The sequence below is a fragment of the Microcystis aeruginosa NIES-843 genome, from assembly GCF_000010625.1.
Lineage (GTDB): Bacteria > Cyanobacteriota > Cyanobacteriia > Cyanobacteriales > Microcystaceae > Microcystis > Microcystis aeruginosa.
Genome location: NC_010296.1, coordinates 1,493,704 through 1,609,046, shown reverse-complemented (window position 1 = coordinate 1,609,046; position 115,343 = coordinate 1,493,704). Strand labels below are relative to the sequence as shown.

Below are 115,343 nucleotides of genomic sequence, written 5' to 3'. Positions count from 1 at the left end.
TAGTGTCGGTAGTCAGACAAAGGGACTTTTGGTTAATGCCGATGGCTCTGTAGATATCTATTTCGGGCCGAAACCGCCTGCGGGTAAGGAGAATAACTGGGTGCAGACGATTCCTGAAACGGGTTGGAATACGATTCTTCGGCTTTATAGCCCGCTTGAGCCTTGGTTTGATAAGACTTGGCAACCAGGAGAGATCGAGTTATTATATTAAAATAGTCTTATCCAGAATATTTCTTGATAATATGACTATGGCATTAAGCAAAAATAAGTTTTACACCAAATCATATTTTTCTTACTGCCTAAAGAAACTAGAAAGAGCTTTATATGTAAATTCACTTTTAGGAGGACTATGCCAGAGAACTTGAAAATCGGAGCGTTCGTCTTTGGCGCAATTCTTTTGTTGATTGCCATTCTTGGAGGTAACTTCAGTGTTTTTGGGGCTGAGGTAGTGTCAACTGTTTACAATCCACTCTTACGCTTTATGGCGTTCGTACTAAGCGTAATTTTTTTGGTTGTAGCAATGCATCCATCAGTAAACTTACCTGATTCGACATCAGTGAATGCAGCATATAAGAACGGCTCGACTGGCTTGTGTCTGGATAGCAACACTGAGGGCAAGGTCTACACCCTGGGTTGCAACGGCGGCAACTTCCAAAACTGGAAGAGATCTGGTCAGAGCTTAGTTAATGTGTCCACTGGCTTGTGTCTGGATAGCAACACTGAGGGCAAGGTCTACACCCTGGGTTGCAACGGCGGCAACTTCCAAAACTGGAATTAGTGTGATCGCTAATCTTGTAGTGCGATCGCTTTTTGATGATGGGAAGTGCGATCGTTTTTTGGGAATGAGGGCGATCGCTTACAATAGGGGGCAAACTTTTAGAAAGCAACCTTTATTACGATTCTTACTCATGCCTAATCTATCAAGCTTCTATGGAATCAAAATCACAATGAACTATAATGATCACAATCCGCCTCATATCCATGCCGAGTATCAAGATTATGAAGCGATTATAATGATTCAAACAGGTGAAGTTTGTGGTCAAATGCCCAAAAGAGGATTAAATTTAATATGGGAGTGGCTTGATCTACAACAATCTGAACTATTGGAGAACTGGGAAAATGCGCGTCAAAGAAAACCTCTTAACAGAATCGATCCCCTTCCCTAAAAAGGAGCTATTTCTTCATGTTATCTGTGTGAAATATCTGGATAAGTATCAATTAAAGCTAACCTTTAATAATGGAATAGAAGGGATTGTAGATTTAGAACAAGAATTGTATGGAGAAATCTTTGAACCCTTAAAAGATAAAAGCTTATTTCAAAAAGTATATGTAAATAGTCGGACAATAGAATGGCCAAACGGAGCAGACTTTGCCCCTGAATTTTTATTTGAAATTGCCCTCGACAAGCAACCGGTTAGTATGGTCGGTGATCGTGTAGGGTACGCTAATGAAATGTAACGTACCAAATTGTTTTTTTAACAATAATTATCTGATTTGCGATTATTTTGGACTTTAGTGCGATCAGGTTTTCTTCTCATGGTGTGATCGCTTTTTGATGAGGTGAACGGCGATCGCTTTTGGAGGGATCAATTTTTGGGGAATGGCGATCACTTTTTTTTCATCAGTGCTAACTCATGCTGATTTTGATATAATAGCCATAATTGTTTGACATCTTAAGAGAAAAAATCATGATTAGAGCGATTAAACAGAAAGGAATTGTTGGCAGAGAAGGAAAAATAGAGCTTTATTCTGCGGAACTAGAAGAAGGAACAGATGTGGATATTATTATTTTAGTATCTGATTCTGAACCCGATACAACCGAATATCTTCTTTCAACAGAAGCCAATCAGCGTCAATTATCGGAAGCTATTGACAGAATAGAAAATAAAGAAAACTTAGTGACAATTACCACAAAAGAATGGAGTGAAAAATATAGTATTTGATCCGAAAGCTTTTAAAGAATTCAATGAATTGTCGATAGAAAACAAAAAACTCTATAAAAAAATCGGGCTCTTCGGGACTTGTTATGGTTCGATAGGGGGGCATAAATAGACTAAATCCTTATCTGGCAAGAGACTTAATTGATTAGTTCGCTCTAGATCAAAAATAATTGACAAAAATCGCTAAATGCCTTTCTCTATAAGGGTTCCATCTCTTATAACCTCCGTTTATTGCATAACACAAACCGAAGAGCCAAAAATCGTTGATTTAATTGATGATATATTGTGCCATCCTTTCTCTGGAATCGGTAAACCCGAACCGTTAAAATATCAACTCAAGGGTTATTGGTCAAGACGCATTAATGATGAACATCGCTTAGTATATAAAATTACAGAAACAGAAATTATTATTATCAGTTGTAAATTTCATTATGACTAGGCTCAATGTAATCGCCGTCATCTTCTTGATTAAACTTTAAAATTGCCATTGCTTGGGATAGGAGCGCAAAGAGCGATCGCTTTTTGGGCAGCAGCAGGAGCGAGTGCCGATTTTGTAGAGTTCGTCCCATGTACCTTTTACCCTTTTGAAAGTGTTTTAATCTCTGGGACTTAATCTAATTAAAAATCAGGCAATTTGTTCGGAAATACGGGGCTGAATTTGCTGAATAATCTCCTCACGGTTAGATAAAGTCTTCAGATCATAAATTACTTGAAGATTGAGCCAGGAAGCAGCATCCCCGCCAAAATAGCGGGCTAATCTTGCTGCCGTATCAGCCGAAACAGAACGACGTTCTTTAACAATTTCATGAATACGAGATGCAGGAACCTTCAAGGCTAAAGCTAAAGCATTCACGCTCATATTTAGAGGAATCAAAAAATCTTCCCGCAGAATTTCTCCCGGGTGAACGGGTCGCATTTGATTAATAGGACGGTTATTCATAATTAATTATTTATGAGTGATAATCAACAATTTCAACATCAGTAGGTCCATTATTTGTCCAGATAAAACATAATCGAAACTGAGAATTAATCCGAATACTATATTGTTCTTTTCTATCGCCTTTTAAAGCTCCAAGTTGATTGCCTGGTGGAGAGCGCAGAAACTCTAAGGTTTGAGCCGCATCTAATTGAGTCAACTTCCGAATAGCAGTATCTTTGAAACCGCGAAAACGAGGCGGATATCCTCCTTCAAAAAGTAATCGCGTATGCTTGCATCGGAAAGATTGAATCATATTCAAATGCTATTCCGTTTTGCGTAATATGTCAAGCAAGAACATCAACTGAGATCGCCATTTTCTTGTGGTTTCAAGGGCGATCGCCGATTTTATGGTTGGTTATACTAAATCCGTTGAGTATAGGCTACAGATCAGGACAGGCAAAAGGGGGAATAAATAATCAGTCTTTAATAAGTAGTCGTGCAAAATTAATTTCCTAGTGAAGATAGGCAAGAGGCAAGAGGCAAGAGGCAAGAGGTGGTTAGATATGTGTAATTAATTTTGCTTAGGTACTTAACCGGATTTATTGTCAGCATATCCCTAACACCCTTAAAACCCGACACCCCACACCCAGGAAAAGCTTTTTCAGCAAACCCTACTTAGGGCTGTGTATAGAGAAGTTGCGAATTGTTAACCTTAGCTTTGCTAGGAAAATAAAACATGGTATTGTGACCCCAAGGCCGTGAAAGACGGCCAAGTTTTCAGTTTTTTTAAACATCAGGTCGCTACATTCTACAGCTATTTTCGCTCAAAAAAACCGATTTTCTAGGCCTTTCTATGACTTATCTTGTTGAAAATCCTTCTACAACCTTTTATTCCTATACCGATACGGGGGTCGATCCCCTGAAAACCGCTCACGGAGTTTATATCACGGTTCACGGACATTTTTACCAACCACCGCGAGAAAATCCCTATCTAGACAGAATTGAACGGCAACCGAGCGCCCATCCCTTCCATAATTGGAATGAACGCATCCATCACGAGTGTTATCGTGCCAATGCTTTTGCGCGCATTTACAATGACCGGGGGGAAGTGATCAAAATAGTTAATAACTACGAATATCTCAGCTTTAACATCGGGGCCACCCTCATGTCATGGATGCAATCCCATGATCCCGAAGTTTACCAACGCATCCTGACAGCGGATCAAAAAAGTTGTCAACGCTTAAACGGTCATGGTAACGCCATCGCCCAGGTCTATAATCATATCATTCTGCCTCTAGCCAACAAACAGGACAAATACACCCAAATTCGCTGGGGAAAAGCCGATTTTCAGCACCGTTTCGGCCGGGATCCCGAAGGAATGTGGTTAGCGGAAACAGCCATTGATTTAGCCACAGTGACAGCTTTAATCGATGAGGGGATTAAATTCACCATTTTAGCCCCTTCCCAGGCCCTGCGCTGTCGTCCTTTCCCTAGCGACCAGGATCCTCATCCCCAATGGCACGCGGTGGCCGGAGGTCAAATCGATCCCACCCGTCCCTATCGCTGTTACATCCCCGATGGTCGCTATCTGGATATTTTCTTCTACGATGGTCCAATTTCTCGCGATATGGGCTTTAATGATGTCCTAGCCAGCAGTGATTTTCTCGTCGGTCGTCTGGGACAGGCAATTAAAGGGGATCATCGTCCCTCCCAGTTAATCAGCGTCGCTACCGATGGGGAAACCTTCGGCCACCACAAACAGGGGACAGAGAAGTGTCTTAGCTATGCTTTTACGGAATCTTTCCCTAAAAACGGCTGGACAGTCACCAATTTCGCCCATTATCTCAGTATTTGCCCCCCGACTTGGGAAGTGGAATTAAAACCCGTGACCGCTTGGAGTTGTGTCCATGGCGTAAATCGTTGGCAGGATGACTGTGGTTGCGGGGGAGGGGGAAATTACCAGCAAAAATGGCGTAAACCCCTGCGGGAGTCCCTAAATTGGCTCAGAGATGAGTTAATTAAGGTCTATGAGATTCAAGGACAGGAATTTTTCCGCGATCCTTGGCAGACAAGGGATGACTACATTGCAGTTATTTTAGATCGCTCCCCAGACGCGATCGAACATTTCCTCGCTTTGCATCAAAGTCGCCACCTGAGTAAAAGCGAGAAAATCGATGCTTTGCGTTTATTAGAAATGCAAAGACAGGCTTTATTGATGTTTACCAGTTGTGGCTGGTTTTTTGAGGAAATTTCTCGACCTGAAGGCACGCAAATTTTGAGATATGCTGGCCGGGCCCTGGAATTAGCTGGAGAAGTGGCTGGAATTCAATTAGAAATGAATTTCCTCAGTCGTCTAGCCTTCGCTCCCAGTAACGTTAAGTTATATCAAGATGGGGCTGATGTCTATCGACAATTGGTCACTTCTGCGCGGGTCGATTTGGAACGGGTGGCGGCCCATTACGCTATTAGTTCCCTATTTACCAATTATCCCAGTCATCATCGGATTTATTGTTACAATACCCGTCAATTAGATTATCAAAAACAAGCGATCGGGTCTTTAACTTTAGCAGTGGGACAGGTGGAATTAACCTCGGAAATTACCCAAGAAAGTGAACATTTTGTCTTTGCTGTTCTACATTTAGGAGGTTGGGATTTTTACTGCTGCATTCAACCTTTTAACGGTCGGTTAATCTATACCAATCTTAAGGATCATCTCTTTGAATCTTTACAACAGGCCAGTGTCTCGACCATGATCGTAGAAATGGGGCGCGGATTGGGAGAAAACTTTTTTGCTTTACCCCATCTTTTTGCCGATGAAAGACACCGGATAATGCAGAAAGTGACAGCAGAAACTAAAAAACGTCTCGATCAATTATACACCCAAGTTTATCGGGATAATTACGGCATTTTAGCGGCTTTCCAACGGGATGAGATTCCCGTACCTCAAGAGTTACAGGTGGCGGCCGATATTGCCATTTCTCACCGTTGTTTACAGGTGATTAATGCCCTAGAAAAAGATTTTGAGCAGCGGCAAGCGACGGAAAATAATCTCGATCAATTATTGGCTATTGCTAAGGAAGCCAATCATTTACACTGTCAATTAAACATCCCCGAAGCGCGTCAAACCTTAGAAAGTCTGCTCTGGCAATCTCTTGGGAAATTATTACACGATGGCGATCCTTTAACGGCGGAGGAGGATACTCGCCTAATCACCCGTTTAATTGAAGTTAGCCAACAATTAAAGCTAGGATTATCCCTCGATCGCTCTCAGGAATTATACTATTATTACTTCCATGATCGTTTAGTTCCTAATTCTTTGCAGTCCAATTCCATAGATGCTGCCTGTCCCTGGCCAATGACTCAATTAAAATGGTTATTACTATTAGGACAGGTGTTAAAAGTTGATGTGAGTATTTGGCTGTAAAATCAGTCAAAGGGTGGGCAATGCTCACCCTTTGATTATTAAGTAGGTTAGGTGATGATTGCCCTGAAACTCAGGTTAACCCAGAGACTAAACCCTTAGATTTATAATGGATCGTGGTCTCTCATCGAAGGTTTACATGACTATCACGCCGATTTATGCCGCCTCAGCCGGCACAGCAACCCAGTATCCCGATGCTTTTGGGCGTTTTGGACGCTACGGGGGCAAATACGTCCCGGAAACCCTGATGCCAGCCTTAAGTGAACTAGAAACGGCCTATAATCAGTATCAAGACGACCCCGATTTTCAAGAAGAATTAAATCAACTGCTCAAGGATTACGTCGGTAGACCCAGTCCCTTATATTTTGCCGAACGTCTCACCGCCCATTATGCCAAAGCTGACGGCACTGGGGCGCAAATTTACCTGAAACGGGAAGATTTAAACCATACCGGGGCCCACAAGATTAATAACGCCCTCGGTCAGGTTTTATTAGCCAAACGCATGGGTAAAAAGCGAATTATCGCCGAAACCGGGGCAGGACAGCACGGCGTGGCCACCGCTACGGTTTGCGCTCGTTTTGGTCTAGAATGCGTGATTTATATGGGAATTCACGACATGGAACGCCAGGAACTCAATGTTTTCCGCATGAGACTGCTTGGGGCGACGGTGCAACCCGTGGCCGCCGGGACAGGAACCCTGAAAGATGCCACCTCGGAAGCGATTCGCGACTGGGTAACGAATGTGGAAACCACTCACTACATCCTTGGTTCTGTGGCAGGTCCCCATCCCTATCCGATGATGGTGCGCGATTTTCACGCGGTTATCGGTCAAGAAACTCGTCAGCAAAGTCTGGAAAAATGGGGCGGTTTACCGGATATTCTCCTCGCTTGTGTGGGGGGTGGTTCTAATGCTATGGGTTTATTTCATGAGTTTGTTAAAGAAGCTTCCGTGCGTTTAATTGGTGTTGAGGCCGCCGGGGAAAGTATCGCTTCCGGAAAACACGCCGCCACCCTTACCCAAGGTCAACCGGGGGTTCTACATGGAGCAATGAGTTATTTATTACAAGATAGCGAAGGTCAAGTTATCGAGGCCCACTCCATTAGTGCCGGTTTAGATTATCCCGGAGTCGGGCCAGAACATAGCTTTTTAAAAGATAGTGGTCGCGCCGAATATTACAGTGTCACTGACCGGGAAGCATTAGAAGCTTTTCAAAGAGTTTCCCGTTTAGAAGGGATTATTCCGGCCCTAGAAACTGCCCACGCTTTAGCCTATTTAGAAACTCTTTGCCCGCAAGTAACTGGTAGTCCTCGCATTGTTATTAATTTCTCTGGACGGGGTGATAAAGATGTGCAATCGGTGGCTAAATATTTATCGATGAATGGTTAACCTTTAGCCTTTTCAGTGAGCAGTTATCAGTGAGCAGTTATCAGATTTGAGTATTAAGTGATCCCCCCCTGCCCCCCTTAATAAGGGGGGGGCTGACCTACTTATTAAATGGCGGTTTCTTGCTGTCTTTTTACCCTTGACCGATTATCATTTACTGAGCAGAAAATGCTACCCACTCCCCGTCTCATCACTGATAACTGCTTACTGTTTACTGATAACTGGTAAATCAGAGGGATAAGCTATTGTGCATCTAAATTTGATATTCGTTTTCAACCGTTCCCTGTTCCGAACTAGCTGAATTTGATATCCTCTTCGGGGTTCTTGAGCGGTTTCCCAGCTGCCTTAACAGATTTACTCTGTTCTGGTCTTAGAGTCGCTCTAAGTGGCACTTTCTAGCATATATCGTGCAAATGCGCTAGTATTTAACAGTAAAGCCAACCTAGAACGACGGGGTTTCTGACCCAATTTTTCGATGAAAATTCTTCAGATTGTTCCTTCGATTTCCCTTGTTTATGGTGGCCCCAGTCAAATGGTACTCGGTTTGTCAGCGGCCTTGGCCCAACTAGGCCAAGAGGTGACTATTATTACCACCGATTCCAATGGTGACACGGGACAAGCACCCCTAGATGTGCCTTTAGGGGTCCCTGTTAGTCAAAATGGCTATCAAATCTATTATTTTCGCTGTTCTCCCTTTCGCCGCTATAAATTTTCCCTTGATCTGTTTACTTGGTTGGCTAATAGGGCAAAAGATTACGATATCGCCCATATTCATGCCTTATTCTCCCCAGTGAGCAGTATATCGGCTTCGATCGCTCGTTACCGTCAACTGCCCTATATTCTCCGTCCCCTAGGCACCCTCGATCCGGCAGATTTGCAAAAAAAACGGCAACTTAAACAAATATATGCCAATTTTCTGGAAAAACCCAATTTAGCGGCGGCGGCGGCAGTTCATTTTACCAGTCAGCAGGAGTGTCAAATCGCCGAAAGATTTAATATAAAAACTAAGGATATTGTCATCCCCCTAGGGGTAGATTTTTTTGACCCACAAGCTCTACCGGTAAACGGTTTTGATCTTCCCCAAAATAAACCGATCATCCTCTATATGTCCCGTCTTGACCCGAAAAAAGGTCTAGATTTATTGCTGCCCAGTTTAGAAAGTCTGTTAGCAAAGGGCCTAGATTTTCATTTTGTCTTAGCAGGAGGCAATCCCCAGGATCGGGAGTACGAAAATCGCATTAAAAATCAGATCGAGCGGTCAATCTTGGGCAAAAATACAACAATTACCGGATTTGTGACCGGAGAAGTAAAAAATAACCTCCTCGCTAGGGCCGATTTATTTGTTTTACCTTCCTACTATGAAAATTTTGGCATCGCAGTGGCAGAAGCTATGGCTGCCGGAATTCCCGTGGTTATCTCCGACCGGGTGGATCTATATCCTGCGGTAGCAGCAGCGGCTGCGGGATGGGTGACAGCTTGTCAGCTTGAGGATTTAACTAATACTTTGGCAACGGCTATCACTAATCCTGAAATTCGCCAACAACGAGGGAAAAATGCCAGGGATTTAGTCTTAAATCAATACAGTTGGTCAGCGATCGCTGAAGAGATGCTAACCGTCTATGAAAATCTAGTCTGAGCTATCGATCGTCCCCTGCTCGATCGAAGTCACAGACGGATTAAAATTTAGGCCATCAGGATAACCAGCACTAAAAATGCCAGTAGGGTTAAACCTGATTGCAGAAAGACGGGAAGCGCAAAAGAATTCATAACAGTGGCTCACTTTTCTAGGGATGGCTCTATTTCCAATATACGCTTTCATCTCCGCTAACTCCTCATATTTCCGTCCGCAATGTCATCATCTCATCATTTATTCATCCCATAGGGAAAATTTGAGGCAAATTGTACTGTATTTAGGGTCTGCTGAATAAATCTAAAAACCTTGTTGGATAAGACTTTTGGACTTTTTTCCCCTCAAAAAGTGCCAGCCATTGCGGGGATCGGGGGGAAAATTCCTGGACTTTTTCCCTGAAAATTAGCTACTTGACCACCTGAAAATCGATAAAACCCCACACCCCACACCCCACACCCTGCCACCACCGAAAAGCTTTTTCAGCAAACCCTATTTAAACTGGGTAGGGAGCATTTTAATACAAATGTACGGAACTCGGTAACTCCCCACCCTGTTCACTTAAGTTTCAGCGTCGTGATTATAATTAGGGAATGATAGAAATTCTTAGGCAATAGGATCACATCAGTGTTGATAAATCATCTTTTCTTCGGCGCTTTCCTACCCCTTGATACTCTCCTGTCCACCCAGGGGATTATGGTTATGCTTCTGGCCGCTTATGCTTTAGCCATGTGGATGTTTCTAACCAGCGCCCCAAAAGTTCATACAATCATGGTGACAGATTTGGAGACAGCCCGACAATTTTATGAAGGACTTTTAAATTTACCCACGGCCGATGTTCCCCTCCATTACTATTACAATTATGAGCAGACGATGGGCAATAATATGATTGACCCATTTTATATGTCTAGTAATCCGGCTGTGACTACTGCTCATACTTCTTTGGGAGATCAACCCCAGGGTTTATGGTATCAGTTAAAGAAAAATACCCAACTGCACATCGTTGCTGGAGCAACCGCGGGTTATAAGGATCGTCATCGTCACGTTTGTTTTGATCACGATTGTTTAGAACAAATTCTGATGCGGGTGGAATCACGACGCTTAAAGTATAAAGTTCGTCGCAATAAACCTTTAAATTTTTTGGTCAAAGATAATGCTGATCGCGTGATTGAAATGGCCGAAGTCTCGAATTAGTTAACAGTAATTAGATTGGGGGCAACTATAACGGTAAATAACTAAACTATGAATGCTCAACTGCTCACAATCGTTTTAATTTCTTTAGGGGTAGGTATTGGTTTGGCCATTCTACTCCTAATTTTAGTTAAGTTAAGACGCTGCAACCAACAGGTAAATAGTATCGTCGATCATCACTCTCTCATCGGTTTAATCGGAGTTGTTCAAATCCCCTTCGATAAAAATAGCAAGGGGAAAGTGCGAGTTAATGTCGGGGATAGTCTGATCGATATAGTAGCGATAACGGAAGGGGAAGAACAATTTAATGTCGGGGATCAAGCATTTATCCTCAATTTCCAGGACAATAAAGTTTTAGTCATTGCGGAAAAGTATATCAGAGGAAATTTGTAATTTCTTCTAGACCAAAGGGTAACTAACTATGAATAGTCAAAATAATTCCTATCTCATCCAAATCAATTCCAATCAATACGACAACAATAATAACAACAGTGCTGGTAATTTATTATTGAATAGTGTTCCCATTGCTTTATTGATATTTCTGGGGATTGGTGCGATTTGGTTTATCAATGCTTTTTTGTGTATTTGTAAACCCAATGAAGTGGTAATTCTGAGTGGGATGAAACGCAAATCAAAAGATAGACAGGATGTGGGGTATCGAGTGATATCGGGGGGGCGGGCGATTCGTATTCCAGTTTTAGAAACCGTTAAACGCATGGATGTCACCACAACCCCGATCAGAATTGAGATTAAAAATGCCTATTCTAAGGGCAATATTCCCCTGAATATAGTGGCAATTGCTAACGTGAAAGTTAGTTCTAAACCTGAAATAGTCGGCAATGCGATCGAACGTTTTTTAGATCGAGATCGAGAAGAAATTATTCGCGTAGCTAAAGAAACTTTAGAAGGAAACTTGCGGGGTGTAGTCGCAACAATGACCCCCGAACAAGTGAACGAAGATCGTCTAAAATTTGCCGAAAGTATTACCAGTAACGTCAGTCAAGACCTGTTTAAACTCGGTTTAGAAATTGATACTCTCAAAATTCAAAATGTTGCCGATGACGTGGATTATCTTAACTCCCTCGGACGGGAAAGAATCGCTTTAGTCATGCGTGATGCTGAAATTGCTGAATCAAATGCACTCAATGAAGCTGAACAAATAGTTGCGGAATGTGAGGAACAGGCAACCGTAGCTAAAACCCGCGATCAAATTATCATTTTAGAGCAAGAAAACGAATTGAGAAAGTTAAAGGCAAAACTGGAACAACAGGCTAAATCCGAAGAAGAAATAACTATTGCTGCCGCTAAGGAAAAACGTGCTATAGTTGAGGAAAAATTGCAACAGGTTAGGGCAGAATTGGAAAGATTACGTCTCCAAGCAGATCAAGTTTTACCCGCAGAAGCGCAGCAGGAAGCCGAAACTTTCCGCGCTAGAGGAGAAGCGGCAATTTTTGAAGAAAATGCCAAAGCTGAAGCCTTGGTTAACGAATTATTCGCGGAAGTCTGGCAAAATACCGGCAGCGAAGCAGAGGCAATTTTCTTGATTCAACAGTTAGAAACTATCCTAGAAGAAGCGATCAAAATTCCTAAACGCTTACACCTCGAGCGAGTTAATATTGTTGATAATGGTGATGGGAAATCCCTCGCTACCCTGATTAAAGTCTATCCCGAAATCGTCAATCAATTCCTCGCCAGTGTCCATCAAACCCTCGGTATTGATGTGGTCGGAACTCTCACCAATAAAATTGAAAAATAGCAGTCAGAAAACATACTAGCCTGATTTTATTGAGTACGGAAGTTATCGATTTATTCCTGCCAATAAATTGTCTTATATTCTGCTTCCTTGCTCCAGTATTGCAGGAATAATAAATGGCGGATAACCTGTTCTAAAAGACTGGCTACAGCATTTTTCTTTTCTTTGCCCAAATCCTCTAATTCCTCGATTAAATGTTCTAAGTCTAGCTGTTGAAATTAATGATTTCTGAGTAGGCTAATGGTTTCTCCTAGCCATTGAGAGTCATCAATCTCATAGAGTTGTTTTAATGCGTGAACACCTAGCATAATTGATTGTCTCCATCTTAGAGCAGTGCCATGGTGAGTAAATTTGTAGATAATAATCTTCTCGATTAACTCGATAACATTTCTTTGATTGTTAGGGTCAACAACCTGTTGGTGGGTTTGCTCAATCAAGGATTGAACTTGTTTTGGTGCTTTTTTTGCGCCGATGAGGATAAACTGGAGGATACTGATCCCAAGAGATGATAGATGAGATAACTTTAGATTAGTGCTTATTATTCTCCCCAACATCTATTCTTCCCTTCTTTTAATTTTCCTTGGTGATCTTCCACATTTCTTAAATAATTTGAACAATCACATCTCTCGATGAATGCTCAAAAAATGCCTCGTCTCTGTGGGCTAAAAATTCAGGCAATTACTCCCTATTCTCTCGCTTGGTCGCACCAGCGATCGCTGGTGGAGGCGAGAATTGCTAATCCTGACTTACCCGATGTGCTGCTGCTGCTGGAACATCCCCCCGTTTACACCCTCGGTACTGGTTCAGATATTAAGTTTATTAAATTTAATCTTGACAAAACCGACAAAGAAGTGTACCGAATCGAGCGAGGAGGCGAAGTCACCTATCACTGTCCGGGGCAGTTAGTGGGCTATCCGATCCTCAATTTGCGCTATTATCGGCAGGATTTACACTGGTATTTGCGACAATTAGAAGAAGTCATCCTGCAAACTATCGCTATTTATGGATTGTCGGGGGAAAGAATCGCGGGCCTGACGGGGGTATGGGTAGAAGGGTATAAAATAGCGGCGATCGGTATTAAAGTTAGTCATTGGATTACCTATCATGGTTTTGCCATCAATGTTTGTCCAGATTTAAGCGGTTTTGCCGAGATTATTCCCTGTGGGATTGCTAATAAACCCGTGGGCAGTTTACGGCAGTTTCTGCCTAATATTAGTCTTATGCAAGTACAGCAAGATTTATCGAGAGTTTTCGCCTCAGTTTTCGGTGTGGAATTATTTTCTCTTGACAAGGATTAACTTGACATCCTCACCGCCGTAAACGGACGGTGATTCCCAAACCTCACGATTTAGGTTTCTGCTTCTGTCCCGAAGGATTTTTCGCACCTGCCTTAACAGATTTACTCTGTTCTGGTCTTATAGTCGCTCTACAGACTGACACCGCAAGCCCTGCGGCCAAAATATTTTTACTGGCGTTAATATCTCGGTCATGGTGTGTCCCACAGTCTGGACAGTCCCATTCTCGAACATTTAACGGCATTTTCTCAGCAATATACCCGCAATTACTACACCTTTTAGAGCTAGGAAACCATCTATCTATTTCGATGTAGTTTCTCCCATACCAACGGCATTTATAGGCTAATTGTCGGGTTATTTCTCCCCAGCTTACATCAGATATTGCCTGAGATAATTTCGGGTTTTTGACCATATTCTTAACGGCTAAATTCTCAACCACAATCGTTTTGTTTTCACGAACTAATTGAGTGGTTAGCTTATGTAAATGGTCTTTTCTGCTATCGGTGATTTGAGCGTGAATTTTGGCTACTTTGATTTTTGCCTTTTCTCGATTCTTTGAGTCTTTCTGTTTTCTAGAAAGATTTTTTTGGGCCTTTCGCAACCTCTGATAATGTTTCTTAAAATGCTTAGGATTAGATACTTTATCGCCGTCGCTGGTAATTACTAGGCTACTAATTCCTAAGTCAATTCCGATGGCTTTATCGGTTGGGGGTAATGGCTTAATTGTTGGGTCATCAAATCTAATTGAAATATGCCAACGTCCAGAAGGATGTAATCTGACTGTTACTGTGCTTGGTTCACAGCTTTCTGGAATTTGTCTTGACCATCGAATAGGTAAAGGTTCTGTGCATTTGGCTAAATAGATTTGTTTGTCTTTAAATTTAAAAGCAGACTTGGTAAATTCGGCACTTCCTCCCTGATGTTTTTTCTTAAAGTTAGGATACTTAGTACGACCAGCAAAGAAATTAGTGAAAGCTGTTTGTAAATGTCTTAACCCTTGTTGTAAAGGTACACAGCTTACCTCGTTGAGAAAGTCTAATTCTTCTTGTTTTTTCCACTCGGTTAGCATTGAAGAAGTTTCAGCATATCCTACTCTTTCTTGCTTTTCGTACCAAGCTTGTGTTCGTTCGTGGAGAGCTTTGTTGTAAACTAATCTTACACAGCCCAAAGTGCGCCGCAATAGCGACTCTTGTTCGGGTGTTGGGTAAAATCGAAACGAATAGGCTTTTTCCATACCTCACGTTTTAGCATATATTTCGTAAATGTGCTAATATTTAACAGTAAAGCCGTCGTAGAACGACGGGGTTTCAGACCCAAATTTTCGATGAGCGATCGCAAAGACCCAGAAAAACTCGCCGCGGAAAATAGGGACGATAACCCCGAAAATAACGGTAAAACCAGTTTATCGCCCCCCGATGCTTCTGAATACGTCTCCTCTTTATCTTCGCGTAATCCCGTGCGTCAGCGCATCCTACTATTAAAAGATCTTCGACCGGGTAACGCGGGGTTACTACTGGCCCCCCTGATGGTGATGACCATCGGCCTGGTCTTTAGCTGGGACTGGTTAGGCTTTTCTGGGGCGATAGTAGCGATATTAATATCTTTACAGGTGATTTTGCCCTCTATTCGCCAGTGGATCGCCCATTATCTCACCCCCTCTGAACGTCAGACGGTTTTTGCCTTTATAGTTTTTATAGCTGCTCTGGCAGCATTAGGGAAATATTTAGGAGTTTACGAGCGCATATTGCGATGGTTAGAGAGTTTTAAATACGATGAGTTTGGTTCCTGGGCCGAGTGGGTGGGGGCTTTGGGACAGATTATGATCGCCGTGTTAGCTGTCTATGTGGCCTGGGAACAGTACGTTATTTCTAAGGATTTAACCATACAACAAAATCGCATTACCCAACAACAGACGATCGATTCCTATTTTCAAGGGATTTCCGATCTAGCCTTGGATGAGGAGGGATTTTTAGAAGATTGGCCCCAGGAAAGAGCGATCGCAGAAGGTCGCACCGCTTCCATCCTCAGCAGTGTCGATGCCTCTGGAAAAGCGAAAATACTGCGTTTTTTGAGTCAATCGCGGCTATTATCACCGATTAAACGCGATCGTTATCTAGGCAGACCGATTCTAGACGGGGAAGGGGGTTATGCGGAGGATCGAGAGTTCGGTACAAGAGTAGTACAATTGGGGGTAATGTTAGCGGGGTCCGACATTTCTGGGCAGGATTTGCGCTGGACGGATTTAAGCGAAGCGAATATGGTGCGGGCCGATTTAAGTTATAGCGATTTGGTGAAAGCAAATGTATCGCGGACAATTCTCTACGAAGCTAATTTAAGAGGGGCAGATATGAAAGGGATGCGTTTATTTTATGGTTCCCTAGAAAATGCTACCCCCCGCAGTCGCAGCGTTCCCCCCAATTATGACACTGGAGAACACACGGGAGCAGTGGTAGAAAATGTCAATTTTACCGGGGTGAAAAATATGAGCGAGGAACAACGTCACTATTGTTGTCGTTGGTGTGGGGAAAAGTCCCGCGCAACCATTCCGGGGGGATGTGCTGATATTGCCAATCTTTTAGGTCGATAAGGGGACTCCGGTCAAAATCAAAAATTGTCGTGGTTGGTTAGGAGTCAGTAGTCAGCTTCTGAAGGCAAGGGGCAACAGTGAAAACTCACATCTGATCACTGATCACTGAATTGGAGTCTCGACTAGGAAATTAATTTTGCCAGACTACTTATCCGCTCCCCGATCTTTGGGAGGAATAATGGTTCTTTTGGGAATAATAGCCGAGACCTTATGGGCAAGGTCGGATTTAAACAGAAAACCACTGTAAGCTTGTAAACCGTGTTCGCTCAGATCCAGTCCTCTCAATTCTGCTTCCGTCGATACCCTTAAACCGACGAAAAAATCGATCGCCTTCCATGCTGACCAACTGACAATTACAGTATAAAGACTAACTGCCGCACAGCCCAAAAGTTGCACGAATACCTGTTTAATTGCCGGTAATCCTCCCCCCAACAGTAATCCCCTCACCGGTCCCTGGGTATAAAAATTAGCCTCGATACCGGCGGCAAATAAAGCTACCGCAAAAGTTCCCCACAAACCACAGACTAGATGTACCGATAGCGCCCCAACCGGATCGTCAATCTGGAGGCGATCGAAGAAATCGACGCTCAAAACCACTAAAATACCGCTGATCATGCCGATAATTGCCGCCCAACCGATCTGTACATAGGGACAGGCAGCGGTAATGGCCACCAAACCACCGAGAATGCCATTGATAATCACCGAGAGGTCTGGTTTACCGAAATAGCGCCAAGCGGTTAGGGTTGCGGCGATGCCGCCGGTGGCCGCCGACATATTAGTGTTGAGGAGGATGCGGGAAATAGCCTCGGGTTCCATCGCCAGGGTGGAACCGGGGTTAAAACCAAACCAACCTAACCAGAGGATAAAACAGCCGAGGGTAGAGAGGGTGAGATTGTGACCGGGTAGTGCCATGGAATTACTGCCTTGATATTTGCCCAGACGCGGCCCCAATAACACTGCCCCGACGAGAGAGGCCCAACCACCGACCGTGTGTACTACCGTAGAACCGGCAAAATCCCAAAAATTGAGCCGCGCTAACCAACCTCCTCCCCAAATCCAGTGACCGGTGATCGGGTAGATAAAAGCCACTAATAGCAGACTAAACAGGAAAAAAGCCAGAAATTTGATTCTTTCGGCCACTGCCCCCGAAACAATCGTGGCCGCAGTGCCGGCAAAGACTAATTGAAAGAAAAATTTAGCCTGTAGAGGTATGCCCGCCCAAGAAAGGGAGGGAAAGATGCCAAGATAGTTGAGACCAGTATTGGGGCTATTATCGGCTCCTAGCACAAAAAAACCGCTAAGACCGACAAAACCGTTACCTTGACTAAACATTAAGCCGAAACCAAAAGACCAAAAAGCGATCGTTGTCAAGGCAAAAACAATTAAGTTTTTGGTTAAGATATTAACGGTATTTTTCGAGCGGCAAAAACCAGACTCTAGCATGGCAAAGCCGGCATTCATAAAAAAGACAAGGCAAGCGGTGAAAATTACCCATAAAGTATCGATTTTCACCCTTAATTCTCGGTATAAAGCCTCGCTATTGTCGCTAGTTGCCGTCTGGGCCACGCTAATTTCTGCTATCACGAGAATTAACAGAATGGCTAAACAGGCGATCGTGGGTATAATTATGGGTGTATTAAGATGATAAGCTGTCTTTTTTGTCATTAAATTGGGAGGTGCTTGCCAAAAATTGATCGATTAGCTAATTAGATTACTCTATTACAGCCTTTCTCGTAAAGGTGAAGCACAGACCAATCGTCGATAATCAAGTATTTCAGATGCAAGAACCAACCTCATGTATCTGAGAAACGCTGTAATTTGCTCATGAAAATATTATCACCCACAACAACCCCCCCCTTTTAATTTACTCGGTATCGGTCAACGCGGCGTGGGTAAAACCGTTTTTTTAGCGGGTGGTTACGCCCAATTTCGTGCTGATTCACCGACAAAATCCGCTCCCGATATTCAGAAACTATCGGGATGAGTTAAGCAAAAATCCGCAAGATCTGGATTGTTTCTCCCCGCTTCCCGCTTCCCATTCTCCTAATAATACCTTTTAAACAGGATTTAGTATTACCCGCCCTTTTAGGGAAAGCGGAATTAAGGAAAGTGCCCTCAAGTTGTTACAAAAAGCCGGAGAAATTGCCGCCCAAGAACAAAAAGTAGAAATTCGCAATCTGGCTAATTTGACGGTTAGCCCTCTCTGACTCTTATGATTAGAATATCTCCTCATCGGCAAGGAGGGTGCTATAATCAGTGGTATTCATTGCTAATAATTCCCGCAAACTTATGAATCAAAAAGTCTTTATTCTTGCCACTGCTTCCGCTAGTTTATTAGCCCTATTAGTTACCACTAACTCCGTACAAGCTGCCCCAGAGTCCTTTCATCCTAGTTTCAACACCGAGAACTTAGGTGACATGATTATCGGCAAGACAACCGGCGAAGAAAATCCGATTTTACGTCATCTTAATTGTAGTTGTGCCACCTGCACGCAATCCTTTAACTCCTCACTCAATTGATAATTTTCCACCCCAACGATCCTGGGGTATAAAAGTCCGCTCTAGATTAATTTTTGCCACGGGTTCTGTGAGGGTAAATTCTCCCGATTCGATTAGTGCTTTTAATTCTAAAGCGGCTTCCCGAGCCAAGGAAATACTGGCCAAAGGAGCCACCCTAACACTTTTTCCCTCGATCATAATCCGACCGCTTTTTAGTTTAGCGTAGGTGATTAAACCAAAGGTAGGACGGACTCGCCGGGGAATAGAAAAATCCACCACTGGAGCGACAATTTCCTCATCTTTTACCGCACAATGTCGAACGATTTCCTCGCTTAAAATTGGAATCGGTACTGCTACCCCTAACATTAAAGAAGCCCCATAATTTTTGAAATAACAACCCCGCACCCAGCGAGCATTCATTTGTTTAGCATCACCAATTAAGGCTAAGGTGGAAGCCGGTCCAATAGGAGTTCGATTTTGTAGGCGTTTTTGCAGGGGAAAATGTTGGGTTCCTTCCCAGGCAATATAACCGATTCCTCCTCCCAAAAAAAGGCGCGTACCGATGCCTATAGCCTCTAAATCGGGGTCATTTAACAGGGGAGAAATTGCCCCTGGGTTAGAATAAACTGCATTACCTAATCGCGGCTGTAGTGGTCCCAAATAAGTATATAAAGTCCGCTCTCCCCCATTGACTCCGACGATAAAATTCTGGTAGAGATTGCGAGGATTAAAAAGATAAAATTGATTGATAGTCTCCTTAGAAATAATCGTTTCAAAAGAAGTGCGAGGATAACAATCGGTGGCCTGGCCGACAGCGCGCAATTGAATCGATTTTCCAGCGATTAAATCCTCAATAATATGTCCGCCGCCCCTTTCGGGATTTTCTCCCTCTAAATTCTCATTTTTGGCCGCTAGATCACTAATAGCACTGGCTCCTAAATATAAATCCACCGCCCCAAAACCAGCATAAGCAGGAATCCCATCTAACCAACATTGACGAATTTTTATCGGCGGATCCGTCTGACCTAAATTAATAATTGCCCCCGAAGATTCCATCGGTTCAAAGGTTCCCGTACAAACCACATCTACTTGGGAAAAAACCTCCTTAATTCCCATCTCGCTCACGCGGCTTTTTAATTCCTCTACTGTCCAGACTACAGCCGTTTTTTTAGCAATTTTGTCGTTGATTTCAGCGATTGTTCTCATAAGAAAAATTGACCAGATGGTGGTTAGGGAGCTTTTTGCTGTTGTCAGTAAACAGTAATCAGATGTGAGTTTTAAGTGAGTGGTATTAACTGAGCAGTATTAAATGGCCGTAACAGTGCTGTCTTTTCACTGATTACTGATTACTGATGACTGATCACTGTTATAAGATAAAAAAGGGAAAATTTACGATCGAAGCTTTTCTATGACAGTTACACCCGTTCCAGCCTCCTTTAATCCTGTTTCTGGTCTAGTTAACCGTATTCTCGGCATAAAACCGCTTTTTGACATCGCTCGCTATCAGGCGCGCAATATGATGATTAAAAGAGCCGAAAAACTAGGCGTACCTTGGCGGGAAACCGTCAAACAATGGCAACAACGGGATTGGAGTTGGGAACTGCAAGCGGTAGAAAATCCCGATCTCGTCTATCCCGAATACTACGTTTGTTCTTTCCACGCTTACGAAAAGGGCAATTTAGACTGGTTGCCAGCCTTTGAGGTAGAATCTGCCGCCTATGCTGTCCATTCTACCATCTGGCCCGGGGCGGGGATGGACGGCGATCCGCGATTGCGGCGGGAATATCACCGGATATTAAAAGAGCAAATCAAGGCAGAAATTAACGATATTGTCGATTTAGGCTGTAGTGTCGGCATGAGTAGCTTTGCGCTGCAAGATACTTATCCTCAAGCCAGGGTAACTGGGTTAGATCTCTCTCCCTACTATTTAGCCGTTGCCCAATACCAAGCTCAACAAAAACAAAAGACGATTCAATGGCAACACGCGGCTGCGGAAAAAACTCAATTACCCAGTCAGTCCTACGATCTGGTATCTTCGTTTTTAATGTTCCACGAACTACCCCAACAGGCTACTAGAGAAATTTTCGCCGAAGCGCGTCGTTTATTGCGATCGGGGGGTTATTTGACGCTGATGGATATGAATCCGCGCTCGGAAATTTATCGAAAAATGCCCCCTTATGTCCTCACCTTACTCAAGAGTACCGAACCCTATCTCGATCAATATTTTACTCTCGATATCGAACAGGCATTAGTTGAAGCGGGGTTTCAAGCACCGATCATTACCCCCACCAGTCCCCGACACCGGGCGATTGTTGCGCGGGTTTCCGAATCATAATTTTGAGGTAATCAATGAAGATAATTTTTCGTCAAAGCTGGACAAAGATATTAACTATTGTCCCTCTCTTCCTGTTAATTTTTGCCAGCAAAACCCTTGCCCATCATGCCATGGCAGGGCAAACTCCCGATAATTTTTGGAACGGATTTTTATCGGGTTTAGCTCACCCAGTTATCGGTTTAGATCATTTAGCTTTTGTGGTGGCTAGTGGTTTAATTGCTGTGGGGATGGAACAGGGTTTATTAATTCCGCTCGCTTTTGCGATTGCCACTTTAATCGGGACAGGTATTCATTTACAGGGAATAAATTTACTTTTTCCTGAAGGGATTGTTGCCCTTTCTGTGGTAATTTTTGGCGTGGTTTTAACCCTGAAAAAAGGGTTACAAACTCATTCTAATCTCTATACGATCGCTCTGGCAACTCTGGCAATGATTGCGGGAATTTTCCACGGTTATGCCTACGGAGAATCAATTATCGGGGCGCGAGTTGCCGCTTTAGTTGCCTATTTAATCGGTTTTACCGTCATCCAATTAGCGATCTCCTCTGGTGCTTTTTTCCTTGGCAGTGTCATTAAGGAAAAATTAGCCAAGCAAGCGACTCTAATTAGTAAGTTCATCGGATTGGCAATTATGGCGATCGGTACAACTTTTTTAGTGGGAATTAAGTAAATTAATCTCGATGGGGCTAATTATTAATGGCTCTCTTGAGGTTATGAGATCGAAGAAAGGGCGTACAATATACGCCCCTACCAAACAAGTACGGGAGAGCCGATGAATTGAAAGAGGAGTTAGGAATTTAGTCCTCAAAGAAAAAATAAGTCAGATAAATCTAACAATAATCCTAATTCCTACCCCTACTATTTTTTTAGGTTTCAGAGGGGAAGTAACCAAACAGTTTTTTATAATCAGAGGCCAGATATCCTCGGTGAAAAAAACCTAATTCTTCAGCAATTTCATAAACTAATTTTGTCTGATTATTTTGGTTAAGAGATTGATGTAAAGCATTAAGACGAAGCAATTTAAAATAATTGTAAGGAGACATTTGATAGAAGTCTTTAAATATATATTCTAAGGTGCGTTGACTTACTTTTAATTCTTGACAAATCGCTGGAATAGTCAGATCAGAACGCAGATTTTTTCTCATCATTTCTTCTGCTTTTTTGAGAATAGAGGTGCGTCTGATAGTGTTTTTAGGAGTTTTAATATCTTTGGTTACTGCTAAAGTCAAAAGAAAATCTTTGACAATTTCTTCTTTTAATTTTTGCTTGAAAAAATTTAATCTTAATGCTTTTCTTTGCCAAGATATTTGTTGACGATCTAAATTAAATAGCATTCGATAAAGTTGATGACAAGATTGTTGGAGATGACGAATTTTTTCCGATGGGCAAATCACAATAGAAGCAGCGGAAGAATTTAAAAACTTTTTCGCTTCTGGTAACTCTAAAGTTTGGCACAATTGTTGCAGATAATTATCATGAACGTAAAGCTGAAAACGATTGGAAAAGGGATGTTGAAAAATGGAAATTTCTGATTTAGGGGGGACAATCCCAAGATAGTTATTTTCTAATGAATACAAATTTTGGAAGAAGACAGAATTCACCTGAATAGGAATCGCAAAAACCCACATTTTAGAATGGACTACTCCCACAACATTTATTAAACAATTACGTTGCGATAATTCTAACATCACTTCATCGATGATGATCCTTGAAAGATACCCTTCAAAATGATCACCACTGAGTTGTAAAGCATCTCCGTTGACAAATTCTCGATTCTGAAAATAGCGAGAAAAGTCACAAAAATATTCACTTTTAAAGGTTAATTCCTGAGAATTAATTAAAATATCGGTTTTACTGTCAAAAATAAACATCTATATAATTACTTGGTTATTGAGTAAAATCAAAATTTTTTTTGCCCATCAATTTAAAAACTTGCGTTTTTTGGATCATCTTAGCATAGAGGACTGAGTAGTATGAGTTACAGCAGAGTTGATTTATTAATTTTGTCCATCAGTGTAATTCCAGCTAAATCTCTCAGTTTTTTCCGTTATCAATTACCAAGGAGATTTCGATGGCTAAACAATATATGCCCCTTGAAGATTGCTCTGGGGCTGCGGTAGTGGGTGGAGAAATTCCTCAATTACGTCCCCCGGCATTTTCTGATAACTCAAAATATACCACATTTACCTATACCTATTATCCAGAGGGATTGGAAATTTCCGATAGCTATATCTATTATCCAGGAGAATCAGAAATTTCCGAAGCCCTTGCCAGGGAAATCACTACGTTCGCCGTTCCCCCGACAAATTATCCAGAGGGATTGGAAATTTCCGATAGCTATATCTATTATCCAGGAGGATCGGAAATTTCCGAAGCTGTTGTTCCTAATATTAGCACTCGTCTCTTCTATGCGCTCAAAGCAATCATAGCATTTTTCATCAGAATGAGCCATGGGCAAGGGGCTTAAACCCTTTGTTGGCAAAACTTGTCGATACCTCAGTAACGTGAAAAGCGCTATAACTACACATCTAAGCCGCCGAGATCAACTTCATCATCAGGAATTGCTGGAACATTCAGCGTTAATCAAGGAGACCTCTTTATAAACTTACTAGGCGGCTCCGGTGGTAAAGAATTTTATGAGGGTGTAATATTGCCAAATGGAGATCTAAAAACTAACTGGCAACTGACTCCTTTTATGAACCTCGCCGTCGTTACCAATTATATTTTTGGTTTCGTCCTCATCGTTTTTGGCAGCGATAGTGCGATCGCAGATTGTGTAGAGAGTTTGTAGGGTGGGCAATGCCCACCTTACTTCAAGGTAAAATAGAGCTAAGGAAGTTAGTAGAGAGAGAATGCTATTTTGCCAGCTATGAGCCAAACTTTACCTAAAACTGTTAATTTCGAGGAATTCGTCCTTTGGCTGCCTGAAAATTCGGGAGTGCGTTATGAGCTACACAAGGGAAATATTATTGAAATGGCACAACCCGCAGGAGAACACGAGGAAATCAAAGGATTTTTAACTGTTAAACTCAGTGGAATAATTGATAGACTAGGGCTTCCTTATTTAATTCCTAACCAAGCGATTGTCAGACCTGCTGGTAAAAATTCTGGTTATTTTCCCGATGTATTAGTGCTAAATCGAACCAAGCTCGCTCAGGAAAAATTATGGAAAAAAGAATCAATCCTTAGGGATGGTGCATCTATCCCTCTGATCATTGAAGTGGTATCGACTAACTGGCGTGATGATTACTACTTAAAATTTGCTGATTATGAAGAAATGGGTATTCCCGAATATTGGATTGTCGATTATGCAGCCTTGGGTGGGCGTAATTTTCTTGGCACTCCTAAACAACCGACCATCTCTGTTTGTCGCTTAGTTGAGGAAGAATATCAAATTCGGCAATTTCGAGACAGAGATATCCTGATCTCCCAGACTTTCACGGAATTAAATCTCACTGTCAATCAGATTTTCTTAAGTCTGTAGGGTGTGCATCGTCCACCTTACTCTTTTCGCTTTTTTCTTCAGTTTGAGGGGTTGATTTTGCCGCTTAAAATCCGCAATTATTGCCTTTATTTGCTCCATCTGCTTGGGTTTTAAGCCATTAAGCTCAATTTCTTTTATCACTTTCGTGTTCATGTTCTCAAGGTCGTTACTAAGACAAGATCGTAAACTAAGACGCATTTTAAATGAGAGAAATTTGGGGATCCCTATTTATTTTTTTAGTCTGTCCTATAATCGGGGGACTGCCTCTGATCGATTGGATAAATTATCTCGTAACTGGACGTAAATTATCCCAATTAGGTACTGGTAATATCGGTGTAACTGCCGCTTTTTATCATGGGGGGAAATTAGTGGGAATTTTGGCGGTAATTTCGGAAGCAGCCAAGGGAATTATCGTTATTCTCCTAACCCGTTTATTTTTTCCCACCGGCTCTTCTTGGGAATTATTAGCTTTAATTGCCTTAGTCGTGGGGCGCTATTGGTTAGGAAAAGGTGCGGGAACTACTAATGTTTTCTGGGGATTAATCGTTCACGATTTTGTCGCTGTTTTTCTCACCTCAATCATTAGTGGAATTAGCTTTACTATTTTTCGAGAAAAATCTACGGGGAGATTGGTAGGATTATTTTTATTAGCTTTAATTCTCACCTTGCGCCGTCCCCACGATTCAGGTTATATTATAACTGCCATTGCTTTAGCCTGTTTATTAGGGGCAATTTTTCAAAAAATAGCCGACGATTTAGACTTACCTGAAGCAAGTGTTAACAATGAATCAAAAACTATGTTTCGTTTTTTTCGTGGAGATCGATCGATCCAAACTCTTGATGACAATCTGGTAGCTTCAAAAGTGGGACAAAAAGCCGCCACTTTAGCCGATCTTAAGCGTGCCGGTTATCCCATTCCTAGGGGTTGGATTTTACCACCGGGGGATGATCCACAACCGTTAATAGAATCTCTTAATCCTGATATTAATCATCCCTTAGTCGTGCGCTCTTCCGCTATTGGAGAAGATGGTGAAACCGCTTCATCTGCGGGACAATATACCACAATTCTTAACGTCATCGATCGAGAAAATTTAGCGGCGGCGATTTTAAGTTGTCAAACCTCCTATAATAGTCCTAATGCTGTTAATTATCGACTCGATCGAGGTCAAGAAAACACGGCCATGGCTGTGTTAATCCAAGAACAAATTCGAGGAGTTTTTTCGGGAGTTGCCTTCAGTCGTGATCCGATTAATCCTCTCAGTCTAGATGTAGTTATTGAAGCTTTACCCGGAGATGCCACCAGAGTTGTATCGGGAAGAATCACCCCCGAAAGTTATCGAGTTAATTTAGAAGAAAATATCATCATCGGAGCGGGAGATATTCCCCCGGCTATTATTCAACAGGTAGCTAATCTTTGTCGGCAATTAGAAAACCTTGATCATGGCATTCCCCAAGATATAGAATGGACTCATGACGGACGAAAATTATGGTTATTACAGTGCCGTCCTATCACTAATTTACAGCCAATTTGGACAAGAAAAATCGCGGCTGAAGTTATCCCCGGGGTGATTCGTCCTTTGCCTTGGTCAATTAATCGTCCTTTAACTTGTGGAGTTTGGGGAGATATTTTCTGGTTAGTTTTAGACAAAAAAGCCCTCGATTTGGATTTCAATAAAACAGCGACTTTACACTATCAAAGAGCCTATTTTAATGCTTCTTTGTTAGGAACAATTTTCCGTCGCATGGGATTACCTCCAGAAAGCTTAGAATTCCTGACCAAAGGGGCAAAGTTTACCAAACCACCTTTAACGGCAACTTTGGCTAATTCGCCTGGTTTATTAAAACTTTTAGGACGGGAATTACAGTTAGAAAAAGACTTTAGCCAAGATCAAAAAAACTATTTTATCCCGACGCTCAAAAAAATTAACGCTACTTCCCCAGAAGCTTTATCTTCAGGGGAGATTTTAGAGCAAATTGAGGAGATTTTAACCGTCTTAAAAAAAGCTACCTATTATAGTATTCTTGCCCCTCTTAGCTTCGCCTTGCGTCGCAGTATTTCGCAAGTACCTTTTGAGAGATTGGATAACTCCCAAGCGCCAGAAATAGCCTCAATGCGATCGCTATCTGAACTGAGAAAAAATACGATCGATCGAGATTTTGACTCAGCTTTTTCCCTCTGGTTAGAAACCTACGGTTATTTAAGCGAAGTGGGGACTGATATTTCCATACCGAGATGGCGAGAAAATCCCCAAGAGCTGCTACAACTCCCCTTAGATAGTCCGGGCAATAATAGCCATAAAAAAGTTAAATCTTCTCATACTGTCCAAAAAAGATTAAATATCAAAAACCAAGTGACTGAAATTTACTCCCGTCTTTTAGCTCACCTACGCTGGCATTTTCTCGCTTTAGAAACCCTCTGGTTACAGCAGCAAATATTATCGGAGACGGGAGATATATTTTATCTAAATTACTCAGAAGTTATCCAGTTAGGTCAGAATAATAAAATCGCCAATCTTAACCAGATTATCCGTCAGCGTCGCCAACAATTCCAAGAAAACTCTCAATTAACCGATATTCCCTACATCGTTTATGGACAACCACCGAAAAGAGAATTTTTAGTTTCAAATTTAACTGCCAAAAAACGCTTACAGGGAATTGCCGCTAGTGGGGGGACAGTGGAGGGACGAATCAAAATTATGCCAACCCTACAAAATCTAGAAATTGCCCCTAATACTATTCTCGTTATTCCCTATACTGACTCAGGATGGTCGCCTTTATTATCCCAGGCTGTGGGAATTATTGCCGAGGTGGGGGGACAATTATCCCATGGTGCTATTATTGCCAGAGAATACGGAATTCCCGCGGTTATGGATGTGCATAATGCCATGAAATTGTTAAAAGATGGTCAATTAATTCGTCTCGATGGCAGTCAAGGAATTATTGAAATTCTCTAGGCATTAGGGGACAGGGTGTGGGGTGTAGGGTGTGGGGTGTGGGGTGTGGGGTGTGGGGTGTGGGGTGTGGGGTGTGGGGTGTGGGGTGTGGGATGTAGGGTGTGGGGAGTTTTCTCAGTTAACTGATAACTGATAACTGATAACTGATAACTGATAACTGACTTCTAACCCAATGTTGGTCAAAGATAAGCAAAAATTATCTATGAACTCCAAAAACTTGAGAATATTTAAATTAACATTTCGCAATATTTACAAATTCTTAAGAATTAATTGAGAAAGATTTTTATTTAACAACGATGTTACAATGGTTACAGCGATTTTACTGAATTTCATAGTGGGGTACTCTATGCTTTTTTGGGCAGCAACGGTTGAAACCCTTGCCACACCTAGAAGGTAATCCTCATTAAGACAGGTAAATGAGTCAATTTCACCCACAACGATGATCTTTTTTTTGTGTAGTTTTATTGCAAAAAAAAAGTTTTTTTGACAAAAAGCACAAAGTATGAATTAGGAAGTGGGGTAGTGGGGTAGTGGGGAAGTGGGTTGATGGGGTAGTGGGGTAGTGAGGTAGTGGGGAAGTTATCTGCTATTTTCCAATAAAAATCTTCTTTCGGCGCGAACAATTGCCTCTCTAGTGGCTAAAACTGCTTCTGTATCCACCGAAAGAGAAGTCACACCCCAAGCAATCAAATCATCGATAATTTCAGGATACTGGACGATGGCCATGCCGCAAACGGAACAGGGAATCTGTAAAACTTTTGCTTGAGTGATAATTTGTTTTAAAGCTGCCCTGACTGCGGGATGACGGGCGTTAAAATATTCTGAGAAATGTTCTCGATCGCTACCTAAAAGTAATTGAGTTAAATCATTAGTACCAATAGCGATTAATTGTACCCCCGCTTGCACATAATCCCCCAATTGAAAGATTACTCCCGGTACTTCCACCATTATCCCCAATTGGAAAGAAGGGACTTGAGTGAGTAAAGCCGATTGTACCCGTTGCCGGCAGAAAATAAATTCCTCAACCCCGCGGACAAAGGGAAGCAGTAAATTAATATTGGTGGCGCTGGTGGTTTGTACCCGTCGTAAAGCTTGCAATTCCAGATCGAATAGAGTCGGATCTAATATATAACCATGGGTTCCCCGACTGTCTTTAGTCGAATGTTGAGCATCAAAAGAACGATAAAATAAAGGCTTAGGCTGGATACTAAGGGCAAATTGTGCGATTAAATCACTTAATCTCTCGATCAATGCTTCTTGATGCTCTGGTGTTAACCATTCTTCTAGATTACGCTGAGAAAGTAACTCTAAAATCATCCATTCTGAGCGCAATAAACCAATCCCATCAATAGGCAGCTCTTGGATTCCGGCAATACTTTCAGTTTGACTGAGATTAACCATCAAACGGGTAGCAATTGCCGTCCCGTCGGTTTCTCTGGGGGGTGCTGAGGGTAAGGAAATCTGTTCCTGAGATGCTAGAGAAATAATTCCCCTCGTACCATCTACTAAAATTATCTCCCCTGAGCGGATAATTTCCGTGGCATTTTTCACCCCGACAACGGCAGGAATGGCTAATTCCCGGGCTAAAATGGCTCCATGGCTAGTTAATCCCCCCTGTTCCGTGATCATTGCTCGAATTTGGCGTAAATGGGGCAGTTTTTTCGGAGGTAAATTAGTAGTAACCAGAATGCAATCCTGAAAATTTGCCTCTGGGGAGTCGAAATTGCTGATCACTTTTGCCACTCCCGATGCCAACCCCGGGGATGCCCCTAATCCTCTTAAGGGATAATGGCAGGTAGTAGCGGTGATTTCCTGACTGTGACAGTTAAGAATATAAATTTGACCATCCAGCATCATCAGCCATTCTATGCTGGTTAACGTCGGTTTTTCCGTCAGTAGAGATTGAACCAGTTGACAAAGGCGATCGAGGGCGAAATTATCTAAACAGTAGCTTTCCTGTAAACTGGGTGCTAATAATTGTGGCGCGAGCAGATTACTGTCACTATTGAGATAATAAGCGCGGGATTTATTGCCTAATTGCCGACTGCGTAATTGACCGGAGCGATCAATAATATAGGTATCCGGTGCCACTTCTCCATTAACTAAACTGTGTCCTAACCCCCAAACTGCCTGAATTTTCCAGTTATCGTCATTAATCAACACATTTCCCGCACAATTGGCCGGTAATAACGGTTGTACCAGTAAAGATAATTGAATTTTTTCTAAACCAATTCCCATTTTTCGCCAATAAAATAGACTTTTGGCGTTGAATAACTCCGCCCAAGCTTGTTTTAGGGCATTTTCTAGATTATCTGCTTTAATTCCACTGATTGGGGCGGAAAATAAACCGAGCGTTCGCCGAGCCAGATTAGCTGGTAGGGAAAAGCGCCATACTAGGGTATCCATGGATAATTGTGCCACGGCCGCCGCTAGTTCTTCTAACCAGAGAGGAGGAATTTGCGCTTGTAAAATGGCGCGCCGACTTTCTTTGGCGACTAATTGCAGAGCTTTTGCGTTATCTACGTCTAAATAGAGGGAAGATTGCGGAAAATCAGTCAAGAAAGAGTCAGCATTGTTGATAGTTTCCAAAAATTCCGCAAAAATGCGGTTAAAAATGGCAAATCCCCCGATAATTGGGTATCCTCCCTGGTGTAATTCACTGGCAATAAAAGCTTTTTCCCCCACCAGGGGGCGATCAGAAGCACTAATGCGATCGAGCCAGCAGAGAATGGTCACGGGATTTGTTAAGAATGGTGAAAGGATTCTAAAATAATCTAGGTGATTTTTGTAACTTTTTAGTTCTATCTGCTAGTTTAACTCACCGTCACTATCTTGAGGATGATCTGGGAAGTGGGGAAGTGGGGAAGTGGGGTGTAGGGTGTGGGGTGTGGTGCGATTCGTTGGCTAGAAACTAGACAGTAAGACGTTTAGAGGATTAGCCGCTTGGTAAATGTAGTACCTTGATAACTTTATAACCCTACAGGTGCGGGTTAGTAATAACCTTAGTCCTGTCCTCTAGATGCCTAGAGTGACGGCATTTCCTGCTGCTTTAGACTTGGTACATCTGAGGTAGTGAGCGAGGAAAAAAAAGCGGTATCTGATAGCCTAAATCAGAAACCCGTTGAGCCAGAACCTATGGATAGCCCTGGGGCGAAGATACGAATTAACCATCGTCAACACCCACGAGCCAAAAGGCTGACAGGCTCGAAACAAAAGTTAACAGAGTTGGGGCTGATAGCTCATACCACTATCAGTAAGGCATTCCCGTTACTCTGTTGTGGACAGTATCATCCTAAGGGTTCAACCAATGGTTATAGGGAACGAAGTAACCCTGATTGACTCTGCCCGTTCGGGGCAGTAGGAAACCATCCGCAAGTCAATAGAGGGAGAGGATGTCCTTAAAAGCCAAGGCTTTGAGTAATATCAAAGATATGCTGACAAAGGACGGGTAACTAGGAAGTCTAAGCAACAATCAACGGTCATATACGCCCTAAAACCAACAATCTTGTCTGGTGGGGATACAGCCAAGAGGGTTGAATAGACAAGGAAATAATAATTCCCATTATTATTCTACTAATGACAGTAGCCTAGTTACTCAGGAGCCGGATACGGCGAAAGTCGTAAGTCCGGTTTTGAAGCAGGGGGTGGGAAGGCGACTTCCTGCTCTACTGTAACGGGTGTAGGGAATGGGGAGATAGGGGAATTTCAACTAATACCCCAAAACCCTAAAACCCCAACTCCTGACTACTGACTCCTATCTCCTTAGCTGATAAGATAGGATTCGGACAATATTCGATCGCTGCGAGAAATTGATGGACACACCTGCGAAAGTTTTGTTAGTGGATGACGAACCGGGGGTTCGTGAATCTGTGCAAGCATATCTACAGTACGGGGATGACTTCGAGGTAAGAACTGCTAGTAATGCTAACGAAGCCTGGGATTTACTCAATCAAGAAATTCCGGAATTAGTCATCTCCGACATTATGATGCCGCAGGTGGATGGCTATCAGTTTCTGAAGAAATTGCGCGAAGATGCTCGTTTTCAGACAATTCCCGTGGTTTTTCTCACTGCTAGGGGGATGACGAGCGATCGCATTCAGGGTTATAATGCCGGTTGTGATGCTTATTTATCCAAGCCTTTCGATCCCGAAGAATTAGAAGCATTAATCAAGTCTTTAATCGAGCGCCGTCGTCAATCCCTGCAAGCCACCAGCGAAAACGCTAGATTAGAAGAAATTGCCCGAGATATCCGGGAATTAAAACAGCAGGTGGGACAACAGAACACTTTTACTACTACTCCCCCCCCGATTAAAATTGACCTTACCCCCCGGGAACAAAGTGTTTTAGATTTAGTAGCGGAGGGATTGATGAATAAAGAAATTGCCAGTCGTCTAGAAACCAGTGTCAGAAACGTAGAAAAATACGTCAGTCGCTTATTTAGCAAGACTGGTACTAATAGTCGCACGGAATTGGTACGTTTTGCCCTAAAACACGGTTTAACCAATTAATATAGCAGCTAAGGACAAACTAGCGGGCAACTTTCTTCTTAGAAATATCCCCTGGGGAAAAAGGCAGATGACAAGCAACTGAATTACCGATGGAAAAACAACTTTGGCAGCGAATCACCCTCGATTTAAATATCTGTCATGGCAAACCTTGCCTTCGAGGATTGCGTTATCCTGTTGAATTTATCCTAGAATTACTTAGTTCTGGCATGGGTATCGAAGATATTTTAGCCGACTACGATGATTTGGAACGGGAGGATATTCTAGCGGCGTTATTGTTTGCCACTCGGTTGACTCAGGTAAAAAGCATCTACCAAATTGCACCATGAAGTTTTTAGTCGATAAAATGCCACGACAGATGCAGAAATTAACGCTCTTTCAATTCAACAAAATCGTATTGTTATTACCAAAGACACAGATTTTCTCGATTCATTTTTAATTAGTCAAGAACCTTATAAGCTTCTGCTAGTTACTACGGGTAACATTACAAATGTCGAATTAGAAGCATTATTTCAGAATAATCTAACCCAAATAGAAGCACTTTTTACTCAACATTCGTTAATAGAAATGAGTCGCAACTCAATCATCGTTCATCATTAGTAGTAGGACAAGCTGAAATTAGCTTTAAGTGCTTCACGAAAGGAATAAAATCTTTATCTGAAAAAAGGAGCGGAAGATTATTTTCAATACAAAAGGAGGCAATAATAACATCAGCAGTTTTTCTAATAGTTATCCCCTTCTTGCGTAACTGGCGATAATTGTCCGCGCTTTTCAATGCCATTCTCAAACCTAGTAAATCATAAATAGTCAATGAAGTTAGTAAGCGATAGGCTATTTGATAATCCTTATCACTCCTAAAACCTTGGAGAACTTCGGTGAGAATAATATCACCAATAGCTATCGGCTCAACTCCCAGCAGTAAATCAATCCAAACACTAGAATCCACAAGAATCATTGATTGTGCCTCATTTCCTCAAGGTTTCCTTCCCATTTAAGCTTACCTTTAAAGGCTTTAATTTTCTCCTGTTGTTTGAGCCGAATCAAAGTCTTAAGACCCAATTCAACAACTTCTTGTTTAGTCTTTAAACCAGTAGCTTTAAGAGCATCAGCCATGAGTTGGTCATCAATGATAATGTTAGTCATCATCCTATCCCTAGTTGTGTGTAGTAGATTGTTAATATACACATTATATAGGGTTTGCTGAATAAATGTGAGATGTAAGCAAGGTAGAGATTTTGTGGCTTTTCTCGCAAAACAGGTGCAAGATTGTGAGAGAATCGTCGTTCAAAATCTTGCGTCTTTATCGGCCCGCGTCCTGTAGGGGCGAAGCATTCGGACAATAACCTATCGGTGAAACTGTAGATTTTCGGCGTTGTCAAATTGAAAGATGCTCCCAATCAGCACCGGAACGGAAATTACTTTGATAGGAAAGATTACCCTGCATCTTGACAATTAGTGTTTAATGAACGAATAGTGCCGATAGTTGGGCTTAAGTGGGGAACAAGAGTCGCTCGATTTAGCAGTGGAATTAGCCCTAAAATCGGCGTAGGGCTAATTCATGAATTAGCCCTACAATCGGCGTTGTCAAATTGAAAGATGCTCCGAATCAGCACCGGAGCATTGCATCTTTCCTATTCTGATATGACAACGCCAGATTTTCTATCCGAATGCTTCGCCCGTACTTTTTGCCGCATACCCTATTTAGGAGAAAACTGCTCGATTCAATAATTTGAGCCAAAACCCAACATTTTTAAAGACATCGGTGTAGTTGGGTTTCACGCAAGTGTCGCTCATTTTTGATAGACAAAAGTTATTGCTGTCACCCCAAACACAACTTTACTGTCCCACCCGCCAAATTTTTATATTTTTGTCACCACTCCCACTAGCTAAATAACGGCCATCGGGACTATATACTACTGACCAAACCGTGTCAGAATGACCAGTAAGGGTACGCAATTCTTTTCCCGTTGCTACCTCCCAAATTTTAATAGTCCCGTCACTACTCCCACTAGCTAAATAGCGGCCATCGGGACTATATGCTAATGGAATAACCGAACCAGAATGACCAGTAAGAGTATGCACTTTGTTTCCTGTTTTTACATCCCAAAGTTGGATAGTTCCATTAAGATATCCACTGGCTAAATATCGTCCATTAGGACTATAGGCTATTCTAATTAAATAGCCCACACCTGTTATTGTCTTTGAATAATTATAAATAAAGGTATTTAATTCTTTGTTATTTTTTACATCCCAAATTTTAATAGTCTCGTCACTACTCGCACTCGCTAAATACCTTCCATCTGGACTATAAGCTACTGAGTTAACCGCCTCAGAATGACCAGTGAGGGTACTCAATTCTGTTCCTGTTTTTGTATCCCAAATCTTGATAGTTTTGTCCGCACTTCCACTAGCTAAGTAGCGGCCATCGGGACTATAGGCTACTGAGTTAACTATATGCCGAGAATTAACAGTAATGGGAAACAATTCTTTTCTCCTTTCTATATCCCAAATTTTGATGATATCTACACTTTGTTCTTCCCCCTGTTCTTCCCCCTGAGTCAATAATGTCCCACCCCCACTGGCTAAATAGCGTCCATCTGGACTATAAGCTACTGACAAGACTTTATTAAGATTAAGCTCTACTTGTTGTTGAAGAGGAAGAGGAGAGACTATACCATCAAGGATTATTACTGCTAAAGGATTATAGGCTACTAAGTTAATCAAGCTAGAATTATTAGCAAGATTAAGCGGTTCTTTTCCATTTTCTATATCCCAAATTTTGATGCTATCGTAATTACTCACACTCGCCAAAAACCGTCCATCGGGACTATAAGCTACTGAGTTAACCGCCTCAGAATGACCAGTAAAGGTCTTATAAAGAAAGGGAGTATCAACTAAACCAGAGATTAAAAATTGAGGAGTAACCGGAAATCTTTTATATTTTAAATAACCATAACCTTGCGTTATTCCTATTCCTAATAACAAAACTCCACCAAGAGCTATTATTCTATTTCTCAGCTTATTATTTTTAACCGGTTGTGCTGGTGTTTTTTTGGGTACAGCCACAGGTGAAACCGGCGGAGAAGGATTAATATTAGGAATAACCTGTGGTTGTTTTTGATTTACAACAGGCTGCGGATTTGGTGGTGGTGGAGATGTTATAATAGGAGTTATAGGAGGTAACTTTAATTGCCGTTCAATCTCATCCAAACGCTGTAAAATAACCCTAGTATTAGCCGGTCTATTCTTGGGTAATCTTCCCATTAACTCGTCAATAAAATCCAACAATAACGGGTGAATATTTTCCGTTTCTTCTCGCCAAGCTAAAACATCATTATACGCATCATAATAAATTTCTAAGGGATGTTTTCCGGTTAATAAATGCATAAAAGTTCGTCCTAAAGCATGAAAATCTGATTGAATCACCGCCTGGCTATGTTGTTGTTCATTGGGTGTATATCCGACCGAGGTAATACCTGTCACCTGTTGACCTTTTCCCTTTTGATGATAGGTTTGGGTTTCTTCCCTTGCTGTCCCTGCTGTCCCAAAATCAATTAACACCAACTCGCCACTATTCCGCAACATAATATTAGGGGGTTTAATATCTTGATGCATCCAATTCTGTTGATGAATTTTATCGAGAATTAAAGTAATTTCTCTCAGCCATTTTAAGGCTCGTTTTTGACTTAATTTATCATACTGCTTTAGCCACTGTTCTAAATTAATACCCTCCACTTTTTCCATAACTAAACAGTGTAATATTTTCCCTTCTCTCGTGGAATATTGAAAATAGGCATCCGCTCGAGGAACACCGGTGACATTTTGACGACTTAACTCTAATAAAACGTCATATTCCCGTTTAAATAATTCCACTGCCTTCGGTTGATTATTCCATTTTTCTTGTAATACCTTGAGGATTTTGGCTGTAAAACCTTCAAAAGCCTCATAAACAATGCCAAAACCGGTCGTATCACTCAATAACCGACTCACCCTATATTTACCATTTAACAACAATTGAGAGCCGCAACTTTGACAGTAACGAGTATTCGAGTTATTATTACTCGGATGCCCTGGTTGAGAACAATCGGGATTAATGCAGTAACAGGGTTTCATCTCGGCTATTAGTTATTTTATTGGGTGAATAATTGAAAGTTTTCCCTTACCTGTCTTTGAAGGCATTTTATCATAAGTAAGTAGTAGTAGTAACGCACCAAATTAAATTAATGATAGGTGTGGTGCGTTACGACGGATTGTTAGATTCAAGTTTAAGCAGAGATTGTCGCCGTCTAACGCACCCTACATTTTACTAAACTGGGATGAGCCACTCTTGAAAAAGGGGACAATTATTAATTATTATTAAAAGTGTATTTACTAATTAACCAAAATACCAGTGAAACTAGCTCAAGCTCAGACGATATTAACAGACACTTTAACCGTATTTTGGGGAGAATGGCTAGATTTACGCGCGAGAGTCCTTCAGATCGCCGCCACAGGTTTAGTTTCTCCCCTAATCTATATTATCGGTTTCGGGTTGGGGTTGGGAAGCGCCCTCGATCGCTCGATGAAACCCTCGCTCGGCGATTCTTATCTAGAATTTATTTTACCCGGAATGGTGGCCCTGTCCTCAATGGCGATCAGTTTCGGGGGAACCACCTTTTCGATATGTGGCGATCGCTTATTTAGTAAAACCTTCGAGGAATTATTATTACTTCCCGTCCATCCCCTCTCATTATTTTTAGGCAAAGTTTTTGCGGGGATTTTGCGCGGTGTAATGACTTCTGCATCGGTGATTCTCGTTGCTATCTTATTTACAGGAAAATTTGTCAGTTTTCTCAATCCCCTCTTTTTATTAGTTTTAATCTTAAATTGTGCCGTCTTTGCCGGTTTAGGGGCAATTGTCGGATTGCGAGTTAAATCCCTCGAAAGTGTCAGTCTGTATAATAACTTTTTAATCGTGCCGATGTCTTTTTTAGGAGCAACTTTTTTCGACCCCCAAACTTTACCCTGGCCATTAAAAATTATTGTTTATTCCTTACCCCTCACCTATGCTAGTCTGGGATTAAGAGCCGCAGCCTACGATATAAATCAATTTCCTTGGTTCGCTATCCCTATTTTATTAATCGTCGCTCTTCTTCTCTCGATTGTCGGTGCTTATCAATTCTCCCATCAACGGGATTGAATCAGTGATCAGTAATCAGTAATCAGTAATCAGTAATCAGTAATCAGTTATCATATTTTAGTTTTCAGTGAATAGTATTAAGTGGCAAGTTCAGAGCTTTCTTTTCACGGATTACTGTTTGATTTTTACTGATAAAAGCAAAAAGCTCCTGACTCCTATCTCCTGACTCCTTTTTCCCTTGAATAAATATATCCTTTTTTATAAACCCTACGATGTATTATGTCAGTTTACTGATGAAAATGGTCGCTCGACTTTAAAAGATTATATTCCCATCCCGAATATCTATTCTGTCGGTCGTTTAGATAGGGACAGCGAGGGATTATTATTACTCACAGATAACGGTCAATTACAGCATCGTTTGGGTCATCGTCAATTTGCTCATCCGCGTACCTATTGGGTACAAGTCGAAAGAATTCCAGACCTAAACGCTTTAGAAAAATTGCGTCAAGGTCTTCCTATTCAGGATTATCGCACTCGACCAGCAATAGTTAATTTACTAGATTTTGAACCAGATTTACCACCCAGAGAGCCACCGATTCGTTATCGAAAATCTGTCCCCACCGCTTGGTTAGAAATTACCTTAACTGAGGGAAGAAATCGTCAGGTAAGAAGGATGACGGCTGCCGTTGGTTATCCCACTTTAAGATTAATTAGAACAGCCATTACTATTGACAAAAACAATAAATTATGCTTAACAGGATTACAACCCGGTCAATGGCGAGAAGTGACTGAAAAAGAGAGAAAAGCCTTAGAAAGGTTATAATTTCTGTAAGCAACCTTGATAACCAAAGTTGAATGTATAGTTTGGGACTTGATCAAATTACCCACAATTATCTATCATCGTGAATATTAAACCTAAAGACAAATATGAAAGTTAAAATTAAAAATCTTGGCATTTTAAAACAGGCAGAATTAAGTCTAGGCAACCTCACAATTATCTGTGGTGGTAATAACACAGGTAAAACTTATGCTACATATTCTTTATTTGGTTTTTTAGACACTTGGCGACAACTATTAAAGGGATCAACATTTAGCCTCAAAGAAAAAGTTGATCAACTACTTTCTGATGGTGTAATTAGTCTCGATCTACAGGAGTATGTTCAACAGTGTGAAAGTATTCTTACTACAGGTTGTCAAAGATATATTCGACAAATACCTGAAGTTTTTGCGGCCAACGAGGAGAGGTTTAAAAATGTTGATTTTCAGATAGAATTAAATTTTGACAATATTCAATTTCAAAATAAGTATGAAAAGAAAATTAGTACAGCAACATGGGAAATTATCTCGATTAGCAAACCTGAAAATGACCCTTATTTATCCATCACATTATTAACAGAAACAGAAAAAATAAATCTGCCAGTGCATTTTCTTGAGGATATCATTTACGACAGCATCCAAGATATAATTTTCTCTCAGTTTTTTCCCAGGCCATTTATTGCCAGTGCAGAAAGGACAGGAGCGGCAATTTTTCGCAAAGAGTTAAATTTTGCTCGTAATCGTTTACTGGAAGAAATTAGTAAAAATAGCAATTTTAATCCTAGGGAACTGTTATTTAATGTTTCTCAGGATTATGCGCTACCAGTCAAAAAAAATGTAGATTTTACTAGACAAATAGAAACAATTGTCAAAAAAAATAGCTTTATTGCCGAAAATCATCCCAGTATTTTAGAAGATTTTGCCGATATTATTGGTGGTCAATATATGATTACTAGCAATGATGAACTTTATTACATTCCTAAAGGAAAAAAACTTAGACTATCGATGGATGAAAGTTCTAGTGCTGTACGTTCTCTTTTAGACATTGGCTTTTATTTAAGACACGAAGCTCGCATCGGAGATTTGTTGATAGTAGATGAACCTGAATTAAATCTCCATCCAGAAAATCAACGCCGTATCGCTAAACTTTTCGCTCGACTGATCAACATTGGTATTAAAGTTTTTATCACTACTCACAGTGATTATATTATCAAAGAAATCAATACATTAATTATGCTTAACCATAATAAACCACACCTGAAACAAATTGCCGCAGAAGAAGGCTATAGACAAGAGGAATTATTATCGGCCGATCAAGTTAAAGTATATATTGCTGAAGAAGATTCAAAGATGTTAAAAGGACAGAAAAGAAAAACCAAATTTCACACTTTAAACCCCGCTAAAATTGATCCAGAAATGGGTATTGAAGCGCGTAGTTTTGATACTACTATCGAAAATATGAATCGTATTCAAACGGCTATTATTTGGGGTGAGGAGTAATGTCTGATATTGCTATCCTCAAAGAAATGATTAGCAAGTGTGCGATAGTAGAGTTAGAGTATAAAAAAGAATACAAACGAGATAGCTATTTACTGAAACTGATAGAAAATCAAGATAACTATTCATTTGTGATTAGTGGAATGCCTGAACCCGATCAAGTTATTGCGATCAAGCTAGATGAGTTTTTTGATGTCCGCACAATTTTTACTGGTAATAAAGGTGAGTGTAAGCGTGCAGATTTTATAATTATCGCTAATACCCCTACTGAAAAAGTTATCCTTTGTTTGGAAATGAAGAAAAGCAGAGATTCTAATTCATCGATAATTAAACAATTAAAAGGAGCCGAATGCTTTGTCTCCTATTGTCGTGAAATCGGACGCTTATTTTGGAATCAACCCGATTTTCTTCAGGACTATCAATATCGCTTTGTTAGTATTAAAAATATCAGTATTTCTAAAACAACCACCAGCAGCCGTAAATCCTCTCAAAAAAATGAGATTCATGATCAACCAGAAAAAATGTTAAAAATTTCCGCTCAAGCGAAGCACTTTCAAGAATTAATTTAGTCCTATAGCTTGACATTATGACCGATTTAATCTCGATCGAATAACGATCTTTTGCCGAGAGTGCCGAAAGAGCCTTATCGATGCTCATTTTTAAAAACTTCAAACACCTGACGGCTGAAATATTTTAACTTATCAGCCACCTTAGGAGAGGGTTGATAATTGCCGACTAATTGCCAATTTTCCACCGTAGATAGTCGCCAAGCGGTTCCTTGATGGTTAAAAGCCTGCATTTCTAAGCCAATCAAACGCTGATGCTGATCCTCGCTATCGAGATGAAAACGAATTTGTACCAGAATACTGCGCCCTTGAATTCTGGGACTCCAACCGGGAAAATGGAAAGCGATATCGATCGAGTCGGGATCCGTTAACTCCCTTGTGTGGGGATCATTGCGCCAGGGTTTCAGATCTGCCTTTGCATCGGGGAATTGTTGTTTAAACAGGTTGACGAGTGTGGCGATCTTCGCCGTTAATTCTAATCCTTTTGCCTGTTCCGACGCATTCATGCTCACCTCTGATAATTGCTTATAAAGTAACTATTTATACAGTTTAGCCCTGCTTTTTGCGACTATTGGAACAATTATAACGATATTTTCTCGATCGAGTCCAAAATGCCGCACCTGTCAATCAAGATAGCCGCTGCCAAAAAGACAAAATCAAAACTACACTAGAAAATAGGATAATCGACAGGAACAGTATTTTCTATGAATCCCCAAGAGTCTCTATTACAATCGATCGAAAAATTAGGCTATCGGGTTACGGTGGGTGATGTGGCGGCAAAATCGGGTTTAGAGATTAATGCTGCACAACAGGGATTATTAGCTTTAGCGGCGGAAGCGGGGGGACATTTACAGGTAGCAGATACGGGGGAGATTATCTATCTTTTCCCTGAAAATTTTCGCTCAATTCTTCTGAATAAATATTGGCAATTGCAGTTAAAAGCTTTCGGGAGTAAAATCTGGCAAGTAGTTTTTTATGTTATTCGCATTTCCTTTGGCATTGTTTTAATTATTTCGATTTTAATCCTGTTGCTCGCTATTCTGGCGATCCTGATCGGCTTAATGTTCAAAGATGGTGACTCGGATAACAATTCTGGAGATAGCAAAATTAATATTAACTTCTTTCCCACGGACTTTTTCTGGATTTTTTATCCCGATTTTAGTAATAACTACTACGAAAGAAGAGATCGGGAAGTTAAGGCAGAAAAACCCCCTAGTAAGATGAATTTTCTCGAGGCAGTTTTTTCTTTTATTTTTGGCGATGGCGATCCTAATTTTAATTTAGAGGAGAGACGCTGGCAAACTATCGGTAAAGTAATTCAAAATAATCGTGGCTCGATTATCGCTCCACAAATTGTCCCCTATCTCGATAGTATTACCCCCAGTCAGGAGGAAACAGAAGACTATATACTCCCAGTTTTAACTCGCTTTAATGGATTGCCGCAAGTGTCCGATCGAGGCGATATTATCTATTATTTTCCCGATCTACAGGTGACAACCAAAGAGAGAAAATTACAAACAGTTTCGCCCTATCTAAGGGAAAAAAGCTGGAAGTTTAGCGAAGCGGATAGCGGTCAAATTATCTTAGCTTTAGGTTTAGGGGTGGTTAACTTTATCCTCGCTTTAGTTTTAGGATTTTTGCTCAACAGTGATAGTGTTGATTTGAGCGGTTCTCTGGGGTCGATAGTCACAGGTATCTACGGTTTTCTCCTCAGTTATGCCGCTGCTTTTTTGGGGATTCCCCTCGGTCGTTATTTCTTTTTACAGTGGAGAAATAAGCGGGTTAATCAACGCAATCAACAGCGAGAAAAAAGAGCAGATTTATTAGCCCAAAATAATCCTGAATTAGAGCAAAAACTGGCCTACTCTCGTCAATTTGCCGACCAAAAAGTGATTAGGGATGCTGATATTAGTTATTCTACGGATCAAGACTATCTCGAACAAGAGAGCGAGCGCTCGGATAAAATCGATCGAGAATGGCAAAAACGCTTAGAATCCCCCGATTCCTGACTCCTGACTTGAAAGAGGGTGTAGGGTGTGGGGTGTAGGGTGTAGGGTGTGGGGTGTGGGGTGTAGGGAGATGGGGAAGTGGGGAAATGGGGAAGTGGGGAAATGGGGGAATTATGAATTGGGAAATGGGGAAGTGGAGTAGTGGGGTATTGGGGGAATTTCAACTAAAACCCCAACACCCTAAAACCCTAAAACCCTAAAACCCTATCTCCAGACTCCTGAATCCTGAATCCTGACGACCGACTCCTAACCCCAGCAACAAACTTTTTGCCGCAAACCCTAACTTAAACGATCGAGAGTGCGATACTGAATTGCTTCGGCAACGTGGGAACTTTTCAGCATTTCACTATCTCCTAAATCGGCAATGGTGCGGGCAACTTTGAGAATGCGATCCATTGCTCGGGCCGATAAACCCAATTTTCGGATTGCCCCTTCTAAAATATGGCGACTGCTATGATCAAGAGCGCAAAAACCCCGCAAATGCTCGGAATTCATCTCCGCATTAGAGCGAATCCCCGTATTCTGAAAGCGATCGCTGGCCTTTTGCCGGGCCCTTTCTACCCGTTGCCGCACTTGCTCAGAAGCTTCTCCCCGACTCTCTTGGGTCATTTCTTCTGGTTTTAGGCGATTTACCGTCACTTGTAGGTCAATACGGTCTAAAAGCGGCCCCGATAATTTCGCCCAATATTGTTCCCGTTGTCGCGGTGAACAGCTGCAGGGTTGCACCGAATCGCCGTAATAACCACAGGGACAGGGATTGGTACTGGCCACCAAGGTAAAACGCGCCGGAAAAGCGACGGAAAGACGAGTGCGAGAAATGCTCACATAACCATCCTCTAGGGGTTGCCGGAGATATTCCAAGACACTGCGCTTAAATTCCGTTAATTCGTCCAAAAATAAAATACCACGGTGGGAAAGGGAGATTTCTCCCGGTCGGGGATAAGTGCCACCTCCCACCAGTGCCGCTCCGGAAGCGGAGTGATGGGGACTGCGAAAAGGACGCTCGCGCACCAGGGAACCTCGATCTTTCAGTAATCCGGCGACGGAATGAATCTGGGAGACTTCTAGGGATTCGGCAAAGGTAAGCTGGGGCAGAATTCCGGGTAAACGTCGCGCTAACATGGTTTTACCGCTGCCCGGTGGCCCGACAAAAATTAGGTTATGACCTCCAGCCGCTGCAATTTCCAGGGCCCGACGGCCAATGGCTTGGCCTTTGACATCCTTGAGATCGGGGAGATTTACCTGCGATCGCCCGAACTCCTCGGCAGCGTTAAAAGTCATCGGTGAATGGCGATCGGGTTCATTTAAGAAATTTACCACTTCCGATAGATGACGAAACCCATACACTTGTACGCCTTTAACCACGGCCGCTTCTTTGGCATTATCGGCAGGAACCACTAAACCCTTAATCCCCATTTTTTCGGCAGCGGCAGCAATGGGTAAAACCCCCGCCACGGGACGCAAACTACCATCGAGGGATAATTCGCCTAAAAAGAGAAAATCCCCCAATAAATCGGCTTCTACCTGTTCGGAAGCCCCTAAAATGCCGATACTAATCGGTAAATCATAAATCGGCCCCTCTTTGCGGATATCGGCGGGACTTAAATTGATGACAATTTTGCGGATGGGAAAGGCAAATCCGGCATTTTTTAGGGAAGCTTTTACCCTTTCTTTCGACTCCTGCACGGCGGTATCGGGTAAACCCACCACGGCAATTCCGGGTAATCCCCCCGATACATCCACCTCTACCCCGATTTTAATGGCATCGATGCCGATAATTGCCGCACTCCAAACCCTTGCTAACATTTTGGCTCAACTAAAAATAAAGTGAGTTCTTAGGAAAATTAAACAGGATGTTCGGCTAGTTTTCCGCATAAAAATGATTTTATCTGGGAATTTACCCAGAAAATCAGCGTATTTCTAGGGATAACCTAGCCAGAAAAGCTGAGAGCTTAATGGTATAGTTAAAAAAAAAGCAATTTGTCTATGAGCGAGACTATTTTTAGCAAAATTATCCGTAAAGAAATTCCTGCCTCGATCGTTTATGAAGATGATCTGGTTCTCGCTTTTCGAGATGTTAATCCCCAAGCACCCACCCATATCCTCATTATCCCCAAAAAACCGATTCCGAAACTAGAGGAAGCCAGCGACAGCGATCGCGATTTATTGGGGCATTTGTTACTAACTGTTAAAAAGGTGGCCGCCGAAGCTAAATTAAGTCAAGGTTATCGCGTGGTGATCAATAATGGGGAACATGGGGGTCAAACCGTCGATCATCTTCATGTCCATCTCTTAGGCGATCGCCTAATGGCTTGGCCTCCGGGTTAAATACCCCTTATTTTCCCGCTTTTTTGGGGAATTATAGGGCTAGAAGCGTTCTTTTCCGAGTCAGTCTTCTCGATGTTAAACCCATGAATAAGTCTATTTCTGCGATCGCATTGGCCAGCACCCTGCTGTTATTTCCCTTCACCCCTACGACTCTCGCTCAATCGGAATGCTTTCTCCAAAGAGCAGATGGACAACACATAGATCTTAGCCGTCTCTGTGGCGGTTCATCCAGAAATAGGAAAAATTCCCCGCAAGTTTATCAGTTACCGATTCAACGCCGGGTTAACGGCATTCCCACGGTGATGGTGGTTTTTAATCACCGTCACTATTATGAAATGCTTTTTGATACGGGAGCTAGTGGTATCGTCCTCACCGATGCCATGGCGAAAGCGATGAAAGTCAAACGGGAAAAGGAAGTACTCGCTCATACCGCCGGCGGTGTCGTTACTGTGTATCTTGGTCGCATTAATTCTGTTAAAGTTGGCGAGGTGGCTTTATCTAATCAGATTGTTGGTATTTCTCCCCAAATGGAAGGGTTAGGACTCTTGGGACAAACTTTTTTTGGTTCCTATGATGTCACGATCAAAAAAGATGTGATCGAATTACGTTATCGTTCATAGTCTCATGGGAAAAATTATCGCTTTTCTGACTCTAATCCAAAGTTCCTCTCTGTATTTGTTCCCGTTCGATCGCTTCAAATAAGGCCCGGAAGTTGCCTTCTCCAAAACCTCTAGCGGCATGACGTCGCTCGATTAATTCAAAAAAGAAAGTCGGCTGGGAAAAAATTGGTTTAGTGAAAATTTGCAGTAAAGTCGGCTTTTCCGGGAGAGAATAACTATTTTGTTCAAAATCGATGAGAATCTCCTGCTTTTTAATTTCTGACCATTCCCAATCAGCAATATTAAAGGCTTTCTTTTGATAGTTAATTTGTCGATAATAACTGTCGGGAACTGATAAAAATTCTACATTTTTTTCTCTTAACTTTTGAGTTAAGTTTACAATATTTTCTGTTTTTAAAGCAATGTGTTGAATGCCAGATTTTTGATTAATATCTAAAAATTCTTGTATTTGAGAACTGTTACTATCTGGCTCATTAATCGGTAATTTTAATTCAGTTTTCGGGTAAACAAGTACCTGAGAATAAAGACCAGAACGCTCCGTTTTAATAGTAAAAGTTTGCCTTTTTTTAAAGCCTAAATTTTCCTCATACCAATTGGCTGTTAACTCTAAATTCCCTTGAAAAACATTTAAAACTAAGTGATCAATTGCCAGAATATCCTGATTATATTGTTGCTGACTATCGTATTGAATCAGATTAGGATCGGCTAAAATTGGCGTGATTCCCTGCCTTTCAATTAACGTATGTTTGAGATCAGCAATGCTAGAGATTTGACAGCTTTTTATCTTACCCCTAGCCAAAACAGTTTCCTCAATAAAAATGTCCTGTTTAATTCTCCTAGCTAAACTGTCTAAATCCTCTACTTGAAAAGCTACATCCGCCACCCCTTCAGGATATTTACTTAAAAATTCCGCCACGGGACTAAGGGAATTTAAGGGAGAAGATAAGATAAAAATAATCTGTTTAGTTTTATCTTTTTGGATGCCATTGCCAACTATTTCCGTGTGCGTGTGGAGATTAACTAAACTTGCGATCGCCTGAAAATCCATCACCCGCACAAACCAATCTCGCCATTTTTTGGCCGATTCTACATAAAAATGAATATGATCAACAAACATAGATAAAGTCAAAAAAGTGGTTGAGTGTTAGTAAGTGGGGAGTGGGGAAATGGGGAAATGGGGGAGTGAGGAGATAGGGTAATTTCAACTAATACCCCAAAACCCCAACTCCCTAAAACCCCAACTCTCAACTCCTGACTCCTGATGACTAAAAAAAGAGATGACTATCGGGTTGAATATTAATTTCCATGGGGACGGCTTGGGGTTCAGCATTCATGGCAAAATAGATAGCATCGGCGGCGGTTTGAGCGGTTAACATTTTATTGCGATCAACTTTTAAGCTCACCTGATCCCAAAAAGGAGTATCGACACCACCAAAATAGAATAAAGTCATTTTAATACCATAGCGTTTTAACTCATCGGCCAAACATTTACTAAAACCGACCACCCCGTATTTAGAAGCACAATAAGCGGCAGCCATAGCCATAGAATGCTTACCTAAAATTCCCACCACATTACAGATATGACCGGCTTTATTTTCCTTCATCACATTAGCGGCAGCCTGACAGGTATAAAAACTTCCCTTCAGATTGAGGTCGAGCATTTTATCTAAATCTTCCGGCGTGATTTTATTGTATTGTTTCATCACACCGGCTCCGGCCGCATTAACCAACACATCCAACCGGCCGTAATGGGAGACAATTTTTGCCATCAAAGTTTCTACCTGAGTCGGATTGGTGATATCCGTCGGCACAATTAAAGAGGGACAAGGCAACTCACTGGCTAAATTAGATAAATTATCGGCATTTCTGGCCACCAATACGAGTTTATGACCATTAACAGCTAGTTTACGGGCTAAAGTGGCACCGATACCCCCCGTAGCACCGACAATCAGGACAACTTTTTCGCTCATAATTATTTATAATTCTTTACAAATCTTATTGTAAACTGTTCCGACTGGAAAATCATCGCTAGTCCCAACCCCTTGATTAAGGGTTAGCCAACTTCTGATAGGATAAACCGTGACAATGTAAAGAAATTTTTATGACTGTACTGACCGAAGGAATCGCGCCCCACGGTGGGCAATTAATTAATCGTATTGCTACCGCTGCCGAAAAAGCCGAATTTCTGGCCCTAGCTGAAAAACTACCGCGAGTTTCCTTAGATGAACGAGCGCTCTCGGATTTAGTTATGATTGCTATTGGTGGTTTCAGTCCCCTCAAAGGCTTTATGGAACAGGACGACTACGAAAAAGTCGTCGATGATATGCGTCTAATCAATGGTTTACCCTGGGCAATTCCCGTGACTCTTTCCGTTAGGGAAGAAGTGGCGGATCCGCTCAAAGAAGGCAACTGGATTCGTTTAGATGACAGCGAAGGCAACTTTGTCGGAGTCCTAGAACTAACCCAAAAATACCGTTATAATAAAGCCCACGAAGCAGTTAACGTCTATCGTACCGACGACCAGAAACATCCCGGGGTAAAAGTCCTCTACGAACAGGGAGAAATTAACCTCGCAGGTCCAATATGGTTACTTCAGCGCGATCCTCATCCCCAGTTTCCCAAATATCAGATCGATCCTCTGCAATCGCGCAAAATGTTCCACGAAAAAGCTTGGAAAACGATTGTCGGTTTCCAAACCCGTAATCCCATCCACCGGGCCCACGAATACATTCAAAAATGCGCCCTAGAAGTGGTAGATGGTTTATTCTTGCATCCCCTTGTCGGCGCTACCAAAAGCGATGATGTACCGGCCGATGTGCGGATGCGTTGCTATGAGATCATGATGGATAAATACTTTCCCCAAGATCGCGTTATTCTGGCTATCAACCCCTCAGCTATGCGTTACGCCGGCCCCCGGGAAGCAATTTTCCACGCTATTATCCGTAAAAACTACGGTTGTACCCATTTTATCGTCGGTCGTGACCATGCCGGAGTCGGCGACTACTACGGAACCTACGATGCTCAGTATATCTTTGATGAGTTCGAGCCGGGGGAATTGGGAATCGTGCCGATGAAGTTTGAACACGCTTTCTACTGTACCCGCACTTCGGGAATGGCAACCACCAAAACTAGCCCCAGTTTACCGGAAGAAAGAATCCACCTTTCGGGAACGAAAGTCCGGGAACTGCTGCGCAAAGGAGAATTACCACCTCCGGAATTCTCCCGTCCAGAAGTGGCTGCCGAATTAATCCGCGCCATGCAAGGATCTTGACATCCTCGCCGCCCTAAAAGTGCGGCGATTCCTAAACCTCACGATTTAAGTTTCTGCTTCCACCACCGTCGCATACCACAGTTAAAAAACCATGTACTGTCTTACACAGAGTCCACAGACTTTCGCCCCATTTCAGAAGCCCGATTCCGTGTGTCCCACGGTACGTTGACCGCCTATAGCTTCTTGTACTTGTTGCGCGCGACTTTTTACCCGGCCAAGCTTTTCTGGTCGGAACCCCCTAAGCCGAGTTTTCAAGGTGCTGCGCCGTCCACTTGGTTTTCGAGACTGGCCTTTTAATTCTAACGTAAAGCCGCCGTAGAACGGCGGGGTTTCAGACCCAAAATTTCCGATGAACATAACTAGGCGAGAATTGATCCAGCAGACAGGTTGGGGGTTGCTGACTTTGGCGATTAGTCAAGGGACCCTTAACCGTCATTTGGCCGCTCTCGCCACCCCTAATCCCCGAAAATTGGCTCTTTTAGTCGGTATTGACCAGTATGGGGCGAATATTCCGCCGCTGCCCGGCTGTCTTACCGATGTGGAGTTACAAAAAGACCTTCTCCGTTATCGTTTTGGCTTTCAGGATGCTGATATAGTAACTTTAACGGGACAACAAGCCAGTCGAGAAGCGATCGAAGCGGCTTTTTTAGAACACCTGATCGCCCAAGCCAGGTTGGGGGATGTGGTAATTTTTCACTTTAGCGGTTATGGCAGTCTTGGGGCCGGAAAAGAGGTTTTTATTACTGCTGATGGGGCAGAAAATGCTTTAATCAAGGAAAATATCCTGCTGATGGCTCGCTGTCTAGCTACGGATAAGTTTAGCTTGATTTTTGATAGTAGTCATCTCCCCCAACCTCAGCCCTATCTCGGTAATCTCCGCATTCGTTCCTATTCTAGAACCATTACTGATCCTAACCCCGCCGAATTAACTTTCGCTGCCGATATTAAAACCCGTTTTAACCTCAAAAATAAGCCTAGTAACGGCGTTATTCTCGCTGCCGCTAAACCAGAGCAAATCGCCCTGGAATTGAGCGGTAATAGCCCCAATGCTGGCTTATTCACCTATGATCTCACTCAGTATCTCTGGCAAGTTTCCCCCAGTCCGACAATTGCGATCGCTTTTCCCCATCTCCGTAATCTCGTCGCTAGTCACAGCAGTCAACAACAGCAACCGGCAATCCTGACCAATAATCAAAATAATTCTGTGCCGCTATATCATACAACGTCAGAAAAGTCAAGGGTTGGGGCGGCAATTGTTACAAATCTTATTGATGAGCGCACCCTAGAAGTCAATCTGGTCGGCCTGCCCTTAGAAATCCTGGAAAATTACGGAATTAACTCCTGTTTGAGCTTTATTGAGGCGACCGGGGAGGAAATCAGCCTACAAATTCTCTCCCGTCAGGGTTTAAAAGCCAAAGCCCAGTTATTATCACCAACCGCCTCCCTAGAAATAGGACAGATTCTAGAGGAAAAATTGCGGGTTTTTCCGAGTAAAATCGGCTTAATCGTCGGTTTGGATCATAACTTAACCCGAATTGAACGGGTAGATGCCACCAGTACCTTTGCCAGTTTGCCCGATGTGGCCGCCGTGGTTAACATTGGCGAACAAACGGTAGATTGTCTCTTAAGTCGAGTTGGTGGCGAAGAAACTGGCAATTATCAGTTATTATCTCCCAATGGCTCCCTAATTATCGGTAGTTTAGGGGCAGCCAACGAAGCAATTAAATCGGGAATCAAACGACTGCAATCGCAACTAGAAACCCTGCTGGCCTGCAAATTGTGGCACTTGTTGATCAATCAAGAATCCTCCGGTTTAGCCGTCATCGTCACCCTGGAAAGCCTCGATCAAACCTATATCTCCACGGTGCCAACTCAAAAAATTGCGGGTAGCAGGGGGACTAATACCGCTAAAAACGACTTAATTCTGCCCGTCGGTACGGAAATTCGCTATCAAATCGAGAATCAAGAAGAACAACCCCTCTACGCACTGATCCTTGTCCTCAACAGCGATCGCCAACCGCTTTTATACTGTTCCCGTTCAGAAAACCCCGATAATTTCAGCAATTCCAGCCCATTAGCCCCCTTTGTCGTGGCGGCCAAAACCAAGGCCACCATCCCCAATGACCGCCAAGGGCATTGGAAAATTAGTCAACCCAAGGGCATCAGAGAGAATATACTGATCCTCAGTCGCCATCCTTTCCCGAAAACCTTGACCCTTCTCAATGCCACTCAAAGCCTCAAGGGAGAAGCCACCCCACTGCTCACCCTGACTAACCCCCTAGAAATAGCCAGAGCTTTCTGGAGCGATCTAAAATTAGATTTAGGTCTAAAAATGGATAGTTCTGGCAGTGTAATTGATGAATACGCCTTTGATCTGGGAACTTGGTCAGGTTTCCAGTTTATTTATCAAGTTATCGACTAAATCGATAGAATAATTCTATGGAATCCTTGAAAAGAAAAGGTTAAAATCCTAAAACAGCTACCCCTAAATTTCCCGATGAATCTTCTGCCCCGGACCACCCAAAGCCGCCTCAAAAAAATTCCACAAATTCCCAGTGTTTGGGAAGGAGATCGTCGTGCTTTATCCTTATCCGAGAGAATGCCCCGGGCCACCCTAGAACCAAATCAAGAAAGCGGTGGCGAGTGCGTGATCTGGGTGGATGGTAGCGAGGGCTGTGTACGCGCTATGGAAGTAGTTTCCCCTGAAACCGGGCCAGAGGCCATGGTGAGAACCTTAATCCGCGCCATCGAAACACCCCAAAATCCCGCCCGGCCAGCCAGACCGAAAAAAATTATCGTCCGCGATCGAGAAACACAGTTTTTTCTGCGCGGGGTACTGCAAGATCTCGATATCACCATCGATTATGTCCCCAGTTTGCCCCTGATCGATGATCTCTTTCGTGGATTCGACGAATTCCAAAATAACCGCCCCCCGGCAATTCCTCCCGCTTGGCAGTCCGCTTTAGTGAAAACCGCTCACGAAATTTGGAAAGCTGAACCCTGGTCCTGTTTAGCTGATTACGATATTTTGCAAATTAAGCTCGATCGCTCCGATTTCCCGAATCTTTACGCCTGTGTCATGGGAATGCTCGGTCGGGAATACGGAATCATTCTCTATCGTTCCCTAGAATCCCTCAAACAATTCCGGCAGTCCGCTTTAGAAGAAAAATCGATGGAAAGATTAGAAAAGGCCTTTCTTTCCCAAGATTGCTGGTTTTTAAGCTACGAATTGGCCGATGATGACGAGGAAGATGATGAGGATGACTACGATCTGGCCTCGGCTGCTCCCTCCCAAATCCATCCAGTTTTCGGCAGCGTGCATCCCTACGAAGGTATTCGCCCCTATTTGGATGAAGAAGAAGCAATCACGGTATATTTAGCTTTAATAGCTCTGTTGCGCTTTTTTAAAGGCAATCAATCCGCTTTATCCGAAGAACCGATCGGAGAATTACAGCGTCGTTTTCGCATTCCCATCGATCCCGAACAGGCAAAAGGGGAAACCGTGGCGGTGACGGTAGCCACGATGCCCGATCTATGTGCGGAATTTATGCAACTCTTGGAGGAGGAGGACGACGACGAGGATGAGGATGATGAGGAAGAATCCGTACTCAAGGAGGATTTAGTTCCTGATAATGCACATCTCAGTCTGGGAATGGTTCCCTGGCAATTATTAGATAAAATTCGCAGTCGTCCAAAAATCCATTATCAACCCCAGTCCGTACCGACAAAAGGAGAGGGTTTCCCCGTGGTGATGATCCAGACCTCCCGACCGAAAGCCAAGGAAATTATCGAAAAAATCGAACAAGCTGGCGGTTTGGCGGCCATTGGTTTTAACCCCGGCGAAGATCCCCTTGAAGATACCCGTTATGATCTCGGTATTCTGAAAATGGCTAACGGTGATCTCTATCTATTTGGGGAATTCGAGCAAGATGATCCCGACCACCGTAATGCGCGCCGCAATTGGCAAAAACGCATCAAAAATACCGAGGGTTATTGTGGTTTGATTATTGCCATGGGCGTAACCGGTTCCTCCTGCGGCAATCCCCAATTAAACGATATGTTAGCCCTCTACGAGGCAAAATCGATCGATAGTAAAGATTTAGACTTGGGAGTTTTGACTCTTATGCCTCACTTTGGTTAATTTTAACCAAGGCAGCGGCGGCTCTTTTTCAGTGATCAGTAATCAGTAATCAGTTTGCTTGGCAAATTCATTGACATACTCCCACCGTCAAGCTGCGCTATGAAGTGTAGAAATATGCCCATGACGAATCGATTTTTACCGCCGCGCATGGGCAGAAATTCCCTTAATGGGTAGGTCAACTTCGATCAGGCGTTTAGGGTAGGTCATCATGGTTAAAATTTTACAATTTGGTTAAAAAATCCCACTCATTAAACCAAGTCGAGCGATCAACAAGATTGAGTAATGAAATAAAATCTTGCTCAATATTGAACTCTATATTATAAGGTTTGGTCACTTGATTGATAATTGCTTGAACATCATTTTTATTAGCCATTTTATAAAATTCACGATTGTCATTGATAGTTTTTAAATACCTCCTAAATAGAGTATTTAGACTAATATCCTTTTCTCTAATAGGATTTTGGTTATTCAAAAAATCCCTTTTACTTAGTTGTTCCCTGACGTTGGCATACCGATGGCAAGTCTCATCAATATATTTATCATCAAGACTCTCTAGCTTTTCTTGCATAATTGTTAAATAATGATTCTCTAGGGATTGTACCAAAGCAGATCGATCAATATTAATATCATCTTTTTTGGCTTCTAGCCATTTTTTTAGTAGATGAGATAACTTGATCAAATCCATTAATAAAATTGACTCAAAAGTATAAGACGGAGTGATATAAGTTAGAATTTTAAAATGACTACCCAGTGCTTCAATAAGCTTATCACGGTGATCATCTTCAATAAAATCACGATCAAAGACGAGAAAAGCCTTACTCCAAAGCGTTTCTTGATTCTTAATTTGCTGAAAAACTGTCTTATAACTAGGTAAATCCTTAAAAATTTGAGAGACTCCACCTATCACCCAAAAGACATATTTTTTGGTATTTACCCCTAAAGTCATTTTTTGTAACAATGTATAAATTGCTTTTGCATCATCCTGACCTTCCACAAATAAAATATGATCTGCCTCAATAGCATTGATAACGTCCAAACCATTACTATTACCCAAAGAACTAATAATCGGATTTAGACTAGAGGGATAAATTCCTTTAAAACGATAGCCAACATCTAAACTCTGTTCATCTTTAACCACAGAAGTATAGTAATAGTTGGGTCTGTTTTCAATATGAAAAAGCTGATACAGAGGAACCTGACGAATTAGAGTCTCATTATGAGTTGTTAAAAAGATTTGAGTATTTGTCGAAAATCTAAGAACCGTATCAATTAAACGTTTTTGAATATCCCGATGAATATGACTATCAGGCTCATCAAATAAAATTAAGTTTAGGTCTCTAGTTTTTTCTGGCGCGTAAAGATTCAATAAAATAAGAATAATTTGTAACGTTCCACTTCCCAATAGAGAAATATCTTTCTCAATGTCTTGTGACTCAATTTTATAATCAATCACTGATTTTATATCTTTTTTGATATCACTTTTAGGGAAAAACTCAATTTTTTTATCGCCGTTAAAGAGAATATATGATAAATCTCGAATAAATTTATTGTAAAGATTTTCATTTCGAGTTGTATCATAATAAAGATTGTATAAACGATTACGAACAACTTCAACAGACTCTCTTTTTTGAATAGATTCAATAATTTGTGGACGAGTCACAAATCTCTCCTCAGTTCTGATGGTGGCTACAGGAGAAGCAAAAGATGCACTAATAGGGTTGGGAAAATTTTCAAAAAACTCATTGAATCCTCTAAAGTTATATTGGCTATAATTCAAAAGCTCGATAACATAATTTAAACCAGAGGTCTTGATAGAAAAACCAATTTCTAAATTTATATCTACTTTGTTTAATAAATTTCTATCTACTTTGTTTAAGGTAATAGATAATTCAATAGGAGCAGTTGTATCACGTTGATAAAAAATATCGTCAATATTTGAAGTTCTAACCGTTTTAATAGTTTCGTAAGGAAAATATTTTTCTGTTGTATGACCGAGAATATAATCACCTTTTTTGTATAACTCTTTATATCCTTTGCCCGCTTGCCGAATTAGCTTATTAAAACACTCATGCCAAAGGGCGATCGCCTCTAGCAAATTGGTTTTTCCTGAATTATTAACCCCAGTAAAGACATTAAAATCAGGCTCTAAATCTACGGTAACATCTTGAAAAGACTTAAAATTTTTAATCTGAATTTTGCTGATCTTCATTCCCGTTCATCCTGCTGGAGAATTGCCTCTAGTCCAAGCTGATAATGTTCAATGCTTGTAACAGGTTGCCGTCCTAGCGTAACCGCATCTCGAATGACATAAACTTCCGACATTGTCCCACAGTTAAACACCATATAGAGCCAATAGTCCCGCTTTAATCGTTCGGCTGTTTTATACTTATCTCTGATGCTAACACAATTGGGAAGTAGGTTAGCCCAATTACATCTATAGCAGTTTTCATCAGAATGAGGTATGGGCAAGGAGCTTAAACCCTTTGTTTGCAAAACTTGTCGACACCTCACTAACGTGAAAAGTGCTATAATTCGATTGAAAAAGCGAAACCCAACAACCCCAACGCTTACTGCTTAACTCTCAAAGTAATTGGCTGATAGCATTTTTCTTTATTCGTGGCAGGCATCCTACTCGCATCTCCCACCCCCCCTGCCCCCCCCGACATCGGGGGGGTCGGGGGGGCAAGGGGGGGGGGGAGAGTCCGGCCTCTGGGTTTTCAGTGGAGACATTGAGAATCTAAGCTGTCTCGTTGAACAAGGAATTTCCGATAGTGATAGGTCAAGAATTCCCCGTCACAGCGTAGCTTGACGGTGGGAGTATGTCAACCAAGCGCCTAAGAGAAGTTGTATCCCTAAGAATGGAACAATCAAACTAGGAGCCGTGTGAGGTGAAAGTCTCATGCACGGTTCTGAAGGGGGGGGATGGAGGCGACTCCATTCCCGACCCCTAACACGCCGGCTTGAGAATATTCTTGTCACCCCATCAGGAATCCACTAAACAAAGAAGTTGGAAACAGGGATATTGCCAGTGGGTAATGTGCCGGTAATGCCTGTAACGTTAACCAGTAAGTCATTGGCACTTTGGAAACCAGCAACATTATCATTGACAATAATATAGGTTCCGGCTATCCCAGCAGTGGTTACTTGGACCAGGGCTGCGCCATTAATACCAAGTGCTTGGTTTCCGGCTAAGGCACCATTGGCATCGGTAAAAACAGCATTCACGACATTGGTTAAAGTGGCAGCGGCAGAATTGGCAGCACGACTAAAGGCAGCGGGGGCAGGCAGCACACCTCCCGCGGCACTGAGCAAATCAATTTTGTCGGAGTTGATCGCAAAATCAGTGATCCGGTCAGGGTTAGCGACAGTAGATTGGGAAAATTGGAAGAGGAAGATATCGTTTCCTGTTCCCCCCGTCAAGGTATCAATACCAGCACCACCATTAAGGGTATCATTGCCCCCACCACCGTTGAGAAGGTTATTGGCCGTGTTGCCCGTGATCACGTTATTACCTGCGTTACCAGTACCGTTAATGGCGGCTGCTCCCGTCAGTGTCAGGTTTTCCACATTTGCCGCTAAAGTCGTGGTGACAGCGGCCGTGATAGTATCGGTTATAGTCGTGGTAGCTATCGTCACCGCACCAAGAACAGCATTAGTAGGAGAAGACAAAGCTAAAGTAAAGGTCTCATCTGCCTCATTAAGGGAATCATTGAGAATGGGAATGTTGATGACTTGAGTAGTAACACCAGGGGCAAAGGTTAGAGTTCCAGTGGTGGCGGTGTAATCCGCTCCCGCGGTTGCTGTACCGTTAGAAGTTGCATAGTTAACGCTGACGGTTTGGTTGCTTGCCTGGGAAAGAGTGACGGTGTAGGAGGCGTTTTGAGGAGTGGTTAAACCTTCAACAACAGTCTGATTGCTGGGACTAAGATTAATCGTGGGTAACTGAAAGTAGTTGCCAAAATTAATGCCAGTCAATTTTTCCCCTGCTTTCAAGTTTAGAGCATAGGGAGTGGTGGGGAAGGTTTGTATCCAACCTGTTTGATTCACTTCTCGGATGGCATATTCTCCTGGTCCTAAGTTGCTGAAGGTATATTGACCATCAGCGTTAGTGACTGTGGAGAGTTCCCAAGGATCTAATTTTCCATTGGCAACGCTATCAATGTAAATTGTCCAACCGGCTAGGGCTTTTTCACCTGTGTCCCAGATACCATTAGCATTAGCATCGTTCCATTTACTGCCTTGGATGCTTCCAAGTGGAATTTGAATGTCTCCATTTTTAAGCGCTAAGTTTGCCGCCAGCTTCGCTCCTTTAAGAAAACCTTCATCCCCCGTCACCACAAAATCGAAAACCCCACCATTTAAAAAAGCACCTTCAGCAATACCAAATTCCCGTCCCTTTGCGAAAGCGTTTGCTACTCCTTGGGGATTTTGTTGCGCTAAAGTTTCTAAGGAGACATAATTAGCGGGAAAACTTTTATTAGCAAATGTCGGTGTCCCGAAAAGGGATTCTTGCTGAGTAATCCGCCAACTATCTGCATAAGTTGTATGTATTGTTTGAACAGAGGGATTAGGTCCCAAGTCCGTGCCATCGCGTAGAGCAAAATCATTGGTACTAACCCCATCACCATTACCTAAAAGCCCTTGAAGTACCCCAAAACGATAGTCAGCGGGATCGACATAAACATCAATGTAGCTTCCATTGTCCGAGGCGATGATGACATCGTTATCATCGGCTGTGGATAAATCACCGTCTAGTCCAGCATAGGTGAAGGTGTACTGATTACCTGAACGCTGGATTTTGCTACTACTCAGAAATACACTTTGACCACTTGCTAAATTATAGGTCACTCCGTCAATTTTGAGTTCTTGACCAACTGCAAGCTCTGAGTCATAAACAACATTGTAACCATCTATCGTTGTGGCAAAAGCTGTGTTGACAGAAACAGTTGTACTTGCTCCCCAAGGTTTTTGACGGGTTTGCACTTGAAAATCATCTATCAGAGATTTGACAAGAATAAACTCCCCAACTGCTTGAAAATCATAGGGTTTTCCATCAAAATTTACGAGATGCACATCTCCCCAACCGTGACCTTGATTTACTGGATTATTAGCAGTGGCAAAGATTGAGAAATCTTGAATGAAGGGAGTAGTTACCGTACTATTTTTGGTAACATAAATATAGTAGTTACCCGCAGGGATCGTAGTTGAGAAAATCTGTTCGATGTTGTCATTAGTAACAGTTGTCTCAGTTCCTATAAATGACGGCGTATACGATGGAGAACCGCCCAGAGTGTTCGTCAAGTACACATCTAGATTATTGCTGGCAGGACCTGTCCAATCTAGGGTGACTTTGACCCCACCAACACCTGTATATCTCAATATACCTACATTAATTGGTGTACCAACTGTGCTATTGTAAGTATCTTCTGCAAAGATATGGCGGGTATTTCCCGTAGGCGATAACGCAATAGTTTGTATGAAGTTAGTTGCATTCGTGATGTTAGAAAAACCTGTAGTTGGAGACCATGGAGTCCATGGAGAAGAACTCCCAAATACATGATCAGTTCCAGCAGTATGGATAAGCAATCCCTTTTCTGTGGAGGGAAGTTCATTGATGGTAGTAGCCACTGTAGAAAGAGGAGGAATACCAGCAGGAATAGGGTTGGGAAATGGATTTAGAATAGGTCCAGGTAGGAATGTGTTCTTAAATCTTGCTCTGTATCCGCCACCTATTGTGCGTACATTTTCATACTGATAGCGATTTAAGTTATCAGCCCACGTTAATAGAGCCGGAGAACCAGCTGTCAAGTCAGGAAGTTGTATCACACCTTGTTCTATCTCAATACTCTGGCCATCTAATGTAATCGTCGCATGATCATTCTCACCTTTCAAAGCCTGTAATGTCCCAGCACTGAGACTATTACCACGCACTAAGTTAGAAAAAATGTCTCCCTCATCACCAGCGCTATCCGTCTGATTAATATGAGCATCAATAAAATGCCCGTATTCTTCTAACAAAACCGCAATAATGTCTGTCTCCGTAGCTGTATCAAGAAAATTAGCAGCGAGATAAATCTTATTCGTGCTAGTCCCATAAGCACCACTAGCATTACCAAGAATGCTACTATCAAGGATTTCAATTTGTGGAAATGAACTAAAATCACCTACAAGCCATTGAGAACGGAGATTTGTGGCTACTGTATGGTCATATTGTGTACCAAATGCTATTTCAAACAAATTCCAGAAGTCATTTAAACCAGCAAAGTTTTTCAGTTGGTTATAGGTCTTGTTGAGAGTGGTCTGAAGAAGATTAGTCATAACATCCTTTCCATCAACTATTTGTTTGCATTTACATTTAATTTAATTGCTCAAGACTTATGAGACTGGCACTAGCGATCGCCTAGATCCATAAAAGTCATCTCTAGGTAGTAGCATAGATGGTCTTTGCGGAAATAAATTTTTGAGGAAATAAATCTTAACATCGGATTTAAATATCGGACTATAGCGTTTCCTGTTCGCACGAGGTACATTATTAATGTTGAAAAGCTTAATTAGTAAAGGTTTAAGTGTGCCACACAGGTGTGAGAACCTCTATATACCCACTTTCCGCACTTCTTAACATTCAATTGATAATTTTTACTAATATATTGCTGACCACCCCTTACCAGTAAGGATTATAGCTACAATGATGGATTTTTATCAAGGTGAAGAATTGTAAATTTTTTTGTCAGAAAAAATCAATTATTGAAAATGTTCTCAATAGTAGTTTCTACAATGAAGGTTTTTTGTCAAAACATCTTGGGGAATGTATAGCACTTTTCACTTTACTGAGGTATCGACAAGTTTTGCCAACAAAGGGCTTAAGCCCCTTGCCCATACCTCATTCTGATGAAAACTGCTATAAAAATACATAAAAGTATATGAAGATGTGCGGAATGTCGGATTTAGGCGTTGCTGATTTGAGATATGAATCTTCTTTTCTGGTATTTTTAAAACCTAGAGCCAAACTAACTTTTGCATCTGATGCAAAGTTGGCATTCATACCTTGATTCAGCAACGCCTAAACTGGTACAAGTGTATGAACAGATGCCTGTAAGCATCCCACCGAAAAACTAATGCGCTCCGGGGTTTGGGGAGTAGAACCCCCTAAAGATTGGGATTGAGTGATAAAATCGGAAATAACGCCCAGTTTTAGCGGAGAGTTTCCCTTTCAAAATCCCAACTCAGTAGATTGACAAAAATTGAGCTGCAGCCTCGGTTCTGATCACCGATCACTGAAATCCCTAAAATTAAGCGACAATGTAAAGTAAGGTAAAACTTTCTGGACAAATTCTTATTATGGTGTTATTCGGATTCGGAAAAAAATTAACTTTGCCCACAGCAAGGGAAGCACTACCCGGGCGATCGGAAAAAATGCCCGTACCTAGCACCCACTACGTTAACGGTCATCCTTTGCAGCCCCCCTTTCCAGGCGGTATGGAAAGCGCAATGTTTGGTTTAGGCTGTTTTTGGGGAGCAGAGCGGAAATTTTGGCAATTAGAAGGAGTTTACACCACGGCCGTAGGTTATGCGGCTGGTATCACCCCCAATCCCACCTATCAGGAAGTCTGTACCGGCATGACTGGGCATAATGAAGTGGTCTTAGTGGTCTATGATCCCAGTGTGATTTCCTACGAACAACTGTTAAAGGTTTTCTGGGAAAGTCATAATCCCACCCAAGGAATGCGTCAGGGTAATGATACGGGGACTCAGTATCGATCGGGTATCTATACCTATAGTCCCCAGCAAAAGCAATTAGCGGAAAAATCCCGATCGATCTACCAAGAAGCTCTCAATAAAGCGAACTACGGTCAGATTACCACGGAAATTCTCGACGCACCTGAATTTTATTATGCTGAAGTTTATCATCAGCAGTATTTAGCGAAAAACCCCGGCGGTTACTGTGGTTTAGGGGGAACGAAAGTGGAATGTCCGCTCGCTCTTGATCTGAAGTTAAATTAAGTAGGGTTAGGAGTCAGTTATCAGTTATCAGTGATCAGTGATCAGTGATCAGTTATCAGTTATCAGTTTTCAGTTTTCAGTTTTCAGTTTTCAGGTTTCAGTTATAATTTAGATCATAAAATATCTTTTCTTTTTTGCAACCAATAGGTAAGGAGAAAATAAATAAGGGAATGAAGAATTAATACTCCCCAATTCAATAACAAATTATTGATAGATAATTGATAAACTTGATTGGTATCCTCAAAGGGTAAAGGGAGCTTAAAAGTATTTTGTTCTTTCGCTTCTGCAATCATAGCTTCCACCTCTACTAATACCCCATAGGCACCAATCGACCAGCGACTAATCATCAACCATGATAGATATTTTCCCAGACCTTCTAAGTTAAATAATACCCCAGCAAAGATAATCTGAGGGATTAAAATTAAAGGTAAGGCGCTATTTGCTTGGGTGATGTTATTAACCCCAGCAGAAATTAATAAACCGAGATTAATCGCCGCAAATATAGTTAAAAATGTGGTAATAAAAAAGCCAATTAACCAGGTCATTAATTCCGGTTGTTGGTCAGTAAATCGCCAAAATATCACGCAGATAATTACAATTGTTTGCAGAAAAGCTAAGGCTGCTAAAACCAGAATTTTTGAGAATAAATAGGGTAATAATCCCAGATTAACTAATCTTTCTCGCTGATAAATTGCTGATTCTTTGACAATTTCCTGTAGGGAACAGGCAAAACCTACCCACAGTTGCGCGCAGGTAAAAACAAAGAGAGTTTTTAAGGCTAAAGGTGCGGATTGGATAGCATCTTCAAACCTGGGATTATCCCCCAAAAATAAAGGATTTTTGTCCCCTGAAACCACGGCCATTAAGAAAATTCCAATCGGGGCGGTTAATAGGTATAAAATTAAACTAAATTGATCACGGATAATTAACTGGCTATAGCGTTGACATAAAACCTGTAGTTGCGACCAAAAAGATTGTTGAACCTGTTGCGGTTTACTATGATTTTGCTGAAATATTTTACCGATTCTTGCTTCAATATTATTTTTGTAGTAGTCGGATTGTTGGAAACGTTGACATTCTTGCTCAACTTTTTCGCTAGTTTCCAGATGAATATAAATATCGGCAAAATCCCCCTGAGGTAAAGAGAAAAAATTTAAGGCCTCCCCCGGAGAACCAAAATAACATAAATTGCCCCCTTGACCAAGAAAAACTAATCGATCGCAGAGATTGATATTATTAGTAGCATGGGTAACTAGGAGAATTGTTCTGCCTTCTTTGGCCAATTTTGCCAGCAATTCCATCATCTTTTTATCTAAACCGGGGTCTAATCCCGAGGTGGGTTCATCTAAAAAGAATAATTTGGGATTGGCTAATAATTCTACCGCAATACTCACCCTTTTTAACTGACCACCGCTTAAGTCTCTGACTAAAGTATTTCTTCTTTCTAATAATTCCACCTGCTGTAGGGTTTTCTCGATCACTTCTTGGCAATTAAGATCCGGAGGTAGCCTTAATTTAGAAGCATAATATAACACTTCTCCCACGGTTAAATCCCTGTGAACGATATCGTATTGGGGAACATAACCGATTTGGGTGCGATAGATATTAAAGTTCTGGCGCAGCTCTTCCCCATTCAGATAAACAGTTCCCGAGGTGGTGGGTTCAATTCCTAATAAAGTCTTTAAGAAAGTCGATTTTCCCGCACCACTTCCCCCGACAATCGCCACTAATTGACTCGGTTCGATCGGTAAGGAGATATGATTGAGAATTATCAACGGTCGTTTCTTTTTATCCCGCACCATCCTGACGATATCTTCGGCATCCAGACGGATATTATCCCCCGTATCTAATAAAACTAAGTCATCTCCCTGCAACCGAAAACTATAGGGTCCGATTCTCACCGTACAACCATTGGTTAAAATGGCACTACCCGATACTTTTTCTCCGTCGATAAAGACTCCATTGGTGCTTTTGTCGTAGAGAATATAACGATTCTGGTTATCGCTATCGATAATCGCGTGTTGTCGGGAAATTGTCGGCGCGTCTAAAACCACAGTAGCAGCATTATCTCGTCCTAAAACTACACTGCGATTGCCTAGGGAAACCGATTTAAAAGCTAAAGGTGGGCTTTTTACTGGTTGGTTAGGATGATAATAGGTGATCTTGACCGAATTTTTGACATCTTGACCGATATGAATCTCATCCCCATTTTGTAAAAGATAGCCATCTTTGGGAGTAATCACGCGATTATTGATAAAAAGTTGATTGGAACTAGGATTAGTCCCGTCTCCATCGTAGATATAGTAATCATCTCCCTGACGACGAAAACAAGCTTGTACTCGACTCACCACCGTCCAGTGTTGGGGAACAACTAAATCCACCTGTTGACCATCCCGCCCCAATTTATAATTAGGACGACTCAGATTAATAGAAGGGAGAAATTCTCCCTGATTGTTAAGAATAATGTAGGGTTCTTGACTAATAACCGTTTTAATGTTGGGAGAATTGGTCATAAAAAGTTGATCGGTAGATGGCGTTCGCGGGGGACAGTAAGAAGCTAAGATAGAATTGATGTCTCGATCGCTACTGTTAACCTCAGAGTCTGGAACGAACTCTAGAGATCATGTTAGTAAAACTTCTTAGGATCGATCGAGCTTGTCTAAATTCCTATTCCTAAGACCTATCCACAGGTTATCGTGCTGTTAGACGATGGTTACAACTCCTATTTCTCCTACCGCCAAGGTTTCTAAAGTCGAAGGTATCAAAGAACGCAGTAATTATCTACGAGAACCTTTGGCCAGTGAACTCCTCGAAGATACAACCCATTTTACCGATGCGGCGGTGCAGATCCTCAAGTTTCACGGTTCCTATCAACAGGATAATCGCGACAATAGAGCCAAAGGTCAAGAAAAAGACTATCAAATGATGTTGCGTACCCGCAGTCCGGGGGGTTTTATTCCCGCGCAACTATATCTTACCCTCGATAGTTTGTCCGATCGCTACGGTAACGGCACTTTACGGGTGACAACCCGCCAAGGCTTCCAATTGCACGGCATTTTAAAGAAAAATCTCAAAGCCACCCTCGGGGAAATTATCCGCAGTATGGGATCCACTTTAGCGGCCTGTGGTGATGTTAACCGCAATGTCACCGCACCGCCAGCCCCCTACAAAAATCGCCCCGAATACGGCTATGCTTGGGAATATGCCAATAATATCGCCGATTTGCTCACTCCCCAAACTGGAGCCTACTACGAAATTTGGCTCGATGGCGAAAAAGTTATCAGTGCAGAAGAAGCGCCAGAAGTCAAGGCTGCGAGACAAAAAGATACAAATGGGATTAACAAAAACGATCCCATCGAACCGATCTACGGTCAACATTATATGCCCCGTAAGTTCAAGATGGGTGTCACCGTGCCGGGAGACAACTCCATCGATATCTACACCAATGACATCGGTTTGGTGGTGATTACCGACGCAAACGGTCAATTACAGGGTTTTAACGTCCTTGCGGGGGGTGGACTGGGAAGAACCCACAATAAGGAGGAAACTTTCCCCAGAATGGCCGATCCGATCGGTTATGTGGACAAAGAAGAGGTGTACGATCTGGTAAAAGCGATCGTGGCAACCCAAAGGGATTACGGTGATCGCGGCGATCGTCGTCATGCGAGAATGAAATATATCCTCGAAGAATGGGGAGTAGAGAAATTCCGCAGCACTGTTGAGGGTTATTTCGGCCAAAAAATTGCCCCCTACCAACCCCTCCCCGATTGGGAATATCAAGACTTTTTGGGATGGAATGAACAGGGAGACGGAAAATTATTTTTTGGTCTTTCTGTGGAGAATGGCCGGGTCAAAAATGAAGGCAGTTTTCAGCTAAAAACCGCCTTAAAAGTGATTATCGAGCGTTTTCAGTTGCCCATGCGCTTGACGGCTAACCATAATATCATTCTCTACGAAATCGAACCCCAGGATCAACAAGCGATCGAGGCGATCCTGAAAGAACACGGAATTATCACCGATCCCGCCGAAATTGACCCTTTAACCCGTTATGCCATGGCCTGTCCCGCTTGGCCCACCTGTGGATTAGCGATTACTGAGTCGGAAAGAATTTTACCCCAGGTGATTGAACGCATTCGCGCCCTGCTTAATCGCTTAGGATTAAGCAAAGAGCAATTTGTCATCCGCATGACAGGATGTCCCAATGGCTGCGCGCGTCCCTATATGGCAGAATTAGGATTTGTGGGTAGCGCTCCCAATTCCTACCAACTCTGGTTGGGGGGAACAGCCGATCAAACTCGACTAGCGCGCCCCTATTTGGATAAAATGGCGATCGATGATCTAGAAAAGGTCTTAGAACCGATTTTCGTTTACTTCCAACAGGATCAACAAAATAACGAAACCTTCGGAGAATTCTGTCATCGAGTCAATTTCCCTGCTTTACAAGCATTTTCAGCCACCTACACACCTAAAATGACCGAAACTACTACCACTGAATCAAAACCCAAACGCGTGCGTAAAAATCAAAACCGTGTCAGCGTCCCCGATGATATGTTTGTCCGTCTCAAGGAAGCTTCGGAAACGGAAAAACGGCCGATGAATCAAATCATCAATGAGGCGCTAGAGGCCTATTTCAGCCAAAAATCCTAATCAGTTACCAGTTAACAGTTATCAGTGACCAGTTGCCAATTGAAGAGAATTAACTTTTGAGAGTTATCTGGGAAGATTACCAATAACTCTTAATTCTCGTATATATCCTCAGTCTATGCTTAAAAATGAATGAGGGAAGTCCGGTCATCTCAATTTGTACGCCTCTGGTGGGAAATTATGACAATCTCACAAACTAAAACAAATCCTTGGCAAAAACGTTCCCGAAAGGATGTTAAAAAATTATCAGATAATGAAATTAATGAAAAATATGAACAAGGTGAACGAAGAATATTATTAGAAATGAATCGAGAAAAGTTGCCTAGTTTTGCTGAGTCTTTAAATAAACCTAACTATGTGAAAAAGCGTCCTTTCTATCAGAGACGGGATCGCTGGGACGCACAAAAACAATCGAGACTAATTGAATCTTTTTTGATGAATATTCCCGTACCTCCTCTGATTCTCTATGAAACTTCCTATAACTCCTATGAAGTAATGGATGGTCAACAAAGAATCACAGCAATTGAGAATTTTTATAATAACAAATTAAAATTAACAGGGTTAGATATCTGGCCTGAATTAGAAGGAAGAACCTATGAAAGTCTTCCTGCAAAAATCAAAGATGGTATCAATCGACGCGCCATTTCAACTATAGTTGTTATTACCGAGTCTCTATCGAATACAGAGGAAGCTTTATCTTTAAAACAACTGGTTTTTGAACGCCTCAATACAGGAGGTGTATCTTTGAGTCGCCAAGAAATAAGAAACTGTATTTACTCTGGGAAATTCAATGAACTTTTATTAAAGCTTTCTGAGAATACTATTTTTGCTAAAGCTTGGGATATTCCTATTGATGATAAAGAAGAACTTAAAGAAAATGGATTTTATAAAAAGATGGAAGATGTAGAATTAATCCTCCGTTTTTTTGCCCTGAGGGATATTGATCAATATACTGGTAATTTATCTAAATATCTGGATAATTATATGATGAAAAAAAGTCTTAATTTTTCCGACGAGAATATCCAAGAGTTCGAGCAAGTATTTAACCAAACTATAGAGTTAGTATCTAACATTTATCAGGATCAGTTATTTAAGCCTTTCGATAGTAAAACCAAAACACATAAATCGAAAGCTTATAAAGTTTACTATGATGCGGTGATGATTAGTTTCAGTAACCATTTATCTGATTATCAAGAATTAATTACTAGAAAATCAGCGATAATTGATGAAACTATCAGCTTATTTACTCAAGATTCCCAGGGAATTACTCATCAAGATAAAAAATTAAAAAAAGGACTTTTCACCGGAGAAGGGGATACCAAAGATGATTTTAAAGCTCGTATTCAAATTTTTGATTCTCTGATTCAACGAGTTCTTAAGCAGAGTATTTGAGAATGTTTGAAGGACTTTTAAATAACCTAAAGGATGAGATAAAGACCATTCGATCAATAATTAATATCAGTGAAAAACTTAGAGAAATTATTGCGGATAATCCTTCACAACTCAACACAGAAGACTTAAAATATCTTCAAGCAAATGCTCCTTTAGGAGACAAGTGGCTAGTTAACGATCATTGTTCATCTATCACAAGGTTATATGCTCTTTACGAAAATTTTGTCGAAAATCTAGTGGGAGATTGGATTATTTTGCTGCCTCAATTATATAGTTGCTATCAAGATTTACCTGAATCTGTAAGAAATAAGCATCAGACTGGTTGTGCTACATTACTGGGCAATGAAAATAAAAGAAATCGCTTCGATTCTCTTTCAGAGAGGGACATTATCAAAAATTTATTTGATACTGAATACAAAAATACAACTAAATATAATCTCACATCAGCTGCTTTTTTGTTACATGAAGCTAATCTGAGAAAAGATCAATTAACCAGACTTTTAGTCGATGCTGGCATATCTGCAACTGATTCTTGGCAATGGATAGAAAATCATAAAAAAGTTAAGAATTTTATTGACAATAATAGTAGGGGTAGTGTGGAAAATGAATTAAAGAATTTTATAGAACTTCGTAATAATTCTGCTCATGGTAAAGAAATAGATACCGTTCTTAATGCCAATGAGTTACTACAATTATGTGATTTTGTCGAAGCTATATGTCAAGCTATGAGTGAATTAGTTCTTTATTGCTTTGTTGATAGGAAGAAAAAGATAGGAAAGCTTCAAAAGATCGGTAAAGTTGTCAATTGGTATCAACAGCAACAAGCTTGCGCTATCAAAATATCAGATGAGCCACAGGAACCCAATAAAAGACTAGAAGTTGGTAAAAAAGTTTTTTTAGTCAGTGAAAATAAAAAAATATGTCAAAATGCTATTATTGAAAGTATTCAAATTAATAAAAATGGCAAAAATACCCCTCGCCGAAGAATTCCAATAAGAGAGATAAAAGATTCTGAAATAGGCTTAAAATTTGACAAAGAAAGTCAAAAAGGATTAGAAGTTTATTTAGTTATTTCGGAATGATTGAAATGAATATAGCGTTTCTGGTAAATGTGAATTATAACCAGATTTGGCATCGTCTCCCCACCCCCCAACCCAAGGTGAGCGCATCTCAAACGCTATTAACAATTGAGATGGCAAATTCTCCTCAAATATGCCTGAATCGCTCTCTGGGTAAGCAACTCACATAAAGTTCATTTTGTCAAGGCTCCTTAAGATGTGCTACCCTGAAGTAGCTATGAGCTCACAGCCATTTTTTATTTAGGGTTGGCTGAATAAATGTGAAATATAGACGAGGTAAGGGGTTTGGGGGACTGTTTGGCCAAGCAGCTGCAAGATTTTCCAGCTAGTGGCTCAAAAACCTGGCATCTTGAGCGGCGATCGCGTCCTGTCGGGGCGAAGCATTTGGCATAACCTATCGCTGAAACCGGAGATTTTCTATCCGAATGCTTCGCCCCTACTTTTTCAGCAAACCCTATCTATCGGCCAACGGAATCAAGTGGCGAGCGATGGCCCATGACTTGCCAAGATGACAGAGCGTCTATAGCTATTTTTCGGGGTTGGAAAGGGGACGATACTGATAGCATTTTTCAAAAGTAATGGCAGATATGGTTAATTGCCCTCACCCCCAACCCCCCCTGCCACCCCGATGTGGGGGGTTGGAGGGGCGCGAGAGGGGTGTAGAATGCCTGCCATGAATAAAGAAAAATGGCATAACCTCATCCCTAAACCTTATTGCCGATTCCATCCAGAAATACTGTTAGGAAGTGAAAATTTATGTCACAATGACTCTATAAGGGCGATTTTTTAGTGATCGCCGAGGCCGTCTATTAATCGAATCGATGTCTTTGAAGAACGTAGCCCCAAACCGGAAACCTGACTTTCCTTTCCCATTCTTGCCACTGCTAGCGGAATTTTTCTCCCTTTTGTGTTATCCGCGGGAATTTTTGAGCTATTGCTGAGATTGGCATTTTGTCACTTCCCGTTAGTTGAATTCAACAAAAGAAGCTGTTTAGGAGCAATTTATGTTACACCGCAAGATTTATCAATTCTGTATGGATGGTCAGGAAGTCTGCATTTTCTTGCGCGATCAGCAAAGATGGATTGATAATGCTCGTATTGTCGATCTAGAAAGCGATCTCGTCACCATTCGCTACGAAACAGAAGAAGAAGACGAAATTAGTTCTTGGGAAGAAATGGTGCGTTTAGAAAGTATTGGTGCGGTGAGCAGAAAACTGGCCTCGGTGTCGCGGACGAATCCTGATATTAATGTCTCGGAAGATTGTCCGGAAGCAGAACAACTTTATCCCCATTCTCCCGATAGCTTAGATTAGTTTTGTCGATTTAACTGACAGTGGCTAGAAGTCCCGCGGTTTTAACCATGGCCAAGGGACTTTTAGGGAATGGAAGGGAAGAGAGCCGGTCAGAATCACCACTTGTTGTAAAATTATCCTAAGTAGTCGTGCAAAATTAATTTCTTGGTTAGGATAGGCAAAAGGCAAGAAGTAGTTAGATATGTGTAATTGATTGTGTCTAGCTACTTAAAAGCCGCCAGATTTTCTCTATTATAAGCTGGAGGAGCAAAATGAATTCTAATCCCTACTTCGCTGCCCAGGATATCTATCAAAAATTTGTGGCAGTAGTAATAGTTTTAATTAGTTGTTGGTTAGTGACTTTTCCGGCCTGCGCCGGAGCCGCCCCTCTAGAAGTTAAAATTAGTCTAGGCTCCAGCCAAGGAGAATTAAAATTCTTTCCTAGTCAATTAGACTTTATTGCCGGACAAAAATACAAATTAATTCTCGATAATCCCAGTCCCACTAAACATTATTTTACCGCTAAAGACTTCGCCGATGCTAGTTGGACGCAGAAAGTTGAAGCGGGAAAAGTGGAGATTAAAGGGGCGATTCACGAACTAGAATTAAAACCTAATGCACAGGCAGAATGGGTAATAGTTCCTCTCAAAACCGGTAAGTATAAATTAATCTGTACTATTCCGGGTCATGCGGAAGCGGGAATGGTGGGGGAAATCGCCATTAATAACCCATGAATTTAAGAAAAATTGTCTCCTTTGCTTTCCTATTATTTATTCCCCTATCGGTGGTCGCTAGTCGTCTTAATTGGGGAGATCAAGCTATTTTTATCACTGCCGCTTTATCGATCATTCCCCTGTCAATTTGGTTAAGTACGGCCGTGGAAAGAGTTGCCGTAGTCACCGGGCCAACTTTGGGAGGATTAGTTAATGCTATCTTCGGCAATACTACCACTTTAGTTATTGCCTTAATTGCCCTAAAAAAAGGCTTGGTGGACATCGTACAAGCCAGTATTACCGGTAGTATTCTCAGCGACTTATTATTATTTATGGGCATGGGAATGCTCACGGGAGGAATTCGCTACAAAGAGCAGGAATTTAAACCGATTTTAGCGCGGGTAAATGGTTCTTCCATGACTTTAGCAGTAATAGCGATCGCTTTACCAACTTTGGTAATATATACTTCTAACGTGGTGGAAGTTGCCGATATTCTCAGTCTTTCCCTAGTCACCGCCACGGTTTTATTAATAGTTTACGGGTTAACTTTATTATTTTCCCTCAAAACCCATAGCTATCTCTACGAAGTGGGATTAAGTAATGAAAATACCCCTGACAATCAGGTTAGTGAGGAAGAAAAAGCTCAAGTCTGGATTTGGTTACTTGTGCTGCTTACTTCCACCGTAGCTGTAGCTTATGAGTCGGATTTATTTGTTGATGTAGTGGAATCGGTGATGGAAGGATTTAATCTCACTCCTCTCTTTATCGGGGTGATTTTCATCCCTTTAATTAGCGATGTTTCTGGAATAGTTACCGTCACTCAATTAGCCCTAAAAAATCAGATGGATTTAACGGTTTCCGTGGCTATGGGTGATAGTTTATTGGTGGCTTTATTCGTGGCACCTTTATTAGTTTTTATCGGTCAATTTTGGCAGCAGCCGATGGATTTAAATTTTAATCCCTTTAACGTGGTGGCTTTGATTGTAGCGGTGATTGTTACTAATTTAATCAGCTTTACTGGTCGTTCCAATTGGTTAGATGGAACCCTATTACTAGCCACCTATTTAATCTTGGCAGTAGCTTTTTATTACCATCCCGCCTAGCCAAAAAAGAGATTTAGGTATTTTCTGATATTTCTGTCTTAGAATGGATCGGTATCACCTTACTGCCGCAGGATTGCTGATGATGAAAAGAGGGTTTTGGTTTGTCGTCGGGTTAGTAGTAACGATAATTCTGCTTCCTTCCCTAGTTCTTTCTAATTCCATCGGTGAACAGGGAATTTATGCCGATCGCCTGCGGGCGGAACCCTATAATTTATTAGGGCGAAAAATTGCCATCGGTCAAGTGGAAATCGGCCGACCGGCTCAGTTCGGTTATGATAAAGTGGCAGCTTGGCGACCTCCCTATAAATTAGCCGGTGTTTTTTTTCGCGATCAAATTGCCAAACCCAACACCTATCTAGATAATCACGCCGCTATGGTGGCAACGGTAATGGTCAGTGATGATAAAAAAATCCCCGGAGTGGCCCCAAAAGCGAGATTATATTCGGGGGCGGTGGGTTCTTTGCGACGGGGCGGACAACCGGAAGAATGTCTGGCTAGTCAAAATATTGCCCGACAAAATAGCGGTGATGTGCGCGCCATTAACTTTAGTTTTGGGGAATCTTTGCAAAGAGATCAACGACAGGAACCAAAATTAGATGGTCAGGCTTTATTAACTCAATGTGTTGATTGGTCATCGCGAGTTGATGATGTTCTTTATGTAATTGCTGGTAATCAAGGTAAGGGAGGAATTCCCATTCCCACCGATCATTTTAACGGCATTACTACCGCCTATACAGCGAAAAGAGAAGGAAAATTTACTAAAGTTGATTTTGCTAATATTAGTGCTTTGCCAGTGGGTATTGGTCGCAGTTTAATTAAACGGGAAATTAATGATGGTTCGCGACGGTCGATTAATTTAGTTGCTCCTGGCAATAAAATAGAGCTTTATGACCTCAAAGGTAAATTAAATACCGTTAGTGGCACCAGTTTCGCCGCTCCTCATATTACAGCATCCGTGGCACTTTTACAAGAATACGGCGATCAACAAATTAATCAAAAAAATCCCCATTGGAGCGTCGATTCTCGTCATCATCAAGTGATGAAGGCAGTAATGCTTAATGCTGCCGATAAAATTAAAGATACGGGCGATGGGTTACGGTTAGGTATGAGACGGACGGTCTTAACTAAAGACCAAAAAACTTGGTTAGAGTCCGATGCTTATAAAGATCCGAAAATTCCTTTAGATATGCAGATGGGGACGGGACATCTTAACACTTTTCGCGCCTACCAACAGTTTAGTAATGGTCAATGGTCGGCCGCAAAATCTATTCCTGCTATTGGTTGGGATTACGCTACAGTTACCGCTAATGGTTATCAAGATTATGCCCTAGAGAAGCCCTTAAAAGCTAATAGTTTTGTTTCGATAACTTTGGCTTGGGATCGTTTGGTTGAACTAATCGATACTAACCGCAATAATCTCTATGATCTCGATGAAAGTTTCCGGGATCGCGGACTGAATAATTTAGATGTTTATCTTTTACCTGCCCAGGAGGATAATAATGCTAAATACACCTGTGCTTCCCTGAGTGATAGTGATAGTTTAGAGCATATTTTTTGTCCTGTCCCCATCTCTGGAAACTATAAAATTCGGGTTCAATATCGTCAACAAGTTAACGAGAAAGAACAAGCTTTTGCTCTCGCTTGGTGGACGGTTCCCGAATAATAAAAATGATAGTAAATCCTGTTTAAAAAGTATAAGAGGCTGAGAAGATGGGAGCGAGTTTTTAAAGTTCGATTGGCAGCTAACGGACTTGGTATAATTTAAATACCGAACAGTCTCTAAGATACACCTCGTTTTCTTTTCGGGATAACATCGTCAGAGATTCCCCAATAATTTGATGCTTGAGACATATTATATAGCAATAATTCGGCTGGCATTTTTTCTAAAATAACTCGGTTGAGATTAGCGGTATTGATATTCATTGCTCCCATCACAGAAGAGCCAAGTTCTTTCGATAATAGCGGAATAACTGCATTACCAATCTCACGAAAACCATGCCATATTGTGCGGTGAAACTGAAACCAATCGGGGAATGTATGTAATCTGGCGGCTTCTCGTACAGTAAGACAACGAGGAATAGAATAGTGAATGGGTCTAGGAGCAGTATAGGCCCCTTTGTCACTATTAGTTCCGGCCCGGAGAGTATTACATAAACCAGTAGGAGAAAGCTTGAAAAAGCGACTTTTTGGTTCCACTGTACCCGGTTCGGTTATGATAAATCTATCAATTGATCTTTGGGTATGAACTGAGCCTATATGTCCATAGATTTTTGTATCTACTGTTCTTTGATGGCAAAGTTTAAAAATATCCCCTGGCTGCACTGAATATTTTTTCCTCTTACCACTATAATCTAATTTTGATGCAGGTATGCCTAAATCAGTATCGATAAAGGCAGGTATTAATTCTAAATCTGAAATCGCATCATAGACGCTGGTAAAAGCTGATTTTTTGGCTGAGTTCAAATCGACGGTCTTGGCTAAGGGATATTTAGCCATCGTCACGTCTTTTCGACTACCAATTAAGATTAATCTTCTGCGCTTTTGTGGTGCGCCATATTCACTGGCATCGAGGATTTTAATTGGCTGATTAATTGTATAGCCAATAGCTTCAAATTCAGAGATTAACTCCTCTAAAAATTGTTTATGTTTACCCGTAGCCATGCCGGGGACATTTTCAAAGATAAAATACTTGGGTTTAATTTCTGCTACAATCCGCAGATATTCAAATACAAGAGAATTTCTAGGATCATCTATTTGTCGTTTACCAATCAATGAAAAACCTTGGCAGGGGGGACCACCAGCAATTAAACTAACATCGGTGGCATAGCCTTTTAGTTTTAATAATTCCAATATTTCTCTACTTGTTACTTTGGCTATATCCCGGCAAATAGTTTGACAATAGGGAAAGTTAAAATGATGAACCAAGGAATGGACTGCATCAAACTCCACCGCTACAGCAATATCAAATCCCGCCGCTTCTAGACCAAGGGACATCCCACCGCAGCCGGCAAATAAATCGATCGCAATTGGTCTATGTTTCACTTTGATGATTAGCTCTCTATTGTCTGCCTTTTATTATACTGTATTTCTGATATAATTAACAATTTAAGTTTTATTAAGAGTGCAATTACTTGAGCAAGTTAGTAATCAATTGATCGACTTTCTCTAATTCTTGAATAATTTGTTTAACTCTTTCTAATTCGTCGGCAGGGTTAGGCGGTTGTTTCGTTTTTCTTGCCGAAGAATGAGCGATTTCACCGCGTTATTCTCCAAAAGTATCCATATTTAGTAACCAAACTTGATCTAATTCATCACTATCGATGCCGATTGGTAAGAGTAATTTTAATAGGTTAGTTTCTTTAATCCCATGATTTTGATCGATAACTGATTTAAAACATCTAATCGCTATGTCAATTTTTTTAGTTATTTTCAGTTTGTCTAGGGAGACATTTTTGTTACCTTTAAGAGGAGTAATGGTATCGGGAGGATTTTCCATTTCTTGACCAGAAAAAGCGATTACACATAACAAAACTCGACCAGCTTTACCTTGATTATCCCAGATATTTTTTGCTGTCTGTACGGTATCCCAAACTCGATCTTCAAGATAAGATTCAATCTCAGCATGAGCAAAAACTCGATAGGCAAAAGTTAAAGCTAATTGTCTTTCAGAATAGTCATTTATCTCGCTGAATTTACGAGGTAGGAATTGTTTTTTGAGTCGATTTAATTCTTTGGTTAGTTGTCTAAATCTTAGAGATTTCGGCATAGTAAAAAAACAACTATCTTAACCCCTTAAAAATAATACGATTGTCTTCCATCTGAGGAATATTGAAGTTAATATCTAATACTTCTGATAAAGCTTGACCCCATAAATGAAAACGATCATAGGTTGATTGTTTAGTATTTGTACTAATTAATACAGCATTTTTAAATCGATCAACGGCAGTAAGAAATAAACTTTTAAATGCTTCTTCTACCTGTTCTTTGTTTTTCTCGGCAGCTGCTCTAATTAGATCATCGCAAAAGTAAAAAACCATCACATCTAAAATTGCTCGATTGAACTGACTTCGATAAGTTGCCGATTCAGGCAGCCAGAGACGGGAAAAGTTTTTCTCTCCAAAAATATTAATCGTTGTCTGGACAGCTTTTTCAAATTGATCAACAACATTGATAATTTCATCTGAGCGTTTTTCCCATTCTTGATTGAAATTTTGACAGGTTTTATCTAGAAGCATCTGAACATCACCGCGATAATCAGATAAATAATAATGAAAAGCTACATAACGCAATAATATATCAGTGTCGCGCATCCGGAAATCGGGATAGGAAGATTTAAATATTTTCTTTAATGCTTGACTTTCGATCGCTCGATCATCTAAAAAATTAATAAAACCTCCTGGGTGTAATGCTTGTCTTAATTCTTGAGAAGACAAAGGGGTATTTTCCACATTGAGACGCAGAAAAATTTTATGGAGGAAACTCTCCGTTTTCCAATTACGGATAACAATCGTGCGGATAGTTTGATTATCCAGTTGGTCTAAGATATCATTCAAATTGAAGTCATTTTTTAGATCTTGATATTGGCAGCCATTGAGATTATCTAGAAATTCTAAATCTTTTAAAGTAAAACTATTATTAGGTGTGGCACTGTCACCATAAAACTGTAAAATTGTTAGTAGGCGTTGTTTGCCATCAAGAACGATAAATTTCCCTTTTTCCTTATTATTAGTAGCTAAGACAATCTGTGGGACTGGAAACCCTAGAATTAGGGATTCAATAAATCGACTTTTACGAGTAATATTCCAAGCATCTCGTCTTTGAAAGCGCGGATTGAGTTGAATATTTTCTCGAATTAATTGATCGCGGATCGTTGCGGTAGTCCAATCACTGCTGGCAACAACAGTCTCGGAGATTTCTTTGAGTTGTAGCTTTTTTTGGTTTGCTGATTCTCCTTCAATATCTTCTTCTTCTTCCGCAAAATCCACCGCTTCTATTTCTTCTAAAATCTCTAACTGTGTCATGGTAGTAATTAATCTCCTCAATTGTCTATTCTGCAAAAATCCCGCCCCAATATTTGGACGGGACTAACAATCAATCAATAATTCAATACTACTCCCATTCTATAGTTCCGGGGGGCTTAGAAGTAATATCATAAACCACGCGGTTAACTCCCTTAACTTCATTGACAATGCGATTAGAAATTGTCTCCAATAAATCATAGGGAACCCGCGACCAATCGGCAGTCATTCCGTCTTCGCTGCTGACTAAACGTAGGACAATAGGATAAGCGTAGGTGCGTTGATCTCCCATCACTCCCACACTGCGGACAGGCAATAAAACCGCGAAAGCTTGCCAGAAATCGTGATACATTCCCTGCTTATTAATCTCGTCGCGCACTACCCAATCTGCATCGCGCAAAATATTTAATTTATCTGCGGTCACTTCCCCTAAAATGCGAATTGCTAAACCGGGGCCGGGGAAAGGTTGACGACGAACAATTTCTTCTGGAAGACCGATCGATCGACCTAATTTTCTCACCTCATCCTTAAATAATTTTCGCAGGGGTTCGACTAATTTAAACCGGAGATTTTTCGGCAGTCCACCAACGTTATGATGACTTTTAATTTTAACCGCTACTCTTTCCCCGGTTTTGGGATCCACATTACTATCGGCCGATTCAATCACATCGGGATATAAAGTTCCTTGGGCCAGATAATCAAAGGGTCCCAAACGATTCGATTCTTCTTCAAACACCTGAATAAATTCATGGCCGATACGACGGCGCTTTTCCTCGGGATCCGTGACACCGGCCACTTGCGCTAAAAATCGCTCTCTAGCGTTGACATACTCAACTCTAATATGGAATTGCTCGTTAAATATCTGCATTAATCGTTCTGGTTCACCCTTACGCATGAATCCCTGATCGATAAACATACAGGTTAGTTGATCACCGATCGCTCGATGCAAGAGGAATGCTAAGGTAGAGGAGTCCACACCGCCAGATAAAGCCAATAAAACTCGCTTATCGCCCACTTTTGCCCTAATTTCTCGGATCGATTCCTCGACAAAAGCTTCCGTGGTCCAAGTGGGTTCGCATTTGCAGATATGATAGACGAAATTGCGAATTAAGGCGATTCCTCCCACAGAATGGACAACTTCCGGGTGAAACTGCACTCCAAAGAGTTTTTTCTTGTGATCGGCAATGGCCGCACAATCGGTATTATCGGTATGAGCGAGAATTTCAAAACCCGCGGGCAATTCCACGCAGGAATCCCCGTGACTCATCCAAGCGGTGGAACCGTCCTCGACATTGGTTAATAAATCGGTAGGATCGTTGATAAATAGGGATGCTTTGCCGTATTCGGCCCGTTTTGCCCGTTCTACCCTGCCCCCTAACTGCTGTACCATCAATTGCATCCCGTAGCAAACTCCGAGGACCGGTACACCTAAATTCCAAATTTCGGGATCACAGTGGGGCGCTCCAGGATCATAGACGGAATTGGGACCGCCCGAAAGAATTATTCCTTTCGGGTTGATTTGGGCCAATTGTTCGGCGCTGGTACGATAGGAGAGAACTTCGGAGTAAACGTTCGTTTCCCGGATTCTGCGGGCGATTAATTCAGAATACTGGGAGCCAAAGTCAAGAATGATGATTATTTGACGATTAAGGCTATTAGTGAAGGACTCTGAGGGCAAAGTCTCTTGGGGGGTGGGAAGGGGGGTTTGAGTTGTCACTGCGATCAAAAAAAGAAACTGGCAGGAAAAGGTTAAAGATTTGTAAACTAAATCGGCTATTGTTCTGAAAATAAGCTAGAATAGTTTAGCCTTATTAGTTTCATTTTTTAAGACTAAATATTCCCACGATCATAGCACGGTCACTAGGGGGTAACTTGTAGATTCTGCAAAAATTTAAGGCCATTTTCGCTTTTGCTGATCAAAGAACGAGAGCGATCGAATAAAATACAACCGACCCCAAGATGACCGTTACTGTGGTTATAAACGTATTCTTGGCAACGGCGATCAATCGTATTAGCCATTTCTCCATAGATGCGTTCCACCCAATTATCTCCCGTTTGCCGGTCTAATTGACGCAGATATTCCAGACCGTTTTCGCTGGTGCTACTGTCAAAAATTTGCTGGAGATGGGGGGTAGCTAAACCCATTTTAGCGGCGTAGGCGGTAAGAATTTCCCGACGACCATCGGCGAGATGATGGTGAGTCTGAAAGATTCCCCCGGCAAGTTTAATTAATTTACCGTGATAACCAAACAAAAGAATTTCAGAGATTCCCTGTAATTGTGCCTCTAATAACATCGGCCCGATCCAATTGGCTGTTTTTACCAAAATATCAGGATTAATACCCATTTGAGGGGCTAAATCTAAGCCATTTTCCCCGATACAAAACACCAAGCGATCGAAACGACGGGATAAAATTTTTAATTGCTCGCGAAAGATTTCCAACTGTCCGGGGGCGCTCAGGGGTTGGGAAATGCCGGTGGTACCCAACAAAGATAATCCCTCTACTACCCCAAAAGCGGCGTTAGAAGTCCTTGTGGCCAGTTTTTTGCCTTCCGGCAGGATAATCGTCACTTTGATGCTTTCTTGGGGCAGTAACAGGGGTCTGAGGTTTTCTTGCAGGAGACGCTGGGCATAACTATAGATAGCTGATTTTCCGTCATTATCAACCTGTAGGCCGATTCCTTCGCCGCCTTGAATCTCTATCTCTTGATTACCCGTCTTTCTTTCTACTAACGCCCATATAGGGGTATTTCTAGTTAAATCTAAATTGTCCCCCGGATCGCTGCGGGTGATGGCTAGGGCAGCATCGGGGTTAAGTCGAGCAACTTGTTCGATGGCAATTGTAACGGTTTCTGGCGGTTCTAAAAGATTAAAAGTAACGGAATTTAGCTCATTTTCGCCGTGGAGATGCTGGAGAGATGCGATCGCACTGGCACAGGCAAAAACCGGTAAAGTGTAACCTGAACGGGGTAGAGAGATAGACATGAATAGGGTCCATAACCAATCAAATTAGCGTGATCTGATTTTGACTCTCCCCCGCTAACCGCTCGCGCGGTGTAGCGGGGGATTCTTGGTTCTTAGGCTTTTAACTAGATCAAACAGGTTTAACTGAACGACCCCCGTCAAATCGCCTCCGCAAGCGTTTTCTAACACGGTCAGTCCGACCGCGTTTTTTCCTCGGTTCTCAATTACCTTCGCTGATGCCGTATCTCTCGGTTCAATGTGGCCGCAAGAATCACACCGGTGAACTCTTTCCGATAACGCTTTTTTACCAGTAATTGCGCCACAATTAGGACAATCCTGGGAAGTTCCGTTTTTATCGACTTTAAGATAATATTTCCCCCGTTTCCAAACAACAAACGGTAGTATCTCATTAATAAAACTACCGATGCCTGAATCTAGAGATTGTTTTCTAACGATCCCTCTAGACCAAGAAACGAAGTTAATATCCTCAACGAAGATATTATCAGCAAAATCGCCAAGGTAATGAGCTAACTTAAAATGCCAATCTCTACGAGTATTAGACACTTTTTCGTGTAATCTCGCTATCTTATCTTGGAGTTTTAACCAATTGTTCGAGCCTTTAGTTTTCCGTTTCAAGCGTCTTTGTAGCAATTTAAGCTTACTCTGTACTTTCAACAAAAATCGAGGGGCTTTGATTAAATCTCCCCGTGAAGTAGCGACAAAACTCTCAATCCCCGCGTCGATTCCTAAACAGGTCTTCCCTACTGTCATATCGGGAACTAATTCCGTAGATTGGAAAGAAACCGAAACGTAAAATCCCGACGCTTTTTGGATAATTCGAGCTTGTTTAGGCTCGAACCCAGACGGGTATTCTCTAGATGGCCGGATTCTAATTTTTCCTAATTGTGGAAAATTCAAACATCCATCCCCTAGAAAGTTTTTTGACAGCGCAGGAAAAACCAAACTCCGCATCTTTTTCTTAAATCTAGGAAAGCCGAAGCCTTTCGATTTTATCTGGTCAAAAGCTTTATCTAAAGTTTTTAAGACTTGCTGTAAGACTTGAGCGTTAACCGTCTTTAATATCGGGTAAACTTTTTTAGCTTCCGTTAGATTTTTAGCTTGAACGAAGTAATTTGGATAGGGTTCATCCGCAGGAATTATGTACTCGGAAACTAACGAACAGCGATCCGCAAGACACTTTCGAGAGTTCAACCAATCTTTCCGTTCTGAAAGAGCGTAATTGTAAACGCTCTTGCCAACATCAAGAATATGTACAATCTCCCGTTCCTGTTGTCTGTTTACCTTTAGTTTGTACTGGTAGGTAAGCGTTATCACTGTCGTTCGTTTCGTGATGTAAAATTAGATTATAACACTTACCATCTAATATGTCAACTGATTACAATCATGGATTTCGCTCTGTTTATAGACTTACCGCTCACGTCGTATTCGTCATCAAATACCGGCCATTGCTATTAACGATGAAATCTTAGCCCGACTTAAAGAAATCTTTGTGTCAACGCTCACGAAATGGGAAAGCGTGTTGCTTGATTTCAACGGTGAATCAGATTACGTTCACCGGATTATTGATGACAAACCTGACATCGCTTTATCCAAATTAATCGCTAACCTTAAAACAGTTAGTAGTCGCTTAATTAGAAAGGAATTTCCGAATTTGGCGGCCAAGTATTTCGACAATAAACCTTATTTTTGGACGGGAGCTTATTTCGTGGCTAGTTGTGGCGGAGTTAAGTACCTAAGCAAAATTAATTACACATTTCGATCAAGCTTTTGCCTTTTGCCTCTTGCCTTTTGCCTATCCTAACCAAGAAATTAATTTTGCACGACTACTTACCGTCGAACAACTAAAAAAATACGTCGAGAACCAAAACTCCCCAAAAGTGGAAACGCTACCGCGTTAGTTTCATTCTGGTCGCGATTCATCTCCCGTTAACTGCGTAGCGGTTTAACGGGAGATGAATCGCGACCTTGAGATAGAACTAGGGGGCAACCGCTTATTCTTAAGATTAGCCGAATCTCCCCCAATCCCTTTGCTGTTGCCAGAGTGCCTCGTCTCAACAAGCAATTTAAATGCGCGGGAGGTTCACCTGATGAGCCTTTCTCTCTCAAATCTTAAGGCCGATGCGTTTCATTTTTGAATTGGCGTAATGACGGCTGGAACGGTCGTGGCTGCTAATTTGCCGATCGCATCAATGATTCCCAAAGAAAAAGCATAACCCTGGGGACAGGGTAATTCATCACTGGAAAGAGGTAGTGAATCCCCTACGGTTGATAATAATGGCGGTTCTGTCGTCGTTTGGATGCTTTCACAATAGCTAACTCTCGTGACATAATTGGAGGGGGTTTTCCGAAAATTAGGAATACTGAAAGTTCCATAATCTGTCGGGTCTTTAGGTTGCCAATTTTGTTGGCGTTTGGTATCGGCATCTGACATTTTACCCCCCCATAAAACCGCTACATAACCATAACTATCACTTTGGCGAGGAATCGCGGCTATTTGCACTCCATGATTATTAATAACTTGTACCTCAAAATAATGGCTGGGTAGGGCAATTAATCCTGAGAGTTTTTCAAGAAATTTTCCCTTGTCTAAATAGGATGTATTTTGTACATTAACATAAATAGATAATAATTTAATTACTTCTAAATTGCTGGGGCGAATAATCGGTTGAGTTGGTGAGGTGGGTGGTTCAATCTTTGATGATTCTTGGGTGGTTTTGAACCCATAAAACAGGGCTATCAAAGCAGCAATTGCACTGCCAAACCACAAATAATTACCATAGACATTTTTCGCTTTGCGAGGCTGATTGAGGTCTTTTAATGCCGCTGAAGCTGATGTATAGCGGTTACTTAGACCTGGCGCAATTAGACCATCTAAAACTTCCGCTAATTGAGAACTAACCGTATTTTCCCCAAGCCAGTCTCGCCATACCCAATTATTATCACCATCCACTAAATTAAACGGTGATGTATTAGTTAATAAATAAATACAGGTTACACCTAAACTATAGAGGTCACTAGCAAAAACCGCTTTTCCTCGTAATTGTTCTGGGGCGACAAATTCCGCAGTTCCGATGCTAGTTCCCGTTTTAGCCAGGTTAGTTCCCGTGTGGAGTTTAGTCGCCCCAAAATCTACTAAAAAGAGACGTTTATCGCTTGTTCTACTGATAATATTAGCGGGTTTAACATCCCGATGAATTAGGTTTTTAGCGTGTAGATATTGTAAAATCGGTAAAATTTGATTGAGTATATCTCGGATTTGGCTTTCTCCAAATACCCCCCTTGCTGCTAATTCTTGTTCTAAGGTTTCTCCTGGAATGAACTCTTGGATAAGATACTGTTGTTCATCTATATAAAAATATGCCAAAAATTTGGGGATTTGGGGATGGTTAAGCACCTGTAAACTTTGGGCTTCTCGACGGAAGAGGCCAGAGGATACCTGAGCATCATTAGTCCTATGGGGGGAAAATTGTTTAATCGCACAGGGAGGGTGATTAGTTTCGCTTTCATCTATACCTAAATAGGTGATGCCAAACCCCCCAGACCCAATTTCTCTCAATCCTCGATAGCGAGCGCCTAACTTTAATGACTGACCGCAGCGTTCACAGGATACAATATCTTTAGGGTTTTCGTGGCGACAGGTGGGATTAAAACAAAGACTCATAGTTTTTCCCCAGGACATAGTTATCGCTTAACTCTAACACAGATGCTGAGACTATGAGACCATCAACTGTTGATGATTATTACTGAACTTCCCCGTTGACAAAAGGCCATAACATCTGCTGTAGGAGGGATTAAGAGTATTCAAACTCATCGTCCCCAAGTCCTCCAATAAAGTCCGAAAACTAGGCCCGGGAAAGTTCTCTTAATTCCTTTTGGACATAATCTTAGGTTTTATGGCTAGAATTGTCTCTTGTCTTTTTCTCTTCCTGTCTCCTCACCTAAGGGAAGATTTTTGATTTTTTCAGGATCTATATTAATCTTTCAGCAATTGTAAGCGATAACGATACAAAGCCACAGGACGATTCGGCGCTTGGAAATAATCAGGCGATTGGGGGGAAAGATAAATGGCTGTCACCTGATCGCCTAGAATTTTATTAGGAGATAATAACTGATAGGCGGTGGTGGTTTCCACCTCATTAAGATAAGTATTGGTTTCTCCCCGGAAAATTTGTTGACTAATTTCTGTGGCAATAAATTGATTTCGGCTAGGAGTTTCGCTATTTCTGGCAATTACCGTGGAAATTAGTTGATGAGCGCCCCGTAAAAAGGTAATCTGACGATTGGGATTATTGGGGTCAGTTTTTACCGATAATACCGATTGATTACCTAAATAGGCGCGACTAATTGCTAAACCATTAAAGGATCGATCGGCCACAGTTGATGGTTTACTGATAATGGTGGATAAAAAGGCAGCATTTATCGGTCTGGACATAGCTTTCTCGATGAATCTCACTGGAAACTCGATCGATTGTTCTAGGTAACGACGATTACTTTCAAAACCAGGTGTGATAATCTGGGGAGCAAGAGGAGCGGTTAAATCAATCAGGGTACTGGTGACAGTCCAATTGCCTACTATCCAATCGGGATAAACTAAATCTCCGCTGGCAAAACTAACCACCGGTTTAGTCATCCAGCGAGGATAATCGGTTAAGCGATCGCTTAAATTTCCCGCTATAGATAATTCTAAATGGTTACTACAGCCTAGAATCAATACTAACAAGAACAAAATTATCCTTTGCATGGGTAAAAATATTTTTTAAGTAATATTCTTTAATTATGAACGATTTTATCAACTCTCAAGCCGTTAATCTCGATTCGGCAGTAATTCCCGTCGCACCGATCGGTTTTAAATCGGGTTTTATTGGCATTATTGGTCGTCCTAATGTGGGCAAATCTACCCTGATGAATCAATTAGTGGGACAAAAAATCGCCATTACTTCTCCCATCGCTCAAACTACCCGCAACCGTTTACGCGGCATTGTCACCAGCGAGCGCGCCCAGATGATTTTTGTCGATACCCCCGGCATTCACAAGCCTCATCACGAATTAGGCAAAGTTTTAGTTAAAAATGCTGAAAACGCCATAAATTCTGTAGATTTAGTTTTATTTGTTGTCGATAGTAGCAATTTTTTGGGTAGTGGCGATCGCTATATCGCCGATTTACTGACTAAAAACCAAACTCCCACGATTTTAGGGCTAAATAAAGCCGATCAGCAACCGGAAGACCGGGAGCCTCTAGACGATAGTTATCGTACCTTAGCGGCGGAAAATAACTGGCCTCTGCTCAAATTTTCGGCACTGGAGGGGACGGGAATCGAAGAATTGCAAAATCTGTTAATTGATTCCCTAGAAGTCGGTCCCTATTACTATCCCCCCGATTTAGTCACCGATCAACCGGAAAGGTTTATTATGGGCGAATTAATCCGTGAACAGATTTTACTGCAAACCCGTCAGGAAATTCCCCATTCTGTGGCGGTGGTGATTGAACGCGTCGAGGAAACTCCCGCTTTAACCAAGGTTTTTGCCGCCATTAACGTGGAACGAGCTTCCCAAAAAGGGATCGTCATCGGTAAAAATGGCAGTATGTTAAAAGCGATCGGGACTTCCGCTCGATCGGCTATTCAAAAGTTAATCGCCGGGGAGGTATATTTAAAATTATTTGTGAAGGTAGAACCGAAATGGCGACAATCTCGCTCACTTTTAGCAGAATTTGGCTATCGCACCGAGGAGTGAATTGGGGTGTAGGGTGTAGGGTGTAGGGTGTGGGGTGTAGGGTGTGGGGTGTAGGGAGAAGCTTTTTTCAGTGATCAGTAAACAGTAAACAGTAATCAGTGAACTGAAAACTCACATCTGATAACTGATAACTGATAACTCACATCTGATAACTGATAACTGATAACTGATAACTCACATCTGATAACTGATAACTGATAACTGATAACTGAAATGACCGATATTAAAACCCTAATTAAACAGGTACACCAAGAGGCAAAAAAAGAGGATTTTCCCATCGATACCCTAATTTACCAAGAGGCCAAAAAAGACCCCCTTGAACCAGTTTTGTATGCAGGTAATCTGGCTAGTCAGTTATGCTTTTTTGGCCGGGATTTAGGACGAGATGAAGTGTATGCAGGACAACCTTTGATCGGGGCTGCCGGTAGAATGGTGAGAGAGGGATTTTTTCAAGCTTGGCAGGGGAGAAAATCTCATGATCGTCAAGAGTTATTATCGGTGTGCGATCGAATTTTCTTAACTAATACAGTTCCCTACAAACCTCCTGGTAATAAAGCTTATTCTGGGGAAGTGAAAGATCGTTTTCGTCCATTTATAGAAAAACTGCTCGTTTTTTATTGGCAAGGTGATCATATCATTACCCTTGGCACGGAAGCTTTTAAATGGTTTGAACCCTACGGTAAACCCAGAGAAGTAGATAAATTCTATCTTGATAAAGAACGCTTTACCAAAAAACTGCTAGTTACCCTTACCGCTACCGATGAAGATGGATTAAAACAGCAAAAGAAAGTGACTTTATTGCCTCTCCCCCATCCCTCTCCTCTCAATCAAAGATACTATGCTCTTTTTCCTGATTTATTACAAAAAAGATTAACTGAATTTGCCTTTTAACCGATGAGAATTTACGGCAATCGTCCCATAAAAACCCTAGCAGGACAATTAACCCGTCCGACGACAGCAAGGGTGCGAGAAGCTTTATTTAATATCTGGCAACAGAAATTATCTGGCTGTCGTTGGTTGGATCTTTGTGCGGGTAATGGTTCCATGGGTGCGGAAGCTTTATGTCGAGGTGCGAGTCTAGTAATCGGAATTGAACAATCAGGACGCGCTGGCGAAATTATCAAGGAAAATTGGCGCAATTTAGCAACTTCTCCCCAGCAATTCCAAGTAATTCGGGGGGATGTACTGACAAAGTTAGCCACTTTAGCGGGGAAAAGTTTTGATTTAATTTATTTTGACCCTCCCTACGAAAGCGGTTTATATTTACCGGTACTAACTGCCATCTCTCAATCTAATTTGTTAGATTCTCTGGGGGAAATTGCCGTGGAACATAATCCCAAATCTTGGCAAGCAATTAATCTAGAAGGTTTAACCATTTGTCGTCAGAAACGCTACGGCAATACCACCTTAACTTTTTATCAAAAAGCAGATGTCTGCTGACCACTGACTCTTAAGGTTTGATCCCCCCTGCCCCCGTAGGGTTGATTCATGAATCAACCCTACCTTCCTAGGGAGAAGGGAGAATAAATAAAAATAATCTCCTGACGACCGGCTCCTGACTCCTGCTGAAAATAGTCAATTTTATTGGGCAGTCCAGAAAAAATTATTATTTCTCAACAAAATCACATAATTTGTCACTTTTCTTGACAATCATCCTGAGCAACCCGAGAAACTTTCTGGCAACCGCAGTTAATCGCCCCCTGTTTAAGCTATTTAAAGAAAAATTAGGGCTTATTTCGATAAAATTAGCAGTAAATAGGCTATAGCCTCCTAAAACACTTAAATCCCTTCTCCTAGTCCTTTTTTTGACCTAAAACTACCCCGAAGTTTCCTGACACAGCAGCTTAACCATCTCCCCTTAACCCTTGCTGCTCCCCAGATTATCCCCTAATTTTTGTATAAATTTATACCCGACAAAAATAGTCGGGTATATTTGACACCAAGATTTTGGGAGTGATAGGATGCTTGTAGATTCAGTTGACGGCAAGACAGGAAAATCATGACCCTAGCGACAAACATCGAAACCTCAAAATTCATCCCCACCTTTACCCGCTTGGTTTCTAAGGAAGGAGGGACCTCCTACCCCCTGAAAGCGCTGAATATCTGCGAAGAAACCTTTGCCCCCCTGGAAGTGGACTACGATTACGACCTCATCCGTCGCACCGTTACCAGAGAAAGCATTCAAGCCGGTCCCAATTCCATCTGGCGCTATCGTTCCTTTTTGCCGGTGGAAAGTGAAAATCCTATCGATGTGGGTACGGGTATGACTCCCCTAGTTAAATCCCACCGTTTAGCCCGGCGCTTGGGTCTAAAAAATCTCTACATTAAAAATGATGCCGTCAATATGCCCACTCTCAGCTTCAAAGATAGAGTGGTATCCGTCGCCCTTACCCGGGCCAAAGAATTAGGTTTTACCACCGTTTCCTGTGCTAGTACGGGAAATCTCGCCAATTCCACCGCCGCTATTGCCGCTCACGCCGGTTTAGACTGTTGTGTTTTCATTCCCTCCGACTTAGAAGCGGGTAAAATTCTCGGCACCCTAATCTATAATCCCACGGTAATGGCGGTTAAAGGCAATTACGATCAGGTCAACCGTCTCTGTTCAGAAGTGGGCAACACCTACGGTTGGGGTTTTGTCAACATCAATCTGCGTCCCTACTATTCCGAAGGTTCCAAAACCTTAGGCTTTGAAGTGGCCGAACAATTAGGCTGGAAACTCCCCGATCATATTGTCGCACCTTTAGCCAGTGGTTCCCTCTTTACCAAGATTTATAAAGGCTTCCAAGAATTCGTCAAAGTCGGTTTGGTGGCAGATAAAGCAGTGCGTTTTAGTGGCGCTCAAGCGGAGGGTTGTTCCCCCATTGCCCAAGCTTTCAAGGAAGGACGGGATTTTGTCGCCCCAGTTAAACCCAATACTATCGCCAAATCGATCGCTATTGGTAATCCCGCCGATGGTGTTTATGCCCTTGATATTGCCCGTAAAACTGGCGGTAATATTGAATCCGTCACCGATGCCGAAATTATCGAAGGTATTAAACTTTTGGCAGAAACGGAAGGCATTTTCACGGAAACCGCGGGCGGTACGACTATCGCTGTCTTGAAAAAATTAGTAGAAGCGGGTAAAATCGACCCCGAAGAAACCACGGTCGTTTATATCACTGGTAATGGTCTAAAAACCCAAGAAGCGGTACAGGGTTATATCGGTGAACCCCTGTTAATCGAACCGAAATTAGAAAGCTTTGAACGGGCCCTGGAACGTTCCCGCACCCTCGAACGCCTCGAATGGCAACAGGTTCTCGTCTAGAATTGATGTTCGGGGATGATGGGGCGATTATCCCCTTGCCTCATCTCCACAAGCAATTTAAATTCGCGTGCAGCTTACCGTCCTTTCCACTTTTTCCTTGATATCTATGGCTGTAAAAGTTCTCATTCCTACTCCCCTGCAAAAATTTACAGAAAATAAGGCTACCATCGAGTGTAGTGCTAGTAGTGTCGGTGATTTAATCGAATCCTTAGAAGCAAGTTTCCCCGGTATTAAAGCCCGCTTATGCGATGAAGAGGGCGCACCCCGGCGCTTTTTAAATTTCTACGTCAACAGTGAAGATATTCGCTTCCTCGATGGGACAAAAACCCCCTTAAAAGATGGCGATGAAGTCAGTATCGTTCCTGCGGTAGCTGGAGGTTAACCTCCCCATAAGTTTGTTTTCCGTCAATTGTAATTAGACCCCTAGAAAGTGATGTTTTCTGGGGGCTTTTATTCAGGTAAGTTCTAAGCTGTCCGCACATTTAAGTAGGGTTTGCTGAAAAAGTTTTTCCTGGGGGCAGGGTGTAGGGTGTAGGGTGTGGGGTGTGGGGTTTTACCCATTTTAATCGGGTAAATTACCTAATTTTCAGGGAAAAAGTCCCGGAATTTTCTCCCCGACCACTCCCATATCTGGTACTTTTTGATTGACAAAAAGTCTAAAAGTCTTACCCAACAAGGTTTTTAGATTTATTCAGCCAGCCCTAAGTAGGGAGGCACAATTATTTGTAGGATGGGTTAGCGGTAGCGTAACCCATGCGGGCGTTGGGTTTCATGCTTCAACCCAACCTACGTTCTACACTAGCAATATTTAGTTCATTTTTCGGTATCTTTTGAGACTTTTTTATCGGATATTTTCCAAGTCCGTCCTTGACAGTAAACTTGGCCATCTTTAATCTGAACGCCAAAAACCTGACGGGCTAATTGTAAAATTTCTTTACGTTCTTCATCGGTTAAATAATCATTTCCTTTTCTTCCGCTAGGGCAGATTTTTTGATCGCCTCCTGCTTCTAGATAACGCTGTCTTCCTTTGGCTGCAATTTCGCCAATTCTTGCGTATTTTTGCTGTTGAAGTTCTGTCGGTTTTTTCATGGTTAAAGCATCCATTCTAGGGGAATAATTTCGCCATTAGGCAATAAGTATGATCTGGGCAATGTTAGACTAGAAGTAATGATTAGCCAAGCTCCATTATCTTCATCATAGACTCTAAAGAGCAGGAGTCCCAAAGTTTCAAGAGCATTTAAGACAAGATACTGTTCTTCTGTAGGTTCCACTTTTCTAAATAATTATTGTGATGATTTTCAAGCAGATAAACAAAAGGATCAGAAAAGAGAAGCTTGAATCTTGGACAATCAATCAGACGAGTTCGGCGGCTTAGGAAAGGTACACTTAATGGGACTTAGGCGTTTTCGGTCAGCAAAAAAGGCTCAAACCATTACGGGACAAAGGGTTAACCTCGATTTATGATTTTCCTTGATATATCTGGGTTTCAGCGATTTTGGGCTTCTCGAAGTAAATCCCAAGCGGGGATTGGAGTTGAGGCTTTTCTCGATTTGTTTTTTGTCTAAGTCCCATTAACCGTAATATTTAAATTACTTTTAGCGGTTCCTTTGGTAATATAAGGGATTCCTACCTCGCCGCCGATTTCGACACCAAATTGTCAAGTGACTTCCTCAATGTTGGCAATGGCTAAATTGCGAAAAGCGTTTAAAGTGTAAGTAGTGTAAGTACGAATTGTATCTTCAATTGTCTGAAAATTCTGCAAAATTTGCTGTTTATCTGGTATAGAAATTCCCCCTTTAGCAACTCTTCCCTCCGTTCTTAATGTCTCGGTCGGAATTTCCAGGTCATCGGTGGACTCTATATAAATTAGGGTGTTTTCGTCAATTTGGATCGGAGTTAGTCGAGTCATAAATAGTGCAAAAATTGAAAATCAACTTTTTTCTTAACTATTTCCTAGCTCTCCCATACTTGTGATGATAAGAAAAGGTCATCTAAGGGAGGGCGTATGCTTTCCTTGCAGTTTACCAAAAAACAACCTAACATAAAAAACATTTCTATCCCTTGCTGACTGTCTATGGCTCGCTACGCCCTCGTCATCGGCATTAACGATTACGATAACCCCAATTTCCTGCCACCTTTGAGCAAACCCGCCAAAGATGCGGAAGCTGTTGCTAAATTCTTGGAGAATACCGGGACATTTGCCAATGTAGAACGCCTACCCAATCGCTGGATTGCCGCAGAAAAACGCTACGAAGTCGTTCCAGGAAAGGTGACGGGGGATGAAGTCTTGCAAGCCTTAAAGCAAATCTTGGTGGTGATTCGGTAGTAGTGATGGCGGCTTAATCCTTTGCTTTGCTGTGCATTGTAGTCATGGATAAAATACCAAAGGGCTCCCCAACGTGATTCTCCATTTTTTTAGAGAAAGATAGACTCTCTCTCACCAGCCGAGAAATCCTTTGTCGAAAGGTATTATTTAATCTTTCAATAGGATTAGTTTGACCAGTTTCTTTTCCGACTGGTCGATGACGTTTACTAGGAATTACTGTCTTATAGGACTCCCAAAAGTCTGTGGAAGCAACAGCGCATTGTCGGTAAACACCGGGTAAACTGGCCCCAAAGTTTTTTGGCTGATTGACGACTCCTATCTCCGCGCATAGGGTCTGCTGAAAAAGTTTTTCCTAGGGGCAGGGTGTAGGGTGTGGGGTGTGGGGTGTGGGGTTTTACCCATTTTAATCGGGTAAATTACCTAATTTTCAGGGAAAAAGTCCCGGAATTTTCTCCCCGACCACTCCCATATCTGGTACTTTTTGATTGACAAAAAGTCTAAAAGTCTTACCCAACAAGGTTTTTAGATTTATTCAGCAAACCCTAAATAGCAACCAATAATTTCCCTTGTCTTTCTATCAATTAACCGCCAAATATAAACCTTTATCGTCTTAGAAAAAACCCAAGACCACATCTCATCACATTCTCTAACTAATTTACCTTTTAGTTTGTCCGAAACCTTTATTTGACGGGGGACAGCCGCCAGTTTATTGTTGACATAGTTTTGTAACCATGACCAACTTACCCCTGTTACTCTAGCAATTCCTCGCAAGGAAATTCGTTCGAGTAAGAGTTTATCAATTAATTGTTTGGTTTCGTCAGAGACAGTTTTATTAGTGGGATTGATCACCAACGGTTGACCACATTAGACCTCTTGCATAAATCCGAAAACAAACGATAGAAACAATAATGGGAGGGACTTTCAGTTAATTATTTATTAGTAGTTGATAATCTTCAAAAATGTTGCTGTACAAGGATCGACTTAAGACTTTTGCAAGAGGTCTATTCTTTACCTTGACGTTTGGGTTTTCCATTATGAATAGAACCATTCTTGATAGTATGGTGAGAACCACAATTAGGACAGGGGAATAGAGGTGAAGGGGGGACTTTGTTCGGTGCTAGACTGATATTTGAGTAAGCCAGACAGGAGCCAGAAAAAGATATTTATCAGAAAAGTCATGATCAAGCTATACTTTAGACGTTCATAATCTGAGATTTATTAAACTTCTGAAATCGTAGAGTCAGCAAGGAATCCAGTTCTTTTTTATGTTTCAGATGGGCATCATTCAAACATTCATAAATGGCTGAAGAAAAGTCAGAAAAGTTTTCATAATATTTACCATATAAACATTTCTTTTTGACAAATTTCCACAGCCTTTCAATTAAATTTAGATTAGGCGAATAAGACGGTAGATAGAGTAGCTCTATTGACAAAGAAAGAGCCAATTTTTCAACAATTTTACATTTCTGATAGCGGGCATTATCTAATACGAGAGTGATGGGAATCATTAGTCCTAAAGCAGCTATTTTTGACCGGAGTTCACAGACTTGAGTTGCTGTAATATAAGTGTCATTCGTAACCAGAATAACTTCATGAGTTATTGCATTTAATGCTCCTAAAACATTGAAGCGTTTACGCCCGCTCGGTGACTTAACAAAAAGTCTCTCAAAACACCAAACAAAACCGAGAAAAGCTCCCATAACAAAGTGAGCGGCATCAACAAAAAAAACAGCCATTTTTCCTTCTTTAGCCTCATTTAGTCTGGGTTCTAGCTTTTTTTCTTTGTAGTCTTCTTGTTCATCCCGGTCAGCTTTAGAAGGAAGAGAACCTACTTTTATACATTTCATTCCCATTGATTTTAAGAATTTCCTCACTTGAGTAGGACTTCGTTTTATTCCCGTCAATTCTTCTCTTCTGTATACAGCTTCATTTATTGTGGCTGGTGGATTTTTCTCGAAGTATTTTTTGAGCGTTTCTTTTTGAGACTCTAATTCACTTTTAGGGCGATAGAAGTTGATTTCTTTTAATTTTTCTATTCCGCCTTCTTCATAATCTCGAAGATAGGTTAATAACTGGACTTCCCCCATACAGAAATACTAAAAAATCAACAAAACCCTTACTGCATGGAGCTTCTCAGAAAAAATTGACAAGCCACTACTGGGTACATTTTTCGCTTGAAAATGGCTGTACCGTTGACTGTATCTGGAGTAGAGCGATTCCGTAGAGTTGGCTGTATAGTGATCGCTAACCTCATTGTAACAGATGGTGTCATTAATCTCTAGAGTCAGCGATTCCCTCTGTAGCCATGTTTTTGATGGTTTTCTGCCCCGAAACAAGCTATAATGGTCGAAAGGTCAAATTTGAAAATTTTTGCCTCAAACCCTATCAGCGTAAGGACTTCAGGAGTTTGTGTCCAGTAGTCCATTAGTATTATATGGCTTTAACTCAGGCTCTATAAGACTTTTAGCCATAGCTAGTATGTTTATACGGGGGAAGTCCAGTAATAAGGTATTTGGCGAGATTCCTGCTATACTTTGCACGGCTACAACTTGCATTTTTTACTCAAGGACAATAATATAGTTTAAGAGTCATAATTAGAAGCAAAGCACTCATTAAAAACATGATTAACCTAGAATTCACGGAAGAAGAAAAGAACTCACTGTATTATGAAAGATTTCATCATCCCCATCCCCGGGTTCAACTGAAGATGGAAGTTCTCTGGTTAAAGAGCCAAAAGATACCGCACAAAAAAATTTGTCAGTTAGCAGGAATCTCGCCAAATACCTTATTAACCTATCTTCGAGATTATGAAGAAGGCGGAATAGAAAAATTAAAAGAAATCAACTTCTATCGCCCTAAAAGTGAATTAGAGTCTCAAAAAGAAACGCTCAAAAAATACTTCGAGAAAAATCCACCAGCCACAATAAATGAAGCTGTATACAGAAGAGAAGAATTGACGGGAATAAAACGAAGTCCTACTCAAGTGAGGAAATTCTTAAAATCAATGGGAATGAAATGTATAAAAGTAGGTTCTCTTCCTTCTAAAGCTGACCGGGATGAACAAGAAGACTACAAAGAAAAAAAGCTAGAACCCAGACTAAATGAGGCTAAAGAAGGAAAAATGGCTGTTTTTTTTGTTGATGCCGCTCACTTTGTTATGGGAGCTTTTCTCGGTTTTGTTTGGTGTTTTGAGAGACTTTTTGTTAAGTCACCGAGCGGGCGTAAACGCTTCAATGTTTTAGGAGCATTAAATGCAATAACTCATGAAGTTATTCTGGTTACGAATGACACTTATATTACAGCAACTCAAGTCTGTGAACTCCGGTCAAAAATAGCTGCTTTAGGACTAATGATTCCCATCACTCTCGTATTAGATAATGCCCGCTATCAGAAATGTAAAATTGTTGAAAAATTGGCTCTTTCTTTGTCAATAGAGCTACTCTATCTACCGTCTTATTCGCCTAATCTAAATTTAATTGAAAGGCTGTGGAAATTTGTCAAAAAGAAATGTTTATATGGTAAATATTATGAAAACTTTTCTGACTTTTCTTCAGCCATTTATGAATGTTTGAATGATGCCCATCTGAAACATAAAAAAGAACTGGATTCCTTGCTGACTCTACGATTTCAGAAGTTTAATAAATCTCAGATTATGAACGTCTAAAGTATAACTGACAAATTTTTTTGTGCGGTATCTTTTGGCTCTTTAACCAGAGAACTTCCATCTTCAGTTGAACCCGGGGATGGGGATGATGAAATCTTTCATAATACAGTGAGTTCTTTTCTTCTTCCGTGAATTCTAGGTTAATCATGTTTTTAATGAGTGCTTTGCTTCTAATTATGACTCTTAAACTATATTATTGTCCTTGAGGAAAAAATGCAAGTTGTAGCCGTGCAAAGTATAGAGGTTTAAAGACTGAGCGGGTTGCAATTATTTTTATTAATAAATATTTTACACAATTCATACCAGGTAAGCAAGAGAGCTACGCCACTACTACCGAATCATTACCTTGGTTAGGTTTATGTCCAGGCTGTCGCATTACTGGCGGAAAAGTCAAAAGCTCACAAACTCGTAAAGTTGTCAATCGAGCCGCCACGGCCTTTAGATTAGCCGCTCAAGCAGTCAGTCGTTCTAGTTGCGCTTTGGGGGCTTTTTATCGTCGTCTTTATCGCCGCGCTGGTGCGGCCAAGGCGATTACGGCTACGGCACATAAAATAGCGCGGATTTTTTATCATCTGTGGACGACCAAACAATCCTATCAAGAACTGGGAGCAGATGATTACGAACAACAGTATCGTCAACGGGTCATCAACAATCTCTCGAAAAAGGTGCAATCCCTTGGCTTTCAACTGGTTGAGGCTTCCTCAGCCTGAGTTAAGTTTCTGGAGAGTTGGAAGGTTTTGGGGTTTTAGGGTTTTGGGGGTTTAGGGTTTTAGTTAAAATTCCCCCACTTCCCCATCTCCCCGCTTCCCCATCTCCCCGCTTCCCCACACCCCAACCACTCTGCCATGGACTCTTAACAAGTAAATTGGATGCTTAACAGTTTACTTGCGCCCCTAGGGTATCTAAAGCTAAAATTTTCACCTCAGAGTTAATCCCCACTTGCTGCCAAGCATTTTTCATCTCTGTTGCTGTTTTTTGGGCATTGTCGGGGTTAGTTAAAGCTAATAGGGTGGGACCTGCGCCACTAATTACCATCCCGTAAGCACCCGCGTTAATGGCGGCTTTTTTGACCTTTTCGTAACCCGGGATCAAAGATTGGCGATAGGGTTGATGCAGTTTATCCTCTAGGGCAATTCTCAGCCAATCGCCGTTACCCGTCTCCAATCCCCGCAATAATAAACCCAAGCGGGAAATATTGAAAATTGCCTCCTGACGGCTAATTTTTTCGGGTAAAACAGCCCTAGCTTTTTCCGTAGCCAGTTCAAAATCGGGAATCGCTAGGACGGGAATGAGATTTTTTTGCCAAAATACTTGACAAATAGCCCAATTTGTGCTATCACCTGCCGATAGCTGACAGTTGCCCCGCAAAGCCGGCACCACATTATCTGGATGTCCCTCCAATGCGATCGCTAATGCTGCGATTTCCCCCATAGATAAAGGATTTCCGGCGCATTGATTAGCGGCCACTAACCCGCCGATAATAGCAGTGGCAGAACTACCTAAACCTCTAGCCAGAGGAACCCCTAAACCGATCTCGATGGCGATAGGGGGCGGATTCTGTCCTATTTTTTGATAAACTTGCAAAAAAGAAGTGTAGATTAAATTATCAGCACCTTGGCTAACTTTAGCTGATTCAGTTCCCTTGACACTAATGCTGACAGGGTTAGCTGTTGTTGCTGGCAGCAGGGTAAAAGTAAACTGATTATATAGGGTTAAGGCCGCTCCGAGACAATCGAAGCCGGGCCCAATATTAGCAGTGGTAGCGGGAACTGTAACCGTAAAAGTTGTCATCGTTAAGCTTTTGCCTGAAGATAGCGGCGATTTACCTCCTCCCAGTTAACCACATTCCACCACTCTTTTAACTGAATGTCAGCAGAAGTCCCTTGCGCTTAGTGCCATGGGACGGGGCTTTTAAAGGGGCGAAGTAATTCGCCCCAGGGTTCCCGTCATGAATGCTGACTTTGTATATAGACAATTCTCAAAAACCGATGCTATAACAAACGGATCTTGACCACTATTGCTTAAGCGATAACCGAGCTTCGACGGGTCGTGTTGCCAGAAAAAGTATGGGTCTTAGGAACTAGGACTCCTGCCTGGGTCGGGAAGGTAAGACTTGCTATCTTTCGAGGTAGAAAGCGCATCCCATTGAAGCGGGAAGCTCTCAACGACCTTGAGAGTAGTTCACATACTCAGCCCGTTGATTACAGTATTTTAAGTAATAAGTAGTCATGCAAAATAAATTTCCTAGTGAAGACAGGCAAGAGGCAATAGGCAAGAGGCAAAAGCTTTATCGAAATGTGTAATTAATTTTGCTTAGGTACTTAGGCGTGTTCCAGGACATCATTGCCCATAATTGGCTGTAATCCCTTCATTAGTGGGCTATCTTGGTTAGCAGTGCTGGTAATTTCTAGTTGTCCTGACTTATTTAAAACCAACCATGTCCAACCACTACCAAAAAGTTTAGTACCTGCTTGGTTGAAAGCGTTTTTAAATTCCTCGAAACTGCCAAATTTAGCGATTATTGCCGCCCCTATTTCTCCTTTTGGTTCGCCACCGCCATCGGGGGACATAATCTGCCAAAACATCGTATGATTAAGATCGCCGCCGCCATTATTGCGGACAGAGGTGGGAATATCGGCGGGTAAAGAGTCAAGATTTTTAATTAATTCTACTACTGTTTTTTTCTGCAATTCTGGATATTTTGCCACTGTCAGGTTGAGATTATTAACGTAGGCTGCATGGTGTTTATCGTGATGAAATTGCATCGTTTCCTTATCAATATAGGCTCTTTGAGATTTGTTATGCGAATAATTAATTGAAAATAAAATTCGCTGAGAGCGTATACAACTAAAAGTGGCTGAAATCTATAGAGGGAGAAACTTGAGGCACAAACGGGTTAATACCAAAAGATAGACAATAGAGTTAAGATTTGATAGAATACCCAAAAACGAGAGTATTTTACTTATGATACTTGACAAATTTTTGAACCTAGAAGGAACCTCTATTCAAGGCTATCTACACCTAGAAAATATCGGCATACTAGACCTCTTGCATAATTTTTTTATGGTATAAGGGAGGTTTTGGCTTTTTTCTCAATTTTTAGATGCAAGTGGAAAAAAGAATAAAATGTGATCTTAGGTCAGGAAATCATCTATACTTTGGCTATGTTTATTAGCAAAAGTATGGATGATCAAGACTTATCAGATGAACAGTTCAAACGCCGTTTCGGTGTGTATAAACAAACCTATAGAAAGATGGTAGAATCAGTAAAAAGTGTTGAAGCCGACTCTAATTCAGCATCTAAAAGGCGACCGAAACCTAAACTATCTATAGAAGAACAAGTTTTAGTAACGTTAGTAATAGTTATACACCGAAAAAGAAATCGAAAAATAGAAAATTAACAGAGTTAGAAAAGGAGTATAACAAGGCTTTAGCCAAAGAAAGGATTATCATTGAACCTATAAATAGGAAACTCAAAATCTTGAAAATCTTATCCTGTAAATATCGGAATCGTCGTCGAAGATATAGTTTAAGAGTTAACCTTTTGGCGGCTGTTTATAACTATGAGTTAGGGATAGGTATAGCAGCTTCTTAAAAGTTGCCAAACATTAATCCAGTGAAGGAGAATTGTAATTAGTCAGGAGAATTTATTCTCAATTTTTATAATTGAGATAGTTTGTGCCGCTTAAATAAAGAGGTTTTGATAACCAAATTAAAGCATATCGGCTCTTCTGGTTTTCGTGTGTTAATTTTTGTTATAAATTAAAGCAAGCAAACAGCTTAAGTCGAAGATGTTCAAAATTGGTAAATCCATAACTTATTCTTTTAATAAGCTTTATTTTGGTATTCATTCCCTCAATTAATCCGTTGGTTGTCTGATTTTCAAAGTAATTACAGATACCCGACAAATGCTTCCGGATCATACTGGCACTACTTTGATATAATATTCCGCCTATTCTTATACATTTTTCCAATTTTCTCTCAGCACCTTTGAACGTTCTACAACCTTGATAAATTTGTCTAATTTCTTCTTTCATTTCGTCGGCTATTCCCAAGCATGGATGTTCTTTCAAGATAACTTCTAGTTGTTGTTTTTGCTCGTCCTTTAAGTCCTCTTTATTCTTCCATAATAAATGAGGTAATCCTTTTTCATGCACCCCCATTAACTTTCTCAATTTATTAAGCTCGTCATTGATGATATCCATTACATGAAAACGGTCATAGATGATTTTAGCATTGGGAAATAATTCCTTGATCACTGCTGTAAATCCTGACCACATATCGACGCTCACTTCTTTCACTTTCTCCCGAATTGCTTCTGGTTGTGCTTTTAAGGCTTCCATTAATTCTTCTTGCTTATGTCCTTTAATCACATCTAGTAAAATTTTCTTGTCCAGATCTACGACCGTTGTTATGAAATCTTTATGTCCTTTTAAGTTACTAAATTCATCTAAGCTTATTCGTTCTGGTGCTTCCCACTCTTCCTTTTTTAGTTCTTTAGCACAGTGATTAAATATTAACTCAACTTCTTCCCATCCTAACCCTTCTTCTCGACTTATTTCTTCGATACTACAATTTTTTACTCTCTCATAAATCATCGATTCATAGCGAATTGTATGATGCTGTCTTAATCTCATAAAACTCAGTCTTTCGCTGATATACTTTTGGCACTTTTGACAATGAAACTGGCGGCGTGGTACTTCTAAATATACCGGATTGCCTAATATTGACAAATCTCTGACTAGATTATACTCTGTCTGATTGATTCTGTCCAAGGTTTGATGGCAATTCGGACATTCAATTGTTTCATTTAAAAGAGCGAGCTTTAGGAAAATTGTCTGAGCAATTTTTTGATAATTGACCACTGTTACATTTGGTAAATCGAGGAGTTGATCAAAATTTATCCACATAACCCACCTCCTGTTCTGTGTTACTGTTATACCATGCTCACACAGAACCTAGAAGAGCCGCTTATTTACATTCCTATTATCCGACATAATTGCTTTGACAGAACACTAGGCATCTAGAGGACAGGACTAAGGTTATTACTAACCCGCACCTGTAAGGTTATAAAGTTATCAAGGTACTACATTTACCAAGCGGCTAATCCTCTAAACGTCTTACTGTCTAGTTTCTAGCCAACGAATCGCACCACACCCCACACCCTACACCCTCTTTCAAGTCAGGAGATTGCTTTTATTTATTCTCCCCATCTCCCCACTTCCCCACTTCCCCACTTCCCCACTTCCCCACTTCCCACTCTGCCATAACTACTCCCACATACTTTGTGCTTTTTGTCAAAAAAACTTTTTTTTTGCAATAAAACTACACAAAAAAAAGATCATCGTTGCCCGTGAAATTGACTGATTTACCCGTCTTAATTAGGATCACCCTGTAGGTGTGGCAAGGGTTTCAACCATTGCTACCTAAAAAAGCACAGAATGACCCATTATGAAATTCTATCAAATCGCTGTCACCATTGTAACATCGTTGTTAAATAAAAATCTTTCTCAATTAATTCTTAAGAATTTGTAAATATTGCGGAATGTTAATTTAAATATTCTCAAGTTTTTGGAATCAATCAATAATTTTTACTTATCTTTGTCGAACATTGGGTTAGGAGTCAGGAATCAGGAGATAGGGGGGTCACTGCTTGCGCGTTGCGGGGGGTTTTGGGGTGATAGGGTGATGAGACAGCTTCCCCACTTCCCCACTTCCCCACTTCATAATTCATAATTCATAATTCCCAATCCATCACTGATGACTGAAAACCGAGACAGTTTTCTGAGGACTTTTTTTACTGGTGGAAACCAGATCGGGGTCATTTTCTTCCCTAGCCACGCGGATTAAGAGGGCGGCTAAAAAGAGACTGGCTAAACTGGAACTGCCGCCATAACTAAAGAGGGGGAAAGGTAAGCCGGTAGTGGGTAAAGAACCAGTGGCCACACCGATATTTAACAGGGATTGACCGATTAAAATTACCATCGCCCCGATCGCCACTAATTTTTTGATGCGATGACGACATTTAACCGCCACGATCAGGGCGAGAGTAGCGTAGAGAAATAGCATGATTAACAGTAAAATACCGCCAATAAAACCAAATTCCTCACCAAAGACAGCGAAAATAAAATCCGTATCTGGGAAGGGTAGATAAAATAATTTTTGTTGGGATAAACCGTAACCGCTGCCGGTGGTTCCGCCAGAACCGATCGCCAGTAAACTCTGCACTAATTGATAACCATCACCCCGGGGATCCTGCCAGGGGTTTAAGAAAGACAAAATCCGTTTTCTCTGGTATTCGCGGAAAGTAACACTAACCACGGCCATAGTTACACCCAGTAAAGCGGTGCTGGTCATGTAGGATAAAGGCAGACCGGAGGCAAGAGCGATCAGCCAGAGAGTTATACCACACAGAGCAGTGGTACTCAAGTTAGGTTGTAAGAGGATGCCCGCTAGAATTAGCCCAAAAATAGCGATCCAAGTTAACCGTTGATTGACATTTAAACGCGGCCAACCACCGAAAACCGCCGCCCCTTGCAGGACGAGAAACGGTTTCATAAATTCCGACGGTTGCAAGAGAATCGGCCCGATTTTAATCCAACGGGTGGCACCGTTGATATTAGTTCCCAAACCGGGGATAAGAGTGATCAAAATTAATCCTAAAACTAATAAAATCATCCAGGGTGCGATTTTGAGGAGTTTCTCGATCGGCAATCGCACCAGGAAATTAAAGCCAATTAAGCCAATCCAAAGCCAGATTAATTGGCGGATAAAATAGTATAGTCCGTTATCAAAGCGACTGTCAGCCAGAGCGTAGGAAGCGGAAAAAAGCACCACTAACCCGACTAACAGCCACAAAAAAGTCATCCAGCGCAATAATCGCGCTTCGGCTGACCAGTTTTTCACATCGGGGTCAAAAATAGGAATAATGTATTGCCACACGGAGATTTTCGAGAAGAAGTATCTTGTACAGATTAACCGAAAAGACTAGGCTCGATCGCAGTTTGTTCCACTATCCGACGGCTACATGACCGATTAAACCCACATTTTCACCGTGCCATTCTAGGGTATCACCGATCGCCTGACCGTCGTGATAGGCAGCCAAGAGAATTTCCGCCGTTTTCCCCCAAACAATATTCCCCTGACGATCAAGGGAAATCATGCCCAGATCCCGACCATTAGTTTGGGATTCGCGCATGGATTTCTCCACGGCAGCGGCGAGGGAAAAACCATCGGTGACGCGAATGACCACCTTAGCGGCTAAACACTCATCGATAATATCTTCCCCGACCCCCGTACAGCTTACTCCCGCCCATGGATTCGCATAATTGCCGGCCGGCATGGCACTGTCACTAACGCGACCGATTCTTTCTAATCCCTTCCCTCCGGTAGAAGTTCCGGCGGCGATGTCTCCTTGTTGATCAAGGGCCACTACCCCGATAGTTCCCCGTTGTGCTGACGAATCGGCGAATAAACGGGCCATTTTGCGATTAAAATTCGTCTTTCTTTCCTCCATCCATTCTTGAATCCGATAATCGGTGAGGGGATCATAGAGGGGAATTTGTAATTCTCGGGCCAGATCTGCAGCTCCAATTTCCGAGAGAATGCGATCCTCTTGACTTTGGAGAAATTGAGCCAGGCTAATGGGATTCTGTACCCGCGAGACGTTAATGACACCGCTTAAACGCTGGTGACGACCATCCATCAAGGCTGCACTCATTCGCACCTGACCGTCCGATTGCACCACCGAACCAGTCCCGGCATTAAATCGCGGTTCATCCTCCAGTAACATACATCCTTTTGTCACCGCCTCCACAGCACTAGCACCATTGTCAAGGAGGTTGTAAATATTCTTAACAATCCCCCGGAGAGAATCGCGGACTGATTCTAAACCACCTTTGTCCTCTAGGGAACTCGCTCCCCCATGAATAATTAACTTCGGATTTACTTTGGTCATTATTGTCCCAATATCACATTACCGATCGGATCTAAACTATCACGTTATCGCTACTCCGCTTCTCCAGTGCCGTCTTAACCTGTAAGTAGGGTTTGCGGCAAAAAGTTTTTCGTGGGGACAGGGTGTGGGGTGTGGGGTGTGGGGTGTGGGGTGTAGGGTTTTACCGATAACGAATTGATTGGGGATTTGAGCGGGTAAGTGCCAATTGACTCCCTCAAAGCCTAACCATCAGCGATCCTTAAAAAGAGGGCGAACGAGGGGACTCGAACCCCCGAGTGGTGGAACCACAATCCACTGCCTTAACCACTTGGCTACGCTCGCCGTACACCTATCTACTATACCAGAAAACGAATCGTTGACAAGAGGTTTTTTATCCTAATTCGGGCTATGGTTAGGGTAAGTGAGTGATGATTTGAGAGCTTATGAAATTGGTGCGGTTAGGGGGAATGGTGGTAGGAGTGGTTTTAGGGGGAATTGCGGGGATATTGCTGACAACTAACCCCAATCGTCAAGATTACGAACAATACGCTTCCCAGAGGTTAACTAGCTATCTTAAGGATAATGTCTGCGCTCGAGCGCAAGCTTCCATCGAGGTGCAGGCTCTCTTGCGGGGTTACTGTAAAATGTTGGTGGATACGGGTCATCCTTTTTTACAAGAAGCGATCGCCACTAACACCACTAGAAAGAATTTTGTCATTTTCAGCGTTTATCAAACGGAATTATGGTTCCCTCCCCCTTTACCTAGTTATCACTTCAGCACCGTCGGTTTTTTGAATAAATTATACATCTACGAAGCTTTAGAATTGTAGTCAGGCAATTGAAATTTTCTGAGATTGATGCTCCCATCGCACTAAGCGCTTCGGGATTCCCTGTTCATCCAGTTACCTTATCTAAGCTAAACGGCTTTTACTTCGGATCACCGATATAGACTCCAAAAGGGTTATAGCTGTTGGATCATGCAGGTTAAGCGCCGTTTAGCTTATTAGGCTTTCACCTAATAGACAGTGGGTAGTCTGTCCGAGGGCTTGAATTTCTGTCCGCCCGACAATATTTGCCCGTGCGAGAATGTTTATAGCGGCGTTTTCGTCTCTATCCAAGACACACCCACAAGAACAAACATGAGTTCTTACAGATAATGTTTTCTTGACAATATTACCACAACTAGAACATTGTTGGCTAGTGTATTGTGGGTTCACCGCTACCACAAACTTCCCGTGTATTTTCCCAAAGTAGTCTAACCAATCGGTGAACATTGACCAACTTGCATCTGAAATAGATTTAGCAAGCTTAGGATTTTTCACCATATTAGATACCTTCAAGTCCTCATAGACTACCAAATCGTTAGATTGGATTAACGCTTTTGCTGTCTTGACTGCAAAATCTTTACGCTGTCTAGAAACTTTTAGATGAAGGCGAGCTACTTTAGATTTCTGTTTTAATCTTTTTTGGCTTCCCTTTTTCTTCTTTGAGAGTTTACGTTGAGCCTTTTTTAGTCTTTTTTCCGACTTACGAAGAAACCGTGGGTTATCAATTTTATCCCCATTAGAGTCAGTTAAGAAATGGTTTAAACCTAAATCAATCCCTACTTCTTTTCCTGTAGAGTCAAAGGTTTCTACTCTCTCAATGTCTAAGACAAATTGACAATAAAAGCCATCGGCTCGTTTAATAAGCCTGACTCTTTTGATAGTAGATTTATCGAGAATCTCACGGTTAAAAGTACCGATTAACTTTAATTTTCCTATCCCTGTTTTATCCGTGATGTGGATAAACTTTTTGTCTTCTGTTAGTTTCCAACCAGAAGTTTTGTACTCGACAGACCTTGAAAATTTTTTGAATTTAGGATAGCCTTTTTTCGCTAAACCCCTTTGACAATTGTTGTCAAAACGGGATATAGAAAACCAAGCTCTTTCGGCACTTGCTTGACGAGCCATAGAGTTGAGTTTACCAACAAAAGGAAATTCAGGACTATTAGAAATTCGGTAGTTAATTTACACAAAGTAGCATAGTTGATTTTGTCTTCTTTAGTAGCGTCCATCCAAAATCTTAGACACTTATTTCTAATAAACTGTCCCACCCTTATAGCCTCTTGAATAGCTATTTCTTGGTGTGAATTGGTTTTTAACTTCAACTCTATGACTCGCATTGATTCGACCTCTCAATGTGTTATATTATGAGTATAGTAATCCATTGTAAAAAGTGTCAAGAGAAAACTAATTATCGTAGAAAGGTTTTTGAGAAGGAGCATCTAGAGTTTTTGAGAATAGCTTTTCAAGACATAGCTGAGAAATGGAAGGCGAAGGTAATAGAGATTAACGGAGAATCAGACCATGTTCACATTCTTTTAACTTACCCCCCTCATAAACTGTTAAGTGGATTAATAGCCAACTTAAAATCAACTTCTTGCCAGCTGATGTGGGATAACTTTTCAGACCACTTGAAAGAGATATATGGTCAAGATAAGAGAATTTTGTGGACAGGGGCATATTTTGTGGCTAGTTGTGGTGGTGTCACAATAGACCAACTTAAGAAATATGTCGAAAATCAAGACTCCCCTGAATATTAGCTGTGCTTTGAGGCTGACTAATTGGAGTTTGCCGCTATCTTCCAGAGTTAAGATTAATCTATCTCCAGATTCTAAATTAAGAATTTGTTGGATTTCTTGGGGTAAAGTTAAACGTCCTTCTGGTTCAATATCAAGTATGTATTGTTGAGAAAGTGATGAATTAGCAACTGTCATAACTTTATATTTCCTTGTTTTATACCTATTTCTAGTTTAGCAAAAATTCTAAAAGTTAATCCTGTAGGGTGCGTTAATGAAATGTAACGCAAACAGTGAGTTTTGGAAACACTCACGCCCGAATCACAGTAATTCTATATTGATTTTCTGTCACCACAACTTCAGTGGATAATCTTTCTTCCATTGGTAAGGCATTTTTCCGCCTATCAAAGATAAATAACCAACCAAAATCTAAACCCAAACGCCCTAAATAAGACTCTAATTGTTCGATCCCATCAGCTTGAGGATCGCGTTTTTTATCCCGCCATACTTTTAATTCAATCCCTAAAATTACATCTTTATAACTCAGACATAAATCCATTCTATCACTACCAATTGCATATTCCCTTTCTAAAACTCCCCCACCATTAATAACACGACGTAAAAAAGCCATTAATACTATATGTGGGGCAATTTCATGATATCCCGTACTACCTAATAATGGTTCGACCTGTTGTCGCCAAAATTTGAGAAATGCTGTTAATAAGGCAGCTAGATTTAATTCACCCTCTGGGGTTAACCAAGTGGGTGCAATCATGGGTAAAGAAGCCATTGGTGTCACAGTTAACACCCTAGGTAAAACTTCCCGATAAATGGGATTAGCAATAGTTAATCCTCCATAGGGGTGCATTTTACAGGTTCTTCGGTTTGTGCTATGCAATGGACGGAGTTATAAGGGATGAAACCCTTATAGAGAAGGACATTGATGCGATTTTTGTCAATTGTTTTCGAGCTAGAACAAACTAATCAATAGAACTCTTGCCAGATAAGGATTTAGTCGATTTATGCCCCCCTATCGAACCATACCAAGTAACGAAGAGCCATTTTACATAATCCTAAATCAATGACAAATTGAATATCATCATTAGGGATATTTCCTAATTCTAAACCTGCTAACATCGGTTCAATAATGGCTTGAATTCTTGGTTCTCTTAACCTTTCCGCTAAACTATCTAAATGAGTATCCTGACGAGCAATTAATATTTCTTTGGCTGTTAAAATGTGTTCTTTGGTAATAGCAATACTTCTATCTTTTACCATTTTTTCTACAATTTCTTTAGCTAAAGCATTGACTAACCAAGGTTGTCCTTGAGTTAAATCAAACGCTGTTTCTATTGCTTCTGGTGTGAAAATTTGTCCAGTTGCTGTTGTATGTTGTTGATAAATTCTCCCACTTCTGCAAGATTAAAATTTCGCATAGTCAGAGAAGCAACTTTGATATTAAAAGGACTAGATGTATTTAATCTATCACTACCACCAGATGCTACTTTATAATCTCTCACATCTCGTAAACCAATTAATCCTACTGAGGTCGGGAAATTTTCTGGACGTTTAGTAAAACCATCTCTTAACTGTCGTAAAATAGAAATTAATGTTTGATCTTGTAAAGAATCAATTTCATCTATAAATAATACTAAAGGTCGATTTATAGCTTTTGCCCAACCTCTTAAAAAAGCCTTAATTCTGCTTCCTGGTTCTTCCTGCTGCCATTGTTTAATAGGTGGTTGTAATTCGGTCGGTAAACTATCTTGAATTGTATTATACCAAGTTCCTAAAATTGCTAATTCTGCGGCAGCAGGATCATGATTAAATGGACTTCCTACTTCCACTGATACCATGACTGCGGCATAATTTCCTCTATCGGTAAGTTGTTTTGCTAGGGCTAACATTGCGGTGGTTTTCCCTGTTTGTCGTGGTGCGTGAAGGACAAAGTAACTACGTTGTTGAATTAGCTCCTCTAAATCTGGTAATCGTACTGTGGGAGAGAGCATATAGTGGATATCGTCTTTACAGGGACCGGCAATATTAAACCAGCGAGTCATAGAATTTTATTATTCAGTGGACATTTTAATTTTAGATGATTTTGGTGGGGTTTTTGATAGCAGGAAGGAAGAGGTGATGATCGGCAATACTTTGTTATGCTTGATTATGATCCATGGCTCTCCTAGACTGGTTATAGCAAATTAGTAGTTTAAATGAGCCTAACCCCTTAAATAGCCTGGAATCCAACAAAGCCAAAAGCTTTTTTGATTAAAATTGCTTTTTTGAATTCTGGTGAGCCTTACTTGCAGAAGCTTGCGTGGATTATTTTCTGCTAATATATCATCACTACTCTAGAAGAGCCTGATCAATTAGTGTTATATAGGGGAATAGTACGCTGATTTTACGTTTGCTAATAGGTAGTGATTTTATTGTCGTGGTGATAGCTCAAACCTTGCTAATTGGGCATTATAGTCATGGATAAAGTATCAGATAGCCCCTATGTGATTCTCCACATTAGACTACCACTACTATCGAATCACTACCCATAATCATATATGGGCTGTTCAGCAACAAAGTGATATTTAATATAAAAGACTTTGATTGTTGATAGCTTACTGGTATAATGTTGGAGCGCACTGATATTGTTAACTTCCATGACCATCGTTACCGAAACCCGATCGAACTGTGGTGACAGAAGATAAGTTGATGATCAAAATTGAAAATCTTAAGCTAATTGCTAAAAATTATGGCCGCTGAAATTATTTGTGTAGGAACGGAATTATTATTAGGGGATATAGTTAATACTAACGCCCAATATTTAGCCCTAGAATTGGCAAAATTAGGCATTCCCCATTATTATCAAACGGTGGTGGGGGATAATGTAGAAAGACTGAAAAAAGCGATCGCTATTGCCCGAGAACGTTCTTCAATTTTAATTTTTACTGGCGGACTCGGACCGACTCCCGACGATTTAACCACAGAAACAATCGCCGATTTTTTCCAAACGTCCCTCAGAGAAGATCAAGAGATTTTAGCAGAAATCGAGGCTAAATTTACGAGCTTAGGGCGAGAAATGCCTCCTAGTAACAGTAAACAGGCTTTAATACCCATGGGAGCCGATTTTTTGCCAAATCCGACGGGAACCGCCCCCGGAATGATCTGGCAACCAGAGGCTAACGTGACTATTCTCACTTTCCCCGGAGTACCCTCAGAAATGAAGAGAATGTGGGTAGAAACGGCGATTCCTTACCTAGAAAGTCAAGGATGGGGCAAAGAGAGGATTTATAGTCGTTACCTCAAATTTCGCGGTATCGGTGAGTCAGCTTTAGCGGAAAAAGTTGCCCATTTATTTGATCTGACTAATCCCACCGTTGCCCCCTATGCTAGTTTAGGCGAAGTGCGTTTGCGAATTGCGACCAAAGCCCCTTCTTTAGAGGCTGCTTTGCAGGTAATTGAACCGGTAGCGACGGAAATTAAGGAAATCGCCGGATTAGATTATTTTGGGGCTGATGATGATACTTTACCTGCGGTGGTGGGGGAACTTTTGCGGTGGCAAAAACAAACTTTGAGTGTGGCAGAATCCTGTACTGGAGGGGGATTAGGGGAAATTATCACCCAAATCGCCGGCAGTTCCGATTATTTTGGGGGTGGGGTTATTTCCTACGATAATCGGGTAAAAGTTGCCCTCTTAGACGTAAATGAAGGGGATTTAAATAATTTCGGGGCTGTCAGTGCCATTGTTGCCCAACAGATGGCGCTAGGGGTGCAAAAACGCCTCGCTACGGATTGGGGGATCAGTATCACGGGTATTGCCGGACCAGGAGGAGGCAGTGAGACAAAACCCGTGGGCCTAGTTTATATCGGTTTAGCCAGTCCTGAGGGAAATGTTACCGTATCAGAGCATCGTTTCGGAGAAAATCGAGATCGCTTGACAATTCGCCAGATTAGTGCCTATACCGCCCTCGATCGCCTACGCCGGAATTTATTAATAATGTCTTAAAAAAGAATTGCCGAGAATATATACTCAGACTAAAAAGTTATGTTAAGCTTAATATAAATACAAGATATAGATTCCCCCGCTCGTCAGATTTAACAGCCAAACGATGAAAATTAGTTAAAATTCTCTAGAATCAAGCTGTTGCGGGGATCAATCGACGAAAACTCATAGCTAGTATCTCAAAGGAGCCATTTGGTCAATGGACTATTTAGATGAAGTGATAGACAAGTTGAGAGAATGGGCGCGCAAACTGATCGAAAGTGTTTTTGGTCCGGAACCCGAACCCGAACCCGAACTAATCCCGATCCCCGTGCGCGATCACAGTCGATAAAGCCACCGGTAAAACAGAATATTGCGATAATATCAGTGCAAACTTACTATGAGTCTGCACTTGATTTTTAGGTGAAGCCAAGTCTAGCTTAGAGCAGGCTGAATAAATCTAAAATTTAGACTTTTTGGAAATCAAAAAGTACCAGATATGGGAGTAAGCGGGGGTAAAATTCAGGTAATTTTTTCCTAAAAATTAGGTAGGGTTTGCTGAATAAATCTAAAAACCTTGTTAGATAAGGCTTTTAGACTTTTTTCCCTCAAAAAGTGTTGACCATTGGAGTGATCCGGGGTAAAATCCCTGGACTTTTTCCCTGAAAATTAGGTAACTGACTACCTCAAAATCGGTAAAACCCCACACCCCACACCCCACACCCCACACCCTGCCCCCACGAGAAACTTTTTGCCGTAAACCCTAGCTTAATTTGGTGACGATTTGATTATTTAGTAACAATTCTTGACTGAGTAAATCTTCCACATTAATCCGCAGAAAACACTGATCATCAATCCAGAACTGCACTTTAATGCGATCTTTACCCCGAAAACCTAAAGGATCGAGTTTAGCGATCGATCGGGCCCCCTCGCGATCATTTAAGGGTTGGACGCTAGTTTCTCCATTACTCAGGGAACGAGTAATTAATTTATCACCATCAAAATAAACCTCCATTGCTCCACTTTCTGTGCCTAATTCGCCGATAATTAACTCAATGCTGGGTTGATTGTCCACGGAAGCACCTAGGACTAATTCCACGGGTTTTTCCATAGGATAGGGTTGTCCAGAGTTAATAATTGGATGCCAAGCGTGGGCATTTTTGCGACGATTCCAGTAACGAATGCCGTAGCTATGATAGAGAAAATCTTTGACTTGATAACCTTGGGCTAATTGTAACGCTCCCAAAGCGATCGCTTCAAAGGGTCGATCCTCTTTAATTTTACTACTATCAAAATACTGTCGCACCCAATCTTTTACCGCCGGAATTTGGACGGTTCCCCCGACTAATAACACCGCATCGATATCGCTAACTTCAACTCCATTGCGTCTTCCCTGTTGCAAAACTCCCGTCATTAAATCATCTAATTGATGAAAAAAGTTTTGTTGTTGGAGAATATCGGTCAATTGTTCTCGATCCAAGCTTAACTCATAACTCTCGAAATTTTCCTCATCAAAATATACCTCCTCGGCGGTTAATTGGGAAGAAAGTTTAATTTTTAATCTTTCTGCTAGACGAGTAGTCAGGGAAGTTTTCACTAAAGATTGCTTTTGGGCAAAATAATCGACAATCCAATCGTCGATATCTGACCCCCCTAAATTTGTCCCCGCCTTGGCTAAAACTCTCGCTAGTTTAGTTTTTTGGGCGGAATTATTGCCTAAAAGTTTTTCTCCCCACTTGAGAATAAAACCTTGATTTTTTTGAGGATTATCTAAATCTAATTGTACCAAAGAAAGATCGAGGGTGCCACCGCCAAAATCTACCACTAAAATCACTTGATCACCCGTGCTTCCATAACCCAAAGCGGCGGCCGTGGGTTCATCAATTAGGCGAATTTGTTCGATTTCCCATCCCTGACAAACATTACTTAACCAATTGCGGTAACTTTCAAAACTATCGACGGGAACGGTTAAAACTAGCGATTGGGGGGTTTCCAGGGTGGTGTTTTTTAAGTGGTCGATGATGCTATCGAGAAACCATTGGCCAACTCCCTCGAAACTGAGGACAGTTTCCTCTAATTCCGGTAAAAATCCTTGAATTTTTGCCCCGATACCTCGTTTAAAGCGACGAAAAAAACGCGGATCTCGATCGCTATCTAAACCCCGATCCCGTACCGCTTGACCGGCAATTACTTGCAGGGGATTGGCTGATTTGATATAGAGTAAACTGGGAATTAGGGGGGGATTGTCGACTATTTGTTGGGATAACTCCGATAATTTGACGGTTTCGGCCCTATTTGTCGCCCCATTCCAACGAGTAATGACGGTATTACTGGTTCCGAAATCAATAGCGTAGAACACGATCGATGGTTTTTAGGTAAATTTAGTTAATTATTGGCTATTGTAACCTGTTATTTAGTGAAACCGCCCGATCGAGGTGGAAGTTTCCCCAAAAAATCGGGAATTTGTTCAGCGCAAGCTAAAGAATTCTGTGCAGAAACTTGACAAATAATCTTTAATAGTAAGTGGTTTCAATTAAATTGAAGATAGATTTGTCTTTGATCCCCCCTGCCCCTAGGGTTGATTCAGGGTAGGGTTGATTCAGGGTAGGGTTGATTCAGGGTAGGGTTGATTCATGAATCAACCCTACCTTGCCCCCCTTGATAAGGGGGGTATCTGACAATTTTTAACACCCACCTACTTAGTATAAGTTGCACCGGATCAAAAGACTATGTTAGCAGTTACCACCTCACCCGAAACCCTCTCCTTAGAAATTCCTAGCGCGATCGCTCTCTCTATCACCCTTGAACAGTTTGAAGCCCTTGCTGCGGTCAACCGTGACTTAAAATTAGAACGTACAGCCCAAGGAGAATTAATCGTGAATCCCCCGACAGGTGGCGAATCAGGACAGCGTAATTTTAGCTTAACGACTCAACTGGGTCGCTGGTGCGAAGAAAACGAAGCTTTAGGAGTCGGGTTTGACTCTTCCACTGGATTTATACTGCCAAATGGGGCGATTCGTTCTCCTGATCTATCTTGGGTGAGTCGAGAACGCTGGGAATCTTTAACCCCTAAGCAGAAAAAGGGATTTATTCCCCTCTGTCCCGATTTTGTGGTGGAATTGCGCTCTGAATCTGATAGTCTTGACAAATTACAGAAAAAACTGCTCGAATATAGGGAAAATGGCGCAAGGTTAGGCTGGTTAATCGATCCGCAGAATCGGCAAGTTGAAATTTATCGTCAAGGAAAGGAAGTGGAGATCTTAGAAAATCCCACTGATTTGTCGGGTGAAGATGTTTTACCCAATTTTAGCTTAAATTTAAAGCTCTGATGTTTTAAGGGGTCATCCTGCGATATTCTGCCAATCTTTTTGAGATCGGGGATTCGCTTCTAAATTATCTAAGAATTCTTTTTTCTAGGTCATCATCAAATGAGCATCGAAAAGTCTTTAGTCTCCTCAGGTAAAAGTCTTTATCAAGAAGATTTCTACCGATGGTTACAAGAAACCGCTAATTTACTCAAAGAACATCGTTTTGAAAAATTAGACCTGGAAAATTTGATCGAAGAAATTGAAACGATGGGAAGGAGTGAAAAACGAGAACTAGAAAGTCGCTTAACCGTCATTGCCGAACATTTGCTTAAATTGACTTACTGGCTAACTGAAAAGGAAGCAAATGCTCAAGGATGGCGCAGCACAATTGTTGAACAACGCCGACAAGTTCAACGCTTATTAAAAGAGAGTCCAAGTCTGAGAAGATTGATTCCTGAAATCTGGATAGATTGTTACCAAGCAGCCAGAGAAGATACTGTAAGAAAGTATCTTCTCTCTGCTGATTTATTCCCGATTGAATCCCCCTTCACCCTTGCAGAAATCCTTGATTCTGACTATCTTCCTTAAAACTCAAGTTCGGTATTTTATCGATGAAGACAATGCCCAACAAAGCAAAGCGTTAAACGGCAATCACTACCTCTGATTTACCAAATCAAAGTAAGATTTAAACTAAATTCTGGCAGAATACTTTCCCCCGATAAACTCTCTGGATTAGTTAAAATTTCTACTGCCTGTCCTTGACGATAAATTTCTACTTCTCTCGTTTTTCTATTGATTAACCAACCTAAACGAGTCCCATTATCTAAATATTCCTGCATTTTTTTCCTAGTAGTTTCTAGGCTATCACTAGGAGACATTAATTCAATGACAAAATCGGGAGATAGAGGTAAAAATCTTTCCTTTTGTTGTGGGGTTAAAGCTTGCCATTTTTCTAAAGGTATCCAAGCAGCATCGGGAGAGCGATCGGCCCCATTCGGTAGTTTAAACCCCGTGGAGGAATCAAAAACTACACCTAATTTATGTAGGTTATTCCATAACCATAATTGGGCAGTGATTCCAGCGTTAGAATTACCAGTTTCTCCTCCGGTTGGTGGCATAATAATTAAATCTCCTTTTGCGTTGCGTTCCAAACGTAAATCTCGGTTATCCTGACAAAGTTGAAAAAACTGTTCATCGCTGAGTTGCCAAGATTCAAATTTAATTTCTACTACTGCCATCATAGATTCTCTTTTATAGGATTATAGAATTACCAAATATTATCAAGTTCTAAGACAAATTGAGATAAAATATTTTCCCCCGATAAACTCTCTGGATTAGTGAAAATTTCTACTGCCTGTCCTTGACGATAAATTTCTACTTCTCTAGTTTTTCTATTGATTAACCAACCCAAACGAGTCCCATTATCTAAATATTCCTGCATTTTTTTCCTAGCAGTTTCTAGGCTATCACTAGGAGACATTAATTCAATGACAAAATCGGGAGATAGAGGTAAAAATCTTTCCTTTTGTTGCGGGGTTAAAGCTTGCCATTTATCTAAAGGTATCCAAGCAGCATCGGGAGACCGATCGGCCCCATTCGGTAGTTTAAATCCTGTGGAAGAATCAAAAGCGATACCCGTACCATTGTTATCTGACCAATTAAATAATTGTTGGGTGATTCTACCGTTACTATTGCCCGTTTTTCCTCCCGTCGGTGGCATAATAATTAAATCTCCTTTTGGGTTGCGTTCCAAGCGCAAATCTCGGTTATCCTGACAAAGTTGAAAAAACTGTTCATCGCTGAGTTGCCAAGATTCAAATTTAATTTCTACTACTGTCATCATGTTTAGATTCTCTTTTATAGGATTATATAATTACCAAATACTATCAAGTTCTAAGACAAATTGAGATAAAATATTTTCCCCCGATAAACTCTCAGGATTAGTGAAAATTTCTACTGCCTGTCCTTGACGATAAATTTCCACTTCTCTAGTTTTTCTATTGATTAACCAACCTAAACGAGTCCCATTATCTAAATATTCCTGCATTTTTTTCCTAGCGGTTTCTATGTTGTCACTAGGAGACATTAATTCAATGACAAAATCGGGAGATAGAGGTAAAAATCTTTCCTTTTGTTGCGGGGTTAAAGCTTGCCATTTTTCTAAAGGTATCCAAGCAGCATCGGGAGAGCGATCGGCTCCGTTAGGTAGTTTAAATCCTCCAGAAGAATCAAAAACTACACCTAATTTATGTAGGTTATTCCATAACCATAATTGGGCAGTGATTCCAGCGTTAGAATTGCTGGTTTCTCCTCCAGTCGGTGGCATAATAATTAAATCTCCTTTTGGGTTGCGTTCCAAGCGCAAATCTCGGTTATCCTGACAAAGTTGAAAGAACTGTTCATCGCTGAGTTGAAACGAGTTAAATTTAACTTCTACTGTCATTATTATCCCCAACCTACTCTCGTCTAAAATTCATGGTAACGCGCTAGGGCAAGAGATGTTCTTGGATGAAATTAGTGTAAACATCTCCGGCTAAAAAGGCGGGAGTTTCCAATATTTTACGATGGAAATCAATAGTCGTCGGTACTCCCGTGATCGCACATTCCCGCAGGGCGCGTTTCATGCGTTTAATCGCAGTTTCGCGATTTTCTCCCCAGACAATTAATTTACCGATTAGGGAATCGTAATAGGGGGGGATTTCGTAATCGGTGTAAACGTGGGAATCCATGCGGACACCGGGACCGCCGGGGGGCAGATAACCGCTAATTTTGCCGGGGTGAGGGCGAAAATTGTGATCGGGATCCTCGGCATTAATGCGACACTCGATCGAATGCCCTCTAAATATCACCTGATCTTGCTTAATTTGCAGTTTTTCGCCCTGTGCCACCAGAATTTGTTCTCGGATCAGGTCTATCCCCGTGATCATCTCCGTGACGGGGTGTTCCACCTGAATACGGGTGTTCATTTCCATGAAGTAAAAATTGCCGTGTTTATCGACTAAAAATTCCACAGTTCCCACCCCGACGTAATTAATCGATTTAGCGGCTTTAACGGCGGCATTACCCATTTTTGAGCGTAAATGGGGCGTTAAGAAGGGGCTGGGTGCCTCTTCTAGCAGTTTTTGGTGTCGTCGCTGAATCGAACAGTCTCTTTCTCCTAAATGGATCACGTTACCGTGACTATCGGCCAAAATCTGAAACTCGATATGTCGGGGACATTCGATAAATTTTTCTAGATATACTCCTGAATTGCCAAAAGCCGCTTCTGCTTCCCCTTGGGCGGCTTTTAACATATTACCTAGTTCATCTGCACTCTTGACAAGACGCATCCCACGCCCTCCACCGCCGGCGGTGGCTTTGATCAGGACAGGATAACCGATGTCATCAGCGATACGTTTTGCTTCCGCTTCTGAGGTAATTAAACCACCACTGCCGGGGATAGTGGGAACTCCCGCTTTTTGCATGGTTTTTTTAGCGGTAGATTTATCCCCCATAGCCAGAATAGCACTGGGAGACGGACCGATAAAAGTTAACTGATGATCGGCACAAATTTCGGCAAAGCGGGCGTTTTCTGCCAAAAAACCGTAACCGGGATGGATCGCCGTGGCGTTGCGTGTTAGGGCAGCCGAGATGATATTAGGGATATTTAGGTAACTTTTGCTGCTTGGGGGCGGACCAATACAAACACTCTCATCGGCCAGTTGAACGTGAAGGGCATGGCGATCGATGGTAGAGTGGACGGCAACGGTTCTAATGCCCAATTCTTCGCAACTATGAAGGATTCTTAAGGCGATTTCCCCGCGATTGGCGATTAATATCTTGGCAAACTGCATTGGACGACCACGAGATCAGGCTGGTGTGATAGGCGACTATTTAGTAGAATATCTGGTTTTGTTACCTTGGGGAAATCGGGCTGGCTGTTGGGAAGTGGGGAAGTGGGGAAGTGGGGTGTGGGGTGTGGGGAAGTGGGGAAGTGGGGAATTGGGGAAGTGGGGAATTGGGGAATTGGGGAATTGGGGTGTGGGGTGTGGGGTGTGGGGTGTGGGGAAT

At 41.5% G+C, this 115,343-nt stretch carries 97 protein-coding genes, 1 tRNA gene and 18 pseudogenes (2 of these 116 only partly in view); 62 read left to right on the top strand and 54 right to left on the bottom strand.

Features of this window, described 5'->3' with window-relative positions; translation table 11 throughout:
• From MAE_RS07840 to MAE_RS28885, 6 genes are all read left to right on the top strand, one after another.
• A protein-coding gene (locus tag MAE_RS07840; protein ID WP_080506949.1) for a DUF1214 domain-containing protein crosses the window boundary here: on the top strand, positions 1 to 211 show its 3' portion. The gene continues 74 nt to the left of window position 1, outside the view; only the last 211 of its 285 coding nucleotides appear in the window; its start codon lies off the left edge, out of view; it ends in the stop codon at positions 209 to 211.
• Between the two features lie 138 nt (positions 212 to 349).
• The gene (locus MAE_RS27660; protein WP_012265102.1) at positions 350 to 778 is read left to right on the top strand and encodes an RICIN domain-containing protein; all 429 of its coding nucleotides are present in this window, start codon (positions 350 to 352) and stop codon (positions 776 to 778) included.
• Between the two features lies 1 nt (position 779).
• Positions 780 to 1,166, top strand: a complete 387-nt coding sequence (locus tag MAE_RS34815; protein WP_231859743.1) for a DUF4160 domain-containing protein — start codon at positions 780 to 782, stop codon at positions 1,164 to 1,166.
• Entirely contained in the window at positions 1,120 to 1,458 is a 339-nt protein-coding gene (locus tag MAE_RS07825) for a DUF2442 domain-containing protein (RefSeq protein ID WP_012265100.1), read from the top strand. Before MAE_RS34815 ends, MAE_RS07825 begins: the two co-directional genes overlap by 47 nt.
• Positions 1,459 to 1,688: 230 nt before the next feature.
• Complete coding sequence (locus MAE_RS07820; protein WP_012265099.1) at positions 1,689 to 1,943, top strand: hypothetical protein; 255 nt, start codon at positions 1,689 to 1,691, stop codon at positions 1,941 to 1,943.
• Positions 1,944 to 2,127: 184 nt separating this feature from the next.
• Complete coding sequence (locus tag MAE_RS28885) at positions 2,128 to 2,379, top strand: Txe/YoeB family addiction module toxin (RefSeq protein WP_012265098.1); 252 nt, start codon at positions 2,128 to 2,130, stop codon at positions 2,377 to 2,379.
• On the opposite strand, the gene MAE_RS34015 is transcribed toward MAE_RS28885, so the two are convergent.
• Genes MAE_RS34015 through MAE_RS07810 form a run of 3 tightly spaced genes read right to left on the bottom strand, consistent with a single transcriptional unit; the run spans position 2,354 to position 3,172 of the window.
• Positions 2,354 to 2,509, bottom strand: a complete 156-nt coding sequence (locus MAE_RS34015; protein ID WP_012265097.1) for a hypothetical protein — start codon at positions 2,507 to 2,509, stop codon at positions 2,354 to 2,356. The genes MAE_RS28885 and MAE_RS34015 overlap by 26 nt on opposite strands.
• 56 nt (positions 2,510 to 2,565) lie before the next feature.
• Complete coding sequence (locus tag MAE_RS07815; RefSeq protein ID WP_002795680.1) at positions 2,566 to 2,880, bottom strand: HigA family addiction module antitoxin; 315 nt, start codon at positions 2,878 to 2,880, stop codon at positions 2,566 to 2,568.
• 10 nt (positions 2,881 to 2,890) lie between these two features.
• A complete protein-coding gene (locus tag MAE_RS07810; RefSeq protein ID WP_012265096.1) occupies positions 2,891 to 3,172 on the bottom strand; it encodes a type II toxin-antitoxin system RelE/ParE family toxin in 282 nt (93 codons plus the stop codon).
• Between the two features lie 540 nt (positions 3,173 to 3,712).
• Between MAE_RS07810 and MAE_RS07805 the strand changes: the two genes are divergently transcribed.
• The 3 genes from MAE_RS07805 (at position 3,713) to hpsP (ending at position 9,300) form a co-directional block, all read left to right on the top strand.
• Positions 3,713 to 6,283, top strand: coding sequence for a DUF3536 domain-containing protein (locus MAE_RS07805; protein WP_012265095.1), 2,571 nt, complete (start codon positions 3,713 to 3,715; stop codon positions 6,281 to 6,283).
• Positions 6,284 to 6,419: 136 nt separating this feature from the next.
• Positions 6,420 to 7,667 carry a tryptophan synthase subunit beta gene (gene trpB, locus MAE_RS07800; RefSeq protein ID WP_012265094.1) on the top strand — a complete coding sequence of 416 codons (1,248 nt, stop codon included), beginning with the start codon at positions 6,420 to 6,422 and terminating at the stop codon, positions 7,665 to 7,667.
• Positions 7,668 to 8,139: 472 nt separating this feature from the next.
• On the top strand, positions 8,140 to 9,300 hold the full coding sequence (gene hpsP / locus MAE_RS07795; protein WP_012265093.1) for a hormogonium polysaccharide biosynthesis glycosyltransferase HpsP: 1,161 nt from the start codon (positions 8,140 to 8,142) through the stop codon (positions 9,298 to 9,300).
• Positions 9,301 to 9,635: 335 nt separating this feature from the next.
• On the opposite strand, the gene MAE_RS35635 is transcribed toward hpsP, so the two are convergent.
• Positions 9,636 to 9,761, bottom strand: a complete 126-nt coding sequence (locus MAE_RS35635; protein ID WP_269453976.1) for a hypothetical protein — start codon at positions 9,759 to 9,761, stop codon at positions 9,636 to 9,638.
• 157 nt (positions 9,762 to 9,918) lie between these two features.
• On the opposite strand from MAE_RS35635, the gene MAE_RS07790 reads away from it, so the two are divergent.
• From MAE_RS07790 to MAE_RS07780, 3 genes are read left to right on the top strand one after another with little or no spacing between them, the layout of a single operon-like run.
• Positions 9,919 to 10,485, top strand: a complete 567-nt coding sequence (locus tag MAE_RS07790; RefSeq protein WP_012265092.1) for a hypothetical protein — start codon at positions 9,919 to 9,921, stop codon at positions 10,483 to 10,485.
• Between the two features lie 48 nt (positions 10,486 to 10,533).
• On the top strand, positions 10,534 to 10,875 hold the full coding sequence (locus MAE_RS07785; protein WP_002795673.1) for a hypothetical protein: 342 nt from the start codon (positions 10,534 to 10,536) through the stop codon (positions 10,873 to 10,875).
• Between the two features lie 28 nt (positions 10,876 to 10,903).
• Positions 10,904 to 12,238: a flotillin family protein gene (locus tag MAE_RS07780; protein ID WP_012265091.1), complete on the top strand. Its 1,335-nt coding sequence runs from the start codon at positions 10,904 to 10,906 to the stop codon at positions 12,236 to 12,238.
• Positions 12,239 to 12,291: 53 nt separating this feature from the next.
• Here the strand turns inward: MAE_RS07780 and MAE_RS34810 are convergent.
• Together MAE_RS34810 and MAE_RS34805 are read right to left on the bottom strand one after the other, a co-directional pair.
• A pseudogene (locus tag MAE_RS34810) lies at positions 12,292 to 12,543 on the bottom strand (DUF29 domain-containing protein); the annotation flags it as partial.
• A 93-nt stretch (positions 12,544 to 12,636) separates the two neighbouring features.
• A pseudogene (locus tag MAE_RS34805) lies at positions 12,637 to 12,789 on the bottom strand (hypothetical protein); the annotation flags it as partial.
• Positions 12,790 to 12,864: 75 nt separating this feature from the next.
• Here MAE_RS34805 and lipB point away from each other — a divergent pair.
• On the top strand, positions 12,865 to 13,533 hold the full coding sequence (lipB, locus tag MAE_RS07770; protein WP_002757819.1) for a lipoyl(octanoyl) transferase LipB: 669 nt from the start codon (positions 12,865 to 12,867) through the stop codon (positions 13,531 to 13,533).
• Between the two features lie 43 nt (positions 13,534 to 13,576).
• On the opposite strand, the gene MAE_RS07765 is transcribed toward lipB, so the two are convergent.
• Complete coding sequence (locus tag MAE_RS07765; RefSeq protein ID WP_012265088.1) at positions 13,577 to 14,764, bottom strand: RNA-guided endonuclease InsQ/TnpB family protein; 1,188 nt, start codon at positions 14,762 to 14,764, stop codon at positions 13,577 to 13,579.
• 90 nt (positions 14,765 to 14,854) lie between these two features.
• On the opposite strand from MAE_RS07765, the gene MAE_RS07760 reads away from it, so the two are divergent.
• Positions 14,855 to 16,117 carry a pentapeptide repeat-containing protein gene (locus MAE_RS07760; protein ID WP_002795670.1) on the top strand — a complete coding sequence of 421 codons (1,263 nt, stop codon included), beginning with the start codon at positions 14,855 to 14,857 and terminating at the stop codon, positions 16,115 to 16,117.
• Between the two features lie 144 nt (positions 16,118 to 16,261).
• Here the strand turns inward: MAE_RS07760 and MAE_RS07755 are convergent, their stop codons facing one another.
• Positions 16,262 to 17,782, bottom strand: coding sequence for an ammonium transporter (locus MAE_RS07755; protein WP_002757821.1), 1,521 nt, complete (start codon positions 17,780 to 17,782; stop codon positions 16,262 to 16,264).
• Between the two features lie 624 nt (positions 17,783 to 18,406).
• Between MAE_RS07755 and MAE_RS07750 the strand changes: the two genes are divergently transcribed.
• A complete protein-coding gene (locus MAE_RS07750) occupies positions 18,407 to 18,637 on the top strand; it encodes a hypothetical protein (protein ID WP_041803927.1) in 231 nt (76 codons plus the stop codon).
• On the opposite strand, the gene MAE_RS07745 is transcribed toward MAE_RS07750, so the two are convergent.
• Complete coding sequence (locus MAE_RS07745; protein WP_012265086.1) at positions 18,626 to 19,822, bottom strand: homocysteine biosynthesis protein; 1,197 nt, start codon at positions 19,820 to 19,822, stop codon at positions 18,626 to 18,628. The genes MAE_RS07750 and MAE_RS07745 overlap by 12 nt on opposite strands.
• Positions 19,823 to 20,024: 202 nt before the next feature.
• Here MAE_RS07745 and MAE_RS07740 point away from each other — a divergent pair, with 202 nt between their 5' ends.
• Together MAE_RS07740 and MAE_RS07735 are read left to right on the top strand one after the other, a co-directional pair.
• Entirely contained in the window at positions 20,025 to 20,951 is a 927-nt protein-coding gene (locus MAE_RS07740; protein WP_012265085.1) for a class I SAM-dependent methyltransferase, read from the top strand.
• Between the two features lie 14 nt (positions 20,952 to 20,965).
• Complete coding sequence (locus MAE_RS07735) at positions 20,966 to 21,619, top strand: HupE/UreJ family protein (protein WP_012265084.1); 654 nt, start codon at positions 20,966 to 20,968, stop codon at positions 21,617 to 21,619.
• A gap of 196 nt (positions 21,620 to 21,815) precedes the next feature.
• Here the strand turns inward: MAE_RS07735 and MAE_RS07730 are convergent, their stop codons facing one another.
• Entirely contained in the window at positions 21,816 to 22,820 is a 1,005-nt protein-coding gene (locus tag MAE_RS07730) for a helix-turn-helix domain-containing protein (RefSeq protein ID WP_012265083.1), read from the bottom strand.
• Positions 22,821 to 23,020: 200 nt separating this feature from the next.
• Between MAE_RS07730 and MAE_RS07725 the strand changes: the two genes are divergently transcribed.
• The 3 genes from MAE_RS07725 (at position 23,021) to MAE_RS07715 (ending at position 24,433) form a co-directional block, all read left to right on the top strand.
• On the top strand, positions 23,021 to 23,416 hold the full coding sequence (locus MAE_RS07725; protein WP_041803925.1) for a hypothetical protein: 396 nt from the start codon (positions 23,021 to 23,023) through the stop codon (positions 23,414 to 23,416).
• Between the two features lie 183 nt (positions 23,417 to 23,599).
• Positions 23,600 to 23,740, top strand: a complete 141-nt coding sequence (locus tag MAE_RS34010) for a hypothetical protein (RefSeq protein ID WP_164517016.1) — start codon at positions 23,600 to 23,602, stop codon at positions 23,738 to 23,740.
• Between the two features lie 78 nt (positions 23,741 to 23,818).
• Positions 23,819 to 24,433 (top strand): Uma2 family endonuclease, encoded by a 615-nt coding sequence (locus MAE_RS07715; protein WP_002757834.1) that lies wholly within the window; start codon positions 23,819 to 23,821, stop codon positions 24,431 to 24,433.
• On the opposite strand, the gene MAE_RS33230 is transcribed toward MAE_RS07715, so the two are convergent.
• Complete coding sequence (locus MAE_RS33230; protein ID WP_158303499.1) at positions 24,422 to 24,586, bottom strand: hypothetical protein; 165 nt, start codon at positions 24,584 to 24,586, stop codon at positions 24,422 to 24,424. The genes MAE_RS07715 and MAE_RS33230 overlap by 12 nt on opposite strands.
• A gap of 50 nt (positions 24,587 to 24,636) precedes the next feature.
• Here MAE_RS33230 and MAE_RS07705 point away from each other — a divergent pair, with 50 nt between their 5' ends.
• Positions 24,637 to 27,387 (top strand): glycerol-3-phosphate acyltransferase, encoded by a 2,751-nt coding sequence (locus MAE_RS07705; RefSeq protein WP_012265081.1) that lies wholly within the window; start codon positions 24,637 to 24,639, stop codon positions 27,385 to 27,387.
• Positions 27,388 to 27,966: 579 nt separating this feature from the next.
• Here the strand turns inward: MAE_RS07705 and MAE_RS07700 are convergent.
• On the bottom strand, positions 27,967 to 30,123 hold the full coding sequence (locus MAE_RS07700; protein WP_012265079.1) for a putative PEP-binding protein: 2,157 nt from the start codon (positions 30,121 to 30,123) through the stop codon (positions 27,967 to 27,969).
• A 1,076-nt stretch (positions 30,124 to 31,199) separates the two neighbouring features.
• Between MAE_RS07700 and MAE_RS07695 the strand changes: the two genes are divergently transcribed.
• The 3 genes and pseudogenes from MAE_RS07695 to MAE_RS28860 all read left to right on the top strand — a co-directional run.
• A complete protein-coding gene (locus MAE_RS07695) occupies positions 31,200 to 31,895 on the top strand; it encodes a response regulator transcription factor (RefSeq protein WP_012265078.1) in 696 nt (231 codons plus the stop codon).
• A gap of 89 nt (positions 31,896 to 31,984) precedes the next feature.
• Positions 31,985 to 32,221, top strand: coding sequence for a DUF433 domain-containing protein (locus MAE_RS07690; protein WP_012265077.1), 237 nt, complete (start codon positions 31,985 to 31,987; stop codon positions 32,219 to 32,221).
• Between the two features lie 34 nt (positions 32,222 to 32,255).
• Positions 32,256 to 32,492, top strand: a pseudogene (locus MAE_RS28860) (DUF5615 family PIN-like protein); the annotation flags it as partial.
• Here the strand turns inward: MAE_RS28860 and vapC are convergent.
• The 3 genes from vapC to MAE_RS07675 form a co-directional block, all read right to left on the bottom strand.
• A complete protein-coding gene (gene vapC, locus MAE_RS07685) occupies positions 32,476 to 32,847 on the bottom strand; it encodes a type II toxin-antitoxin system VapC family toxin (RefSeq protein WP_012265076.1) in 372 nt (123 codons plus the stop codon). The pseudogene MAE_RS28860 and the gene vapC overlap by 17 nt on opposite strands.
• Positions 32,844 to 33,038 (bottom strand): type II toxin-antitoxin system VapB family antitoxin, encoded by a 195-nt coding sequence (locus tag MAE_RS07680; RefSeq protein WP_002752171.1) that lies wholly within the window; start codon positions 33,036 to 33,038, stop codon positions 32,844 to 32,846. The genes vapC and MAE_RS07680 overlap by 4 nt, the downstream gene beginning before the upstream one ends.
• 690 nt (positions 33,039 to 33,728) lie before the next feature.
• Entirely contained in the window at positions 33,729 to 36,005 is a 2,277-nt protein-coding gene (locus tag MAE_RS07675; protein WP_012265073.1) for a serine/threonine-protein kinase, read from the bottom strand.
• Between the two features lie 277 nt (positions 36,006 to 36,282).
• Here MAE_RS07675 and MAE_RS07670 point away from each other — a divergent pair, with 277 nt between their 5' ends.
• From MAE_RS07670 to MAE_RS07655, 4 genes are all read left to right on the top strand, one after another.
• Positions 36,283 to 37,071 carry an ABC transporter permease gene (locus MAE_RS07670; protein ID WP_012265072.1) on the top strand — a complete coding sequence of 263 codons (789 nt, stop codon included), beginning with the start codon at positions 36,283 to 36,285 and terminating at the stop codon, positions 37,069 to 37,071.
• A gap of 178 nt (positions 37,072 to 37,249) precedes the next feature.
• Positions 37,250 to 37,834: a pseudouridine synthase gene (locus MAE_RS07665; protein ID WP_002751273.1), complete on the top strand. Its 585-nt coding sequence runs from the start codon at positions 37,250 to 37,252 to the stop codon at positions 37,832 to 37,834.
• Between the two features lie 104 nt (positions 37,835 to 37,938).
• Positions 37,939 to 39,327 (top strand): AAA family ATPase, encoded by a 1,389-nt coding sequence (locus tag MAE_RS07660; RefSeq protein WP_012265071.1) that lies wholly within the window; start codon positions 37,939 to 37,941, stop codon positions 39,325 to 39,327.
• Positions 39,327 to 39,893, top strand: a complete 567-nt coding sequence (locus MAE_RS07655; RefSeq protein WP_041803919.1) for a hypothetical protein — start codon at positions 39,327 to 39,329, stop codon at positions 39,891 to 39,893. Before MAE_RS07660 ends, MAE_RS07655 begins: the two co-directional genes overlap by 1 nt.
• Positions 39,894 to 39,967: 74 nt before the next feature.
• On the opposite strand, the gene MAE_RS07650 is transcribed toward MAE_RS07655, so the two are convergent.
• On the bottom strand, positions 39,968 to 40,396 hold the full coding sequence (locus tag MAE_RS07650; RefSeq protein WP_002743840.1) for a hypothetical protein: 429 nt from the start codon (positions 40,394 to 40,396) through the stop codon (positions 39,968 to 39,970).
• Between the two features lie 198 nt (positions 40,397 to 40,594).
• Between MAE_RS07650 and MAE_RS07645 the strand changes: the two genes are divergently transcribed.
• On the top strand, positions 40,595 to 41,899 hold the full coding sequence (locus MAE_RS07645; RefSeq protein WP_012265069.1) for a hypothetical protein: 1,305 nt from the start codon (positions 40,595 to 40,597) through the stop codon (positions 41,897 to 41,899).
• A 279-nt stretch (positions 41,900 to 42,178) separates the two neighbouring features.
• On the opposite strand, the gene MAE_RS07640 is transcribed toward MAE_RS07645, so the two are convergent.
• Positions 42,179 to 43,705, bottom strand: coding sequence for a YifB family Mg chelatase-like AAA ATPase (locus MAE_RS07640; RefSeq protein WP_002798811.1), 1,527 nt, complete (start codon positions 43,703 to 43,705; stop codon positions 42,179 to 42,181).
• Between the two features lie 180 nt (positions 43,706 to 43,885).
• On the opposite strand from MAE_RS07640, the gene MAE_RS07635 reads away from it, so the two are divergent.
• Both MAE_RS07635 and MAE_RS07630 read left to right on the top strand, forming a co-directional pair.
• Positions 43,886 to 44,227 carry a histidine triad nucleotide-binding protein gene (locus MAE_RS07635; RefSeq protein ID WP_012265068.1) on the top strand — a complete coding sequence of 114 codons (342 nt, stop codon included), beginning with the start codon at positions 43,886 to 43,888 and terminating at the stop codon, positions 44,225 to 44,227.
• An 83-nt stretch (positions 44,228 to 44,310) separates the two neighbouring features.
• Entirely contained in the window at positions 44,311 to 44,847 is a 537-nt protein-coding gene (locus MAE_RS07630; RefSeq protein WP_012265067.1) for a retropepsin-like aspartic protease family protein, read from the top strand.
• A 31-nt stretch (positions 44,848 to 44,878) separates the two neighbouring features.
• Here the strand turns inward: MAE_RS07630 and hppD are convergent, their stop codons facing one another.
• Both hppD and MAE_RS07620 read right to left on the bottom strand, forming a co-directional pair.
• Positions 44,879 to 45,964 (bottom strand): 4-hydroxyphenylpyruvate dioxygenase, encoded by a 1,086-nt coding sequence (hppD, locus tag MAE_RS07625; protein ID WP_012265066.1) that lies wholly within the window; start codon positions 45,962 to 45,964, stop codon positions 44,879 to 44,881.
• 148 nt (positions 45,965 to 46,112) lie between these two features.
• Complete coding sequence (locus MAE_RS07620; protein ID WP_002776612.1) at positions 46,113 to 46,817, bottom strand: SDR family oxidoreductase; 705 nt, start codon at positions 46,815 to 46,817, stop codon at positions 46,113 to 46,115.
• A gap of 131 nt (positions 46,818 to 46,948) precedes the next feature.
• Between MAE_RS07620 and sat the strand changes: the two genes are divergently transcribed.
• The 3 genes from sat to MAE_RS07605 all read left to right on the top strand — a co-directional run bounded on the left by sat (position 46,949) and on the right by MAE_RS07605 (position 52,259).
• Positions 46,949 to 48,118 carry a sulfate adenylyltransferase gene (sat, locus tag MAE_RS07615; protein WP_002803711.1) on the top strand — a complete coding sequence of 390 codons (1,170 nt, stop codon included), beginning with the start codon at positions 46,949 to 46,951 and terminating at the stop codon, positions 48,116 to 48,118.
• Positions 48,119 to 48,467: 349 nt separating this feature from the next.
• Entirely contained in the window at positions 48,468 to 50,540 is a 2,073-nt protein-coding gene (locus MAE_RS07610) for a caspase family protein (protein ID WP_012265065.1), read from the top strand.
• Between the two features lie 75 nt (positions 50,541 to 50,615).
• On the top strand, positions 50,616 to 52,259 hold the full coding sequence (locus tag MAE_RS07605) for a DUF6930 domain-containing protein (RefSeq protein WP_012265064.1): 1,644 nt from the start codon (positions 50,616 to 50,618) through the stop codon (positions 52,257 to 52,259).
• A gap of 220 nt (positions 52,260 to 52,479) precedes the next feature.
• Here the strand turns inward: MAE_RS07605 and MAE_RS07600 are convergent, their stop codons facing one another.
• Together MAE_RS07600 and MAE_RS28845 are read right to left on the bottom strand one after the other, a co-directional pair.
• Positions 52,480 to 54,468 carry an ATP-dependent nuclease gene (locus tag MAE_RS07600; RefSeq protein ID WP_012265063.1) on the bottom strand — a complete coding sequence of 663 codons (1,989 nt, stop codon included), beginning with the start codon at positions 54,466 to 54,468 and terminating at the stop codon, positions 52,480 to 52,482.
• A complete protein-coding gene (locus MAE_RS28845) occupies positions 54,465 to 54,728 on the bottom strand; it encodes a hypothetical protein (protein ID WP_148204734.1) in 264 nt (87 codons plus the stop codon). Before MAE_RS28845 ends, MAE_RS07600 begins: the two co-directional genes overlap by 4 nt.
• Before the next feature lie 226 nt (positions 54,729 to 54,954).
• Between MAE_RS28845 and MAE_RS36370 the strand changes: the two are divergent.
• Positions 54,955 to 55,068, top strand: a pseudogene (locus MAE_RS36370) (transposase); the annotation flags it as partial.
• A gap of 185 nt (positions 55,069 to 55,253) precedes the next feature.
• On the opposite strand, the gene MAE_RS07595 reads toward MAE_RS36370, so the two are convergent.
• Positions 55,254 to 58,577 carry a Calx-beta domain-containing protein gene (locus MAE_RS07595; protein ID WP_012265060.1) on the bottom strand — a complete coding sequence of 1,108 codons (3,324 nt, stop codon included), beginning with the start codon at positions 58,575 to 58,577 and terminating at the stop codon, positions 55,254 to 55,256.
• 1,020 nt (positions 58,578 to 59,597) lie between these two features.
• On the opposite strand from MAE_RS07595, the gene msrA reads away from it, so the two are divergent.
• Complete coding sequence (gene msrA / locus MAE_RS07590) at positions 59,598 to 60,260, top strand: peptide-methionine (S)-S-oxide reductase MsrA (protein WP_012265058.1); 663 nt, start codon at positions 59,598 to 59,600, stop codon at positions 60,258 to 60,260.
• Positions 60,261 to 60,373: 113 nt separating this feature from the next.
• Here the strand turns inward: msrA and MAE_RS07585 are convergent, their stop codons facing one another.
• Positions 60,374 to 62,773, bottom strand: a complete 2,400-nt coding sequence (locus MAE_RS07585) for an ATP-binding cassette domain-containing protein (protein ID WP_012265057.1) — start codon at positions 62,771 to 62,773, stop codon at positions 60,374 to 60,376.
• 196 nt (positions 62,774 to 62,969) lie between these two features.
• Here MAE_RS07585 and sir point away from each other — a divergent pair, with 196 nt between their 5' ends.
• From sir to MAE_RS07550, 8 genes are all read left to right on the top strand, one after another.
• Positions 62,970 to 64,907 carry a sulfite reductase, ferredoxin dependent gene (gene sir / locus MAE_RS07580; RefSeq protein WP_012265056.1) on the top strand — a complete coding sequence of 646 codons (1,938 nt, stop codon included), beginning with the start codon at positions 62,970 to 62,972 and terminating at the stop codon, positions 64,905 to 64,907.
• A 129-nt stretch (positions 64,908 to 65,036) separates the two neighbouring features.
• Positions 65,037 to 66,296 (top strand): GmrSD restriction endonuclease domain-containing protein, encoded by a 1,260-nt coding sequence (locus MAE_RS07575; RefSeq protein WP_041803917.1) that lies wholly within the window; start codon positions 65,037 to 65,039, stop codon positions 66,294 to 66,296.
• Between the two features lie 2 nt (positions 66,297 to 66,298).
• A complete protein-coding gene (locus MAE_RS07570; RefSeq protein ID WP_012265054.1) occupies positions 66,299 to 67,378 on the top strand; it encodes an MAE_28990/MAE_18760 family HEPN-like nuclease in 1,080 nt (359 codons plus the stop codon).
• A 325-nt stretch (positions 67,379 to 67,703) separates the two neighbouring features.
• The gene (locus MAE_RS33225) at positions 67,704 to 67,874 is read left to right on the top strand and encodes a hypothetical protein (protein WP_012265052.1); all 171 of its coding nucleotides are present in this window, start codon (positions 67,704 to 67,706) and stop codon (positions 67,872 to 67,874) included.
• A gap of 505 nt (positions 67,875 to 68,379) precedes the next feature.
• Positions 68,380 to 68,688: a DUF6679 family protein gene (locus tag MAE_RS07565; protein ID WP_002757875.1), complete on the top strand. Its 309-nt coding sequence runs from the start codon at positions 68,380 to 68,382 to the stop codon at positions 68,686 to 68,688.
• A gap of 251 nt (positions 68,689 to 68,939) precedes the next feature.
• Positions 68,940 to 69,401: a cupredoxin domain-containing protein gene (locus MAE_RS07560; RefSeq protein ID WP_012265050.1), complete on the top strand. Its 462-nt coding sequence runs from the start codon at positions 68,940 to 68,942 to the stop codon at positions 69,399 to 69,401.
• Positions 69,398 to 70,483, top strand: coding sequence for a calcium/proton exchanger (gene cax / locus MAE_RS07555; protein WP_012265049.1), 1,086 nt, complete (start codon positions 69,398 to 69,400; stop codon positions 70,481 to 70,483). The genes MAE_RS07560 and cax overlap by 4 nt, the downstream gene beginning before the upstream one ends.
• 43 nt (positions 70,484 to 70,526) lie before the next feature.
• Positions 70,527 to 72,146: a S8 family serine peptidase gene (locus MAE_RS07550; RefSeq protein ID WP_041803915.1), complete on the top strand. Its 1,620-nt coding sequence runs from the start codon at positions 70,527 to 70,529 to the stop codon at positions 72,144 to 72,146.
• A 116-nt stretch (positions 72,147 to 72,262) separates the two neighbouring features.
• Here the strand turns inward: MAE_RS07550 and MAE_RS07545 are convergent, their stop codons facing one another.
• From MAE_RS07545 to MAE_RS07520, 6 genes and pseudogenes are all read right to left on the bottom strand, one after another.
• Positions 72,263 to 73,525, bottom strand: coding sequence for a DNA cytosine methyltransferase (locus MAE_RS07545; RefSeq protein WP_012265047.1), 1,263 nt, complete (start codon positions 73,523 to 73,525; stop codon positions 72,263 to 72,265).
• An 85-nt stretch (positions 73,526 to 73,610) separates the two neighbouring features.
• Positions 73,611 to 74,249 (bottom strand): annotated as a pseudogene (locus MAE_RS07540) (HEPN domain-containing protein).
• Between the two features lie 13 nt (positions 74,250 to 74,262).
• On the bottom strand, positions 74,263 to 75,504 hold the full coding sequence (locus MAE_RS07535; protein WP_012265045.1) for a DUF262 domain-containing protein: 1,242 nt from the start codon (positions 75,502 to 75,504) through the stop codon (positions 74,263 to 74,265).
• A gap of 88 nt (positions 75,505 to 75,592) precedes the next feature.
• Entirely contained in the window at positions 75,593 to 77,218 is a 1,626-nt protein-coding gene (gene guaA / locus MAE_RS07530) for a glutamine-hydrolyzing GMP synthase (RefSeq protein WP_012265044.1), read from the bottom strand.
• Positions 77,219 to 77,361: 143 nt separating this feature from the next.
• Entirely contained in the window at positions 77,362 to 78,486 is a 1,125-nt protein-coding gene (cbiD, locus tag MAE_RS07525) for a cobalt-precorrin-5B (C(1))-methyltransferase CbiD (protein ID WP_012265043.1), read from the bottom strand.
• A 54-nt stretch (positions 78,487 to 78,540) separates the two neighbouring features.
• Positions 78,541 to 79,800 (bottom strand): RNA-guided endonuclease InsQ/TnpB family protein, encoded by a 1,260-nt coding sequence (locus MAE_RS07520; RefSeq protein ID WP_012265042.1) that lies wholly within the window; start codon positions 79,798 to 79,800, stop codon positions 78,541 to 78,543.
• A 175-nt stretch (positions 79,801 to 79,975) separates the two neighbouring features.
• On the opposite strand from MAE_RS07520, the gene MAE_RS28830 reads away from it, so the two are divergent.
• Positions 79,976 to 80,287 (top strand): transposase, encoded by a 312-nt coding sequence (locus MAE_RS28830; protein ID WP_012265041.1) that lies wholly within the window; start codon positions 79,976 to 79,978, stop codon positions 80,285 to 80,287.
• 324 nt (positions 80,288 to 80,611) lie between these two features.
• Here MAE_RS28830 and MAE_RS07515 read toward each other — a convergent pair whose 3' ends face one another.
• Both MAE_RS07515 and MAE_RS07510 read right to left on the bottom strand, forming a co-directional pair.
• Entirely contained in the window at positions 80,612 to 82,147 is a 1,536-nt protein-coding gene (locus MAE_RS07515) for a serine/threonine-protein kinase (protein WP_012265039.1), read from the bottom strand.
• 312 nt (positions 82,148 to 82,459) lie between these two features.
• Complete coding sequence (locus tag MAE_RS07510) at positions 82,460 to 83,227, bottom strand: DUF6816 family protein (protein ID WP_012265038.1); 768 nt, start codon at positions 83,225 to 83,227, stop codon at positions 82,460 to 82,462.
• Between the two features lie 35 nt (positions 83,228 to 83,262).
• On the opposite strand from MAE_RS07510, the gene era reads away from it, so the two are divergent.
• The 5 genes from era to MAE_RS07485 all read left to right on the top strand — a co-directional run bounded on the left by era (position 83,263) and on the right by MAE_RS07485 (position 87,905).
• Entirely contained in the window at positions 83,263 to 84,219 is a 957-nt protein-coding gene (gene era / locus MAE_RS07505) for a GTPase Era (protein WP_012265037.1), read from the top strand.
• 213 nt (positions 84,220 to 84,432) lie between these two features.
• Positions 84,433 to 85,110, top strand: a complete 678-nt coding sequence (locus MAE_RS07500; protein ID WP_012265036.1) for a uracil-DNA glycosylase family protein — start codon at positions 84,433 to 84,435, stop codon at positions 85,108 to 85,110.
• A gap of 3 nt (positions 85,111 to 85,113) precedes the next feature.
• Positions 85,114 to 85,659 (top strand): 16S rRNA (guanine(966)-N(2))-methyltransferase RsmD, encoded by a 546-nt coding sequence (gene rsmD, locus MAE_RS07495; RefSeq protein ID WP_002798774.1) that lies wholly within the window; start codon positions 85,114 to 85,116, stop codon positions 85,657 to 85,659.
• A 559-nt stretch (positions 85,660 to 86,218) separates the two neighbouring features.
• Positions 86,219 to 87,523 carry a threonine synthase gene (gene thrC, locus MAE_RS07490; protein WP_002783420.1) on the top strand — a complete coding sequence of 435 codons (1,305 nt, stop codon included), beginning with the start codon at positions 86,219 to 86,221 and terminating at the stop codon, positions 87,521 to 87,523.
• A gap of 106 nt (positions 87,524 to 87,629) precedes the next feature.
• Entirely contained in the window at positions 87,630 to 87,905 is a 276-nt protein-coding gene (locus MAE_RS07485) for a MoaD/ThiS family protein (protein ID WP_002735127.1), read from the top strand.
• Between the two features lie 431 nt (positions 87,906 to 88,336).
• On the opposite strand, the gene MAE_RS07480 is transcribed toward MAE_RS07485, so the two are convergent.
• Positions 88,337 to 88,627 carry a hypothetical protein gene (locus tag MAE_RS07480; protein ID WP_231859742.1) on the bottom strand — a complete coding sequence of 97 codons (291 nt, stop codon included), beginning with the start codon at positions 88,625 to 88,627 and terminating at the stop codon, positions 88,337 to 88,339.
• Between the two features lie 457 nt (positions 88,628 to 89,084).
• A pseudogene (locus MAE_RS07470) lies at positions 89,085 to 89,432 on the bottom strand (CU044_2847 family protein).
• Between the two features lie 165 nt (positions 89,433 to 89,597).
• Here MAE_RS07470 and MAE_RS07465 point away from each other — a divergent pair.
• Positions 89,598 to 89,849, top strand: a complete 252-nt coding sequence (locus MAE_RS07465) for a caspase family protein (protein WP_012265034.1) — start codon at positions 89,598 to 89,600, stop codon at positions 89,847 to 89,849.
• Positions 89,850 to 89,881: 32 nt separating this feature from the next.
• On the opposite strand, the pseudogene MAE_RS28825 reads toward MAE_RS07465, so the two are convergent.
• From MAE_RS28825 to MAE_RS28820, 4 pseudogenes are all read right to left on the bottom strand, one after another.
• A pseudogene (locus MAE_RS28825) lies at positions 89,882 to 90,172 on the bottom strand (IS1 family transposase); the annotation flags it as partial.
• Between the two features lie 214 nt (positions 90,173 to 90,386).
• Positions 90,387 to 90,713 (bottom strand): annotated as a pseudogene (locus tag MAE_RS07460) (ISNCY family transposase); the annotation flags it as partial.
• A gap of 140 nt (positions 90,714 to 90,853) precedes the next feature.
• A pseudogene (locus MAE_RS31800) lies at positions 90,854 to 91,028 on the bottom strand (ISNCY family transposase); the annotation flags it as partial.
• Between the two features lie 14 nt (positions 91,029 to 91,042).
• Positions 91,043 to 91,921, bottom strand: a pseudogene (locus MAE_RS28820) (IS630 family transposase); the annotation flags it as partial.
• Between the two features lie 548 nt (positions 91,922 to 92,469).
• Between MAE_RS28820 and MAE_RS07445 the strand changes: the two are divergent.
• Entirely contained in the window at positions 92,470 to 93,513 is a 1,044-nt protein-coding gene (locus MAE_RS07445) for an IS630 family transposase (protein WP_012265029.1), read from the top strand.
• 4 nt (positions 93,514 to 93,517) lie between these two features.
• Here MAE_RS07445 and MAE_RS31795 read toward each other — a convergent pair.
• A pseudogene (locus MAE_RS31795) lies at positions 93,518 to 93,661 on the bottom strand (IS630 family transposase); the annotation flags it as partial.
• A gap of 331 nt (positions 93,662 to 93,992) precedes the next feature.
• Between MAE_RS31795 and MAE_RS34490 the strand changes: the two are divergent.
• Positions 93,993 to 94,223, top strand: a complete 231-nt coding sequence (locus MAE_RS34490; protein ID WP_012265028.1) for a hypothetical protein — start codon at positions 93,993 to 93,995, stop codon at positions 94,221 to 94,223.
• Positions 94,224 to 94,386: 163 nt separating this feature from the next.
• On the opposite strand, the gene thrB is transcribed toward MAE_RS34490, so the two are convergent.
• On the bottom strand, positions 94,387 to 95,304 hold the full coding sequence (thrB, locus tag MAE_RS07435) for a homoserine kinase (RefSeq protein ID WP_002798768.1): 918 nt from the start codon (positions 95,302 to 95,304) through the stop codon (positions 94,387 to 94,389).
• 533 nt (positions 95,305 to 95,837) lie between these two features.
• Positions 95,838 to 96,356 (bottom strand): annotated as a pseudogene (locus MAE_RS07430) (superoxide dismutase); the annotation flags it as partial.
• 321 nt (positions 96,357 to 96,677) lie between these two features.
• Between MAE_RS07430 and MAE_RS28800 the strand changes: the two are divergent.
• Positions 96,678 to 97,108: pseudogene (locus MAE_RS28800) on the top strand (transposase).
• A 160-nt stretch (positions 97,109 to 97,268) separates the two neighbouring features.
• Here the strand turns inward: MAE_RS28800 and MAE_RS07420 are convergent.
• The 4 genes from MAE_RS07420 to MAE_RS07405 form a co-directional block, all read right to left on the bottom strand.
• Positions 97,269 to 98,423, bottom strand: a complete 1,155-nt coding sequence (locus MAE_RS07420) for an ISL3 family transposase (protein WP_012265024.1) — start codon at positions 98,421 to 98,423, stop codon at positions 97,269 to 97,271.
• 844 nt (positions 98,424 to 99,267) lie between these two features.
• Complete coding sequence (locus MAE_RS07415) at positions 99,268 to 100,455, bottom strand: FtsW/RodA/SpoVE family cell cycle protein (RefSeq protein ID WP_012265021.1); 1,188 nt, start codon at positions 100,453 to 100,455, stop codon at positions 99,268 to 99,270.
• A gap of 70 nt (positions 100,456 to 100,525) precedes the next feature.
• On the bottom strand, positions 100,526 to 101,470 hold the full coding sequence (locus MAE_RS07410) for an isoaspartyl peptidase/L-asparaginase (RefSeq protein WP_002757342.1): 945 nt from the start codon (positions 101,468 to 101,470) through the stop codon (positions 100,526 to 100,528).
• A gap of 248 nt (positions 101,471 to 101,718) precedes the next feature.
• Positions 101,719 to 101,791: transfer RNA gene (locus MAE_RS07405), tRNA-His, on the bottom strand.
• A gap of 101 nt (positions 101,792 to 101,892) precedes the next feature.
• On the opposite strand from MAE_RS07405, the gene MAE_RS07400 reads away from it, so the two are divergent.
• Positions 101,893 to 102,279 (top strand): DUF4359 domain-containing protein, encoded by a 387-nt coding sequence (locus MAE_RS07400; RefSeq protein ID WP_012265020.1) that lies wholly within the window; start codon positions 101,893 to 101,895, stop codon positions 102,277 to 102,279.
• A gap of 165 nt (positions 102,280 to 102,444) precedes the next feature.
• On the opposite strand, the pseudogene MAE_RS07395 reads toward MAE_RS07400, so the two are convergent.
• A pseudogene (locus MAE_RS07395) lies at positions 102,445 to 103,613 on the bottom strand (RNA-guided endonuclease InsQ/TnpB family protein).
• A 15-nt stretch (positions 103,614 to 103,628) separates the two neighbouring features.
• Between MAE_RS07395 and tnpA the strand changes: the two are divergent.
• Positions 103,629 to 103,955 (top strand): annotated as a pseudogene (tnpA, locus tag MAE_RS36365) (IS200/IS605 family transposase); the annotation flags it as partial.
• On the opposite strand, the gene MAE_RS34800 reads toward tnpA, so the two are convergent.
• Positions 103,896 to 104,207 (bottom strand): AbrB/MazE/SpoVT family DNA-binding domain-containing protein, encoded by a 312-nt coding sequence (locus MAE_RS34800; protein ID WP_002799305.1) that lies wholly within the window; start codon positions 104,205 to 104,207, stop codon positions 103,896 to 103,898. The pseudogene tnpA and the gene MAE_RS34800 overlap by 60 nt on opposite strands.
• Positions 104,208 to 104,319: 112 nt before the next feature.
• A pseudogene (locus MAE_RS34795) lies at positions 104,320 to 104,871 on the bottom strand (hypothetical protein); the annotation flags it as partial.
• A gap of 23 nt (positions 104,872 to 104,894) precedes the next feature.
• Between MAE_RS34795 and MAE_RS36360 the strand changes: the two are divergent.
• Positions 104,895 to 105,080, top strand: a pseudogene (locus MAE_RS36360) (hypothetical protein).
• Here MAE_RS36360 and MAE_RS07380 read toward each other — a convergent pair.
• Positions 105,072 to 106,069: pseudogene (locus tag MAE_RS07380) on the bottom strand (AAA-like domain-containing protein); the annotation flags it as partial. The pseudogenes MAE_RS36360 and MAE_RS07380 overlap by 9 nt on opposite strands.
• Positions 106,070 to 106,755: 686 nt before the next feature.
• Between MAE_RS07380 and MAE_RS07375 the strand changes: the two are divergent.
• Positions 106,756 to 108,009: a competence/damage-inducible protein A gene (locus tag MAE_RS07375; RefSeq protein ID WP_012265014.1), complete on the top strand. Its 1,254-nt coding sequence runs from the start codon at positions 106,756 to 106,758 to the stop codon at positions 108,007 to 108,009.
• A gap of 196 nt (positions 108,010 to 108,205) precedes the next feature.
• Positions 108,206 to 108,337 (top strand): hypothetical protein, encoded by a 132-nt coding sequence (locus MAE_RS35630; RefSeq protein WP_002757361.1) that lies wholly within the window; start codon positions 108,206 to 108,208, stop codon positions 108,335 to 108,337.
• 228 nt (positions 108,338 to 108,565) lie between these two features.
• Here the strand turns inward: MAE_RS35630 and MAE_RS34790 are convergent, their stop codons facing one another.
• The gene (locus MAE_RS34790) at positions 108,566 to 108,715 is read right to left on the bottom strand and encodes a hypothetical protein (protein WP_231859741.1); all 150 of its coding nucleotides are present in this window, start codon (positions 108,713 to 108,715) and stop codon (positions 108,566 to 108,568) included.
• Positions 108,716 to 108,748: 33 nt separating this feature from the next.
• Positions 108,749 to 110,344 carry an Hsp70 family protein gene (locus MAE_RS07370; RefSeq protein ID WP_012265012.1) on the bottom strand — a complete coding sequence of 532 codons (1,596 nt, stop codon included), beginning with the start codon at positions 110,342 to 110,344 and terminating at the stop codon, positions 108,749 to 108,751.
• A 370-nt stretch (positions 110,345 to 110,714) separates the two neighbouring features.
• Between MAE_RS07370 and MAE_RS07365 the strand changes: the two genes are divergently transcribed.
• Both MAE_RS07365 and MAE_RS07360 read left to right on the top strand, forming a co-directional pair.
• Complete coding sequence (locus MAE_RS07365; protein ID WP_012265011.1) at positions 110,715 to 111,314, top strand: Uma2 family endonuclease; 600 nt, start codon at positions 110,715 to 110,717, stop codon at positions 111,312 to 111,314.
• Between the two features lie 99 nt (positions 111,315 to 111,413).
• A complete protein-coding gene (locus MAE_RS07360; protein WP_002757365.1) occupies positions 111,414 to 111,881 on the top strand; it encodes a DUF29 domain-containing protein in 468 nt (155 codons plus the stop codon).
• A 77-nt stretch (positions 111,882 to 111,958) separates the two neighbouring features.
• On the opposite strand, the gene MAE_RS07355 is transcribed toward MAE_RS07360, so the two are convergent.
• Genes MAE_RS07355 through accC form a run of 4 tightly spaced genes read right to left on the bottom strand, consistent with a single transcriptional unit; the run spans position 111,959 to position 115,126 of the window.
• On the bottom strand, positions 111,959 to 112,534 hold the full coding sequence (locus tag MAE_RS07355) for a Uma2 family endonuclease (protein WP_012265010.1): 576 nt from the start codon (positions 112,532 to 112,534) through the stop codon (positions 111,959 to 111,961).
• A 26-nt stretch (positions 112,535 to 112,560) separates the two neighbouring features.
• A complete protein-coding gene (locus MAE_RS07350; RefSeq protein WP_041803911.1) occupies positions 112,561 to 113,136 on the bottom strand; it encodes a Uma2 family endonuclease in 576 nt (191 codons plus the stop codon).
• A 30-nt stretch (positions 113,137 to 113,166) separates the two neighbouring features.
• The gene (locus MAE_RS07345) at positions 113,167 to 113,736 is read right to left on the bottom strand and encodes a Uma2 family endonuclease (protein WP_012265008.1); all 570 of its coding nucleotides are present in this window, start codon (positions 113,734 to 113,736) and stop codon (positions 113,167 to 113,169) included.
• Between the two features lie 43 nt (positions 113,737 to 113,779).
• Positions 113,780 to 115,126 carry an acetyl-CoA carboxylase biotin carboxylase subunit gene (gene accC / locus MAE_RS07340; protein WP_002734953.1) on the bottom strand — a complete coding sequence of 449 codons (1,347 nt, stop codon included), beginning with the start codon at positions 115,124 to 115,126 and terminating at the stop codon, positions 113,780 to 113,782.
• A 66-nt stretch (positions 115,127 to 115,192) separates the two neighbouring features.
• Here accC and MAE_RS33215 point away from each other — a divergent pair, with 66 nt between their 5' ends.
• Positions 115,193 to 115,343: the 5' end (the start) of an isopentenyl pyrophosphate isomerase gene (locus MAE_RS33215; protein WP_158303498.1), read on the top strand. It continues 218 nt past the right edge of the window; the window shows 151 of its 369 coding nt (coding positions 1–151); its start codon is at positions 115,193 to 115,195; its stop codon lies beyond the right edge, outside the window.

What these genes read in the sequence shown, in the direction of transcription:
- MAE_RS27660 (WP_012265102.1), top strand. Translation starts at nt 350, where the DNA reads ATGCCAGAGAACTTGAAAATCGGAGCGTTCGTCTTTGGCGCAATTCTT.
- MAE_RS07825 (WP_012265100.1), top strand. Translation starts at nt 1,120, where the DNA reads ATGCGCGTCAAAGAAAACCTCTTAACAGAATCGATCCCCTTCCCTAAA.
- MAE_RS07820 (WP_012265099.1), top strand. Translation starts at nt 1,689, where the DNA reads ATGATTAGAGCGATTAAACAGAAAGGAATTGTTGGCAGAGAAGGAAAA.
- MAE_RS28885 (WP_012265098.1), top strand. Translation starts at nt 2,128, where the DNA reads ATGCCTTTCTCTATAAGGGTTCCATCTCTTATAACCTCCGTTTATTGC.
- MAE_RS34015 (WP_012265097.1), bottom strand. Translation starts at nt 2,509, where the DNA reads ATGGGACGAACTCTACAAAATCGGCACTCGCTCCTGCTGCTGCCCAAA.
- MAE_RS07815 (WP_002795680.1), bottom strand. Translation starts at nt 2,880, where the DNA reads ATGAATAACCGTCCTATTAATCAAATGCGACCCGTTCACCCGGGAGAA.
- MAE_RS07810 (WP_012265096.1), bottom strand. Translation starts at nt 3,172, where the DNA reads ATGATTCAATCTTTCCGATGCAAGCATACGCGATTACTTTTTGAAGGA.
- MAE_RS07805 (WP_012265095.1), top strand. Translation starts at nt 3,713, where the DNA reads ATGACTTATCTTGTTGAAAATCCTTCTACAACCTTTTATTCCTATACC.
- trpB (WP_012265094.1), top strand. Translation starts at nt 6,420, where the DNA reads ATGACTATCACGCCGATTTATGCCGCCTCAGCCGGCACAGCAACCCAG.
- hpsP (WP_012265093.1), top strand. Translation starts at nt 8,140, where the DNA reads ATGAAAATTCTTCAGATTGTTCCTTCGATTTCCCTTGTTTATGGTGGC.
- MAE_RS07785 (WP_002795673.1), top strand. Translation starts at nt 10,534, where the DNA reads ATGAATGCTCAACTGCTCACAATCGTTTTAATTTCTTTAGGGGTAGGT.
- MAE_RS07780 (WP_012265091.1), top strand. Translation starts at nt 10,904, where the DNA reads ATGAATAGTCAAAATAATTCCTATCTCATCCAAATCAATTCCAATCAA.
- lipB (WP_002757819.1), top strand. Translation starts at nt 12,865, where the DNA reads ATGAATGCTCAAAAAATGCCTCGTCTCTGTGGGCTAAAAATTCAGGCA.
- MAE_RS07765 (WP_012265088.1), bottom strand. Translation starts at nt 14,764, where the DNA reads ATGGAAAAAGCCTATTCGTTTCGATTTTACCCAACACCCGAACAAGAG.
- MAE_RS07760 (WP_002795670.1), top strand. Translation starts at nt 14,855, where the DNA reads ATGAGCGATCGCAAAGACCCAGAAAAACTCGCCGCGGAAAATAGGGAC.
- MAE_RS07755 (WP_002757821.1), bottom strand. Translation starts at nt 17,782, where the DNA reads ATGACAAAAAAGACAGCTTATCATCTTAATACACCCATAATTATACCC.
- MAE_RS07750 (WP_041803927.1), top strand. Translation starts at nt 18,407, where the DNA reads ATGAATCAAAAAGTCTTTATTCTTGCCACTGCTTCCGCTAGTTTATTA.
- MAE_RS07745 (WP_012265086.1), bottom strand. Translation starts at nt 19,822, where the DNA reads ATGAGAACAATCGCTGAAATCAACGACAAAATTGCTAAAAAAACGGCT.
- MAE_RS07740 (WP_012265085.1), top strand. Translation starts at nt 20,025, where the DNA reads ATGACAGTTACACCCGTTCCAGCCTCCTTTAATCCTGTTTCTGGTCTA.
- MAE_RS07735 (WP_012265084.1), top strand. Translation starts at nt 20,966, where the DNA reads ATGAAGATAATTTTTCGTCAAAGCTGGACAAAGATATTAACTATTGTC.
- MAE_RS07730 (WP_012265083.1), bottom strand. Translation starts at nt 22,820, where the DNA reads ATGTTTATTTTTGACAGTAAAACCGATATTTTAATTAATTCTCAGGAA.
- MAE_RS07725 (WP_041803925.1), top strand. Translation starts at nt 23,021, where the DNA reads ATGGCTAAACAATATATGCCCCTTGAAGATTGCTCTGGGGCTGCGGTA.
- MAE_RS07715 (WP_002757834.1), top strand. Translation starts at nt 23,819, where the DNA reads ATGAGCCAAACTTTACCTAAAACTGTTAATTTCGAGGAATTCGTCCTT.
- MAE_RS33230 (WP_158303499.1), bottom strand. Translation starts at nt 24,586, where the DNA reads ATGAACACGAAAGTGATAAAAGAAATTGAGCTTAATGGCTTAAAACCC.
- MAE_RS07705 (WP_012265081.1), top strand. Translation starts at nt 24,637, where the DNA reads ATGAGAGAAATTTGGGGATCCCTATTTATTTTTTTAGTCTGTCCTATA.
- MAE_RS07695 (WP_012265078.1), top strand. Translation starts at nt 31,200, where the DNA reads ATGGACACACCTGCGAAAGTTTTGTTAGTGGATGACGAACCGGGGGTT.
- MAE_RS07690 (WP_012265077.1), top strand. Translation starts at nt 31,985, where the DNA reads ATGGAAAAACAACTTTGGCAGCGAATCACCCTCGATTTAAATATCTGT.
- vapC (WP_012265076.1), bottom strand. Translation starts at nt 32,847, where the DNA reads ATGATTCTTGTGGATTCTAGTGTTTGGATTGATTTACTGCTGGGAGTT.
- MAE_RS07680 (WP_002752171.1), bottom strand. Translation starts at nt 33,038, where the DNA reads ATGATGACTAACATTATCATTGATGACCAACTCATGGCTGATGCTCTT.
- MAE_RS07675 (WP_012265073.1), bottom strand. Translation starts at nt 36,005, where the DNA reads ATGAAACCCTGTTACTGCATTAATCCCGATTGTTCTCAACCAGGGCAT.
- MAE_RS07660 (WP_012265071.1), top strand. Translation starts at nt 37,939, where the DNA reads ATGAAAGTTAAAATTAAAAATCTTGGCATTTTAAAACAGGCAGAATTA.
- MAE_RS07655 (WP_041803919.1), top strand. Translation starts at nt 39,327, where the DNA reads ATGTCTGATATTGCTATCCTCAAAGAAATGATTAGCAAGTGTGCGATA.
- MAE_RS07650 (WP_002743840.1), bottom strand. Translation starts at nt 40,396, where the DNA reads ATGAATGCGTCGGAACAGGCAAAAGGATTAGAATTAACGGCGAAGATC.
- MAE_RS07645 (WP_012265069.1), top strand. Translation starts at nt 40,595, where the DNA reads ATGAATCCCCAAGAGTCTCTATTACAATCGATCGAAAAATTAGGCTAT.
- MAE_RS07640 (WP_002798811.1), bottom strand. Translation starts at nt 43,705, where the DNA reads ATGTTAGCAAGGGTTTGGAGTGCGGCAATTATCGGCATCGATGCCATT.
- MAE_RS07635 (WP_012265068.1), top strand. Translation starts at nt 43,886, where the DNA reads ATGAGCGAGACTATTTTTAGCAAAATTATCCGTAAAGAAATTCCTGCC.
- MAE_RS07630 (WP_012265067.1), top strand. Translation starts at nt 44,311, where the DNA reads ATGAATAAGTCTATTTCTGCGATCGCATTGGCCAGCACCCTGCTGTTA.
- hppD (WP_012265066.1), bottom strand. Translation starts at nt 45,964, where the DNA reads ATGTTTGTTGATCATATTCATTTTTATGTAGAATCGGCCAAAAAATGG.
- MAE_RS07620 (WP_002776612.1), bottom strand. Translation starts at nt 46,817, where the DNA reads ATGAGCGAAAAAGTTGTCCTGATTGTCGGTGCTACGGGGGGTATCGGT.
- sat (WP_002803711.1), top strand. Translation starts at nt 46,949, where the DNA reads ATGACTGTACTGACCGAAGGAATCGCGCCCCACGGTGGGCAATTAATT.
- MAE_RS07610 (WP_012265065.1), top strand. Translation starts at nt 48,468, where the DNA reads ATGAACATAACTAGGCGAGAATTGATCCAGCAGACAGGTTGGGGGTTG.
- MAE_RS07605 (WP_012265064.1), top strand. Translation starts at nt 50,616, where the DNA reads ATGAATCTTCTGCCCCGGACCACCCAAAGCCGCCTCAAAAAAATTCCA.
- MAE_RS07600 (WP_012265063.1), bottom strand. Translation starts at nt 54,468, where the DNA reads ATGAAGATCAGCAAAATTCAGATTAAAAATTTTAAGTCTTTTCAAGAT.
- MAE_RS07595 (WP_012265060.1), bottom strand. Translation starts at nt 58,577, where the DNA reads ATGACTAATCTTCTTCAGACCACTCTCAACAAGACCTATAACCAACTG.
- msrA (WP_012265058.1), top strand. Translation starts at nt 59,598, where the DNA reads ATGGTGTTATTCGGATTCGGAAAAAAATTAACTTTGCCCACAGCAAGG.
- MAE_RS07585 (WP_012265057.1), bottom strand. Translation starts at nt 62,773, where the DNA reads ATGACCAATTCTCCCAACATTAAAACGGTTATTAGTCAAGAACCCTAC.
- sir (WP_012265056.1), top strand. Translation starts at nt 62,970, where the DNA reads ATGGTTACAACTCCTATTTCTCCTACCGCCAAGGTTTCTAAAGTCGAA.
- MAE_RS07575 (WP_041803917.1), top strand. Translation starts at nt 65,037, where the DNA reads ATGAGGGAAGTCCGGTCATCTCAATTTGTACGCCTCTGGTGGGAAATT.
- MAE_RS07570 (WP_012265054.1), top strand. Translation starts at nt 66,299, where the DNA reads ATGTTTGAAGGACTTTTAAATAACCTAAAGGATGAGATAAAGACCATT.
- MAE_RS07565 (WP_002757875.1), top strand. Translation starts at nt 68,380, where the DNA reads ATGTTACACCGCAAGATTTATCAATTCTGTATGGATGGTCAGGAAGTC.
- MAE_RS07560 (WP_012265050.1), top strand. Translation starts at nt 68,940, where the DNA reads ATGAATTCTAATCCCTACTTCGCTGCCCAGGATATCTATCAAAAATTT.
- cax (WP_012265049.1), top strand. Translation starts at nt 69,398, where the DNA reads ATGAATTTAAGAAAAATTGTCTCCTTTGCTTTCCTATTATTTATTCCC.
- MAE_RS07550 (WP_041803915.1), top strand. Translation starts at nt 70,527, where the DNA reads ATGGATCGGTATCACCTTACTGCCGCAGGATTGCTGATGATGAAAAGA.
- MAE_RS07535 (WP_012265045.1), bottom strand. Translation starts at nt 75,504, where the DNA reads ATGACACAGTTAGAGATTTTAGAAGAAATAGAAGCGGTGGATTTTGCG.
- cbiD (WP_012265043.1), bottom strand. Translation starts at nt 78,486, where the DNA reads ATGTCTATCTCTCTACCCCGTTCAGGTTACACTTTACCGGTTTTTGCC.
- MAE_RS07515 (WP_012265039.1), bottom strand. Translation starts at nt 82,147, where the DNA reads ATGAGTCTTTGTTTTAATCCCACCTGTCGCCACGAAAACCCTAAAGAT.
- MAE_RS07510 (WP_012265038.1), bottom strand. Translation starts at nt 83,227, where the DNA reads ATGCAAAGGATAATTTTGTTCTTGTTAGTATTGATTCTAGGCTGTAGT.
- era (WP_012265037.1), top strand. Translation starts at nt 83,263, where the DNA reads ATGAACGATTTTATCAACTCTCAAGCCGTTAATCTCGATTCGGCAGTA.
- MAE_RS07500 (WP_012265036.1), top strand. Translation starts at nt 84,433, where the DNA reads ATGACCGATATTAAAACCCTAATTAAACAGGTACACCAAGAGGCAAAA.
- rsmD (WP_002798774.1), top strand. Translation starts at nt 85,114, where the DNA reads ATGAGAATTTACGGCAATCGTCCCATAAAAACCCTAGCAGGACAATTA.
- thrC (WP_002783420.1), top strand. Translation starts at nt 86,219, where the DNA reads ATGACCCTAGCGACAAACATCGAAACCTCAAAATTCATCCCCACCTTT.
- MAE_RS07485 (WP_002735127.1), top strand. Translation starts at nt 87,630, where the DNA reads ATGGCTGTAAAAGTTCTCATTCCTACTCCCCTGCAAAAATTTACAGAA.
- MAE_RS07480 (WP_231859742.1), bottom strand. Translation starts at nt 88,627, where the DNA reads ATGGATGCTTTAACCATGAAAAAACCGACAGAACTTCAACAGCAAAAA.
- MAE_RS07465 (WP_012265034.1), top strand. Translation starts at nt 89,598, where the DNA reads ATGGCTCGCTACGCCCTCGTCATCGGCATTAACGATTACGATAACCCC.
- MAE_RS07445 (WP_012265029.1), top strand. Translation starts at nt 92,470, where the DNA reads ATGATTAACCTAGAATTCACGGAAGAAGAAAAGAACTCACTGTATTAT.
- thrB (WP_002798768.1), bottom strand. Translation starts at nt 95,304, where the DNA reads ATGACAACTTTTACGGTTACAGTTCCCGCTACCACTGCTAATATTGGG.
- MAE_RS07420 (WP_012265024.1), bottom strand. Translation starts at nt 98,423, where the DNA reads ATGTGGATAAATTTTGATCAACTCCTCGATTTACCAAATGTAACAGTG.
- MAE_RS07410 (WP_002757342.1), bottom strand. Translation starts at nt 101,470, where the DNA reads ATGACCAAAGTAAATCCGAAGTTAATTATTCATGGGGGAGCGAGTTCC.
- MAE_RS07400 (WP_012265020.1), top strand. Translation starts at nt 101,893, where the DNA reads ATGAAATTGGTGCGGTTAGGGGGAATGGTGGTAGGAGTGGTTTTAGGG.
- MAE_RS34800 (WP_002799305.1), bottom strand. Translation starts at nt 104,207, where the DNA reads ATGACAGTTGCTAATTCATCACTTTCTCAACAATACATACTTGATATT.
- MAE_RS07375 (WP_012265014.1), top strand. Translation starts at nt 106,756, where the DNA reads ATGGCCGCTGAAATTATTTGTGTAGGAACGGAATTATTATTAGGGGAT.
- MAE_RS35630 (WP_002757361.1), top strand. Translation starts at nt 108,206, where the DNA reads ATGGACTATTTAGATGAAGTGATAGACAAGTTGAGAGAATGGGCGCGC.
- MAE_RS07365 (WP_012265011.1), top strand. Translation starts at nt 110,715, where the DNA reads ATGTTAGCAGTTACCACCTCACCCGAAACCCTCTCCTTAGAAATTCCT.
- MAE_RS07360 (WP_002757365.1), top strand. Translation starts at nt 111,414, where the DNA reads ATGAGCATCGAAAAGTCTTTAGTCTCCTCAGGTAAAAGTCTTTATCAA.
- MAE_RS07355 (WP_012265010.1), bottom strand. Translation starts at nt 112,534, where the DNA reads ATGATGGCAGTAGTAGAAATTAAATTTGAATCTTGGCAACTCAGCGAT.
- MAE_RS07350 (WP_041803911.1), bottom strand. Translation starts at nt 113,136, where the DNA reads ATGATGACAGTAGTAGAAATTAAATTTGAATCTTGGCAACTCAGCGAT.
- MAE_RS07345 (WP_012265008.1), bottom strand. Translation starts at nt 113,736, where the DNA reads ATGACAGTAGAAGTTAAATTTAACTCGTTTCAACTCAGCGATGAACAG.
- accC (WP_002734953.1), bottom strand. Translation starts at nt 115,126, where the DNA reads ATGCAGTTTGCCAAGATATTAATCGCCAATCGCGGGGAAATCGCCTTA.